The organism is Pseudomonas sp. Pse79, assembly GCF_024519615.1.
In the GTDB taxonomy this organism is placed as follows: Bacteria; Pseudomonadota; Gammaproteobacteria; order Pseudomonadales; family Pseudomonadaceae; genus Aquipseudomonas; species Aquipseudomonas veronii.
Genome location: NZ_JALJRR010000023.1, coordinates 1 through 99,519, shown reverse-complemented (window position 1 = coordinate 99,519; position 99,519 = coordinate 1). Strand labels below are relative to the sequence as shown.

93 protein-coding genes and 1 pseudogene are annotated in these 99,519 nt (G+C 60.6%); 51 read left to right on the top strand and 43 right to left on the bottom strand.

The window, feature by feature from the left end; all coding sequences use genetic code 11:
* Positions 1–145 precede the first annotated feature (145 nt).
* On the bottom strand, positions 146–2,671 hold the full coding sequence (locus NR164_RS24105; protein ID WP_256823345.1) for a sulfite reductase flavoprotein subunit alpha: 2,526 nt from the start codon (positions 2,669–2,671) through the stop codon (positions 146–148).
* 134 nt (positions 2,672–2,805) lie between these two features.
* A complete protein-coding gene (locus NR164_RS24100) occupies positions 2,806–5,091 on the bottom strand; it encodes a TonB-dependent siderophore receptor (RefSeq protein ID WP_256823344.1) in 2,286 nt (761 codons plus the stop codon).
* 204 nt (positions 5,092–5,295) lie between these two features.
* Between NR164_RS24100 and NR164_RS24095 the strand changes: the two genes are divergently transcribed.
* Positions 5,296–5,976, top strand: a complete 681-nt coding sequence (locus NR164_RS24095) for a Fe2+-dependent dioxygenase (protein ID WP_017845451.1) — start codon at positions 5,296–5,298, stop codon at positions 5,974–5,976.
* A 2-nt stretch (positions 5,977–5,978) separates the two neighbouring features.
* A complete protein-coding gene (locus NR164_RS24090; RefSeq protein ID WP_057005150.1) occupies positions 5,979–6,728 on the top strand; it encodes a tetratricopeptide repeat protein in 750 nt (249 codons plus the stop codon).
* 49 nt (positions 6,729–6,777) lie between these two features.
* Here the strand turns inward: NR164_RS24090 and NR164_RS24085 are convergent, their stop codons facing one another.
* The 5 genes from NR164_RS24085 to NR164_RS24065 form a co-directional block, all read right to left on the bottom strand.
* Positions 6,778–7,941 carry a type III PLP-dependent enzyme gene (locus NR164_RS24085; protein WP_017845449.1) on the bottom strand — a complete coding sequence of 388 codons (1,164 nt, stop codon included), beginning with the start codon at positions 7,939–7,941 and terminating at the stop codon, positions 6,778–6,780.
* Positions 7,942–8,415: 474 nt separating this feature from the next.
* Positions 8,416–9,573, bottom strand: coding sequence for a betaine/proline/choline family ABC transporter ATP-binding protein (locus NR164_RS24080; RefSeq protein ID WP_017845448.1), 1,158 nt, complete (start codon positions 9,571–9,573; stop codon positions 8,416–8,418).
* The gene (locus NR164_RS24075; RefSeq protein WP_017845447.1) at positions 9,570–10,223 is read right to left on the bottom strand and encodes an ABC transporter permease; all 654 of its coding nucleotides are present in this window, start codon (positions 10,221–10,223) and stop codon (positions 9,570–9,572) included. Before NR164_RS24075 ends, NR164_RS24080 begins: the two co-directional genes overlap by 4 nt.
* 11 nt (positions 10,224–10,234) lie before the next feature.
* Positions 10,235–11,128 carry a glycine betaine ABC transporter substrate-binding protein gene (locus NR164_RS24070; RefSeq protein ID WP_256823343.1) on the bottom strand — a complete coding sequence of 298 codons (894 nt, stop codon included), beginning with the start codon at positions 11,126–11,128 and terminating at the stop codon, positions 10,235–10,237.
* Positions 11,129–11,148: 20 nt separating this feature from the next.
* On the bottom strand, positions 11,149–11,901 hold the full coding sequence (locus NR164_RS24065) for an ABC transporter permease (RefSeq protein ID WP_226926039.1): 753 nt from the start codon (positions 11,899–11,901) through the stop codon (positions 11,149–11,151).
* A 295-nt stretch (positions 11,902–12,196) separates the two neighbouring features.
* Between NR164_RS24065 and NR164_RS24060 the strand changes: the two genes are divergently transcribed.
* Together NR164_RS24060 and NR164_RS24055 are read left to right on the top strand one after the other, a co-directional pair.
* Positions 12,197–13,780, top strand: a complete 1,584-nt coding sequence (locus NR164_RS24060) for a peptide chain release factor 3 (protein ID WP_017845444.1) — start codon at positions 12,197–12,199, stop codon at positions 13,778–13,780.
* Positions 13,781–14,012: 232 nt separating this feature from the next.
* Entirely contained in the window at positions 14,013–14,279 is a 267-nt protein-coding gene (locus NR164_RS24055; RefSeq protein WP_046384713.1) for a hypothetical protein, read from the top strand.
* Between the two features lie 106 nt (positions 14,280–14,385).
* Here NR164_RS24055 and NR164_RS24050 read toward each other — a convergent pair whose 3' ends face one another.
* The 11 genes from NR164_RS24050 to NR164_RS24000 form a co-directional block, all read right to left on the bottom strand.
* Complete coding sequence (locus NR164_RS24050) at positions 14,386–15,357, bottom strand: peptide ABC transporter ATP-binding protein (protein WP_057004237.1); 972 nt, start codon at positions 15,355–15,357, stop codon at positions 14,386–14,388.
* Positions 15,357–16,325: an ABC transporter ATP-binding protein gene (locus tag NR164_RS24045; protein ID WP_046384711.1), complete on the bottom strand. Its 969-nt coding sequence runs from the start codon at positions 16,323–16,325 to the stop codon at positions 15,357–15,359. Before NR164_RS24045 ends, NR164_RS24050 begins: the two co-directional genes overlap by 1 nt.
* A gap of 10 nt (positions 16,326–16,335) precedes the next feature.
* Entirely contained in the window at positions 16,336–17,247 is a 912-nt protein-coding gene (locus NR164_RS24040; protein WP_026139829.1) for an ABC transporter permease subunit, read from the bottom strand.
* A gap of 10 nt (positions 17,248–17,257) precedes the next feature.
* The gene (locus NR164_RS24035) at positions 17,258–18,268 is read right to left on the bottom strand and encodes an ABC transporter permease subunit (RefSeq protein WP_046384710.1); all 1,011 of its coding nucleotides are present in this window, start codon (positions 18,266–18,268) and stop codon (positions 17,258–17,260) included.
* A 76-nt stretch (positions 18,269–18,344) separates the two neighbouring features.
* Positions 18,345–19,943: an ABC transporter substrate-binding protein gene (locus NR164_RS24030; RefSeq protein ID WP_256823342.1), complete on the bottom strand. Its 1,599-nt coding sequence runs from the start codon at positions 19,941–19,943 to the stop codon at positions 18,345–18,347.
* 80 nt (positions 19,944–20,023) lie between these two features.
* Positions 20,024–21,418 (bottom strand): OprD family outer membrane porin, encoded by a 1,395-nt coding sequence (locus tag NR164_RS24025; protein WP_046384708.1) that lies wholly within the window; start codon positions 21,416–21,418, stop codon positions 20,024–20,026.
* A 169-nt stretch (positions 21,419–21,587) separates the two neighbouring features.
* Complete coding sequence (locus NR164_RS24020; protein WP_371928142.1) at positions 21,588–23,132, bottom strand: ABC transporter substrate-binding protein; 1,545 nt, start codon at positions 23,130–23,132, stop codon at positions 21,588–21,590.
* Between the two features lie 363 nt (positions 23,133–23,495).
* The gene (locus NR164_RS24015; RefSeq protein WP_046384706.1) at positions 23,496–25,124 is read right to left on the bottom strand and encodes an ABC transporter substrate-binding protein; all 1,629 of its coding nucleotides are present in this window, start codon (positions 25,122–25,124) and stop codon (positions 23,496–23,498) included.
* Between the two features lie 258 nt (positions 25,125–25,382).
* Complete coding sequence (locus NR164_RS24010; protein WP_046384705.1) at positions 25,383–26,984, bottom strand: ABC transporter substrate-binding protein; 1,602 nt, start codon at positions 26,982–26,984, stop codon at positions 25,383–25,385.
* Positions 26,985–27,076: 92 nt separating this feature from the next.
* On the bottom strand, positions 27,077–29,848 hold the full coding sequence (locus tag NR164_RS24005; RefSeq protein ID WP_256823341.1) for a hypothetical protein: 2,772 nt from the start codon (positions 29,846–29,848) through the stop codon (positions 27,077–27,079).
* 393 nt (positions 29,849–30,241) lie between these two features.
* Complete coding sequence (locus NR164_RS24000; protein WP_017845432.1) at positions 30,242–30,952, bottom strand: SIMPL domain-containing protein; 711 nt, start codon at positions 30,950–30,952, stop codon at positions 30,242–30,244.
* A 204-nt stretch (positions 30,953–31,156) separates the two neighbouring features.
* Between NR164_RS24000 and NR164_RS23995 the strand changes: the two genes are divergently transcribed.
* From NR164_RS23995 to NR164_RS23985, 3 genes are all read left to right on the top strand, one after another.
* Positions 31,157–32,419 (top strand): ATP-binding protein, encoded by a 1,263-nt coding sequence (locus tag NR164_RS23995; RefSeq protein WP_017845431.1) that lies wholly within the window; start codon positions 31,157–31,159, stop codon positions 32,417–32,419.
* Positions 32,412–32,972, top strand: a complete 561-nt coding sequence (locus NR164_RS23990) for a response regulator transcription factor (protein ID WP_004372278.1) — start codon at positions 32,412–32,414, stop codon at positions 32,970–32,972. The genes NR164_RS23995 and NR164_RS23990 overlap by 8 nt, the downstream gene beginning before the upstream one ends.
* Positions 32,973–33,072: 100 nt before the next feature.
* Positions 33,073–34,797 carry an ABC transporter ATP-binding protein/permease gene (locus NR164_RS23985; RefSeq protein ID WP_057004242.1) on the top strand — a complete coding sequence of 575 codons (1,725 nt, stop codon included), beginning with the start codon at positions 33,073–33,075 and terminating at the stop codon, positions 34,795–34,797.
* A gap of 198 nt (positions 34,798–34,995) precedes the next feature.
* On the opposite strand, the gene NR164_RS23980 is transcribed toward NR164_RS23985, so the two are convergent.
* Positions 34,996–35,433 carry a YhcB family protein gene (locus tag NR164_RS23980; protein WP_003171734.1) on the bottom strand — a complete coding sequence of 146 codons (438 nt, stop codon included), beginning with the start codon at positions 35,431–35,433 and terminating at the stop codon, positions 34,996–34,998.
* Between the two features lie 147 nt (positions 35,434–35,580).
* On the opposite strand from NR164_RS23980, the gene NR164_RS23975 reads away from it, so the two are divergent.
* From NR164_RS23975 to zapE, 3 genes are all read left to right on the top strand, one after another.
* Positions 35,581–36,210: an alpha/beta hydrolase gene (locus NR164_RS23975; protein WP_256823340.1), complete on the top strand. Its 630-nt coding sequence runs from the start codon at positions 35,581–35,583 to the stop codon at positions 36,208–36,210.
* 24 nt (positions 36,211–36,234) lie between these two features.
* The gene (locus NR164_RS23970) at positions 36,235–37,590 is read left to right on the top strand and encodes a tryptophan--tRNA ligase (RefSeq protein WP_057004243.1); all 1,356 of its coding nucleotides are present in this window, start codon (positions 36,235–36,237) and stop codon (positions 37,588–37,590) included.
* A 79-nt stretch (positions 37,591–37,669) separates the two neighbouring features.
* Positions 37,670–38,764, top strand: a complete 1,095-nt coding sequence (gene zapE / locus NR164_RS23965) for a cell division protein ZapE (RefSeq protein ID WP_046384701.1) — start codon at positions 37,670–37,672, stop codon at positions 38,762–38,764.
* A gap of 129 nt (positions 38,765–38,893) precedes the next feature.
* Here the strand turns inward: zapE and NR164_RS23960 are convergent, their stop codons facing one another.
* Entirely contained in the window at positions 38,894–39,814 is a 921-nt protein-coding gene (locus NR164_RS23960) for a GlxA family transcriptional regulator (RefSeq protein ID WP_169850558.1), read from the bottom strand.
* Between the two features lie 220 nt (positions 39,815–40,034).
* Here NR164_RS23960 and NR164_RS23955 point away from each other — a divergent pair, with 220 nt between their 5' ends.
* Positions 40,035–41,171, top strand: coding sequence for an acyl-CoA dehydrogenase family protein (locus tag NR164_RS23955; protein WP_017845424.1), 1,137 nt, complete (start codon positions 40,035–40,037; stop codon positions 41,169–41,171).
* Between the two features lie 114 nt (positions 41,172–41,285).
* Here the strand turns inward: NR164_RS23955 and NR164_RS23950 are convergent, their stop codons facing one another.
* Entirely contained in the window at positions 41,286–42,326 is a 1,041-nt protein-coding gene (locus tag NR164_RS23950) for an NADP(H)-dependent aldo-keto reductase (protein ID WP_057004245.1), read from the bottom strand.
* Between the two features lie 248 nt (positions 42,327–42,574).
* Between NR164_RS23950 and rplM the strand changes: the two genes are divergently transcribed.
* The 8 genes from rplM (at position 42,575) to NR164_RS23910 (ending at position 48,369) form a co-directional block, all read left to right on the top strand.
* Positions 42,575–43,003 carry a 50S ribosomal protein L13 gene (gene rplM / locus NR164_RS23945; protein WP_010568039.1) on the top strand — a complete coding sequence of 143 codons (429 nt, stop codon included), beginning with the start codon at positions 42,575–42,577 and terminating at the stop codon, positions 43,001–43,003.
* A 14-nt stretch (positions 43,004–43,017) separates the two neighbouring features.
* Positions 43,018–43,410, top strand: a complete 393-nt coding sequence (gene rpsI / locus NR164_RS23940) for a 30S ribosomal protein S9 (RefSeq protein WP_003171743.1) — start codon at positions 43,018–43,020, stop codon at positions 43,408–43,410.
* A gap of 266 nt (positions 43,411–43,676) precedes the next feature.
* Positions 43,677–44,270: a ubiquinol-cytochrome c reductase iron-sulfur subunit gene (petA, locus tag NR164_RS23935; protein ID WP_026139825.1), complete on the top strand. Its 594-nt coding sequence runs from the start codon at positions 43,677–43,679 to the stop codon at positions 44,268–44,270.
* Entirely contained in the window at positions 44,270–45,481 is a 1,212-nt protein-coding gene (locus NR164_RS23930) for a cytochrome bc complex cytochrome b subunit (RefSeq protein WP_017845421.1), read from the top strand. The genes petA and NR164_RS23930 overlap by 1 nt, the downstream gene beginning before the upstream one ends.
* Entirely contained in the window at positions 45,481–46,260 is a 780-nt protein-coding gene (locus tag NR164_RS23925; protein WP_046384697.1) for a cytochrome c1, read from the top strand. The genes NR164_RS23930 and NR164_RS23925 overlap by 1 nt, the downstream gene beginning before the upstream one ends.
* Positions 46,261–46,406: 146 nt before the next feature.
* Entirely contained in the window at positions 46,407–47,024 is a 618-nt protein-coding gene (locus NR164_RS23920; protein ID WP_010568030.1) for a glutathione S-transferase N-terminal domain-containing protein, read from the top strand.
* 17 nt (positions 47,025–47,041) lie between these two features.
* Positions 47,042–47,461 carry a ClpXP protease specificity-enhancing factor gene (locus tag NR164_RS23915; protein ID WP_017845419.1) on the top strand — a complete coding sequence of 140 codons (420 nt, stop codon included), beginning with the start codon at positions 47,042–47,044 and terminating at the stop codon, positions 47,459–47,461.
* Between the two features lie 158 nt (positions 47,462–47,619).
* On the top strand, positions 47,620–48,369 hold the full coding sequence (locus NR164_RS23910) for a FadR/GntR family transcriptional regulator (protein WP_017845418.1): 750 nt from the start codon (positions 47,620–47,622) through the stop codon (positions 48,367–48,369).
* Here NR164_RS23910 and NR164_RS23905 read toward each other — a convergent pair.
* The 3 genes and pseudogenes from NR164_RS23905 to NR164_RS23895 form a co-directional block, all read right to left on the bottom strand.
* Positions 48,366–48,560 carry a hypothetical protein gene (locus NR164_RS23905; RefSeq protein ID WP_227778786.1) on the bottom strand — a complete coding sequence of 65 codons (195 nt, stop codon included), beginning with the start codon at positions 48,558–48,560 and terminating at the stop codon, positions 48,366–48,368. The two genes, NR164_RS23910 and NR164_RS23905, sit on opposite strands and share 4 nt — an antisense overlap.
* A 139-nt stretch (positions 48,561–48,699) precedes the next feature.
* On the bottom strand, positions 48,700–49,062 hold the full coding sequence (locus NR164_RS23900; protein ID WP_169863710.1) for a hypothetical protein: 363 nt from the start codon (positions 49,060–49,062) through the stop codon (positions 48,700–48,702).
* 114 nt (positions 49,063–49,176) lie between these two features.
* Positions 49,177–50,349 (bottom strand): annotated as a pseudogene (locus NR164_RS23895) (phospholipase).
* Positions 50,350–50,572: 223 nt separating this feature from the next.
* Here NR164_RS23895 and kdgD point away from each other — a divergent pair.
* The 5 genes from kdgD (at position 50,573) to NR164_RS23870 (ending at position 57,421) form a co-directional block, all read left to right on the top strand.
* Positions 50,573–51,484 (top strand): 5-dehydro-4-deoxyglucarate dehydratase, encoded by a 912-nt coding sequence (gene kdgD / locus NR164_RS23890; RefSeq protein ID WP_017845414.1) that lies wholly within the window; start codon positions 50,573–50,575, stop codon positions 51,482–51,484.
* Between the two features lie 54 nt (positions 51,485–51,538).
* Positions 51,539–52,984 (top strand): aldehyde dehydrogenase family protein, encoded by a 1,446-nt coding sequence (locus NR164_RS23885; protein WP_201021900.1) that lies wholly within the window; start codon positions 51,539–51,541, stop codon positions 52,982–52,984.
* A gap of 364 nt (positions 52,985–53,348) precedes the next feature.
* Positions 53,349–54,713, top strand: a complete 1,365-nt coding sequence (locus NR164_RS23880; RefSeq protein WP_046384693.1) for an MFS transporter — start codon at positions 53,349–53,351, stop codon at positions 54,711–54,713.
* Positions 54,714–54,725: 12 nt separating this feature from the next.
* A complete protein-coding gene (gene garD, locus NR164_RS23875) occupies positions 54,726–56,279 on the top strand; it encodes a galactarate dehydratase (protein ID WP_256823339.1) in 1,554 nt (517 codons plus the stop codon).
* Between the two features lie 200 nt (positions 56,280–56,479).
* Positions 56,480–57,421, top strand: a complete 942-nt coding sequence (locus tag NR164_RS23870) for an AEC family transporter (protein WP_079442863.1) — start codon at positions 56,480–56,482, stop codon at positions 57,419–57,421.
* 27 nt (positions 57,422–57,448) lie between these two features.
* Here NR164_RS23870 and NR164_RS23865 read toward each other — a convergent pair whose 3' ends face one another.
* The 6 genes from NR164_RS23865 to gatC all read right to left on the bottom strand — a co-directional run bounded on the left by NR164_RS23865 (position 57,449) and on the right by gatC (position 62,676).
* Entirely contained in the window at positions 57,449–57,832 is a 384-nt protein-coding gene (locus NR164_RS23865; RefSeq protein WP_017845409.1) for a carboxymuconolactone decarboxylase family protein, read from the bottom strand.
* Positions 57,829–58,875, bottom strand: coding sequence for a calcium/sodium antiporter (locus tag NR164_RS23860; RefSeq protein WP_177031517.1), 1,047 nt, complete (start codon positions 58,873–58,875; stop codon positions 57,829–57,831). The genes NR164_RS23865 and NR164_RS23860 overlap by 4 nt, the downstream gene beginning before the upstream one ends.
* 58 nt (positions 58,876–58,933) lie before the next feature.
* The gene (locus tag NR164_RS23855; protein WP_046384689.1) at positions 58,934–59,305 is read right to left on the bottom strand and encodes a septal ring lytic transglycosylase RlpA family protein; all 372 of its coding nucleotides are present in this window, start codon (positions 59,303–59,305) and stop codon (positions 58,934–58,936) included.
* 159 nt (positions 59,306–59,464) lie between these two features.
* Positions 59,465–60,910 carry an Asp-tRNA(Asn)/Glu-tRNA(Gln) amidotransferase subunit GatB gene (gene gatB, locus NR164_RS23850; RefSeq protein ID WP_017845406.1) on the bottom strand — a complete coding sequence of 482 codons (1,446 nt, stop codon included), beginning with the start codon at positions 60,908–60,910 and terminating at the stop codon, positions 59,465–59,467.
* A 10-nt stretch (positions 60,911–60,920) separates the two neighbouring features.
* The gene (gene gatA / locus NR164_RS23845; RefSeq protein WP_256823338.1) at positions 60,921–62,372 is read right to left on the bottom strand and encodes an Asp-tRNA(Asn)/Glu-tRNA(Gln) amidotransferase subunit GatA; all 1,452 of its coding nucleotides are present in this window, start codon (positions 62,370–62,372) and stop codon (positions 60,921–60,923) included.
* 16 nt (positions 62,373–62,388) lie between these two features.
* Entirely contained in the window at positions 62,389–62,676 is a 288-nt protein-coding gene (gene gatC, locus NR164_RS23840) for an Asp-tRNA(Asn)/Glu-tRNA(Gln) amidotransferase subunit GatC (RefSeq protein WP_017845404.1), read from the bottom strand.
* A gap of 210 nt (positions 62,677–62,886) precedes the next feature.
* On the opposite strand from gatC, the gene mreB reads away from it, so the two are divergent.
* From mreB to tldD, 8 genes are all read left to right on the top strand, one after another.
* Positions 62,887–63,924: a rod shape-determining protein MreB gene (mreB, locus tag NR164_RS23835; protein WP_002555108.1), complete on the top strand. Its 1,038-nt coding sequence runs from the start codon at positions 62,887–62,889 to the stop codon at positions 63,922–63,924.
* Between the two features lie 140 nt (positions 63,925–64,064).
* Positions 64,065–65,162 (top strand): rod shape-determining protein MreC, encoded by a 1,098-nt coding sequence (gene mreC / locus NR164_RS23830; protein WP_082643815.1) that lies wholly within the window; start codon positions 64,065–64,067, stop codon positions 65,160–65,162.
* Entirely contained in the window at positions 65,162–65,650 is a 489-nt protein-coding gene (gene mreD / locus NR164_RS23825) for a rod shape-determining protein MreD (protein WP_046384686.1), read from the top strand. The genes mreC and mreD overlap by 1 nt, the downstream gene beginning before the upstream one ends.
* Positions 65,651–65,701: 51 nt before the next feature.
* Complete coding sequence (locus NR164_RS23820) at positions 65,702–66,298, top strand: nucleoside triphosphate pyrophosphatase (protein WP_256823337.1); 597 nt, start codon at positions 65,702–65,704, stop codon at positions 66,296–66,298.
* Positions 66,299–66,368: 70 nt separating this feature from the next.
* Positions 66,369–67,826, top strand: coding sequence for a ribonuclease G (gene rng, locus NR164_RS23815; RefSeq protein ID WP_046384684.1), 1,458 nt, complete (start codon positions 66,369–66,371; stop codon positions 67,824–67,826).
* A gap of 75 nt (positions 67,827–67,901) precedes the next feature.
* A complete protein-coding gene (locus tag NR164_RS23810; protein ID WP_256823336.1) occupies positions 67,902–71,717 on the top strand; it encodes a YhdP family protein in 3,816 nt (1,271 codons plus the stop codon).
* A gap of 48 nt (positions 71,718–71,765) precedes the next feature.
* Complete coding sequence (locus tag NR164_RS23805) at positions 71,766–72,614, top strand: carbon-nitrogen hydrolase family protein (RefSeq protein ID WP_017845994.1); 849 nt, start codon at positions 71,766–71,768, stop codon at positions 72,612–72,614.
* A gap of 16 nt (positions 72,615–72,630) precedes the next feature.
* Positions 72,631–74,073, top strand: coding sequence for a metalloprotease TldD (gene tldD, locus NR164_RS23800; protein WP_046384681.1), 1,443 nt, complete (start codon positions 72,631–72,633; stop codon positions 74,071–74,073).
* Positions 74,074–74,118: 45 nt separating this feature from the next.
* On the opposite strand, the gene yjgA is transcribed toward tldD, so the two are convergent.
* Positions 74,119–74,640: a ribosome biogenesis factor YjgA gene (gene yjgA / locus NR164_RS23795; RefSeq protein ID WP_010567685.1), complete on the bottom strand. Its 522-nt coding sequence runs from the start codon at positions 74,638–74,640 to the stop codon at positions 74,119–74,121.
* A 108-nt stretch (positions 74,641–74,748) separates the two neighbouring features.
* On the opposite strand from yjgA, the gene pmbA reads away from it, so the two are divergent.
* The 6 genes from pmbA to NR164_RS23765 all read left to right on the top strand — a co-directional run bounded on the left by pmbA (position 74,749) and on the right by NR164_RS23765 (position 80,004).
* The gene (gene pmbA, locus NR164_RS23790; protein WP_017845992.1) at positions 74,749–76,095 is read left to right on the top strand and encodes a metalloprotease PmbA; all 1,347 of its coding nucleotides are present in this window, start codon (positions 74,749–74,751) and stop codon (positions 76,093–76,095) included.
* Between the two features lie 148 nt (positions 76,096–76,243).
* The gene (locus NR164_RS23785; RefSeq protein ID WP_057004254.1) at positions 76,244–76,639 is read left to right on the top strand and encodes a hypothetical protein; all 396 of its coding nucleotides are present in this window, start codon (positions 76,244–76,246) and stop codon (positions 76,637–76,639) included.
* The gene (locus NR164_RS23780) at positions 76,632–78,008 is read left to right on the top strand and encodes a lyase family protein (protein ID WP_017845990.1); all 1,377 of its coding nucleotides are present in this window, start codon (positions 76,632–76,634) and stop codon (positions 78,006–78,008) included. Before NR164_RS23785 ends, NR164_RS23780 begins: the two co-directional genes overlap by 8 nt.
* A 27-nt stretch (positions 78,009–78,035) precedes the next feature.
* Positions 78,036–78,464: a hypothetical protein gene (locus tag NR164_RS23775; RefSeq protein ID WP_017845989.1), complete on the top strand. Its 429-nt coding sequence runs from the start codon at positions 78,036–78,038 to the stop codon at positions 78,462–78,464.
* 1 nt (position 78,465) lies between these two features.
* Positions 78,466–79,077: a superoxide dismutase gene (locus NR164_RS23770; protein ID WP_079442869.1), complete on the top strand. Its 612-nt coding sequence runs from the start codon at positions 78,466–78,468 to the stop codon at positions 79,075–79,077.
* Between the two features lie 33 nt (positions 79,078–79,110).
* On the top strand, positions 79,111–80,004 hold the full coding sequence (locus NR164_RS23765; protein WP_079442870.1) for a ZIP family metal transporter: 894 nt from the start codon (positions 79,111–79,113) through the stop codon (positions 80,002–80,004).
* A gap of 38 nt (positions 80,005–80,042) precedes the next feature.
* Here the strand turns inward: NR164_RS23765 and NR164_RS23760 are convergent, their stop codons facing one another.
* The 10 genes from NR164_RS23760 to NR164_RS23715 all read right to left on the bottom strand — a co-directional run bounded on the left by NR164_RS23760 (position 80,043) and on the right by NR164_RS23715 (position 87,066).
* Complete coding sequence (locus NR164_RS23760; RefSeq protein WP_046384677.1) at positions 80,043–80,315, bottom strand: HPr family phosphocarrier protein; 273 nt, start codon at positions 80,313–80,315, stop codon at positions 80,043–80,045.
* Positions 80,316–80,331: 16 nt separating this feature from the next.
* Positions 80,332–81,189, bottom strand: a complete 858-nt coding sequence (rapZ, locus tag NR164_RS23755) for an RNase adapter RapZ (protein ID WP_017845985.1) — start codon at positions 81,187–81,189, stop codon at positions 80,332–80,334.
* Positions 81,190–81,191: 2 nt separating this feature from the next.
* The gene (gene ptsN / locus NR164_RS23750; protein WP_057004257.1) at positions 81,192–81,656 is read right to left on the bottom strand and encodes a PTS IIA-like nitrogen regulatory protein PtsN; all 465 of its coding nucleotides are present in this window, start codon (positions 81,654–81,656) and stop codon (positions 81,192–81,194) included.
* A 12-nt stretch (positions 81,657–81,668) separates the two neighbouring features.
* Positions 81,669–81,974, bottom strand: coding sequence for a ribosome hibernation-promoting factor, HPF/YfiA family (gene hpf / locus NR164_RS23745; RefSeq protein WP_017845983.1), 306 nt, complete (start codon positions 81,972–81,974; stop codon positions 81,669–81,671).
* Positions 81,975–82,049: 75 nt separating this feature from the next.
* The gene (locus NR164_RS23740; protein WP_026139902.1) at positions 82,050–83,543 is read right to left on the bottom strand and encodes an RNA polymerase factor sigma-54; all 1,494 of its coding nucleotides are present in this window, start codon (positions 83,541–83,543) and stop codon (positions 82,050–82,052) included.
* Positions 83,544–83,740: 197 nt separating this feature from the next.
* Positions 83,741–84,466 carry an LPS export ABC transporter ATP-binding protein gene (gene lptB, locus NR164_RS23735; protein ID WP_017845981.1) on the bottom strand — a complete coding sequence of 242 codons (726 nt, stop codon included), beginning with the start codon at positions 84,464–84,466 and terminating at the stop codon, positions 83,741–83,743.
* Positions 84,466–84,999 (bottom strand): lipopolysaccharide transport periplasmic protein LptA, encoded by a 534-nt coding sequence (lptA, locus tag NR164_RS23730; protein WP_046384676.1) that lies wholly within the window; start codon positions 84,997–84,999, stop codon positions 84,466–84,468. Before lptA ends, lptB begins: the two co-directional genes overlap by 1 nt.
* Complete coding sequence (gene lptC / locus NR164_RS23725) at positions 84,986–85,558, bottom strand: LPS export ABC transporter periplasmic protein LptC (protein ID WP_046384675.1); 573 nt, start codon at positions 85,556–85,558, stop codon at positions 84,986–84,988. Before lptC ends, lptA begins: the two co-directional genes overlap by 14 nt.
* Before the next feature lie 8 nt (positions 85,559–85,566).
* Positions 85,567–86,091 (bottom strand): HAD family hydrolase, encoded by a 525-nt coding sequence (locus NR164_RS23720; RefSeq protein WP_017845978.1) that lies wholly within the window; start codon positions 86,089–86,091, stop codon positions 85,567–85,569.
* A complete protein-coding gene (locus tag NR164_RS23715; protein ID WP_017845977.1) occupies positions 86,092–87,066 on the bottom strand; it encodes a KpsF/GutQ family sugar-phosphate isomerase in 975 nt (324 codons plus the stop codon). It abuts the gene before it with no gap.
* A gap of 315 nt (positions 87,067–87,381) precedes the next feature.
* Here NR164_RS23715 and NR164_RS23710 point away from each other — a divergent pair, with 315 nt between their 5' ends.
* From NR164_RS23710 to hisC, 10 genes are all read left to right on the top strand, one after another.
* Positions 87,382–88,191 (top strand): ATP-binding cassette domain-containing protein, encoded by an 810-nt coding sequence (locus tag NR164_RS23710; RefSeq protein WP_003171811.1) that lies wholly within the window; start codon positions 87,382–87,384, stop codon positions 88,189–88,191.
* Complete coding sequence (gene mlaE, locus NR164_RS23705) at positions 88,191–88,988, top strand: lipid asymmetry maintenance ABC transporter permease subunit MlaE (protein ID WP_017845976.1); 798 nt, start codon at positions 88,191–88,193, stop codon at positions 88,986–88,988. The genes NR164_RS23710 and mlaE overlap by 1 nt, the downstream gene beginning before the upstream one ends.
* Positions 88,988–89,455, top strand: a complete 468-nt coding sequence (gene mlaD / locus NR164_RS23700) for an outer membrane lipid asymmetry maintenance protein MlaD (RefSeq protein ID WP_017845975.1) — start codon at positions 88,988–88,990, stop codon at positions 89,453–89,455. Before mlaE ends, mlaD begins: the two co-directional genes overlap by 1 nt.
* 11 nt (positions 89,456–89,466) lie before the next feature.
* Positions 89,467–90,114, top strand: coding sequence for a phospholipid-binding protein MlaC (locus tag NR164_RS23695; protein ID WP_046384674.1), 648 nt, complete (start codon positions 89,467–89,469; stop codon positions 90,112–90,114).
* The gene (locus NR164_RS23690) at positions 90,111–90,416 is read left to right on the top strand and encodes a lipid asymmetry maintenance protein MlaB (RefSeq protein WP_017845973.1); all 306 of its coding nucleotides are present in this window, start codon (positions 90,111–90,113) and stop codon (positions 90,414–90,416) included. Before NR164_RS23695 ends, NR164_RS23690 begins: the two co-directional genes overlap by 4 nt.
* Before the next feature lie 114 nt (positions 90,417–90,530).
* Positions 90,531–90,770, top strand: coding sequence for a BolA family protein (locus tag NR164_RS23685; RefSeq protein ID WP_017845972.1), 240 nt, complete (start codon positions 90,531–90,533; stop codon positions 90,768–90,770).
* Positions 90,771–90,793: 23 nt separating this feature from the next.
* Entirely contained in the window at positions 90,794–92,059 is a 1,266-nt protein-coding gene (murA, locus tag NR164_RS23680) for a UDP-N-acetylglucosamine 1-carboxyvinyltransferase (RefSeq protein WP_017845971.1), read from the top strand.
* A 156-nt stretch (positions 92,060–92,215) separates the two neighbouring features.
* Positions 92,216–92,851 carry an ATP phosphoribosyltransferase gene (hisG, locus tag NR164_RS23675; RefSeq protein ID WP_017845970.1) on the top strand — a complete coding sequence of 212 codons (636 nt, stop codon included), beginning with the start codon at positions 92,216–92,218 and terminating at the stop codon, positions 92,849–92,851.
* 379 nt (positions 92,852–93,230) lie between these two features.
* Complete coding sequence (hisD, locus tag NR164_RS23670) at positions 93,231–94,556, top strand: histidinol dehydrogenase (protein ID WP_017845969.1); 1,326 nt, start codon at positions 93,231–93,233, stop codon at positions 94,554–94,556.
* Positions 94,557–94,559: 3 nt separating this feature from the next.
* On the top strand, positions 94,560–95,612 hold the full coding sequence (gene hisC, locus NR164_RS23665; protein ID WP_256823335.1) for a histidinol-phosphate transaminase: 1,053 nt from the start codon (positions 94,560–94,562) through the stop codon (positions 95,610–95,612).
* Between the two features lie 129 nt (positions 95,613–95,741).
* Here the strand turns inward: hisC and NR164_RS23660 are convergent, their stop codons facing one another.
* Positions 95,742–97,016: a uracil-xanthine permease family protein gene (locus tag NR164_RS23660; RefSeq protein WP_017845967.1), complete on the bottom strand. Its 1,275-nt coding sequence runs from the start codon at positions 97,014–97,016 to the stop codon at positions 95,742–95,744.
* A gap of 2 nt (positions 97,017–97,018) precedes the next feature.
* On the bottom strand, positions 97,019–97,657 hold the full coding sequence (gene upp / locus NR164_RS23655; RefSeq protein ID WP_017845966.1) for a uracil phosphoribosyltransferase: 639 nt from the start codon (positions 97,655–97,657) through the stop codon (positions 97,019–97,021).
* Positions 97,658–97,820: 163 nt separating this feature from the next.
* On the opposite strand from upp, the gene NR164_RS23650 reads away from it, so the two are divergent.
* The 3 genes from NR164_RS23650 (at position 97,821) to NR164_RS23640 (ending at position 99,405) form a co-directional block, all read left to right on the top strand.
* A complete protein-coding gene (locus tag NR164_RS23650; protein WP_010567709.1) occupies positions 97,821–98,378 on the top strand; it encodes a hypoxanthine-guanine phosphoribosyltransferase in 558 nt (185 codons plus the stop codon).
* Between the two features lie 62 nt (positions 98,379–98,440).
* Positions 98,441–98,926 carry a hypothetical protein gene (locus NR164_RS23645; RefSeq protein WP_046384672.1) on the top strand — a complete coding sequence of 162 codons (486 nt, stop codon included), beginning with the start codon at positions 98,441–98,443 and terminating at the stop codon, positions 98,924–98,926.
* 191 nt (positions 98,927–99,117) lie between these two features.
* Positions 99,118–99,405 carry a PA4642 family protein gene (locus NR164_RS23640; protein WP_017845962.1) on the top strand — a complete coding sequence of 96 codons (288 nt, stop codon included), beginning with the start codon at positions 99,118–99,120 and terminating at the stop codon, positions 99,403–99,405.
* Positions 99,406–99,519 lie beyond the last annotated feature (114 nt).

Here is a 99,519-nt window from a genome sequence, read left to right as displayed (position 1 = left end):
TAAAGGATGTCCCCGGTCTCGTTTGTAAAGGATGTCTCCGTCTGTACACCCCGATGGCGGTGGATCAGTCAACTCTTGGGTTACTGACACACCGCTATCGGGGGCAAGCCCCCTCCCACATAAGTTCTTCAGTGGTTAGAGGATCTCAGTAGACATCGCGGCGATAGCGGCCCTGTTCGATCAAGCGCTCCACCGCCTCACTCCCCAGCACCTCATGCAGCACCTGATCCACCCCTGCGGCCATCCCCTGCAAGCTGCCGCACACGTAAATCGCCGCGCCGTCCGCCAGCCATCGACGCAACACGTCCGCCGATTCGCGCAGGCGATCCTGCACGTAGATCTTTTCCTCCTGGTCGCGGGAAAACGCCAGGTCCAGCAGCGCCAGGTCACCGCTGGCCAGCCAGCCTTGCAGTTCCTCCTGGCACAGGTAGTCGTGGGCGATGGTGCGTTCGCCGAACAACAGCCAGTTGCGCTGCTGGCCGTCGGCAATGCGTGCCTTGAGCAAGCTGCGCAAACCGGCCAGGCCAGTGCCGTTGCCCAGCAGGATCAACGGCGCAGGCGCGTCCGGCAGGTGGAAAGCGCTGTTGCGGCGCAGGCGCAGGCTGATGATCGAGCCGAGGGCCGCGTGTTCGGTCAGCCAGCCCGAGCCAAGGCCGAGGGTGCCGTCCGGATGACGTTCCTGGCGCACGATCAACTCCAGCACGCCGTCGCTGGGAATCGAGGCGATGGAGTATTCGCGCATGCCCAGGGGCGCCAGCGCGTTCACCAGCGCCTGGGCATGCAGGCCTACCAGATGGGCGCGGTTGTCCGGCAGTTGGCGGGTGGACAGGGCCTGGTCGAGGGTGTGCGCCAGGCCGTCGATCAGCACGCTCTCGCTGCCGGCCAGGCCCAGGCCTGCGAGGAACTGCGCGATGGCCCGGCTGCCGTTGCGCGGCAGGATTTCCACCAGGTCGCCGGCCGTCCAGCGTTGCCCTGACGGCACGCTCAGCTCCAGCAGGTACACAGCCGAACCGACACTGCCAGGGTTGAGCAAGGTGCGCTGGTTCAAGCAGCAGTTTTCATACTGTGCGCTCGGCCACGCCGCTGTCGGTGCGTGCCCGGTGAGTTGCCCCAGCTGTTGTTGCCAGTGCTGCAGGGCATGGGTGTCGCCGCTGTCGACTTCCACGGGGGCGAACAACGGGGTGCCGCCCTGGTTGGTCAGCCAGAAGTGCAGGCGCCGCGCAAAGCCGCAGAAGTGCTGGTACTGGCGATCGCCGAGGGCCAGTACCGAGTAGTTCAAGCCTTTGAGGGACAGGTTCTGCCCGAGCACGCTGCGCTCGAAGCCACGGGCGCTGTCGGGGGCTTCGCCGTCGCCGAAGGTGCTGATCACGAACAGCGCATTTTCTGATTGGCGCAGTTGGTCCTGGCTGACGCTGCCCAGCGGCTGCACGTTCACTGGCAAGCCCGCGGCCTGCAGTTGCCCGGCGGTCTGCCAGGCCAGTTGTTCGGCAAAACCGCTCTGGCTGGCGAAGCCGATCAGCCAGGCCGGCGCATGGCTGTGATTGGCGCTGAGGCGCTCGCGGGCATCGCGTACCTGGCGTTTTTTACGGCGACGGTCGAGGTACAGCAGCCAGCCGGTGATGAAGAACAACGGCATGCACAGCGCGCTGACGGTGAGGATGATCCGCCCCACCAGGCCGAAGTAACTGCCGGTGTGCAGCGCGTAGAGGCTGGTCAGCAATTGAGCCTTGAGGCTCTTGCTGGCGTAGCGCTCGTGGGATTTCACCGCGCCGGTGGCCGGGTCCAGGTTGATCTGGTTCAGCGCGCGGTCGTGGGGCGAGTTTTTCAGCAGGTAAAACACCGTGGCCGGCTGCCCGGCGACTGCCGGCATGCGGATGTTGTAGGCACTCAAGTCGGGGCCGGCGCTGCTGTAGATGCTGCTCCAGATCGCCGCGTAGTTGGCCTCCGGCGTCGGGCCCGCGGGCGGTGGGCCGCGTTTGCGCATCCGTTCGTTCTGCGGGGCGTCGGACAGCAGCTTGTTCAGGCCCTGGTTGTACCATTCGTAGGACCACGACAGGCCGGTCAGCGCTGCCAACAGATAGAACAACAGGCACCAGGTGCCGAACACCGAGTGCAAGTCCCAATTGAAGCTGCGACCTTTTTTGCGCCAGTCCAGGGTCAGCCACACGCGCCAGTTCGCCACCTGGCGCGGCCAGCGCAGGTACAGGCCGGACAGGCAGAAGAACAGCAGGATCAGCGTGCAGGCCCCGGTGATTTGCCGGCCGGTGTCGCCCATGGCCAGGAAGCGGTGCAGTTGCAGGAGAAACCCGAACACGTCCTGGCCGACGGCGTCGCCCATGTAGTCGCCGGTGTAGGGGTCGAAGTAACGCATCTGGCCGCGCCGTTCACCCGGCGGCGGGGTGAAGAATACGCGTGCGGCGGTGCCGCTGTCGGTTTCCACCCACAGCATCGACACGCGCTTGCCTTCGCTGGCTTCGAGCTTGCGCACCAGCTCGGCGGGCGGCAGTACCCCGGCGTCGCGTTTTGCCACGCTCAGCACGCTGGGGTTGAGCGCGCGCAGTATTTCATCCTGGAACGACACCGCCGCCCCGGTGATCCCCATCAAGGCCAGCACCAGCCCGGCAGTGATGCCGAAGAACCAGTGCAACTGGAACAGGGTTTTCTTCAACACGTCGGACCGCCTCGCTCATCTGGATATCTGTAGCACGGCGCGCATTATGCCGTGGGTTGTCGAGAAACTTTGTTGTTTAACACGCAAAAGCCCCACGCATCGATGCGTGGGGCTGTTGGCTGCGGGTTGACCGTTTAGAAGTGGAAGCTGGTGGTCAACAGCGCGGTGCGCCCGGCCGCCTGGTTGGCGAAGTGGGTCGAGAAGGCCTTGTCGTAGTAGGTTTTGTCGGTCAGGTTCTGCACGTTCAGTTGCAGATCGACGTTCTTGGTCAGCTTGTAGCTGGCCATGGCGTCGTAGCGCGTGTAGGACGGTACATACACGGTGTTGCCGGCATCGCCGTAGACCTCGTCGACATAGAACGCACCGCCGCCGATGGTCAGCTTCGACGTGATGTCGTAGGTGGTCCACAGGCTGAAGGTGTTCTTCGGCGTATTGGGCATTTGGTTGCCCTCGCTGGAGCCGGCGCTGAGCACCCCGTTGCGCCCGTTGCGTCCGGATTTGACCAGCTCGCTCTCGAGGTAGCTGTAGCCGGCGAACACTTGCCATTGATCCGTGAGTTTGCCGCTGGCCGAGAGTTCGAGGCCATCGACGCGGGATTCACCGGCGTTCTCGTAGGTCAGGGCATCCACCAGAATGCGCGTGTTCTTCTTCTCGGTGCGGAACACGGCAGCCGTCAGCGAAAGGCGGTCGTGGAACAGATCCCACTTGGTGCCCAGCTCGTAGTTGACGGTTTCTTCCGGTTGCAGGTCGCTGGTGGCGGCGCCGGCGGACAGTGGGTTGCCGTCGGAGCCTTCACCGACCAGACCACCGGCCGGCGTGGCCGAGGTGGCGTAGGACGCATAGATGCTGGCGTTCTCCACCGGCTTCCAGACCAGGCCGGCCTGCCAGTTGAAGAACTGGCTGTCGTCTTTGATCTTAGTGCGCCCGGTGGTGGCGTTGGTGTTGGCCTCGGTGTCGAAGGTGTCGTAGCGCAGGCCGACGTTCAGTAGCCATTTCGGGTCCAGTTCGATGGTGTCGAACACGTAGGCGCCGCGGCTGGTGGCTTTGGTGTTGGTGCCGTTGTAGTTGCGCGCGATGCTGCCGGTCCAGGCGTCGTCCGGGTTCGGGTTGCTCAGCGAGGTGCATTGGCCGCCCAGGCTGCCTTTGGCCACGGTGCAGACCGGGTTGGCGTTGGGGCTGATGGTGTAGCTGCTGACACGGGTTTCTTCGCCGGTGAACTCGAGGCCGGTGGAGTAGGTGTGCTTGAAACCCAGCGCGTGGAAGTTGCCGAACAGATCGGTCTGGTTGGTGGTGGTCTCGGTGGTCGATACGCGGCTGTTGGCGCGGCGCCACACGGTGCCGAACTTGTTGACGTTGAGTTTGCTGTCGTCCGGTTGCGTGAGGATATAGTCCTGGCCGGTGTTGCCATGGCGCAGGGTGTTTTTCAGCGTCATGTTGTCGTTTAGGTCGTGTTCGACGGAGACCGTGCTGATATCGGCGCGGGTCTTGCGGAAGTCGCGACTCTTCAGTCCGTAGAAGTTATTGCTGTCGCCGCCGTCGTTGGGTTTGTCGTGTACGTGGGCGGTGGCGGTCGCGGAGCCGTAACCGTAGGGGATCCCCGAATCCGGCAGGTCGTCGCTTTCCATGTGGTAGTAGCTGACGTTGACGCGGGTCGGCGTGCCCAGGCCAAAGGTCAGCGACGGCGCCACGCCCCAACGGTCGTAATTCACCGCGTCGCGGCCGGCGACGTTTTGTTCGTGGCTCATCAGGTTCAGGCGGAACGCGGCGCTGTCGTCGAGGAATTGGCGGTTGACGTCGAGCACGTAGCGGCGGGTCTGGTCGGAGCCGTAGGTGAAGCCGCCGTTGGTGAAGTCGCGCGCCTGGGGTGTCTTGCTCACCAGGTTGAGGCTGCCGCCGGCCGAGCCACGCCCGCCGAACGAAGAGTTCGGGCCTTTGCTGACTTCGATCGATTCGATGTCGAAGATCTCACGGCTCTGGCCGCCGGTATCGCGCACGCCGTCCAGGTAGGTGTCGCCCTGGGCGTCAAAACCGCGGATGAACGGGCGGTCGCCCTGGGGGTTGCCGCCTTCACCGGCGCCGAAGGTAATGCCGGGCACGGTGCGCAAGGCATCCTGCAACGAGGTGGCGGCGGTGTCCTTGAGCACTTGCTGTGGCACCACGGTGACCGAGCGCGGCGTGTCCACCAGCGGCGCGGTGTACTTTTGCGAAGAGGCTTTTTCGACCTGGTAGGAGGTGGCGTCCTGTGCTTCCCCGGTGATGCTGGTGGCGCCCAGGGAGATGCTGTTGCGCTGGCCTTTCTGTTCGGTGTCGTCGGCCGCTTGCGCCAGATGGGCGACAGAGCTGGCGCCGAGTGCAACGCCGATGGCCGAAGCCAGCAGGCGTGGTGAACTGGCAGGTGTTTTTATGCAAGTGCGCGACATGACGTGTCCTTTCCCCAAGGATGTGAGGCCGCGGAATATAGGCTGAACAAGACTTTGTATCAATTGCGACTTATTGCTATTCGTAGCTAATTTACATTCTTTACACTTTTCCCTTACGGTTTTTACGATCTCGTTCGTCTTCGGGTTTTACAGAGAGGATAAGAATCAATACCATTAACGTCTTTCCGCTCTCAGGTAGTGCTCATGTTGCTGCATATTCCCGGCCTGTTCTCTCGTGAGGAAGTGCAGCGCATTCGCCAAGCCCTGGAAACCGCCGACTGGGCCGACGGTAGAATCACCGCCGGGCACCAGTCCGCCAAGGCCAAGCACAACCTGCAATTGCCCGAAGGCCACCCGCTGGCCAAGGAAATCGGTACGGCGATGCTGGAGCGGTTGTGGCAAAACCCGTTGTTTATGTCGGCGGCGTTACCGCACAAAGTCTTCCCGCCGCTGCTCAACTGCTACACGGCCGGGGGCAGTTTCGACTTTCATATCGACAATGCCGTGCGCCAGCCCAAGGGCAGCCAGGAGCGGGTGCGTACCGATCTGTCGTCCACGCTGTTCTTCAGCGACCCGGAGGACTATGACGGCGGCGAACTGGAGATCCAGGACACCTTCGGCGTGCAACGGGTCAAGCTGCCCGCCGGCGATATGGTGCTGTACCCCGGCTCCAGCCTGCATAAAGTCAACGCCGTGACCCGTGGTGCGCGCTACGCCTCGTTTTTCTGGACCCAAAGCCTGGTGCGCGAAGACAGCCAGCGCACCCTGCTGTTCGAGATGGACGGTGCGATCCAGCAACTGACCGCGGCGGTCCCGGACCACCCGGCGTTGATCCAGCTCACCGGCACTTACCACAACCTGTTGCGTCGCTGGGTCGAGGTCTGAGCATGGGCTTTTTATTGCGCCGTGAAGAAGTGCTCAACGTCGAGCAGTTGCAGCGCATGCTCGACGACTCGCCAGTGCGCGCGGCCCAGGCGATCCTGATCGCGGCCAGGGAGGGCGTGGCGGATGCCCAGGCCTTGCTCGGGCAGATCCTGCTGGAAGGGCGCGGCATCGAGCGCGATGAAGCGCTGGCACTGCGTTGGTTCCAGATCGCGGCGCAGGGCGGGCACCTGATGGCGCGCAATATGCTGGGGCGTTGCCGCGAGCATGGCTGGGGCTGCGTCGCCGACGAAGCGGCGGCGGCGCGGGACTATCGGCTGGCGGCCGAAGCCGGGTTGGACTGGGGGCAATACAACTACGCCAACCTGCTGGCCACCGGTCGCGGTGTCGCCGAGGACCAGGCGCACGCGCTGAGGTGCTATCGCCAGGCGGCGGAGCAGGGCCACGCCAAGTCGATGAACCTGTTGGGGCGCTATCTGGAAGAGGGTCGGTTTTGCCCGAGGGATCCGGACGCTGCCGTGGCGTGGTATCGACGCTCAGCCGAAGCCGGGGATTTCCGTGGGCAGTTCAGTTACGCGGCGGTGCTGGCCGACAGCGGCCAGATCGAGGCGGCGCTGGCGTGGTTGCGCAAGGCCTTGGCCGGCGGCAATCTGAAGTTTTTGCGGGTGGCGCACAAGGCGCTGGCGCAGGCGAATGATCCGCGGATTCGGGCGATGGCCGATGCCTATGAGCAACATGCCATGACCTGTTTCTGAGCGATAAAAAAACCCATGACAGGTCATGGGTTTTTTGTTCGCCGGCGTCTTACACGTAATACGACTTCAACGGCGGAAAGCCATTGAACTCAACCGCGCTGTAGCTGGTGGTGTACGCACCGGTCGACAACCAGTACAACCGATCACCGATCGCCAGGTTCAACGGCAGGCCGTACTTGTAGTTTTCGTACATGATGTCGGCGCTGTCGCAGGTAGGACCGGCGATCACCACTTCTTCCATCTCGCCTTTCTTCTCGGTCCAGATCGGGAACTTGATGGCTTCGTCCATGGTTTCGATCAGGCCGGAGAACTTGCCCACGTCCGTGTACACCCAGCGCTCGACGGCGGTGCGCGATTTACGTGCCACCAGCACCACTTCGCTGACCAGGATGCCGGCGTTGGCGATCAACGAACGGCCCGGTTCCAGGATGATTTCCGGCAGGTCGTCGCCGAAGTCTTCCTTGAGGAAGCGGATGATTTCCTCGGCATAGGTTTCCAGGCTGTTGGTGCGGGTGATGTAGTTGGCCGGGAAGCCGCCGCCCATGTTGATCAGCTTGAGGTGGATGCCGTCTTCTTCCTTCAGGCGCTCGAAGATCACTTTGACCTTGGCGATCGCCGCGTCCCACACGCTGATGTCGCGCTGTTGCGAGCCGACGTGGAACGAGAGGCCATACGGCACCAGGCCCAGGTCGCGGGCGAGGATCAGCAGGTCCATGGCCATGTCGGTCTGGCAGCCGAATTTGCGCGACAGAGGCCAGTCAGCCGTGGTCGAGCCTTCGGTGAGGATACGCACATAGATTTTCGAGCCCGGCGCGGCCTTGGCGATGTTGCGCAGGTCGGCTTCGGAGTCGGTGGAGAACAGGCGCACGCCCTTCTCGTAGAAGTAGCGGATGTCCTTGGATTTCTTGATGGTGTTGCCGTAGCTGATACGGTCGGGGCTGACGCCGCGGGCCATGACCTTGTCCAGCTCGTAGATCGAGGCGATGTCGAAGCTCGACCCCTTGTCTTTCAACAGGTCGATGATCTCGACGGCAGGGTTGGCCTTGACTGCGTAATAGATTTTGGCGAATTCGAAACCGGCGCGCAGGTCATCGTAGGCCTGGCTGATCATCGCGGTGTCGATCACCACGAACGGGGTTTCTTGCTTGTCGGCGAACGCCTTCATTTTGTCAAAAGTGGCGCGCGCGAAATAATCTTCGACGTTGATCGACATGCTGGGAACTCCTAAGGGCAAACTAAATTGATCAATGGGTGCAAATGAACGTCCTCCGTATCCCCACTTTGGTTCGCCTACTTCCCAAGGCATGTCGCCGAAAGCAAAAAGGCCATGGGATAAGCTTCCCTTGGCCTTGCTGTCTCGTCGTCAGTACTTGAGCCGGATGGATCGTTTCCAGCATGGACGTTCGGCGCGAACTTTAGGGCGTGAGGGGCTTGAGATCAACTAAAAATGTCGCGTTTTTGCACGCGTTCGTCGCGGGACCGGGTGCAGCTACTTATGTAACCGACCGGTGTGACGGATTGATGTTCCCTGCAGGCGGATAATCAGGGGGATTTCCCTGACACACCACGGACCAAATGTGGGAGGGGGCTTGCCCCCGATGGCAGTGTGTCAGTCATGAATATATTGACTGATACACCGCCATCGGGGGCAAGCCCCCTCCCACAGTTTTAAGCGTGTTGTGTCAGGTCAGGCCAGGGCGGTTTCGGCAGGCGAAACGATACTGGTCTTGCCCCCGCGCGACTTGCCGGAGCTCAGGTACTCGGCAATCGATTCCTGGGTCACTTCGCCCAAAAACACCCGCTCGGCGTCCATCACCGGCAACCATGAACGGTTGAACTCGTACATGCGCGACAACAGGATGCGCAAGTGCTCGTCATACGCGGCCGTGGCGTTGAATTCGCGCAGGTATTGACCGCAAGTGCCGGTCTGACGGTGCAGGTCGCGACGGCGCACATAGCCTAGCGCCTTGTTGTCGGCGCAGGTGACCACCACATAGCGGCGGTCGAGTTCGTCCATCAGCTCCAGGGCATCGGCCACCGGGGTTTCCGGGCTGACCGACGGGGCGTTGTCTGCCGCGTCTTCGGCTTTTACCAGCAGCAGACGCTTGAGGGTGCTGTCCTGGCCGACGAAGTTGCTGACGAACTCATCCGCCGGGTGCGCCAGCAGGGTGTCCGGGTGGTCGATCTGCAGCAGTTTGCCGGCGCGGAAGATGGCGATCTTGTCACCCAGCTTGATGGCTTCGTCGATGTCGTGGCTGACCATGATCACGGTCTTGTTCAGCGCGCGCTGCATCTCGAAGAACTCGTTCTGGATCATCTCGCGGTTGATCGGGTCGACCGCGCCGAACGGCTCATCCATCAGCAGCAACGGTGCATCCGCGGCCAGCGCCCGGATCACGCCGATGCGCTGTTGCTGGCCACCGGACAGCTCACGCGGGTAGCGGTGCAGGTACTGCTTGGGCTCGAGCTTGATCATGCTCATCAACTCGCGGGCGCGGTCGTGGCATTTCTGCTTGTCCCAGCCCAGCAACTTGGGCACGACCACGATGTTTTCCTCGATGGTCATGTTCGGGAACAGGCCGATCTGCTGGATCACGTAGCCGATGTTGCGACGCAGGGTCACTTCGTCGAGGTCGGTGGTGTCTTCGCCGTTGATCAGGATCTTGCCCGAGGTGGGCTTGATCAGGCGGTTGATCATTTTCAGCGTGGTGCTCTTGCCGCAGCCCGAGGGGCCGAGGAATACGCAAATCTCGCCTTCGTTGACGGTCAGGCTTACGTCGTTCACGGCGGAGACAGTCTTGCCGTTGCTTTGGAAAGTCTTGGTCAGGTGTTGAAGTTCGATCATTTGAGCAGTCCTTTTGGAGTCAGCGAGCGTTGCAGCCATTGCAGAAGCAGGTCGGCGAAGATGGCCAGGAGACTGACCAGCACGGCGCCGACGATCAGCATCGACATGTCGCTGCGGCTGATGGAAGCCAGAATAAGTACACCCAGGCCGCCGGCGCCGATGGTGGCGGCGATGGTCATCACGCCGATGTTCATCACCACGGCGGTGCGTACACCGGCGAGGATCACCGGTACGGCGATGGGCAGTTCGACCATGCGCAGGCGCTGGCCGAAGGTCATGCCGATGCCTTTGGCGGCTTCGCGGATGCCCGGCTCCACGCCGGTCAGGGCCAGGTAGGTGTTACGCATGATCGGCAGCAGGGAGTAGAGGAACACGGCGGTGATCGCCGGCATTGGCCCCAGGCCCTGGCCGAATTTGGAGTAGAACGGCAGCAGCAGGCCAAACAGGGCGATGGACGGCACGGTCAGCAGCACAGTGGCGCTGGCTTGCAGCGGGCCGGCCAGGCTCGGGAAGCGGGTCATCAGCACGCCGAGGGGCACGCCGACGACAATCGCGAGGATCACGGCAATGCCGACCAGGGTGATGTGCTGCCAGGTCAGGTGCAGGACTTGGGCCCAATCAAGATGGGAAAAGGCGTTTAAAAATTCCATGTCTTCTCCTCTTAGTTGAGTGGATGCTGGCGCAGGAAGTCGGCGGCGACGGCGGATGGGCTTTCATGGTCGACGTCGACCCGCGCGTTCAGTTCGCGCATGGTTGTATCGTCAAACAGTGCGGCCAGTGGCTTCAGATCGGCGGCCAGTTGCGGATGAGCGTCCAGGTACACCTGACGCACCACCGGCGCGGCGGTGTAGTCCGGGAAGTAGTGCTTGTCGTCTTCGAGCAGCTTCAATTTGAAGGCATTCAGGCGCCCGTCAGTGGTGTACACCAAGCCGGCAAACACCTGGCCGTTACGCAACGCGGTGTAGACCAGCCCGGCGTCCATCTGCCGGGTGTTTTTGCGGGTCAGGTTCATGTCGTAGAGCTTGACCATGCCGCCCATGCCGTCGGAACGGTTGGCGAACTCGGTGTCCAGGGCCACCAGGCGCGTGGCCTTGGTTTTTTCCGCGAGGGCTTGGGTCAGATCGCTGATCGTGTTGATCTGCGGGAATTCCTGGGCCACGTTCTCAGGCAATGCCAGCGCGTAGGTGTTGCTGAATTTCGATGGCGAAAGCCAGACCAGGCCTTTTTTCGCGTCGAGTTCTTTCACCCGAGCGTAGGACTGTTCGCTGTCGAGCTTCTCGTCCACATGGTTGTAGGCCACCAGCGACACGCCGGTGTATTCCCAGATCAGGTCCAGTTGCCCGCTTTCCTGGGCACTGCGCGCCAGGTTGCTGCCCAGGCCGCCGGTCACGCGGGTGTCGTACCCCTTGGTGCGCAGGTACTGGGAAGTGATTTCGGCGAGCAGGGTCTGTTCGGTGAACACCCGTGCGCCGATGCGGATGACCGGTTTTTCAGCGGCTTGCGCAACCCCTGCAAACAGCAGGATGCAGCTCAATATCAATGTCAGTTTTTTCATGTGAATTCCTTTGCCGAGCCTTAAGACGCACGCACTCCGCGTTCCAGCCAGAGGCGGCTGCCCATGGTCACCAGACCGTCGAGCAGCAGGGCCAACAGCGCGGTACACGCGGCGCCGAGCAGCAATTGCGGCTGATTGTTCAGGGCGATGCCGGGGAAGATCAGGCTGCCCAGGCTGTTGGCGCCGATCAGGAATGCCAGCGGCGCGGTGCCGACGTTGATCGCCAGGGCCACGCGCACGCCGCCGATGATGATCGGCACGGCGTTCGGCAACTCGACGCGAAACAGCACCTGGCGCGGGGTCATGCCGATGCCGGTGGCGGCTTCTTTCAGCGAGCCCTGGACGTTTTTCAGGCCTTCGTAGGTGTTGCGCACGATGGGCAGCAATGAAGCGAGGAACAGCGCGAAGATCGCCGGGCCGCTGCCGATGCCGAGGACGCCGAGGGCGATGGCCAGTACGGCCAGGGGAGGGACGGTGTTGCCGATGTTGAAGATCTGCATGAAGCGTTCGGCGCGCCCGACCATGTTCGGGCGGCTGAGCAGGATACCGGCGGGGAGGCCCACAATCAGGGCGGCCAGCATGGAGACTAGGACGAGAATCAGGTGAGCTTGCAGGTAAAACAACAAATCGTCGCGGTACAGTTCGATGGTGTTGATGCCGATCCAGTGGATCAGCAGGGCCAGGAGAGCGACGACAACCGCTCCTCCTATCAGCCCTTTGCCATAGCGAATAGCCACAGGCGGACTCCTTTTTTCTTCTGTCGGCGAACACATTCCTGCGTGGCATGCCATTGCTGGCTGCCGTTGAATGTGGTCGCGAAAAGCAGCTCGCCCATGCCGGCAAAAGCGGCATGAGGTCAAGCCATGAGCGCAGCCTCGTCAGGCTAACTTGCTGATTTTTCAGCCCCTGTTTCGAGTGCGGTTGCAGGGGAGTGGACGTCTCTACCTTTTAAAAGGTTCCATACTTGGCAGTATTTAGCCACCCCCAACCGGGTGAACGGTGGTCCGGCTGCCTGGGTTTGCGCTATACTCGCCGCCCTTTTTTGACTCACCTGCCAGGCGATTTCCCATGACCCACCAGGCCGCCGAAGTCGCGAAACGCCGCACTTTCGCCATTATTTCCCACCCCGATGCCGGTAAAACCACCATCACCGAGAAGCTCTTGCTGATGGGCAAGGCAATCGCAGTGGCCGGCACGGTGAAATCCCGCAAATCCGACCGCCATGCCACCTCCGACTGGATGGAAATGGAAAAGCAACGGGGTATTTCCATTACCACGTCGGTCATGCAGTTCCCGTATCGCGATCACATGATCAACCTGCTCGACACCCCGGGCCACGAAGACTTCTCCGAAGACACCTACCGCACCCTGACCGCGGTGGACTCGGCCTTGATGGTCCTCGACGGCGGTAAGGGCGTCGAGCCGCGCACCATCGCGTTGATGGACGTCTGCCGCCTGCGCGACACGCCGATCGTCAGCTTTATCAACAAGCTCGACCGCGACATCCGCGATCCGATCGAGCTGCTCGACGAAATCGAAGCGGTGCTGAAGATCAAGGCGGCGCCGATCACCTGGCCGATCGGTTGCTACCGCGACTTCAAGGGCGTGTACCACCTGGCCGACGACTACATCATTGTCTACACCGCCGGCCACGGTCACGAACGCACCGATGTGAAAATCATCGAGAAGCTCGACTCCGATGAAGCCCGCGCCCACTTGGGCGATGAGTACGACCGCTTCGTCGACCAGCTGGAACTGGTGCAGGGCGCCTGCCACGAGTTCAACCAGCAGGAATTCCTCGACGGCCAACTGACCCCGGTGTTCTTCGGTACCGCATTGGGCAACTTCGGTGTCGACCACGTGCTCGACGCCGTGGTGGACTGGGCCCCGCGCCCGCTGGCCCGGGTCGCCAACGAGCGCACCGTGGAGCCGGTGGAAGAGAAATTCTCGGGCTTCGTGTTCAAGATCCAGGCGAACATGGACCCCAAACACCGCGACCGTATCGCCTTTATGCGAATCTGCTCCGGCAGGTACGAAAAAGGCATGAAGATGCGCCACGTTCGCACCGGCAAGGACGTGCGAATCGGCGATGCCCTGACGTTCTTCTCCTCCGAGCGTGAACAGCTCGAAGAAGCCTACGCCGGCGACATCATCGGCTTGCACAACCACGGCACCATCCAGATCGGCGACACCTTCACCGAAGGCGAAACGCTGGGCTTCACCGGCATCCCGCACTTCGCCCCGGAACTGTTCCGCCGCGTGCGCCTGCGCGACCCGCTGAAATCCAAGCAACTGCGCCAAGGCTTGCAGCAACTGGCGGAAGAGGGCGCGACCCAGGTGTTCTTCCCCGAGCGCAGCAACGACATCATCCTCGGCGCCGTCGGTGTGCTGCAGTTCGATGTGGTCGCCAGCCGCCTGAAAGAGGAATACAAGGTCGAATGCTCCTACGAGCCGATCACCGTGTACTCCGCGCGTTGGATCGAGTGCAGCGATAAGAAGAAGTTGGAAGAGTTCTCCAACAAAGCCGTGGAAAACCTCGCGGTCGACGGCGGCGGTCACCTGACCTACCTGGCGCCGACCCGGGTCAATTTGGCGCTGATGGAAGAGCGTTGGCCGGATGTGAAATTCCGCGCTACTCGCGAGCACCATTAAGCTCTGAGCGGTGAACAAGAGGGCGAAGCTGTCATGGCTTCGCCCTTTTTCATGGGCGCTGCAAAACCAGAGGTGGGAGGGGCGGTGCTACGGTTCGACTTGCTCGCCCACATTTTTTGATCTCCACCCGATGTGGGGATTGGCGAGAACCCGGCATCGGGACTAGCTTCAACGCTGGCGGCGCTAAACAGCGGTCGTGCGGGATTCACCTACTGACTGGAGGGGATCAACCATGAGTATTGTTCAACGAGTCGTGCTGTTACTGAAGGTGCTGGTGCTGTTGTCATTGGGAATGTCGACGGCCTGGGCACATAACCCGGTGCAGAGCGGGGCAGGGGTGTCTGCGCTGCAGAGTGGGCAGGCCAAGGGCCTGCAACTGGCCAAGTCTGAAGCGGAGCCCGGCGATGAGGACCAGGGCGGCAGCAAGGGCGATGACGACTCCACCACCGACGAACCGGGCGATGACAACCCGGATGATGAAGGCGATAGCCAGACGTAGACCCGGCAAAAAAAAGCCCCTCCCGCCAGGCTGATGCGCAACCTGACGGGAAGGGCTGTAGAACGCTGTGTCACCGCGCCCCCCACAGGGGAGCGCGACGCTCGTTTCAGGCGACGAACTGCTCCGCATAGTGGCAAGCCACCTGGCGGTTATCCAACTCCCGCAACTGCGGCTCCTCGCTGCTGCACCGCGCCGTCGCATACGGGCAGCGCTTGTGGAAAGCGCAGCCGGACGGCGGGTTCAGCGGGTTGGGCAGCTCGCCGACGATTTTGATCTTCGGCTTGTTCGGGTCCGGGTGGATGGTCGGTGTGGCCGACAGCAGCGCCTGGGTGTACGGGTGCAGGGGGCGCGCGTAGATGTCGCCCTTGGGGCCGACTTCCACCGGGCGCCCGAGGTACATCACCATCACGTCGTCGGCGACGTGTTGTACCACCGCGAGGTTGTGGGAAATGAACACGTAGGCGGTGTTGAATTCCTGCTGCAAATCCATGAACAGGTTAAGCACCTGGGCCTGGATCGACACGTCCAGTGCCGAGGTCGGCTCATCCGCCACCAGCACTTTGGGTTGCAGCATCATCGCCCGGGCCAGGGCGATCCGTTGGCGCTGGCCGCCGGAGAACATGTGCGGGTAGCGCTGATAGTGCTCAGGGCGCAGGCCCACCTGCTTCATCATCGCCTGGACCTTTTCGCGGCGTTCGGCGGCGGACAGGTGGGTGTTGATCAGCAGCGGTTCAGCCAGTTGGTCGCCGACTTTCTGCCGCGGGTTCAACGAGGCATACGGGCTCTGGAACACCATCTGCACGTCTTTGCGCAATTGCTTGCGCTGCGCCTTGTCGGCGCCGGCGACTTCCTGGCCGGCGATTTTCAACGAGCCCGACGACGGCTCTTCAATCAGCGTCAGCGCACGGGCCAGGGTGGATTTGCCGCAGCCCGACTCGCCCACCACGGCGAGGGTCTTGCCGGCTTCCAGTTCGAAGGACACGCCATTGAGGGCGCGCACGGTGGCGTGGCCCTTGAACAGGCCTCGGGACACTTCGTAGTGACGGGTCAGGTCGCGGGCGGTAAGAACGACGGCCATTACGCCACCTCCTGGTTCAAGGGGTAGAAGCAGCGCGCGAGGCTGTTCGATTTAGGGTCCAGGCCCGGGCGGGTCTGGCGGCAGCTGTCTTGCACGTAGGGGCAACGCGGCGACAGCAGGCAGCCTTGCGGGCGGTCATAACGGCCGGGCACGATGCCGGGCAGCGTGGCCAGGCGCGCGGCACCGAGGCTGTGCTCCGGAATCGCCTTGAGCAGCGCTTCGCTGTAGGGATGCGCCGGAATGTCGAACAGTTGCGGCACCTGGCCGACTTCCACGGCTTGGCCGGCATACATCACACACACGCGCTGGGCGGTTTCCGCGACGACCGCGAGGTCGTGGGTGATCAGCACCAGGCCCATGTTCTGCTCTTTCTGCAGGGCCAGCAGCAGGTCCATGATCTGGGCCTGGATGGTCACGTCCAAGGCGGTGGTCGGTTCGTCGGCGATCAGCAACTTCGGCTCGCCGGCAATCGCCATGGCGATGGCCACGCGTTGGCTCATACCGCCGGACAGTTGGTGCGGGTAGGCATCCATCCGGCTGGCGGCGCCGGGGATCTCGACTTTTTCCAGCAGTTCGATGGCACGCTTGCGTGCTTGCTTGCTGGACATCTTCAGGTGCAGGCGCAGCACTTCTTCGATCTGGAAACCCACGGTGTAACTGGGGTTCAGCGCGGTCATCGGGTCCTGGAACACCATCGCCAGGTCTTTGCCGACGATCTGCCGACGCTGGCGGTTGCTCAGCTTGAGCATGTCCTTGCCGTCGAAGTTCAGGGCGTCGGCGGTGACGATGCCGGGGTGTTCGATCAGGCCCATCAGCGCCATCATGGTCACGGATTTACCCGAGCCCGACTCGCCCACGATCGCCAGGACTTCGCCTTTGTCGACGCAAATGTCGAGGCCATCGACCACCGGCACGGCGGTCTTGTCGCCGAAGCGCACGTTGAGATTCTTGATTTCTAACAGTGACATGGGAATCTCCTCAGGCGGCGTTCTTGAGTTTCGGGTCCAGCGCGTCGCGCAGGCCGTCGCCCATCAGGTTGATTGCCAGCACGCTGAGCAAAATGGTCAGACCCGGCAGGCTCACGACCCACCAGGCGCGTTCGATGTAGTCACGGGCCGAAGCCAGCATGGTGCCCCACTCCGGCGTTGGCGGTTGCACGCCCAGGCCGAGGAAGCCCAGCGCGGCGGCATCGAGGATCGCCGAAGAGAAACTCAAGGTCGCCTGCACGATCAGCGGCGCCATGCAGTTGGGCAGCACGGTGATGAACATCAGGCGCGGCAGGCCGGCACCGGCGAGGCGGGCGGCGGTCACGTAGTCGCGGTTGAGTTCGCCCATCACCGCAGCGCGGGTCAGACGCACGTAGGACGGCAGCGACACGATGGCGATGGCGATCACGGTGTTGATCAGGCCAGGGCCGAGGATCGCGACAATGGCAACGGCCAGCAGCAGCGATGGCAGGGCCAGCATGATGTCCATCAGGCGCATGATGGTCGGGCCGAGCAGGCGCGGGAAGAACCCGGCGAACAGCCCGAGCAGGATGCCCGGAATCAGCGACATCACCACCGACGACAAGCCGATCAGCAGCGACAGGCGCGAGCCCTGGATCAAGCGCGAGAGCAAGTCACGGCCGAGTTCGTCGGTGCCGAGCAGGAACTGGATCTGCCCGCCTTCCAGCCACGACGGCGGGGTCAGCAGGAAGTCGCGATATTGTTCGCTGGGGTTATGCGGCGCCACCCACGGGGCGAACAGCGCGCAGAACACGATCAGCAACATGAACAGCAGGCCGGCAACCGCGCCTTTGTTCTTGGAGAAGGCTTGCCAGAATTCTTTGTACGGCGACGGGTACAGCAGGCTCTGATCGACTGCTGACACTGGAGTAGGTGTGGTCATGGTCATGATCTCAGCGCTGGTGACGGATGCGTGGGTTGACGAAGCCGTAGAGGATATCCACCACGAAGTTCACCAGGATCACCAGGCAGGCGATCAGCAGGATGCCGTTTTGCACCACCGGGTAGTCCCGCGCGCCAATGGCTTCGATCAACCATTTGCCGATGCCGGGCCACGAGAAGATGGTTTCGGTCAATACCGCACCGGCCAGCAGGGTGCCGACTTGCAGGCCGACCACGGTGAGCACCGGGATCAGCGCGTTCCGCAGGCCATGCACGAACACCACGCGCGCCGGCGACAGGCCTTTGGCCTTGGCGGTGCGGATGTAGTCTTCGCGCAGTACTTCGAGCATCGACGAGCGGGTCATCCGCGCAATCACCGCCAGCGGGATGGTGCCGAGCACGATAGCCGGCAGGATCAGGTGGTGCAGGGCGTCCCAGAACGCGTCCGGCTCGTTGGCCAGCAGGGTGTCGATCAGCATGAAGCCGGTGCGCGGCTCGATGTCGTAGAGCAGGTCGATACGCCCGGAAACCGGGGTCCAGCCCAGGCTCACCGAGAAGAACATGATCAGGATCAGGCCCCACCAGAAGATCGGCATCGAATAGCCCGCGAGGGAGATGCCCATCACCCCATGGTCGAACAGCGATCCTCGCTTCAACGCCGCGATCACCCCCGCCAACAGGCCCAGGATACCGGCGAACAACAGGGCGGCCATGGACAGCTCCAGGGTCGCCGGGAAGAGTGCGGTGAACTCGGTCCACACGCTGGTGCGCGTGCGCAGGGATTCGCCAAGGTCGCCTTGGGCCAGCTTGCCGATGTAGTCCAGGTACTGCGCATACAACGGCTTGTTAAGGCCAAGGCGTTCCATTGCCTGTGCGTGCATCTCGGGGTCGACCCGGCGTTCGCCCATCATGACTTCTACGGGGTCGCCTGGAATCATGCGGATCAACGCAAACGTCAGCAACGTGATGCCGAAGAAGGTGGGGATCAATAACCCCAATCGGCGGGCAATAAAACTAAACATCTTGTGGTGTACCTCAATCAGCCGGTTAGGCAGGTTCGACACCGTCAACGTCGACGGTGTCGAGCGTTCTTCTTATTTACTTCACCTGGGTGGTGGCGAAGTTATTGGTCGTCAGTGGGCTTTGGGTATAACCCTCGACGTTTTTGCGCATGGCGGTGAACATTTTCGGATAAGCCATGGGGATCCACGGTTGATCCTTGCCAAAGACGTCCAGTGCTTGTTCATAGAGTGCAGCGCGCTGGGTGGGTTCAGCGATGGCGCGCGCCTTGTCGATCAGGTCCTGAAATTCTTTATTACACCAACGGGCGTAGTTTTCGCCGTTCTTGGCCGCATCGCAACTCAGGTTCGGGGTGAGGAAATTATCCGGGTCACCGTTATCGCCGGCCCAGCCTGTAGAGACCATGTCGTGCTCGCCCGCTTTGGCGCGTTTGAGCATCTCGCCCCACTCCATCACCTTGATGTTGACCTTCAGGCCGATCTGGGCCAGGTCCGCTTGCATGCGCTGGGCGCCGAGCATCGGGTTGGGGTTGGTCGGGCCGCCGCCGTTACGGGTGAACAGGGTGAACTCGGTGCCTTCCGGCACGCCGGCTTCCTTGAGCAGGGCGCGGGCCTTGTCGAGGTCGCGTGGCGGGTTTTTCAACGTGTTGTTGAAACCCAGCAACGTCGGCGGATACGGACCGGTGCCGACAACTGCGTTGCCTTTGCCGTACAGGGCCTCAGTGTAGCCGGCCTTGTCGAACGCGATGTTGATCGCGTGACGCACTCGTGCGTCGCTCATGTATTTGTGGGTGGTGTTCAAGGCAGTGTAGCTGGTGGTCATGGCCGCCAGTTCATCGACTTTCAGGTTCGGGTCTTTCTTGATGCTCGGGATGTCGTCGGGCTTCGGATACAGCGCGATCTGGCATTCGTTGGCCTTGAGCTTCTGCAGGCGCACGTTGTTGTCGGTGGTGATCGCCAGGATCAGCGGGTCGGCCGGCGGCTTGCCGCGGAAGTAGTCCGGGTTGGCCTTGAAGCGCACCTGGGCGTCCTTGGCGTAGCGGGTGAAGATGAACGGGCCGGTGCCGACCGGCTTGGCGTTGAGGTCATCGGTCTTGCCGGACTTGAGCAACTGGTCGGCGTATTCGGCCGAGTGGATCGACGAAAACGCCATGGCCAGGTCGGCCAGGAACGGTGCTTCCGGACGGGTCAGGGTGAAGACCACGGTGTGATCGTCGGTCTTCTCGACGCTCTTGAGCAGTTCCTTGAAGCCCATGCTTTCGAAGTACGGGTAGCCCACGTTGGACTTGGTGTGCCACGGGTGTTTCGGGTCCAGCTGGCGCTGGAAGCTCCAAAGCACGTCGTCGGCGTTCAGGTTGCGCGTGGGTTTGAAGTAGTCGGTGGTGTGGAACTTGATGTCGTCACGCAGGTGGAAGGTGTAGGTCAGGCCATCGGCGCTGATTTCCGGCAGGGCCTTGGCCAGCGCCGGGATCACTTCGGTGGTGCCGGGCTTGAAGTCCACCAGGCGGTTGAACATAGTTTCGGCGGCGGCGTCGGCGGTGACGGCCGTGGTGTACAGGACCGGATCGAAACCTTCCGGGCTGGCTTCGGTGCAGACCACCAGCGGTTTGGCCGAAATGCCGACCGCCACGCTCAACAGCGCAGCGGCAATGGCAGCTTGTAACGGGAGCATGTTCATTCGGAGCCCTCTGCAATCGATGGGACCAGACGAGCGTAGAGGGCGGGCTCGTCCTGAGCCCGCCGTCTACCTGGCGCTGATTAAAGGATGTTGAACGGGATGGTGGTGACCAAACGGAACTCTTTGATGCTGCCGTCGGACTGGAACTCACTGCCACGGTGCTCAACGTAGGTCGCACGAATGGCCGTGGCTTTGAGTGGGCCGCTCTGGATTGCGTAAGAGGCGCCTACACCGTATTCCTGGTGTTTTTCGCCGTCTTGGCTCTGGATGCCGTCATAGGCGAACTTGGCCCGACCACCGTTGCCGGTGTAGTGGGTGCCGTCGATGCCCCAGCCGCGCGCCGAGTAAGCGTTGAACTTCAGGCCTGGCACGCCGTATTCGGCCATGTTGATGGCGTAGGCGATCTGGAAGGACTTCTCGTTCGGGCCGTTGAAGTCCGAGGTCAGGGAGTTGGCCAGGTAGATGCCGTTGGTTTCGTGCAGGTAGTCGAAGTACTCGTTACCGTTCACTGCCTGGTACGCGAAGGTCAGACTGTGCGCCTGGTGGGTCAGGCCGAGCGACAGCGAGTAGGTGTCGTTGTCGATTTCGCCCATCAACTTTTTGCCTTCGTCGACGGTCTTGTAGTAGTTCAGGCCGGTGGTCAGGCCCAATACCGAGCTGTCGCCCAGTTCATGGGTCGCGCCGAAGTAGTACTGGTTCCAGAAGTCTTTGACGTTGGCGGCGAAGATGCTGGTTTTCAGGCTTTTCAGCGGCTGGTAGTTCAGGCCCAGGGTCGACACCTTGTCGGTTTCAGCGCCGTTGCCGTATTCACTGCGGAATTTCGACAGGCTCTGTTCGGTACGTGGCGAAACGCGGTCGAACACGCCGCCCTGGAACGACAGGTTGCTGAACTCTTCGCTGTTGAAACTCACCCCTTCGAAGCTCGAAGGCAGCGCACGGTTGCCGATGGTATCGACGATGCCGCTGCTGAAGTTCTGGCGACCGGCGGTCAGGGTGGTGTTGGAGACGCGGAACTGCACGTTGGCCAGGCCCAGTTTGCTCCACTGGTCGACTGCATCGCCGTTGGAGTCGGCCAGGGTACGGTTGGAGCCGCCCTTGATGTCACGCTTGCTGCGGTCCAGGACCAGTGCGTTGTAGACCGCCAATTCGGTCTTGACGCCCACGGTACCCTGGGTGAAACCCGAGCTGGCGTTGAGGATGGTGCCCTGTACCCAGTTGGTACGATTGCGGTCGGTGCGGGTTTCGCCGTGCTTCTTGTACTCGAAGGTGCCCCCACGGTACTTGCTTTCATGGGAGTACCAGTTACGCGTGGTGCCGCCCAGGCTGAAGTCCTCGATAAAACCCTTGGCTTCGCTTTGAGCGCTGGTGCCGGCCAGTGTGGTGGGAACGAAGTCCTGGCTCTGGGTTTCCGCGTAAGCGGTCGCCGTGATGCTGCTGATGGCCAGGGCCAGAAGCGCTTTGCTGCTCAGTTTCATGGGTGAAGCTCCTTTGGTTCTCTTTTTTTATGCCGGTCTTTTAGGTGATCCGGCTATTGGTGTGTAACTCGTTCAAGCATTTGCAAACGTTTGCTGTAGGAAATTTCCCAACAGAAGGCTGCAAGTTTGCCGGAGAGTGTTATCCACTCCCCGCAATCCGGTTATTTTCTTATGGGGTGATACTGACGCCCGAGAACACGTTGCGGCCGAAGGGGCTCACTTGGAAACCTTCGACTTTGGCGCTTAACGGTTGGTTGACCGTCGAGTGGGCGACTGGCGTGATCGGCACCTGCGCTTTGAGCAGTTGCTGTGCCTGTTTGTACAGAACAGTCCGTTGTTCGCGGTCGGTGACGACCTTGGCTTGCTTGATCAGCTTGTCGTATGCCGGGTCGCACCACATGGAGTAGTTGTTCCCGCCGATGGCGTCGCAGCTGTAGAGGGTGCCCAACCAGTTGTCCGGGTCGCCGTTGTCGCCGGTCCAGCCGATCAGGCTGATATCGTGCTCACCGTTCTTGGTGCGCTTGATGTACTCGCCCCACTCGTAGCTGACGATCTTGACCTTGAGGCCGATCTTGGCCCAGTCGTTCTGCAGCATCTCGGCCATCAGCTTGGCGTTGGGGTTGTACGGCCGTTGTACCGGCATCGCCCACAGGGTGATCTCGGTGCCTTCCTTCACGCCGGCGGCCTTGAGCAGTTCCTTGGCTTTTTCCGGGTTGTAGGCGGCATCTTTGATGCTGTCGTCGTAAGACCACTGCGTCGGTGGCATGGCGTTGACCGCCAGTTGCCCCGCGCCCTGGTACACGGCGTTGAGGATGCTCTGCTTGTTCACCGCCATGTCCAGCGCCTGGCGCACTTCGAGCTGGTCGAACGGTTTGTGGCGCACGTTGTAGGCGATGTAGCCGAGGTTGAAACCTGGCTTGGTCAGCAGTTGCAGCTTGGGGTCGGCCTTGAGAGCGTCGACATCCGCCGGACGCGGATGCAGGGTGATCTGGCATTCGCCGGCCTTGAGCTTTTGCACGCGCACCGACGCGTCGGTGTTGATGGCGAAGATCAACTGGTCGAGCTTGACCCGGCTCGGGTCCCAGTACTGTTTGTTGCCGGCGTAACGGATCTGCGAGTCTTTCTGGTAGCGCTGGAAGACGAACGGGCCAGTGCCGATCGGCTTCTGGTTGATGTCGCTGGGCTTGCCCTGCTTGAGCAACTGCTCGGCGTATTCGGCCGACAGAATGGAGGCAAAGCTCATGGCGATATTTTGCACGAACGCCGCGTCGACCGTGTTCAGTGTCATCACCACGGTGTGCGGGTCGGTTTTCTCGACCTTGGCGATGTTCTTGTTCAGGCTCATCCCGTTGAAGTACGGAAACTCGGTGGGGTAGGCCTTGCGAAACGGATGGTCGGGGTCAAGCATGCGGTTGAAAGTGAACAACACGTCGTCGGCGTTGAAGTCCCGCGTGGGCTTGAACTCTTTATTGCTGTGGAATTTCACCCCTTCGCGCAGGTGGAAGGTGTAGGTCAGGCCATCTGGCGAAATATCCCACTTGGTTGCCAGCCCCGGTACGACGCTGGTCGCGCCCTTTTCAAACTCAACCAGGCGGTTGTACAGCGGCTCGGCCGCATCGTTGTCGGTGGCGGTGGTGTACTGCGCGGTGTCAAAGCCCGCCGGGCTGCCTTCAGAGCAAAACACCAGGCTCTTTTTTTCGGCGGCGTGGCCCATCGTGGCCACAGCCAGCAGGCTGGTACCAAAAATTGCGGATAGAACGGTGGTATGGCGCATGACGATCCCGATCCTTGTTTGTAGTTGTCATCAGCGAGCAATCCCCCCGGCATACGGCCAGGGGGACATCACTGATTCCACGCACAGCAAGTGCCCATCAGATTGGAGCCTCTGCTGTCCTACGACGTTAGGGGTCGAGGACTTCGCAGTAAATGCGCAAAATCTGACTGACCTTGTAGGCAACGGAGCCGCGAATCGAAGTTCATTGCCGTAGGACGGCAGCGAGCGCGAATGTGGTCTGTTTCCTACTGGCCTGGCGGATGCAATAACGGCGACGTTATGAAACGTCGCCGCCATCGTTCCTTACTTGCCGCTGACGCTCACGCCGTAGAAGGAGTTCAGGCCAAACGGGCTGATCTTGAAGTCCTGTACGGTGTTGCGCATGGGTTGATACACCGTCGAGTGCGCGATAGGTGTCATCGGGACTGCATCTTTGAGGATGTGTTGCGCCTGCTTATACAGCTCGGTGCGTTTGGCCACATCCGAGGTGGCCTTGGCTTCTTTCACGATGCCGTCGAATTTCTTGTCGCACCACTTGGAGAAGTTGTTACCGGACAGCGAGTCGCAGCCGAACAGCACGTTCAGCCAGTTGTCCGGGTCCCCATTGTCGCCGCTCCAGCCAATGATCATGGCCTGGTTCTCGCCGCCTTTGGAACGCTTGATGTACTCGCCCCATTCGTAACTGACGATGTTGACCTTCAGGCCGATCTGTTTCCAGTCGTTCTGCAGCATCTCGGCCATCAGCTTGGCGTTCGGGTTGTACGGACGTTGTACCGGCATGGCCCACAGGGTGATCTCGGTGCCGTCCTTGATCCCGGCTTCCTTGAGCAGTTCCTTGGCTTTGGCGACGTCGTGCGGTGCATCTTTGATGGTGGTGTCGTAGGACCATTGGGTCGGCGGCATGGCGTTGACCGCCAATTGGCCCGCGCCCTGGTACACCGAGTCGATGATCTGCTGCTTGTTCACCGCCATGTCCAGCGCCTGGCGCACGCGCAGGTCGGACAGCGGGTTAGGCGCGGTCTGGCCCTTGAGCACCGGCATGACGTTGTAGGCGATGTAGCCCAGGTTGAAACCGGCCTGGTGCGGCAGTTTCAAGTCCTTGTCGTCGCCCAGTGCCTTGAGGTCGGCCGGACGGGGGAACAGGGTGATCTGGCATTCGTTTTTCTTGAGCTTCTGGATACGCACCGACGGGTCGGTGGTGATGGCGAAGATCAGGTTGTCGATCTTCACGTCTTCAGGTTTCCAGTAGTCCTTGTTGCCGGTGTAACGAATGTTCGAGTCTTTCTGGTAGCTCTTGAACACGAACGGGCCGGTGCCGACAGGTTTCTGGTTGATGTCCTGCGGCGTGCCGTTTTTCAGCAGTTGCGCGGCGTACTCGGCCGACTGGATCGACGCGAAGCTCATCGCCAGGTTCTGGATGAAGGCGGCGTCCACGGTGCCAAGGGTGAACTTGACGGTGTGGGCATCGACTTTCTCGATGTTCTTGATGTTGGTGTCCATCCCCATGTCCGTGAAGTACGGGAACTCGGTGGGGTAGGCCTTACGGAACGGATCGTCTTTGTTGATCATCCGGTTGAAGGTGAACAGTACGTCGTCGGCCGAGAACTCGCGAGTGGGCTTGAAGTACGGGGTGGTGTGGAACTTGACGCCTTCGCGTAGGTGGAAGGTGTACGTCAGGCCATCCGGGGACACGTCCCAGCTGGTGGCCAGGCCAGGAACGACGGCGGTGCCGCCACGTTCGAACTGGCTCAGACGGTTGAACATGGTTTCGGCCGAAGCATCGAAGTCTGTTCCGGTGGTGTACTGGCCTGGATCAAAACCGGCCGGGCTCCCTTCGGAGCAGAACACCAGGTTAGTCGCCGCTTGGGCGAAAGGCGCTGCGGCCATAAGGCCAGCGCTAACAAGTAACGGAATGACTGCGTGTTTAAGCATGTTGGCCTCATGATTTGTTGTCATTTTTGGTAGTGAGGGCGACCTCGTGAGTCGGCCTGCGGATACTTATGCAGGGGCCATACCCATTGCAAGATGCTGAACGGTTGCAAGGATGAAAGAGTGGTACGAACGTACAGGAATGTCGCAAATATGAAAGTTTCGACATAAATGCGTACATTTGGAGGGCTTTTTCGGTGCCGCATGAGCACCAAAAAGGCCCAATCGAGGCGTGTTATGCACTCGATTGGGGCGTTGCTGTTACTTATCGAGACTCACGCCGTAGAACGGCGTCAGGCCAAAGGGGCTGATTTTGAAGTCCCGCACTTCCTTGCGAAGTGGCTGGAAAACCGTCGAGTTCGCAATAGGCGTTATAGGTACTTGTTCTTTAAGGATTTTTTGTGCCTGCTGATACCACTTGATACGCTGCTCGCGGTCGCTGCTGACCTTGGCCTGTTGCACCAGCTTGTCGTAGGCCGGGTTACACCATTTGGCGTAGTTGCTGCCCTTCACCGCGGCACAGCTGTAGAGCACGCCGAGCCAGTTATCCGGGTCGCCGTTGTCGCCGGTCCAGCCGTAAATCATCGCATCGTGCTCGCCATTCTTGGCGCGCTTGATGTATTCGCCCCACTCATAGCTGACGATGTTGGCCTTGATGCCGATGTTGGCCCAATCCTGTTGGATCATTTGTGCCGACATTCGCGCATTCGGATTGGACGCGCGTTGTACGGTCATCGCCCACAAGTTGATGGTCGTACCGGGTGCAACCCCTGCTTCTTTTAGTAGCGCCCGCGCTTTGGCCGGGTCGAACGGGGCATCCTTGATCGTCGGGTCATAAGACCACTGCGCCGGAGGCAAGGCGTTCTGCGCCAGTTGCCCGGCGCTCTGGTACACGGCCTTGATGATCGCCGGTTTATCGATGGCCATGTCCAGGGCCTGGCGCACCTTGAGTTGATCCAGCGGCGGATGCGTCACGTTGTAGGCCAGGAAACCCAGGTTGAACCCTGCTTGCTGCAACACGCGCAGGTTGGGGTCTTGTTTCATCACCTCGATGTCGGCAGGGCGCGGGTAACCGCTGACTTGGCATTCGCCGGCCTTGAGTTTCTGCAGGCGCGACGCGGCGTCCGGGGTGATCGCGAACACCAGGTTGTCGAGCTTCACATCCTCGGGTTTCCAATACTGTTTATTGGCGACGTAGCGAATCTGCGAGTCCTTTTGGTAACGCTTGAACACAAAAGGCCCGGTGCCCACCGGTTTTTGGTTGATGTCTGCGGCGTTGCCGGTCTTCAGCAGTTGCGCGGCGTACTCGGCCGATTGCACTGAGGCGAAACTCATCGCCAGGTTCTGTACGAACGAGGCATCGACGTTGTTCAGGCTGAAGCGCACGGTGTGTTCGTCCAGTTTGTCGACGCTTTTGATCGTGGTGTTCAAACCCATGTCGGTGAAATACGGCGACTCGGACGGGTAGGCCTTGCGAAACGGGCTGTCGGCATCCAGCAGGCGGTTGAAGGTGAACAACACGTCATCGGCGTTGAAGTCGCGGGTGGGCGTGAAGAAGTCGGTGGTGTGGAACTTGACGCCATCACGCAGGTGGAAGGTGTACGTCAGGCCGTCGTTGGAGACCTCCCAACGGGTCGCCAGGCCGGGTTCGACCTCGGTGCCGCCGCGCTTGAACTGGGTCAGGCGGTTGAACACGGTTTCGGCGGAGGCATCGAAATCGGTGCCGCTGGTGTACTGGCTGGGGTCGAAGCCGGCGGGGCTGGCTTCGGAGCAGTAGACCAGGGTGCTGGCCGCCTGGGCCATGGGCATAAAGGCCAGCAGGCCGGCGGCGAGGAGCAGCGGTTTGAAGATGGTTCTTTCCATGGAGACCCCTGAAGTGGCGGCGTATGGCTGCCCAAACGAAAACGGCGGTCCCCGAGGTTACCGCCGTTCAGGTTTATCAGGTAGGGGCTCACTTATATATGTGTTGGCGTCGACACTTCAATCAGGGTTGGCGCGGACGGGTCGATGGTGTAAGTGTCACCACTCAGTTCATTACTTTCACGTATCGTGAATGCCCGCGTGCTGGTGATATCCAAGTCTCGATTAGGTACTGTGCCGTCTTCGGTTCTGAGTTTAAGAACCCATTTGGTCGTGGCCTTGACAGTGTGCGTATTCAGTGAAGGATCATACTCTATGATGAAATGTTTTTGACCTGCCGAAACACCGTAGTTGTCTTTAAGTTGCGGTGGCATTAATTCCAGATAGGCTGGATGCGTGGCGCCTTGGTGAGCCACCTCTGAAATACGCGCTCTCAGATCAGCGTCGGGAATAGTCTCTTCAAGTACGGCCAGCCTGCTTTGTATGGTTTCATGTGCTTCGCCTCCCCTGAAATCAAGTTCGGTTCGCACGATATGACCATTCTCTCTTTTTATGATGGAGTAAATTTCTCGGTTCAAGTCAGGCGCAAAACTTTCGGAGTATCCAGTGTCAGGTTTGGCTCTCTCTCCTTCGGTGACGGCGAAATTACCGTCGTCGATTGTCCAGGAAACAGACAGTTTTCTTTTTATGTTTGAGCCTTCTTCGTACACGTCGTCGTAGAATCGGTAGTTTTTGCTTTCGTCCAGGTTCAAGTAGTCGTCAAACTTCTCGGCGCCGAGAATTTTCGAGCCCTTATCATCAAAAAAGCGCTCTGAGAACTTGGGGGTGGATGTTGATTCGGTGCTCGGGGTTGGCGAAGGCGAGCGCTGCCATGGCCATTTCACTCCGCCATCGCCACTCGCGGACTTCCACTGCCCAGCACCTGCAGCATGGACCGTCAGCACGGGTTTGCGAGTGCCTGGGTTAATGACTTGAACATAATTGTCGCTGAGTTTGAAATCGCTTCTGATCTCATACACGTTGCTCGAACCTGTGCCGTCGGTATAGCGGATAAACCATTGATCCTCACCGCTGGTTTCATTCTTGACCTGATAAATGCCTTTCGCATTGGGTTGGATATGTTCAATAAGTTGCTCACCGTTCGGCATTGCATGCTCGCTGATATTCTCCGATTCGCTGGGGCGCAACAAGTTGACCTCAGGCTCTAGAGTATGGGAACGCGGAACTTCAGCGTCATTGCTCGATACCTTGGGGGTTCGCACCAAATCAATGTCGTTCGAACGCTCGTTATATTCCCAGCTGTAGCGTTCAACGACCGGGGTCTTGCCTAAACCAGACTCCAGCCCTATTGTCGCAAGTTCGTGTCCCAGTTGCAGAGTTGATATCACCGCTGCGGCAGTGCCGCCAACCCGATCATTGGCGGTCATGCCATAGATCGAGTCATGGGCGCCGAAAAAAATATTGCCTGCGTTGCCGACGACGGGGATATAACCGAAAGTATTACCCCAAAAGTCCTTCGCAGCCTTCCAGCTTTGTTGCGTGGAACCAAACACCTCAGTTTGGTCGGACCATACTGAATTGTTTGTGTTCACCTCTTGGTATTTACCTGCAAGACCCGAATCCAGATTGCCGTATTTCAACCGGTAATCGCCACCTCGCGATTCGGTATAGTTGAATGTCTCTGCCACTGGCACGGCTTTATCGGCGAATATACTGGAATACCCTGGGTAGGTTGCATGAGGGTCGACAATCAAATTGTTGAGTACGTCCCCCGCCTTGGGCCAATGTGCATCTGTGCCGCCTTGCCGGTCGCTGGCGTTGAAACTGCGCTGCACATTTTCCCGGTTGTCTTTTGCCCAGTTGGCAAAATCCGCATCGCCGTGTATTTCACGAACTGCGCCGTTCTTCAAATCAAGCATCAAACCCTTGTTGGGCCGATGCTCATAATTGCCGTCAAAAGGGGTATGAGGAATAAATGCATAGCCTGCCAGTGGATAGCCGTAGATGTTGGGAATAATGACTTGTGCATTATTTTCTAATGTACGCTTTACGGCCGCTTGGCTGGCAGGCGTGAGTTTTTCAAAACTGTCTTTATTATTCGCCAGGCTCTGCAAGGTGCCCCGTACAACATAGGCGTCTGCTTTCCCCGAACGTATCGCCAGTGCTCCCGACTCGTGGCTCATGGGCTTGGCTATTTCATGTGTCCAATGATTTTGAAGATTCTGCCCGTGCAATTCCAAGTCGGCGACCTTGCTGCGGTCTTGTGGCGCGATCTCCATGAACTGGAAGTTGAGCGGGCCTCCTCGCTGCACTTTGTCGTGCGCAAAAGCACCCGCCGCGATTTCCCATGCAAAGTAAGTGCGTTTTTCGGTGTCGGTCAGCACCTCGGGTTTTCCGACCCCTTTGTAGGAGGTGAACGTCACTGTGATTTTTTCATGCGGGTCGTACCCGGCCGCCATTAACCCTCCGCTAAAGTAACCAGCAGGTTCGAGGAACTGGCGAGTCTTCTGAAATTTGATGTTGCGTTCGCCTTCGTTACCACGTTCTATCGTATTTGTCTGCGTGACGACGCGCCCGGCATAGGCATCAATGCGCTGCGTGCGCTCCTGCTGCGTATAGCTCGCCGTTGGTGGAGAAGGGGAGACTGATCCAAAAATGACTTGCTTGGAAAAATCAAATTCGTTTTCAGGCGTAGGACCTTTAATCGGTGTGTCGCCCGCTGAAACGCCAGGCGTTCCCTGAGGCGTATTAGTTTGTGACGAAGTTGAGGCATCAACTTCTCGTTTTTGACGATTATGTACAGGAGTAGGCGGGATAAACGGAGCGTTGGTAGTGACGGCAAGTGGCGGTAGGGATGACGGACACATATTTATTCTCGGCTGATTTTATTCATGAGTTTCATGAGGTTAATTATCTGGCGCGAAGCAATAGCATTCGATACGCGACACTGCTTTATGGCGCCTTTCAGTGGTTTGGTTTTTCTCTAAGTGCTGTTGAGTTACATGAGTGCTGTAGGGCGGCGGATGAAGCCTTTATAACTGGGTGGCGGCATGGCTACTAAAGGTTCCCATGCCTGCTTTATGCTCTGTGACGTAACGACAGTAGCTTTGTGGGGTGCCTACAACTTTAGAAAGAAGTCTTATGCCAAGATATGAGCGACCCACTTCTGATTCAAAATGTTTAGATGAGTTGAATGAAACTGCGCGCGAAAAAAAACGGCGCCAGCCTTGTCGGGCCGCGCCGTTTTTTGTTGATAAGACTTATTGCAAGACTTCGATGACCCCGTCGGCGCTCATGCTCACTTGACTGGTCCCCGCCTCAACTTCCGGCGTCGGCGCCGAATCCATCATGGCGGCTTTCATCATCATCCCACCGCGTGCGTAAGGTTGTGGATAACCATTGGTGTTGAAGTTCAGGTTGACGATCTTATAACCCTTGCCGCCCAACGCATCGGTGGCCAGTTGGGCGCGAGCCTTGAATGCGCTGACCGCGTCCTTGAGCAGGGCGTCTTCGCTGGACCTGCGCGTGGTGTCAGCGATGGCGAATTCCATGTTTTGCATTTTCAGGGTGTTGAGCAACTCGCCGGTGAGCTTGGACAGCGCCGGGAAGTCTGCGCTCTCCAGGCGCAGTTCGGCGCGTTCACGCCAACCGGTGATCTTCTGGTTCTTATTGTCGTAGATCGGGTAGCTGTTGCGGCTGCCCTGACGCAGGGTCACGGCCTTGACTTCGCGGGCCTGGCCCAGGGCCTGGTTCATGGTGGTGGTGATGTCGGCGGCGAGCTTGGCGGGGTCGGCGTTCTGGGATTCGGTATAGAGCGTCACGATCATCTTGTCGCGGGCCACTTCCTGGCTGACTTCGGCGCGCAGGGCGATCTGGTTGTAATGCAACTCATCGGCGGCGACGGCCGGGAGGCTGGCCAGGGTGCTGGCGCTGAGGGTGAGAGCGGCTGCGTTGCGAATGAAACGGGACATGGAAGCTCCTTGGAATGTTCGTATCGGTATGACTGTAGACGGTGGTGCCGGGTTCTTCGGGTTTACACATTCACTACAAGTTGTCGCAGTGCCGACGAACGGTCATTCAGCGCGCCTGCGTCAAAGAGCCACACGCGCCGTGTCTGCCGGTCGGCTTCGTTTATACTCCTGCCGATCCGCCTGCAGCGCTCACCGGGAGAGCTCATGCTCGCCGCCGTAAAACTGACTTCCGCCACCCGCCAGAACCTCTGGCGCCTGACGTTCATTCGCACCTTGGTATTGGCCGCGCAGGCCGGTTCCGTCGGGCTTGCCTATTGGTTCGACCTGCTGCCGCTGCCGTGGCTGCAACTGAGCGTGACCCTGGGTTTTTCCACCGTGTTGTGTGCGTTTACCGCCATCCGGTTGCGTACCACCTGGCCGGTGACCGAGCTGGAATACGCCCTGCAGTTGGCCTGCGACCTGTTTATCCACAGTGTGTTGCTGTATTTCTCCGGTGGTTCCACCAATCCGTTCGTTTCGTATTACCTGGTGCCCTTGACCATCGCGGCCGTGACCTTGCCGTGGCGCTACTCGGTGATACTCTCCGGCATTGCCCTGACCCTGTACACCTTGCTGCTGGCGCAGTTCTACCCGTTGCAGACGTTCCCCATCGCCCGGGAAAACCTGCAGATCTACGGGATGTGGCTGAGCTTCGCGCTGTCCGCCGCAGTTATCACCTTTTTTGCCGCGCGCATGGCCGAAGAACTGCGCCGCCAGGAAGAATTGCGCGCCATCCGCCGCGAAGAAGGCCTGCGCGACCAGCAACTGCTGGCCGTCGCGACCCAGGCCGCCGGTGCGGCCCATGAGTTGGGCACGCCCCTGGCGACCATGAGCGTGCTGCTCAACGAAATGACCCAGGACCACCACGATCCGGCGCTGCAAGAAGACCTCGGCGTGCTGCGCGAGCAGGTCAAGCAGTGCAAGCAAACCTTGCAGCAACTGGTGCGCGCCGCCGAAGCCAACCGCCGCCTGGCGGTGGAGATGCAGGACGTGACCCAGTGGCTCGACGAAGCCCTGAACCGCTGGCACCTGATGCGCCCCGAAGCCAGTTACCGTTTCCACCTGCTGGGGCAGGGCAGCGTGCCGCGCATGGCGCCGCCGCCGGACCTGACCCAGGCCCTGCTCAACCTGTTGAACAATGCCGCCGATGCCTGCCCCGAAGGCCTGGAAGTGCAGCTGGACTGGGACACGGAAAACCTCACCATCAGCATTCGTGACCACGGCGCAGGCGTGCCGCTGGCTATTGCCGAGCAGATCGGTAAACCTTTCTTTACCACCAAGGGCAAAGGCTTCGGCCTCGGCCTGTTTTTGAGCAAGGCCAGCGTGACCCGCGCGGGCGGCTCAGTGAAGCTCTATAGTCATGAGGAAGGCGGCACGCTCACCGAGCTGCGCCTGCCCCGTGTCGCACGAGGAGATATCGATGAGTGATGAGATCCAAGTCGAAGGCGAAGAACTGCCGCACCTGTTGCTGGTAGATGATGACGCTACCTTTACCCGCGTCATGGCGCGTGCCATGAGCCGTCGCGGTTTCCGCGTCAGCACCGCGGGCTCCGCGGAAGAGGGCCTGAGCATCGCCCAGGCCGACCTGCCGGACTACGCCGCGCTCGACCTGAAAATGGACGGCGACTCCGGCCTGGTGCTGCTGCCCAAGCTGCTCGAACTCGATCCGGAAATGCGCGTGGTGATCCTCACCGGTTATTCCAGCATTGCCACCGCTGTCGAAGCCATCAAGCGTGGCGCCTGCAACTACCTGTGCAAACCGGCGGACGCCGACGACGTGCTGGCCGCCTTGCTCTCCGAGCATGCCGACCTCGACACCCTGGTGCCGGAAAACCCGATGTCGGTGGACCGCCTGCAGTGGGAACACATCCAGCGCGTGCTGACCGAGCATGAAGGCAATATCTCGGCCACCGCCCGCGCGCTGGGCATGCACCGGCGTACCCTGCAACGCAAGCTGCAGAAGCGCCCGGTACGGCGCTGAACGCCGGCTGAACAATCTACTTCAGGCCGCACGGCGCCTTGAACCGATGCTCTATGATCGGTTCAAACGCCTGCCATCTATTTCCTACCGAGCCTGAACGATGAATCAGAACGCTGAGTATTCCGCGGTCAACGACGCGGTGCGTGGGCACTTTTTTCGCCGAACCTGGGCGATGATCACGCCCTATTGGCGCAGTGAAGAAAAGGGCAAGGCATGGTTGCTGTTGTTGGCGGTGATTGGTTTGTCGCTGTTCAGCGTCGCGATCTCCGTGTGGATCAACCACTGGTACAAGGATTTCTACAACGCCCTGGAACATAAGGACACGGCGGCCTTCTGGCAACTGATCGGCTATTTCGGCGGCATCGCTGCGGTGGCCATCCTCGGTGCGGTTTATCGCTTGTACCTGACCCAGATGCTGACCATCCGTTGGCGGGCCTGGTTGACCGAAAAACACTTCGCACGCTGGCTCAGCGACAAAAACTACTACCAGCTGGAGCAGGGCGGTTACACCGATAACCCGGACCAGCGGATCTCCGAAGACCTCAATAACTTCACCTCCAGCAGCTTGAGCCTCGGCCTGGGCCTGCTGCGCAATGTGGTCAGCCTGGTGTCGTTTTCGATCATCCTGTGGGGTGTGTCGGGCAGCATCGAAGTGTTCGGTATCACCATTCCCGGCTACATGTTCTGGTGTGCATTGCTCTATGCCGCCGTGGGCAGTTGGCTGACGCACCTGATCGGGCGTCGCTTGATCGGGCTGAACAATCAACAACAACGCTTCGAGGCGGATTTGCGCTTCTCGATGGTCCGGGTCCGCGAGAATGCCGAGAGCATTGCCTTGTACAACGGCGAGCCCAACGAAAATCGCCGTTTGAGCCAACGCTTCGGCCGGGTCTGGCATAACTTCTGGGACATCATGAAAGTGTCCAAGCGCCTGACTTTCTTCACCGCCGGCTACAGCCAGATCGCAATCATCTTCCCGTTCATCGTCGCCGCGCCGCGCTACTTCACCGGCAAGATCGAGCTGGGCGAGCTGATGCAAATCAACTCGGCGTTCGGCAACGTCCAGGAGAACTTCAGTTGGTTTATCGGCGCGTACACGGAGCTGGCCAGTTGGCGCGCCACCAGTGATCGTCTGCTGAGTTTCCAGCAGGCCATGAGCGATAACGAGCAGCGCCCCGCGGCCATCGACGTGCGCCCGGAAGGCGAGCGCCTGGTGGTAGAGAAGCTCGGCATGGACCTGGCCGATGGCCGCCACTTGCTCGCCGGCGCCGACATGGTCGTCGAGCCGGGCCAGCGCCTGATGCTCAGCGGGCGTTCCGGCAGCGGTAAAAGTACGTTGCTGCGTGCCATGGGCCAGCTGTGGCCGGCGGGCCATGGCAGCATCCGCCTGCCAGCGGCGCGTTACCTGTTCCTGCCGCAGAAGCCGTATCTGCCGATCGGCACGTTGAAGGCCGCGCTGAGTTATCCACAGGACGACGGCGTGTACATGGACGAACGTTATGCACAGGTCCTGGAAACCTGCCGCTTGCCGCATCTGGTCGCGCGGCTGGACGAAGCCAACCACTGGCAGCGCATGCTCTCGCCCGGCGAGCAGCAGCGCCTGGCCTTTGCCCGTGCGTTGTTGTTCGCACCGCAGTGGCTGTACATGGACGAAGCGACGTCGGCCATGGATGAAGAGGATGAGGCGACGTTGTACCAGGCGTTGATCGATGAGCTGCCGGGGCTGAGCATCGTCAGCGTCGGCCATCGCAGCAGCCTCAAGCGCTTCCATGGGCGGCATGTGCGGATCGAAAGCGGCCACCTGCAAGAACAACCCGTGTCCTGAGGGCCGTACTCGGTCAGTGTGGGAGGGAGCTTGCTCCCGATAGCAGTGTGTCAGTCAGCCTATATATCAACTGATCCGCCGCTATCGGGAGCAAGCTCCCTCCCACAATGGCATCCCCGCTGGTCTGGAGATTGAGGCCCAACAAAAAGCCCGGCTGATCATCGATCAGCCGGGCTTTTTTACAGCGCCTGAAAAGACTTACTTCTTCAAGCCGTAATGCTCATCCAGCATGCCAGGGGCGTTCGGCGTTTTTGGCGCGTAGTCCCGTGGCGGCTCCTGGTTTTCCCGTGGCGGGGTCAGGCGTTCCCGTGGGGTTTGCGGTGCATCGGAATGCAGCGCGGCCAGCAGGCGCTGACGGGTGATGTCGTCGAGCGCCAGGCGGTTGGCGCCGTCGGCGAGGTGATCCTGTACTTCCTGGTAGCTCTGGGTGAGCTTCTTGACCAGGGTCGCGGTGCTGTTGAAGTGGGTAACAACCTCGTTCTGATAACTGTCAAAACGTTCCTGAATGTCATCCAACTGACGCTGCGTGCGGTTAGGCGCGGCATTCGGCAGCAAGCGAGCAACCAGGAATCCAATGGCGACACCGGCAACCAGGGCAAGAGTCGGCAACAACCAAACTAAGAGCGAGTGTTCCACGAGTCCTTCCTCTATAAACGGCTTTGCTTTACGTTAACGGCTCGGACCTGCGCTGTATACCGCGATTAAGCTCGCAATGATGCCATGCACAGACTTTTAGCTAGACGAGTCGACCCTTTGAGAGGTCACGGAGTTCATTCCTTGCTCATGCGTGAAACCCCTGTTTTGATCGATGGCCCGGTAGGCCAATTGGAAGCCCTGTACCTGGATCAGCCCGCGCCACGTGGCCTGGCGCTGATCTGCCACCCTAACCCGGTGCAGGGTGGGACCATGCTCAATAAAGTTGTTTCGACCCTGCAACGCACCGCCCGCGATGCCGGTTTGATCACCTTGCGATTCAATTACCGTGGCGTCGGTGCCAGCGCCGGCACCCATGACATGGCCAGCGGTGAAGTGGACGATGCCGAAGCGGCCGCCACCTGGTTGCGCAAGAAACACCCCGACCTGCCGATCACCTTGCTCGGTTTTTCGTTTGGTGGCTATGTCGCCGCCAGCCTCGGCGGCCGTCTGGAAGCCAAGGGCGAAAAGCTCGCGCACCTGTTCATGGTGGCCGCCGCGGTGATGCGCCTGGGCGATGCCGACCTGCTGCCGCAGAACTGCCCGCTGACCCTGATCCAGCCGGAAACCGACGAAGTGGTCGACCCGCAATGCGTCTACGACTGGTCCGCCACCCTGAAACGCCCCCATGAGCTGCTGAAAGTGGCAGAATGCGGACACTTTTTTCATGGCAAGCTCACCGATCTCAAGGATCTGGTGCTGCCGCGCCTCTCGAATTGATAGCAGTCTGATAAGCGATTACCCATGACGACTCGTACCCGTATCCTCACCGGCATCACCACCACCGGCACGCCGCACCTGGGCAACTACGCCGGTGCGATCCGCCCGGCGATCCTTGCCAGTCAGGACGCCAATGCCGACTCCTTCTACTTCCTGGCCGACTACCACGCCCTGATCAAATGCGATGACCCGCAGCGCATCCAGCGCTCGCGTATGGAAATCGCCGCGACCTGGCTGGCCGGTGGCCTGGATGTGAACCGGGTGACGTTCTATCGCCAGTCCGACATTCCCGAGATCCCCGAGCTGACCTGGCTGCTGACCTGCGTCGCCGCCAAGGGCCTGCTCAACCGCGCCCACGCCTACAAGGCGTCGGTGGACAAGAACGTGGAAAACGGCGAAGACCCGGATGCGGGCATCACCATGGGCCTGTACAGCTACCCGGTGCTGATGGCGGCGGACATTTTGATGTTCAACGCGCACAAGGTGCCGGTGGGCCGCGACCAGATCCAGCACGTGGAAATGGCCCGCGACATCGGTCAGCGCTTCAACCACCTGTTCGGCAACGGTAAAGAGTTCTTCACCCTGCCCGAGGCGGTGATCGAAGAAAGCGTCGCCACCTTGCCGGGCCTGGACGGTCGCAAGATGTCGAAGAGCTACGACAACACCATCCCGTTGTTCACCAGCGCCAAGGACATGAAAGACGCGATCTCGCGGATCGTCACCGACTCCCGCGCGCCCGGCGAAGCCAAGGACCCGGACAATTCGCACCTGTTCACCCTGTACCAGGCGTTTGCCAGCAAGGCCCAGGAACAGGAATTCCGCGCCGAGTTGCTGCAAGGCCTGGGCTGGGGCGAGGCGAAGAACCGTCTGTTCCAACTGCTGGACGGGCAACTGGGTGAAGCCCGTGAGCGTTACCACCAATTGATGTCGCGCCCGGCGGACATGGAAGACCTGCTGCTGATCGGCGCCCAAAAAGCCCGCGCCGTGGCCGCGCCGTTCCTCGCCGAGCTGCGTGAGGCCGTTGGCCTGCGTTCGTTCGTCAACCAGGCCGCGGCGCCGGTCAGCACCAAGAAAAAGGCCGCGAAAGCCGCGCGCTTCGTGAGTTTCCGCGAAGACGACGGCAGCTTCCGCTTCCGCCTGTTGGCGGCCGATGGCGAGCAACTGCTGCTGTCGCGCAACTTCGCCGACGGCAAGGCGGCTGGCGCCGTGACCAAGCAATTGCAAAGCGGCGCCGCGCTGGACGTGCGCCCTGAAGCCCTGAGCTTCAGCGTATGGCTGGACGACGCTGCGGTTGCCGACAGCGCGCCATTCGCCGACACCGCGTCGCGCGATGCCGCCATCGAAGCCCTGCGCGTTGCGCTGACCCCCCTCGAGGATTAACCCGACCAAGGGTTGATTGCCATTATCCGGGGCCGTCGTTACAGTGACGGCCCGTTTTTGTTGCCTTGCTAACGAAATTATGACGCCCCTAGAACGATATCAAGCTGATCTGAAACGCCCTGAATTCTTCCATGACGCGGCCCAGGAAACGGCGGTGCGTCATTTGCAGCGTCTGTACGAAGACCTGGTCGCGGCCTCGCAGAGTAAGCCAGGGATGCTCGGCAAGCTGTTTGGCAAGAAAGACCGCACGCCGGTCAAGGGCCTGTACTTCTGGGGCGGCGTGGGTCGCGGCAAGACCTACCTGGTGGACACCTTCTTCGAAGCGCTGCCGTTCAAGGAAAAGGTCCGCACGCACTTCCACCGCTTCATGAAGCGCGTCCATGAAGAGATGAAAACCCTGCCGGGCGAGAAAAACCCGTTGACCATCATCGCCAAGCGGTTCTCCGCAGAGGCGCGGGTGATCTGCTTCGATGAGTTCTTCGTCTCCGACATCACCGACGCCATGATCCTCGGCACCCTGATGGAAGAGCTGTTCAAGAACGGCGTGACCCTGGTCGCCACCTCGAACATCGTGCCCGATGGCCTGTACAAGGACGGCCTGCAACGCGCGCGCTTCCTGCCGGCCATTGCGCTGATCAAGCAGAACACCGAGATCGTCAACGTCGACAGCGGCGTCGATTACCGCCTGCGGCACCTGGAGCAAGCGGAGTTGTTCCACTTCCCGCTCAACGACGCGGCGCAAGATAGCCTGCGCAAAAGCTTCCGCGCCCTCACGCCGGAATGCACCCAGGCGGTGGAAAACGACAAGTTGATCATCGAAAACCGCCAAATCATCGCGCTGCGTACCTGCGATGACGTGGCCTGGTTCGACTTCCGCGAACTGTGCGACGGCCCGCGCAGCCAGAACGACTACATCGAACTGGGCAAGATCTTCCACGCCGTGATCCTCAGTGGCGTGGAGCAGATGAGCGTCAGCACCGACGACATCGCGCGCCGCTTTATCAACATGGTCGACGAGTTCTACGACCGCAACGTCAAGTTGATCATCTCGGCGGAAGTCGAGCTCAAGGACCTCTACACCGGCGGTCGCTTGAACTTCGAATTCCAGCGCACCCTGAGCCGCCTGCTGGAGATGCAATCCCACGAGTTCCTGTCGCGGGCGCACAAACCCTAAGCACGACGCAGTAAAAAGTGTGGGAGGGGGCTTGCCCCCGATAGCGGTGTATCAGTGCCAGATGTACTGACTGATACACCGCTATCGGGAGCAAGCTCCCTCCCACATTTTGTCTCTGTACAGCCCTGATTATGCGGCTTGCTGGAACTGCTGGCGGTACTGGTTCGGTGACAGCTCGGTGTGCTGCCTGAACAGCCGCGCAAAGAAACTCGCATCGTCGTAGCCCACCTCATAACTGATGGTCTTGATGCTCTTGCGGCTGCCCGAGAGCAGCCCTTTCGCCGTCTCGATGCGCAAGCGTTGCAGGTAATGCAGCGGCTTGTCGCCGGTGGCGGTCTGGAAGCGGCGCATGAAGTTGCGGATGCTCATGCCGTGCTCCCGGGCCACGTCCTCGAAGCGGAACTTGTCGGCGAAATGCTCTTCGAGCCAGTGCTGGATCTGCAGGATGATCACATCCTGGTGCAGCTTCTGCCCGCCGAAACCGATCCGTCCCGGCGAATAGTTGCGCTGCACTTCGTAAAGAATATCGCGGGCCACGGCCTGGGCGATGTTGGCGCCGCAGAAGCGTTCGATCAGATAGATATAGAGGTCGCAGGCCGAGGTGGTGCCGCCGGCGCAGTACAGGTTGTCGGCGTCGGTCAGGTGCTTGTCCTGGTTGAGCTGGACCTTGGGGAAGCGCTCGCTGAAGGCAGTGAAGAAACGCCAGTAGGTGGTCGCCTCCTTGCCATCGAGCAGCCCGGCTTCGGCCAGCCAGAACACCCCGGTCGCTTCGCCGCAGAGCACCGCGCCGCGGGCGTGCTGTTCGCGCAGCCACGGCAGCACTTGCGGGTAGCGCGTACTCAGGGCATCGAAGTCATCCCAGAAGGCCGGCAGCACGATGATGTCGGCGTCTTCCAGGCCGCCGTCCACCGGCATGATCACATCACTGAAGCTGCGCACCGATTGCCCGTCGGGGCTGACCAGGCGCGTTTCGAACGCGGGAGTCAGGCCCAGGCCTTGTTGTTTGCCGTAACGCAGGCTGGCGAGGTGGAAGAAATCCTTGGCTTGCATGAGGGTGGAAGCGAACACCCGATCAATGGCCAAAATGCTGACGCGCCGCAAGGGCGTGGAGATTTGGTTAGACATAATTTCATTTATTCTTATAGGGGAAAGTGGTCACCAGACGGCTGGATCGTCTTATTTTTTGTCGCATGTGTCCAGTGTCCTGTGACGCCTTCGCGGCATAGGCTCTGTGGTTCGTCTTTGTCCGACAATCCACGCAGGTGACCTCATGATCCCCAGAACGTTGTTCAGCCCGGAACACGAACTCTTCCGCCAGAGCGTGCGTACCTTCCTTGAAAAAGACGCTGCGCCGTTCCATGCGCAATGGGAGAAGCAGGGCTATATCGACCGTGCGCTGTGGAACAAGGCCGGCGAGGCGGGGATGTTGTGTTCCCATCTGCCGGAGGAGTACGGCGGCCTGGGCGCAGACTTTCTCTACAGCGCGGTGGTGATCGAAGAGATCAGCCGCCTGGGCCTGACCGGCATCGGTTTCTCCCTGCATTCGGACATTGTCGCGCCGTATATCCTGCATTACGGCAGTGAAGCGCTGAAGCACCAATACCTGCCCCAATTGATCTCCGGCGAGAAGGTCACGGCCATCGCCATGACCGAGCCGGGCGCCGGGTCCGACCTGCAAGGGGTCAAGACCACGGCGGTGCTGGACGGCGATGAGTATGTGATCAACGGCTCCAAGACCTTCATCACCAACGGCTTTCTCGCCGATCTGGTGATCGTGGTCGCCAAGACCGACCCCAAGGCCGGCGCCAAGGGCACCAGCCTGTTCCTGGTGGAGGCCGCTACGCCGGGCTTCGACAAGGGCAAGCGCCTGGAAAAGGTCGGCATGAAGGCTCAGGACACCTCGGAGCTGTTCTTCCAGGATGTCCGTGTGCCCAAGGAAAACCTGCTGGGCCAGGCAGGCATGGGCTTCGCCTACTTGATGCAGGAGCTGCCGCAGGAGCGCTTGACCGTGGCGATTGGCGCGCTGGCGTCAGCCGAAGCGGCGCTGCAATGGACCCTCGACTACACCCGTGAGCGCAAGGCCTTCGGCAAGGCGATTGCCGACTTCCAGAACACCCGCTTCAAATTGGCGGAGATGGCCACCGAGATCCAGATCGGCCGCGTGTTCGTCGATAAGTGCCTGGCGTTGCACCTGGAGGGCAAGCTCGACGTGCCTACCGCCGCGATGGCCAAGTACTGGGCCACGGACCTGCAATGCAAGGTGCTCGACGAGTGTGTGCAATTGCACGGCGGCTACGGCTTCATGTGGGAATACCCGATCGCCCGCGCCTGGGCGGATGCGCGGGTGCAGCGGATTTATGCGGGGACCAATGAGATCATGAAGGAGATTATCGCGCGGGCGCTTTGATTTCGATGGTGTGGCTGAGAGCCTCATCGGGGGCAAGCCCCCTCCCACGTTTTACTGGGTTCACACGGCTAAGTGTGGGAGGGGGCTTGCCCCCGATAGCGGTCTAGCGATCAATCAAGGTGCTGGATTAGGATGATCCTTCTGAATCGCCTCAATCCCCTCCAGCACCTCTTTCGACAGTTTCAGGTCAGCGCTGGCAAGGTTGCTGTCCAGTTGCTCCAGGCTCGTCGCACCAATGATGTTGCTGGTCACGAACGGCTGTTGCGTGACGAACGCCAACGCCATCTGCGCCGGGTCCAGGCCGTGTTTGCGGGCCAGGGCCACATAACGGCTGCACGCTGCTTCCGACTGCGGGTTGAAATAGCGACTGAAGCGGCTGTACTCGGTCAGGCGGGCTTTTGCCGGGCGCGCACCGCCTTCGTATTTGCCGCTGAGCATGCCGAATGCCAGGGGCGAATAAGCCAGCAGACCGCACTGTTCGCGAATGGCGATTTCCGCCAGGCCCACTTCAAAGCTGCGGTTGAGCAGGTTGTAGGGGTTCTGGATCGACACCGCGCGGGTCCAGCCGCGGGCTTCGGCCAGGGCGAGGAACTTCATGGTGCCCCACGGCGTTTCGTTGGACAGGCCGATGTGGCGGATCTTGCCGGCCTTCACCTGCGCGTCCAGCGCTTCGAGGGTTTCCTCCAGCGGCGTCAGGTCGTCTTCGTCCTTGTGCTTGTAGCCCAGCTGGCCGAAGAAGTTGGTGCTGCGCTCCGGCCAGTGCAACTGGTAGAGGTCGATCCAGTCGGTCTGCAGGCGCTTGAGGCTGGCATCCAGGGCTTCGACGATGTGCTGGCGGTTGTGGCGCAGGTGGCCGCCGCGGATATAGTCGATGGTGTTGCCGGGGCCGGCGATCTTGCTGGCGAGAATCCAGTCGGCGCGGTCGCCGCGGCTTTTGAAGTAATTCCCGATGTAGCGTTCGGTGGTGGCATAGGTGTCGGCCTTGGGCGGCACCGGGTACATTTCCGCCGTGTCGAGGAAGTTGATCCCCGCGGCCTTGGCCCGTTCGATCTGCGCGAAGGCCTCTGCCTCGCTGTTCTGCTCGCCCCAGGTCATGGTGCCCAAGGCTATCGCGCTTACGTGCAGATCGGTACGGCCCAGCTGTCGATAATCCATCGGGTGCTCCTTCGGGGAAAACAATCATAAAAGCAGGTTGAATTTTTTTTCGCAATCTGCATAATTGCCCACCTCTTTCTGCAGTGGAAGTGATGCGCCGCCTGCCGAAGAATCTTGCCGTTGAACGGACGCGCCGACCCGAGCCCCCGATAGCGTCTGTATCCGGCTGCCTTTGACTTGTCAAAGTACGCACTATTCAGTAAGATCCGCCGTCTAATTTACAGGGCGGCCCCTGAGGCTATTAAAGAATGACAACTTTTACTGCAAAACCGGAAACAGTTCAGCGCGACTGGTTTGTCGTCGACGCCGCTGGTCAGACTCTGGGTCGTCTGGCCACTGAAGTCGCCAGCCGTCTGCGTGGCAAGCACAAGCCTGAATACACCCCTCACGTTGACACCGGTGACTACATCGTGATCATCAACGCTGAGCAGGTACGTGTTACCGGCAACAAAGCGCAAGACAAAATGTACTACCGTCACTCCGGTTTCCCAGGCGGCATCAAGTCTTCCAATTTCGAAGGTCTGATCGCCAAGAAGCCTGAGGCCCCGATTGAAATCGCGGTTAAAGGCATGCTGCCGAAGGGCCCACTGGGTCGCGATATGTTTCGCAAGCTGAAAGTCTATGCGGGCGCTGCTCACCCTCATGCTGCTCAGCAGCCCCAAGAACTGAAGTTTTAACGGAATAGTTCATTATGTCGGCGACTCAAAATTACGGCACTGGCCGTCGCAAAACCGCAACCGCACGCGTTTTCCTGCGTCCGGGCACTGGTAACATCTCGATCAACAACCGCACTCTGGACAACTTCTTCGGCCGCGAAACTGCCCGCATGGTAGTTCGTCAGCCGCTGGAATTGACCGAGACTGTTGAAAAGTTCGACATCTACGTCACCGTTATCGGTGGCGGTGTAAGTGGTCAAGCTGGCGCAATCCGCCACGGTATCACTCGCGCTCTGATGCAGTACGACGAAACCCTGCGTGGCGCTCTGCGCAAAGCTGGCTTCGTGACTCGTGATGCTCGTGAAGTTGAACGTAAGAAAGTCGGTCTGCGTAAAGCGCGTAAGCGTCCGCAGTACTCGAAGCGTTAATTCGCTTTACGTTCCACAAAAACGCCCAGCCTCCTTACGGAGCTGGGCGTTTTTTATTGCCTGCTATTTATGCATAAATTTCGGCGTGACAACTTGCCACAGCCGTAGACCCCCTATACTACAAGGCTTGGAGCTGGAGCTCCGGGTAATTCCCTTGTCAGGGGTGGGGCTTTTCATTACCATTCGGCAAAATTTTTATAAGTTCAGATTTAATACTTAGTAGACGCCTGATTTAACAGGCCAAAAAGCTGATGGGAGAGGACTGAATGAGCAATGACGGCGTGAATGCAGGCCGGCGTCGCTTCTTGGTAGCAGCCACATCCGTGGTGGGTGCTGCAGGAGCGGTGGGGGCTGCGGTCCCGTTCGTGGGGTCATGGTTTCCCAGTGCCAAGGCGAAAGCCGCAGGTGCACCGGTGAAGGTGAATATCAGCAAGATCGAGCCAGGCCAGCAGATGATTGCTGAGTGGCGCGGTCAGCCGGTCTTCATTGTTCGTCGAACGGAGGAAATCCTGGGAAATCTGAAAAAGATCGAAGGCCAGTTGTCTGACCCCAAATCTGAGTTTTCCGACCAACCCGCCTACGCCAAAAACGAAGCACGTTCGATCAAGCCAGAGATTCTGCTGCTGGTCGGGCTGTGTACCCACCTGGGATGCTCACCTACTTTCCGCCCTGAAGTGGCGCCGGTCGACCTGGGCAAAGATTGGGTCGGCGGCTATTTCTGCCCCTGCCACGGTTCGCACTACGACCTGGCCGGACGCGTCTACAAGTCGCAACCTGCTCCACTGAACCTACCCGTGCCTCCGCATAACTACGAATCTAACGACATCATTGTCATTGGCCTCGACAAGGAGAACGCGTGATGAGTAAGTTCATGGATTGGGTGGATGCGCGCTTCCCCGCCACCAAAATGTGGGAAGACCATCTCAGCAAGTATTACGCGCCAAAAAACTTCAACTTCTTCTACTTCTTCGGCTCCCTGGCACTGCTGGTGCTGGTCAACCAGATCGTCACCGGCGTCTGGCTGACCATGAGCTACACCCCGTCGGCGGAGGAGGCATTCGCTTCCGTCGAATACATCATGCGTGACGTCGAGTACGGCTCGATCCTGCGCCTGTTGCACTCCACCGGCGCCTCGGCGTTCTTCATCGTGGTCTACCTGCATATGTTCCGTGGTTTGCTCTACGGTTCGTACCAGAAGCCTCGTGAGCTGGTGTGGGTGTTCGGCATGCTGATCTACCTGGCGCTGATGGCTGAAGCCTTCATGGGCTACCTGCTGCCGTGGGGCCAGATGTCGTACTGGGGCGCCCAGGTGATCATCTCGCTGTTCGGTGCGATCCCGGTGATCGGCAACGACCTGACGCAGTGGATCCGTGGTGACTACCTGATCTCGGGCATCACCCTGAACCGCTTCTTCGCCTTGCACGTAGTGGCCTTGCCGATCGTGATTCTCGGCCTGGTGGTGCTGCACATCCTGGCGCTGCACGAAGTGGGTTCCAACAACCCCGACGGTGTGGACATCAAGAAGCACAAGGACGAGAACGGCATCCCGCTGGATGGCATCCCGTTCCACCCGTACTACACCGTGAAAGACATTGTCGGTGTCGTCGTGTTCCTGTTCGTGTTCTGCTCGATCGTGTTCTTTTTCCCGGAGATGGGTGGTTATTTCCTGGAAAAACCTAACTTCGAACAGGCCAACGCCTTCAAGACACCTGTGCATATTGCCCCGGTCTGGTACTTCACGCCGTTCTACGCGATCTTGCGGGCGATCCCCGACAAGCTCATGGGCGTAATCGCCATGGGTGCGGCCATCGCGGTGCTGTTCGTGCTGCCTTGGCTCGACCGAAGCCCGGTCAAGTCCATGCGCTACAAGGGCTGGCTGAGCAAGATCTGGCTGTGGGTGTTCTGCATTGCGTTCGTGATCCTGGGTGTACTGGGCGTACTGGCGCCAACCCCTGAGCGCACGTTGCTGTCGCAGGTTTGCACCTTCCTGTACTTCGCCTACTTCATTCTGATGCCGTTCTATACCCGGCTAGAGAAGACCAAACCGGTTCCGGAAAGGGTGACTGGCTGATGAAAAAATTATTCGTTGCATTGATGCTTGCGGCGCTGCCGCTACTGTCCTTCGCTTCCGAGCAAGGCCCTGAGTTGGAAAAAGTCGCTATCGACGTGTCTGACAAAGCGGCCATGCAGGACGGCGCACGCACGTTCGCCAACTATTGCATGGGTTGCCACAGCGCCAAGTTCCAGCGTTACGAGCGTGTTGCCGATGACCTGGGCATCCCGCACGAGGTGATGCTCGACAAGCTGGTGTTCACCGGCGCCAAGATTGGCGACCACATGAATATCGGCATGCAGCCAGCGGACGCCAAGAACTGGTTCGGCGCTGCGCCGCCCGACCTGACTTTGGTGGCGCGGGTTCGCGGCACCGATTGGCTCTATGGCTACCTGAAATCCTTCTACGAAGACCCTGCGCGTCCATGGGGCGTGAACAACGTGGTGTTCCCGAACGTCGGTATGCCTAACGTTCTGGTCGGCCTGCAGGGTCGCCAAGTGATAGGATGCAAGCAGGTTCAGGTAGTCGAGGGCGGCAAGAAGCAATTTGACCCGTTGACCGGCACGCCGCTGACACATGAAGCGTGTGATCAACTGACCATCGTGCCCAAGTCCGGCGCGCTGAACGAAGAGCAGTTCGACGAGAAGGTCAAGAATCTCGTGACCTTCCTGGCCTACTCGGCCAACCCGGTCAAACTGCAGCACCAGCGCATTGGTACGTATGTCTTGCTGTACCTGGCTTTCTTCTTCGTATTCGCTTATCTGCTCAAGCGCGAATACTGGAAGGATGTGCATTGATCCAACCGTAAGCAATTGCTGTTAATCTTGCGCGCCCAGCGGCATCTCTAACCCGTAGCGACCTGGTCATCAGGTACTACTGAGATGCTCTCTGGGCGCGCTCGTTTTTGAGCTTTCGATAATTTCAACAAGCGAGGAGGACCGCCATGGGCGTGACCAATCGGTTGGCCTGTTACTCCGACCCCGCCGACCACTATTCCCACCGAGTACGCATCGTGCTCGCAGAGAAGGGTGTCAGCGCCGAGATCATCAGTGTGGAGGTGGGTCGTCACCCGCCGAAGCTGATCGAAGTGAACCCTTACGGCAGCTTGCCCACCCTGGTCGATCGTGACCTGGCGTTGTGGGAGTCAACCGTGGTGATGGAATATCTGGATGAGCGTTACCCGCATCCGCCTTTGCTGCCGGTGTACCCGGTGGCGCGTGCCAACAGCCGCCTGCTGATCCATCGGATTCAGCGCGACTGGTGCGGGCTGGTGGATTTGATTCTGGATTCGCGCAGCAAAGAGGCGGCCCGTGTCGTGGCGCGCAAGGAATTGCGCGAGAGCCTGACGGGCGTTTCGCCATTGTTCGCCGACAAGCCTTTTTTCCTCAGTGAGGAACAAAGCCTGGTGGATTGCTGCCTATTACCCATACTCTGGCGCTTGCCGATTATGGGCATTGAACTGCCGCGGCCGGCCAAGCCGCTGCTTGATTACATGGAGCGCCAGTTTGCGCGTGAGGCTTTCCAGGCGAGTCTGTCTGGTGTCGAACGCGATATGCGCTAAGGCTTAAGGAGCCGTTGATGAACTCCAGTCGACCCTACCTGGTTCGCGCGCTCTATGAGTGGATTGTGGACAACGATTGCACCCCGCACATGCTGGTCAATTCCGAGTTTCCTGCGGTTCAGGTTCCGCAGGGTTTTGCCAGCGACGGGCAGATTGTGCTGAACGTATCGCCCAGCGCAGTGCGCCACCTGCACATGGACAACGAGGCAGTCAGCTTCGAAGGGCGTTTCGGCGGTGTGCCGCATACGCTGTACGTGCCGATTGGTGCCATCCTCGGGATCTACGCCCGGGAAAATGGCCAAGGCATGGTGTTCGATCTGGAGTCGCCTTTCGAGGATGACGAAGCGATCGACGGGGAAGACGGCGATGATGTGCCGCCACCGGATACCGAGCCACCGCGTCCAAGCGGCCGGCCGAGTCTGAAAGTGGTGAAGTAAGCGGCTTTTGCCTTCGGGCGCGGCTGAAAAATGCCTCGGCGGTTGCCGGGGCATTTTTTTGCCTGGCCGTTGTAGATGAAAGTCATGCCTGGAACGGTGATCGTACAACCGCCATGGGCTATGATGCCTGTTCAGTTCACCAAGAAAGATGACCCAACATGGAAAACACCAACACCGCCCCTCGTCTTCCCCGCAAGCGCCGCAGCCTTGCCCAGGAATTGGTCACGGTGTTGTCCGAGCAGATCCGCGACGGCCAACTCAAGCGTGGCGACAAACTGCCTACCGAATCGGCGATCATGGACGCCCATGGCGTCAGCCGCACGGTGGTGCGTGAAGCCATCTCACGCTTGCAGGCGGCGGGGCAAGTGGAAACCCGCCACGGTATCGGCACCTTTGTCTTGGATACGCCAAGCCCCAGCGGTTTCCGCATTGACCCGGCCACCATCGTGACCCTGCGCGATGTGCTGGCGATCCTGGAGCTGCGTATCAGCCTGGAAGTGGAATCCGCGGGCCTGGCCGCGTTGCGCCGCAGCGACGAACAACTGGCCGGCATGCGTGCCGCCCTCGACGCCTTGAATGAAAGCGCCGCCCATGCCGGAGATGCGGTGGCGTCGGACTTCCAGTTCCACCTGCAGATTGCCCTGTCCACCGGCAACCGTTACTTCACCGACATCATGACGCACCTGGGCACCAGCATCATTCCGCGTACCCGCCTGAACTCGGCACGCCTGGCCCAGGATGACCAGCAGCACTACATGAAGCGCTTGAGCCGCGAGCACGAAGAAATCTACGAAGCGATCGCGCGCCAGGATTCGGATGCGGCGCGGGCGGCGATGCGCTTGCATTTGACCAACAGTCGCGAGCGGCTGCGCCATGCTCACGAAGAAGCAGAGGCGCAACGGGGTTAAGGGTAGGTCACGACCTCAAGCGCCACATCAGTGATGGGCTCGTTAAGATCGAACGGGACGGTGAGGAATCGTTTAACTACCTCGTATTGGGTAGCGGCACCTTCAAATTCGAGAATGTCTCCTTTGTAAATCACGCCATCAAAGGTGATCTGCTGTTTTTTGCCGTCCGGCATATTGAGCTCGTATTTCATGGTCTTCACACGCCAGTGTTGGAAGGTGGAGTGTTGCTTTATCTGCATGCGCAAACGGCCGTGAATACCGGTTCAGACACGTCCCCGGGGCAGGTCTGGTGCCTGCGACGAGAGCGATGCGGTGCGGATAAGCGCTGTGTCACTGCGAGACCGTTATCATCAACGGATCAGAATAGAACCTTCCCGATTCGCTGTTTATCGCGTATCGCACCTGCACCGTTTGGTTGACGAATTTCTTCAAGTCATCGGCAGCGATATCGAGCTTGAGATTCGACTCCTTCACGTAATCTTCCTTGTTGGGGTCGTACTGTCCGGCGTTCTTTTCCTGCCCTTCGGCTTCCGGGGACTCGGGGTCCGGTCCTACGATGATAGATACCTGGGCGCTTGCGGAAACCTCATTGGGCTCGGGGATGGAAAACTTTATGCGTGCGCCGCTTGCCAGGCTCACTTGAGCCGGGCAAGAAGCGTCGCCGCCGACAAGGCTCGGGGCTTTAATGGCCATGATTGAGTGCTCCTTTGCACAGAAGCCAGAGAGCCTGGCTCCTATGCGGGGTTATCGCCCTCGTTGAAAATCGGCGTAACTGTTAGAAATCACAGTCACGACAAACGGTACGGCTCAAGCCGGCGTATTGGGTGTGTAGTCCTTCAGCAGCAAGTACGTACTCCACCCCCACCAATCAGCGGTCCAGTGTTTGTCGTTCAGGTCATTCACGTCCTTGCGGCGCAGTACCTTGTCGCCTTCCATCTTGAACAGCGGCGAAAAGTTATTCGCCGGGTTCTGTGCCGCATTCAGGTCCGGCACATACAGCGGCGCCTTGAAGGTGGCCGGGGAGGGCGCGACACCGCTGATAAACGCGTCGAAGACCTCATCGGCCGACGCCTGCACGGCGCGTTTGACCTGTGCCCGGTTGGCCGCGTCGCCGGCGTCGAAATAGCGTTTATCGCCGTAGGCATGCCACTCGTCACCGACTGCATTGCGCACCTTGAGCCCGAACTTGCTGTCTTCATCGTGCATGAAGCGGCTGATCAGCGAGCCCAGCTCCCCAGGCGTCACCACGGCGGCCAGCTGTTTGCGCGGTACGCGCAGGTGGCCGGCGGAAAACAGATCGGTCAAGAAGTGATCGGCAAAACTGTTCATCGCATAGGCCAGCTCCAGCGCCTGGTCGGTGCCGCTTTGATGGGCGATGACGGCTTGTTGCAGCGCCGCCGTATGCCCGGCCAGGTAAGCCGACAACGCCCATTCGCCAAAGTGGTCGGCGTTGTCCGCCGCCAGCTTCAAGTAGCGGCCCAGGGGGAACAGTGCCGAGACCGCGCTGCCACCGCCGGTGATGCGGTTCCACTCTTCAGACAACGTATCTCCGAGCAAGGCGTAGGCGTCGTGGGCGGATTTGCCGTCCTTGATCGCCTGGTTGACCGCGTTGATCTCCTTTTGCATCACCGCCAGGATCTTGTGTGCTTCCTCCCGTGACGCCGGCAGTCCTGCCAGTGAGTTGAATGCGGCGTTAAAGCGTTACACGCGTTCGGCAGGCGAGGCGCCATCACTGATGGGTTGGCCCGGGATGCCATAAAAGTCGCCGCCCAGGGCGATCACTTGCCCGTAAGTCAGCGCCAGGCCGTTGGGCAGGTGCAGCTCGACGAGTCGTGCGGCAATCGCCGGGGCGTCTTTGGCGAAGCGCAACAGTGTGTCGTCGCCGATGGCAGTGTGTTCACCGCCTTCGAAACGCAGGGAAGGTAGGTTTTTTGCGGGTGCTGCGGGTGCTGCGGGTGCTGCGAGTTCAAGACCGGACATGTTAGCTCCTTGCTATGTCGTAGGAATCTTCCTTTATTACTGTATGTATATACAGCTATTCGAGCATAGAGGAAAAAACGCCTACGTCAATGCGCTCTCTCTCAACAGGCGGTTCGATGAATTGCAGTTGACGAAATATTTTATAGTTGTACGATGACGTATGACACAAGCAAAACCAACAACAACCTTTCGCCAGAAAGTCTTTGCCCAGGGTGTTCGAATAATGAATCCACAAGAACTGAAGTCCATCCTCTCTCACGGTCTGCTGTCTTTTCCCGTGACCGATTTCAACGCCCAGGGTGATTTTCACCAGGCCGGCTATATCAAACGTCTGGAGTGGCTGGCTCCCTACGGCGCCACTGCGCTGTTCGCCGCCGGCGGCACCGGTGAGTTTTTCTCCCTCGCGGCCAGCGAATATTCTCAGGTTGTGAAGACCGCGGTGGATACCTGCGCCACCAGCGTGCCGATCCTCGCCGGTGTCGGCGGTTCGACCCGCCAGGCCATCGAATACGCTCAGGAAGCCGAGCGTCTCGGTGCCAAAGGCTTGCTGCTGCTCCCGCACTATTTGACCGAAGCCAGCCAGGACGGGGTTGCCGCCCACGTGGAAGCGGTGTGCAAGTCGGTCAAGATCGGCGTGGTGGTTTACAACCGCAACGTCTGCCGCCTGACTGCGCCTTTGCTGGAGCGCTTGGCCGAACGTTGCCCGAACCTGATCGGCTACAAGGACGGCCTGGGTGACATTGAATTGATGGTGTCGATCCGCCGTCGTCTGGGCGACCGTTTCAGCTACCTGGGCGGCCTGCCGACTGCAGAGGTTTACGCCGCTGCCTACAAGGCCCTGGGCGTGCCGGTGTATTCCTCGGCGGTGTTCAACTTCATCCCGAAAACCGCGATGGATTTCTATCACGCCATTGCCCGCGACGATCACGCCACCGTCGGCAAGATCATCGATGACTTCTTCCTGCCGTACCTGGACATCCGTAACCGCAAGGCCGGCTACGCGGTGAGCATCGTCAAGGCGGGCGCCAAAATCGTCGGCTATGACGCCGGCCCGGTTCGCACGCCACTGACCGATCTGCTGCCGGAAGAATACGAAGCCCTGGCCGCGCTGATCGACAAGCAAGGCCCGCAATAACTTATCTATAAGGCCGCTGAGCAATCAGCGGCCTTTTGCGTCAGGAGAAGATTCGTGTCCCAAGCCAAACGTTTTGAAAACTACATCAACGGCCAATGGGTGGCTGGCGCTGATTATTGCGTCAACCTCAACCCGTCGGAGTTGTCCGATGTCATTGGCGAATATGCCAAGGCGGATGTCGCCCAGGTCAACGCTGCCATCGATGCCGCCCGCGCTGCGTTCCCGGCCTGGTCGACGTCCGGTATCCAGGCTCGCCACGACGCACTCGATAAAGTCGGCAGCGAAATCCTCGCCCGGCGCGAAGAGCTCGGCACGCTGCTGGCTCGGGAAGAGGGCAAGACCCTGCCTGAAGCCATTGGCGAAGTGACCCGCGCCGGTAATATCTTCAAGTTCTTCGCCGGCGAGTGCCTGCGCCTGTCCGGCGACTACGTGCCGTCGGTGCGACCGGGCGTCAATGTCGAAGTCACCCGCGAAGCCCTCGGCGTGGTCGGCCTGATCACCCCGTGGAACTTCCCGATTGCCATCCCCGCGTGGAAAATCGCTCCGGCCCTGGCCTACGGCAACTGCGTGGTGATCAAGCCGGCGGAGCTGGTGCCGGGCTGTGCCTGGGCCCTGGCAGAAATCATCTCCCGCGCCGGTTTCCCCGCCGGTGTGTTCAACCTGGTGATGGGCAGCGGGCGGGTAGTGGGCGATGTGTTGGTCAACAGCCCGAAAGTCGACGGCATCAGCTTCACCGGTTCGGTCGGCGTCGGACGTCAGATCGCGGTCAGCTGTGTCTCGCGCCAGGCCAAGGTGCAGTTGGAAATGGGCGGCAAGAACCCGCAGATCATTCTCGATGACGCCGATCTCAAGCAAGCCGTCGAGCTGTCGGTACAGAGCGCGTTCTATTCCACCGGCCAGCGTTGCACCGCCTCCAGCCGCTTGATCGTCACCGCCGGTATTCACGATCAGTTCGTCGCGGCCATGGCCGAGCGTATGAAGTCGATCAAGGTCGGCCACGCGTTGAAAAGCGGCACCGACATCGGCCCGGTCGTCTCCCAGGCCCAGTTGGACCAGGACTTGAAATACATCGACATCGGTCAGAGCGAAGGTGCGCGGCTGGTGAGCGGTGGCGGCCTGGTGACCTGCGACACCGAAGGCTACTACCTGGCGCCGACGCTGTTCGCCGACAGCGAGGCGGCCATGCGGATCAGCCGCGAAGAGATCTTCGGCCCGGTGGCCAACGTGGTGCGCGTGGCGGACTACGAGGCGGCGCTGGCCATGGCCAACGACACCGAGTTCGGTTTGTCGGCGGGCATCGCCACCACCTCGCTGAAATACGCCAACCACTTCAAGCGCCACTCCCAGGCCGGGATGGTGATGGTCAACCTGCCGACTGCCGGCGTGGATTATCACGTTCCGTTCGGTGGCCGTAAAGGTTCATCCTACGGTTCGCGTGAGCAAGGTCGCTATGCGCAAGAGTTCTACACCGTGGTGAAAACCAGCTACATCGGTTCGTAACACTGTAGGAGCGAGCTTGCTCGCGAAAAATTTCAACGAATACACAGGCATTCAGGGGGCACGCGGTGCCTTTGAGTTTTTCGCGAGCAAGCTCGCTCCTACAACGTTCCGTTCGGTGGGCGTAAAGGTTCATCCTATGGTTCGCGTGAGCAAGAGTTCTACACCGTGGTGAAAACCAGCTACATCGGTTCGTAACACTGTAGGAGCGAGCTTGCTCGCGAAAAATTTCAACGAATACGCAGGTATTCAGGGGGGCACGCGGTGCCTTTGAGTTTTTCGCGAGCAAGCTCGCTCCTACAGGGGCGGCGTCCAGCAACACATAAATATCACCCGCAAAAAAAATAATTAGTGGGAGTACTTCTACATGCAAGCGACCAAGCCGACCCATGTCCGCTATTTGATCCTGCTCATGCTGTTTCTGGTGACCACGATCAACTATGCCGACCGGGCCACCATCGCAATTGCGGGTTCCAGCCTGCAAAAAGACCTCGGCATCGACGCGGTCACCCTCGGTTACATCTTCTCTGCATTCGGTTGGGCCTACGTGGCCGGGCAAATCCCCGGCGGCTGGCTGCTCGATCGGTTCGGCTCGAAAAAAGTCTATGCCCTGAGCATCTTCACCTGGTCACTGTTCACCATATTGCAAGGCTATGTCGGTGAGTTCGGTGTCTCCACGGCAGTCGTGGCGCTGTTCATGCTGCGCTTTATGGTGGGCCTGGCCGAAGCGCCGTCCTTCCCGGGTAACGCGCGCATCGTGGCCGCCTGGTTCCCAACCGCCGAACGCGGCACGGCCTCGGCGATCTTCAACTCGGCGCAGTACTTCGCCACGGTGCTGTTCGCGCCGCTGATGGGCTGGATCGTCTACAGCTTCGGCTGGCAGCACGTGTTTATCGTGATGGGCGTGATCGGCGTCCTGTTCTCGCTGGTCTGGCTGAAAGTTATCCACAGCCCGCGCCAGCATCCGCTGATCAACGAAGCCGAGTTCAATCACATCGCGGCCAACGGTGCGATGGTCGATATGGACCAGGACAAGGGCAAGGGTAAGAAAACCGACGGTCCGAAGTGGGATTACATCCGCCAGTTGCTGACCAACCGCATGATGCTCGGCGTGTACCTGGGCCAGTACTGCATCAACGGCATCACCTACTTCTTCCTGACCTGGTTCCCGGTGTACCTGGTGCAGGACCGCGGCATGACCATTCTCAAGGCCGGGTTCATTGCCTCATTGCCGGCGATCTGCGGGTTTATCGGCGGTGTGTTGGGCGGGGTGATCTCCGACTACCTGCTGCGCAAAGGCCATTCCCTGACCTTCGCCCGCAAGGCGCCGATCATTGGCGGCCTGCTGATCTCCAGCAGCATCGTGGCCTGCAACTACGTGGATATCGAGTGGATGGTGGTGGGTTTCATGGCCTTGGCCTTCTTCGGCAAAGGCGTTGGCGCACTGGGTTGGGCGGTGGTGTCCGACACCTCGCCGAAACAGATCGCCGGGCTCAGTGGCGGCCTGTTCAACACCTTCGGTAACCTGGCGTCGATCACCACGCCGATTGTCATCGGTTACATCATCAGCACCACCGGTTCGTTCAAATGGGCCCTGGTGTTTGTCGGCGCGAACGCGCTGGTGGCCGTGTTCAGTTATCTGGTGATTGTCGGTCCGATCAAACGCGTGGTGCTCAAAGAGCCGCCAAGCCAAGGGCCTGAGTTGACCAACCTTACCCAAGCGCATTCCTGAAGGGGCCGTGTGATGCAGTTGATTGAACATGCCGACTCGCCGCGCTCGATTCGTTTGCACGAGCGCGACAACGTGGTGATCGTGGTCAATGACCAGGGTGTACCGGCCGGGACCGAGTTCCCGGACGGCCTGGTGACCGTGGATTTCATTCCACAAAGCCACAAAGTGACCCTCGAAGATATCCCCGAAGGCGGTCGGATCATTCGCTACGGCCAAACCATCGGTTACGCCCTGGCGCCGATTCCACGCGGCAGTTGGGTGCAGGAAGATCAACTGCGCATGCCCACCGCGCCGCCGCTGGACAGCTTGCCGCTGTCCACCGAGGTGCCAGCGGCCCAGGCGCCGCTGGAAGGCTTTACCTTCGAGGGCTATCGCAATGCCGACGGCACCGTGGGCACGCGCAATATCCTCGGCATCACCACCACCGTGCAGTGCGTCACCGGTGTGCTGGACCATGCGGTCAAGCGCATCAAGGACGAGTTGCTGCCCAAGTACCCGCATGTCGATGACGTGGTGGCGCTGACCCACAGCTACGGCTGCGGGGTGGCGATCACCGCGACGGATGCGTATATCCCGATCCGCACCGTGCGCAACCTGGCGCGCAACCCGAACCTGGGTGGCGAAGCCCTGGTGATCAGCCTGGGCTGCGAGAAATTGCAGGCCGGGCAGGTGATGCACGACAACGACAGTTCCGTCGACCTGAGCGAACCGTGGCTGTATCGCCTGCAGGATTCCAGCCGCGGGTTTAACGAGATGATCGAGCAGATCATGGCCCTGGCCGAGGTGCGCCTGAAGAAGCTCGACCAGCGCCGCCGGGAAACCGTGCCGGCGTCCGAGCTGATCCTGGGTATGCAGTGCGGCGGCAGTGATGCGTTTTCCGGCATCACCGCCAATCCGGCGCTGGGGTTCGCTTCGGACTTGTTGCTGCGAGCGGGGGCGACGGTGATGTTTTCCGAAGTCACTGAGGTGCGTGATGCCATCTACCTGCTGACTTCTCGTGCGCAAACCAAGGAAATCGCCGAGGAACTGGTACGGGAAATGGACTGGTACGACCGTTATCTGGCCAAGGGCGAGGCGGATCGCAGCGCCAATACCACGCCGGGGAACAAGAAGGGCGGGTTGTCGAACATTGTCGAGAAGTCCCTGGGCTCCATCGTCAAGTCCGGCAGCAGCGCGATCAACGGCGTGCTCGGCCCGGGTGAACGCTTCAAGGGCAAAGGCCTGATCTTTTGCGCCACGCCGGCCAGCGACTTCGTGTGCGGCACCTTGCAACTGGCGGCGGGGATGAACCTGCATGTGTTCACCACCGGGCGCGGCACGCCTTACGGGCTGGCGATGGCGCCGGTGGTGAAGGTCTCGACCCGCACGGAGCTGGCGCAGCGCTGGCCGGACCTGATCGATATCGACGCCGGGCGCATCGCCACCGGGCGTGCGAGCATTGAGGAGTTGGGGTGGGAGTTGTTCCACTTCTACCTGGATGTAGCCAGCGGCAGGAAGCAGACGTGGGCGGAGCGGCACAAGCTGCATAACGACATTACGTTGTTCAACCCGGCGCCGATTACCTGAGACCGAGTCGCCGTTATCGGGGGCAAGCCCCCTCCCACATAGGGTCTGCGGTGTTCATCCGTTGTGTGTCTGACGCAGATTCAGTGTGGGAGGGGCGGTGCGACGACTCGACTTGCCCCCGATAGCGGTCTATCAGGCGCCATTGGGCCGTATGGCTTATCATTAGCCCCCTAACGACGCCCACCAAGGTTCTCCCCGGCATGCTGGCTATCTTCCTCACCACCCTCACCATCACCGCGCCGGTGTTTGCCATGTTGTTCCTCGGTGTGCTGCTCAAGCGCATCAACTGGATCAACGACAGCTTTATCCACACGGCATCGTCCCTGGTGTTCAACGTCACCATGCCGGCGCTGCTGTTTCTCGGCATCCTGCATGCCGACCTGCATTCGGCGCTCAAGCCGGGTTTGCTGATCTACTTCGCCGTCGCCACGCTGTTGAGCTTTGCCCTGGCCTGGGGCTGGGCGATTTTGCGCTGCAAGCGTGAAGACCGGGGCATCTACACCCAGGGCGCGTTTCGCGGCAACAACGGGGTGATCGGCCTGGCGCTGGCGGCCAGTATGTACGGTGATTACGGCATCTCCCTCGGCGCGATTCTCGCGGCGCTGGTGATCCTGTTCTACAACACGCTGTCGACCATTGTGCTGGCGGTGTACAGCCCGGTGATCAAGTCCGACCCGTGGAGCATCTGCAAAAGTGTGCTGGCCAACCCGCTGATCATCAGCGTGATCGTGGCCGCGCCGTTCGCCTATTTCCAGATTGGCTTGCCGGGCTGGCTGGAAAAATCCGCGCAGTACCTGGCCGACATGACGTTGCCGTTGGCGCTGATCTGCATCGGCGGCACCTTGTCGCTGGCGGCGTTGCGCAAGAGCGGCAACATGGCGCTGAGCGCGAGCTTGATGAAGATGGTCTGGCTGCCGGTGGTCGCCACCCTGGGGGCGTGGTTGCTCGGGTTTCGCGGGCCGGAACTGGGGATTCTGTTCCTGTACTTCGGCGCACCGACGGCGGCCGCGAGCTTTGTGATGGCCAGGGCGGCGCAGGGGAATCATGAGCTGGCGGCGGCGATTATCGTGATCACCACCTTGATGGCGGCGGTGACCACGAATATCGGGATTTTTGTGTTGCAGGCGGGCGGGTGGATCTGAGCTGTGCCGGTGATAGCTACCTGACCATCACTGCTTGTCCGCCTGATACGCCTCAATCACTTCCTGCGCCGCGCGAAACGCCTCGATCGCCGCCGGCACACCGGCATACACCGCGCAATGCAGCAGCGCTTCGCGGATTTCTTCGACGGTGCAGCCATTGTTCAGCGCGCCGCGCACATGGCCTTTGAGTTCCTGCGGGCACTTGAGCGCGGTGAGGGCGGCGAGGGTGATCAGGCTGCGCGTCTTCAGCGGCAAGCCTTCGCGGTTCCACACGCTGCCCCAGGCATGTTCGTTGACGAAGTCCTGCAGCGGCTGGGTGAATTCGGTGGCGTTGCCCAGGGCGCGATCGACGAACGCATCGCCCATCACCTGACGACGCATTTCAACTCCGGGCTTTTTCTGATCGGTCATTGCGATTCCCTCTTGTGTTGGCGGCGCCAGGCTCGCAGCGTGCTGAACAACAGGAAAGCCACCAGCACTGGCAGGACGTAATACAGCATCAGTTGTTCAAGTTTGTTGGCCAGGCCCATGCCGGTGGTGAACGCCATCACATGCAGCCCATACGCCAGGTACAAGCCCAGCAGCACCAGGCCTTCGGCACGGGTCACGCGGTAGCCGGTATAAAACACCGGCAGGCACAACACCACCACGCCGAGCATCACCGGCAGGTCGAAATCCAGGGCATTGGGCGACACCGACAGCGGCGAGGGCGCGAGCAGCGCGGTCAGCCCCAGTACGCCCAGCAGGTTGAACAGGTTGCTGCCGATCACGTTACCCACGGCGATATCCCGCTGACCGCGCAGGGCCGCGATCAGCGAGGTGGCCAGGCACGGCAGTGAAGTGCCGACGCCGATCAGCGTCAAGCCGATGATGCGTTCCGACAGGCCCAGGTCGCTCGCCACATCCACCGCCGCACCCAGCAACAAATGCCCGGCCAGCACCAGCACCAGCAAGCCGCCGAACATCAGCAATACGCTGCTCAACCAGGGCGCCTTGGCCACCGTGTCCAGCGTGCGCGGGCGCCGTGAATGGCGGGTCTGGTAGTGCAGCACGCCGAGGTAGGCCAGCAGGGCCGCGAGCAGCAGCGAACCGTCGAGTGGCGTCAGTTCTTCATTGGCCGCCAGGGTAAACACCAGCAGGCCGGCGAGGATCATCACCGGGATATCCAGGCGCACCAGTTGCCGCGAGACCCGCAGCGGAATGATCAGCGCCGACAGGCCCAGGGTGACGAGGATGTTGAAAATGCTGCTGCCGATCACGCTGCCCACGGCAATGTCGGTATTGCCGGCGAGGGTGGCTTGCAGGCTGACGGTCATCTGCGGCGCACTGCTGCCGAAGGCGACGATCGTCAGGCCGATGATCAGCGGGCGCACCTTGAGGCTGGCAGCCAGGCGCACCGCGGCGCGCACCAGGATTTCGGCGCCGACGATCAGCAGCACTAGGCCGCTGATCAATTCGATCAGGCTCCAGGGCGAGAGGGCGGTTAATCCGAAAATGGCCAGGGCTCCGTCGTCAATTGCTCAGGGCTTGCACACGAACCCGTGCGGTGCCGCTGCTCAGCATGCCCAGTTGCGCGGCGGCCTGGCGCGACAGATCGATCAGCCGCCCACGGGTGTGCGGGCCGCGATCATTGATGCGTACCACCACGGATTTGTCGGTATCGAGATTGGTCACCTTGACCTGCGTGCCGAAAGGCAGGCGCCGATGGGCGGCGGTCAGGGCGTTCTGGTTGAAAGGTTCACCGCTGGCGGTTTTTTTGCCATGGTGCTTGGCGCCGTAGTAAGACGCGGTGCCGGTTTCGTCGTAGCCGTTGGGGTCGATGAGGCTGCTGGCGCAACCGGCCAGTAGTGAGAACACGGCTAAAAGGCCAAGTAAGCGCTTCATTATCAAGGTGCCCTCATCACAAATGTGGGAGGGTGCTTGCCCCCGATAGCGGAGTGTCAGTCACTACTTTTTTGACTGAATCACCGCTATCGGGGGCAAGCCCCCTCCCACAGGAGGTCCGAGTCGAGCATGAAATCTCACTCGGACCGCTCACCGCGATCAGCCTTCGAGCTTGCTTTTCAGCAGTTCGTTCACCTGTTGCGGGTTGGCCTTGCCCTTGGAGGCTTTCATGGCCTGGCCGACAAAGAAGCCGAACATCTTGCCGCGCTTGGCTTCGTCTGCCGCGCGGTATTGTTCGACCTGCTCCGCGTTGGCCGCGAGCATTTCATCGAGCACCGCCGAGATGGCGCCGCTGTCGGTGACTTGCTTGAGGCCGCGCTTCTCGATGATCTCGTCGCTGCTGCCCTCACCGCTGGCCATGGCTTCGAACACAGTCTTGGCGATTTTGCCGGAGATGGTGTTGTCTTTGATGCGCAGCAGCATGCCGCCCAACTGCTCGGCCGAGACCGGTGCTTCGTCGATTTCCAGGCCCTGTTTGTTCAGCAGGCTGCCCAATTCCACCATCACCCAGTTGGCCGCCAGCTTGGCGTCCCCGGCGATGCTCACGACTTTTTCGAAGTAGTCGGCTTGCTCACGGCTCGACGCCAGGACGCTGGCGTCGTAGACCGACAGGCCGAACTGCGCCTGGAAGCGCTCGCGTTTCTGCGGCGGCAATTCCGGCAGGGTGGCGCGCACGTCATTGAGGAACGAGTCCTCGATGACCACCGGCAACAGGTCCGGATCGGGGAAGTAACGGTAGTCGTTGGCTTCCTCTTTGCTGCGCATGGCGCGGGTTTCGTCTTTGTTCGGGTCGTACAGGCGGGTTTGCTGGATCACCTTGCCGCCGTCTTCGATCAGTTCGATCTGGCGACGCACTTCGGTGTTGATCGCCTTCTCGATGAAACGGAACGAGTTGACGTTCTTGATCTCGCAGCGGGTGCCGTACTCGACCTGTCCCTTTGGCCGGACCGACACGTTGCAGTCGCAGCGCAGCGAGCCTTCGGCCATGTTGCCGTCGCAGATGCCCAGGTAGCGCACCAGCGCGTGGATCGTCTTGACGTAGGCCACGGCTTCCTTGGCGCTGCGCATGTCCGGCTCGGACACGATCTCCAGCAGCGGCGTGCCGGCGCGGTTCAGGTCGATGCCGGTGGCACCGTTGAACTCTTCATGCAGGCTCTTGCCGGCGTCTTCTTCCAGGTGCGCGCGGGTTACGCCGACACGCTTGATGGTGCCGTCTTCCAGCGGGATATCCAGGTAGCCTTTGCCGACAATCGGCAACTCCATCTGGCTGATCTGATAGCCCTTGGGCAGGTCCGGGTAGAAGTAGTTCTTGCGCGCGAACACGCTGTGCTGGCCGATTTCGGCGTCAATCGCCAGGCCGAACATCACCGCCATGCGTACCGCTTCCTGGTTCAGCACCGGCAACACACCGGGCATGCCCAGGTCTACCAGGCTCGCCTGGGTGTTGGGTTCTGCGCCGAACGTGGTGGCGCTACCGGAGAAAATCTTCGATTGGGTGGCGAGCTGGGTATGAATCTCCAGCCCGATCACGACTTCCCATTGCATAGTGTTCTCCTCAGAAGCCGGTAGGGGTGCGAGTGTGCCAGTCGGTGTTCAACTGGTACTGGTGCGCCACATTGAGCAGGCGGCCTTCCTGGAAGTACGGGGCAAGCAATTGCACGCCGACCGGCAGGCCATCGACGAAACCGGCGGGCATGGACAAGCCCGGCAAGCCCGCGAGGTTGGCGGTGATGGTGTACAGGTCTTCCAGGTACTCGGCGATCGGGTCGCCGGTCTTGGCGCCGATCTTCCAGGCCGGGTTCGGCGTGGTTGGGCCGAGGATCACGTCGACTTCTTCGAACGCCGCCATGAAGTCGTTCTTGATCAGGCGACGGATTTTTTGCGCCTTGAGGTAGTACGCGTCGTAGTAACCGGCCGACAGGGCGTAGGCACCGACCATGATCCGGCGCTGCACTTCGGCACCGAAGCCTTCGCCACGGGAACGTTTGTACAGGTCGTTGAGGTCTTTCGGGTTTTCGCAGCGGTAACCGAAACGCACGCCGTCGAACCGCGACAGGTTGGAAGACGCTTCGGCCGGCGCGATCACGTAGTACGCCGGAATCGCGTGCTGGTTGTTCGGCAGGCTGATTGGCTTGATCACGGCGCCGAGCTTTTCCAGCTCCTTGACGCAGTTGTGGACCAGTTCGGCGATACGCGGGTCGAGGCCGGCGCTGAAATATTCGTTCGGTACGCCGATGCGCAGGCCTTTGAGCGAGGTATTGAGGCTGGCGCTGTAGTCCGGCACCGGCTCGTCGACGCTGGTGGAGTCCTGTGCGTCGAAGCCTGCCATACCTTGTAACAATATTGCGCAGTCTTCGGCAGTGCGTGCCAGGGTACCGCCCTGATCAAGGCTGGAGGCGTAGGCGATCATGCCCCAGCGGGACACGCGACCGTAGGTCGGCTTCAGCCCGGTGAGGTTGGTGAACGCGGCGGGCTGGCGGATCGAACCGCCGGTGTCGGTGGCCGTGGCCGCCGGCAGGAAGCGCGCGGCAACCGCCGCCGCCGAACCACCGGACGAGCCGCCTGGCACGCAGTCCAGGTTCCACGGGTTTTTCACCGCGCCGTAGTAGCTCGACTCGTTGGCCGAGCCCATGGCGAATTCGTCCATGTTGGTCTTGCCCAGGGTCACGGCCCCGGCGGCGGCCAGCTTGGACACCACGGTGGCGTCGTAGGGTGCCTTGAAGTTGTCGAGCATCTTCGAGCCGCAGCTGGTGCGAATGCCCTGGGTGCAGAACAAGTCCTTGTGGGCGATCGGTGCGCCCAGCAGCGCGCCGTTCTCACCGTTGGCGCGACGTGCGTCGGCGGCCTTGGCCTGGCTCAAGGCCAGCTCCTCGGTGATGCTGATGAAGCTGTTGACCTTGGGGTCGAGCTCGGCGATACGCGCCAGCAAGGTCTTGGTCAGCTCTTCGGAAGAAAACTTTTTGTCGGCGAGACCGCGGGCGATCTCGGCCAGAGTCATGTGATGCATGAAAGGCTCTTTCCCTTTAGTCGATGACTTTCGGAACCAGATACAGGCCGTTTTCGACCGCTGGCGCGATGGACTGGTAGGCCTCGCGATGATTGACTTCGGTCACGACGTCTGCACGCAGGCGCTGGGTGGCTTCCAGCGGGTGAGCCAGGGGCTCGATGCCGTCGGTATTCACGGCCTGCATTTGGTCAACCAGCCCGAGAATGCTGTTCAGGGCTGCGGTGGTCTGTGGAAGATCGGCATCATTCAGGCCAAGCGAGGCCAGATGTGCGATTTTTTCCACGTCGGAGCGTTCAAGCGCCATGGGATTCTCCAGTGGAAAACAGAACGGAGGGCGTCCGTGTGTTAGATTGTCGGAACACTACCGCATTTCTACGGTCATATGGCCGCGATTGTGGGGGTTGGTGCGTAGAAAGTCGGCCAATTTAGCACATTGGCGCCTTGCCCAAAATCCCTGTCGTTGTTAGAGTTTGCCGCACTTTTTTACCCACGCGTTGCCTAGGGTCCTTTCCCCATGTTCAAGAAACTGCGTGGCATGTTTTCCAGCGATCTTTCCATTGACCTGGGCACTGCCAACACCCTTATTTACGTGCGCGAGCGCGGTATCGTCCTGAATGAGCCATCGGTTGTGGCTATTCGGACCCATGGTAATCAGAAAAGTGTCGTTGCCGTCGGCACCGAGGCCAAGCGCATGCTCGGCCGAACACCAGGCAATATCGCGGCCATTCGTCCGATGAAAGACGGCGTGATCGCCGACTTCAGTGTCTGCGAGAAGATGCTGCAGTACTTCATCAACAAGGTTCACGAAAACAGTTTTCTGCAGCCCAGCCCTCGTGTGCTGATCTGCGTACCGTGCAAGTCCACCCAGGTGGAGCGTCGTGCCATCCGTGAATCGGCCCTTGGTGCCGGTGCCCGTGAAGTGTTCCTGATCGAAGAGCCGATGGCTGCTGCGATCGGTGCCGGCCTGCCGGTTGAAGAAGCGCGCGGTTCGATGGTGGTGGATATCGGTGGTGGTACCACTGAAATCGCCCTGATTTCCCTGAACGGTGTGGTGTATGCCGAATCCGTCCGTGTGGGCGGTGACCGCTTCGACGAAGCGATCATCACTTATGTGCGTCGCAACTACGGCAGCCTGATCGGCGAATCCACCGCCGAGCGCATCAAGCAGGAAATCGGTACCGCTTATCCGGGCGGCGAAGTGCGTGAAGTCGATGTGCGCGGTCGCAACCTGGCCGAAGGCGTGCCACGTGCCTTCACCCTGAACTCCAATGAAGTGCTCGAGGCTCTGCAAGAGTCCCTGGCCACCATCGTTCAGGCGGTGAAGAGCGCGCTGGAGCAATCGCCGCCGGAGCTGGCTTCCGATATCGCCGAGCGTGGCCTGGTACTGACCGGTGGTGGCGCCTTGCTGCGCGACCTCGATAAGTTGCTGGCCCAGGAAACCGGCCTGCCGGTGATCGTCGCCGAAGACCCGCTGACCTGCGTCGCCCGTGGCGGTGGCCGTGCACTGGAAATGATGGATAAACACACCATGGACCTGCTCTCCAGCGAATAAGTGATTGCTGGTAAGCCCATGTTTCGCCCGCAGGCAGCACTTTGCAGTGCTGCCTGTTGGCGTTTATCTTCTTCAATCTGCATCCAGGCCGGTTAGATGCCGTATGAATAGAGAGAACATTTGCCTGGGAGGAGCGGCCTATTAAACCGCTTTTCGCCAAAGGCCCCTCATTGGGCGTGCGCTTATTGGTGCTGGTCGTGCTTTCGGTCGCGCTGATGGTGGTCGATGCTCGCTTTGCACTGCTCAAGCCCGTGCGTAGCCAGATGTCGCTGGTGTTGATGCAGACTTACTGGATCACCGACCTGCCGCAACGTCTCTACCAGGGCGTGGCCAGCCAATTCGGCAGCCGCACCGAGCTGGTCGCCGAGAACGAAAAACTCAAGACTGAAAACCTGCTGCTGCAGGGGCGCATGCAAAAGCTGGCGGCCCTCACCGAGCAGAACGTTCGGCTGCGCGAGTTGCTCAACTCCTCCGCTCTGGTCAACGAGAAGGTCGAAGTCGCCGAGTTGATCGGCATGGACCCCAATCCCTTTACCCATCGCATCATCATCAACAAGGGTGAGCGCGACGGTGTGGTTCTTGGCCAGCCGGTACTCGATGCCCGTGGCCTGATGGGGCAGGTGGTCGAGTTGATGCCCTACACATCGCGGGTATTGCTGCTGACGGACACCACCCACAGCATTCCGGTGCAGGTCAACCGCAACGGCCTGCGCGCGATTGCCAGCGGTACGGGTAACCCGGAGCGGCTGGAACTGCGTCATGTGGCCGACACCGCCGATATCAAGGAAGGCGACCTGCTGGTCAGTTCCGGCCTGGGTCAGCGCTTCCCGGCGGGTTATCCGGTGGCGACGGTCAAGGAAGTGATCCACGACTCCGGCCAGCCTTTCGCGATTGTCCGCGCCGTGCCGACGGCCGCGCTGAACCGCAGCCGCTACCTGTTGCTGGTCTTCAGCGACAACCGCACCCCGGAAGAGCGTGCCAACGACGCCGCTCAGGCCCAGGAAGCGGAAGACAAACGCAACGGCACCACGCCGATCATCCCGGCGACCGTACCCAAGCCCGCGCCAGCCACACCGCCTGCAACAGCGCCGGCGGTGACTGCGCCCGTGGCCACGCCAGCCAAGCCGGCCGCTCACAGCGCTCGCCCGGTGAAACCGGCGGCGACCAAACCGCCGGCCGCCGCGCCTGCGCCCGCGACGCCCGCCGCCCGGGCAACCACGCGGCAGAGGGAGGAATAATGGCCGGTACTCATTCGCGCAATGGCTGGATCGTCTGGCTGACCTTTGCTCTCGGCTTGCTGCTCAGTGTTTCGCCGCTGCCGCAGTTCATGGAAATCCTGCGTCCGCTCTGGCTGGCCCTGCTGCTGGCATTCTGGTCGCTGAACCTGCCGCATAAAGTGGGCATGGTCACCGCAATGTTTCTGGGCTTGGCGGAAGATGTGCTCTATGGCACCTTGCTGGGGCAGAACGCGTTGATCCTGACCTTGATCACCTTCCTGGTGCTCTCATTGCAGCAGCGCCTGCGCATGTTCCCGATGTGGCAACAGTGCCTGGTGATCCTGGTGATCTTCGGCCTGGCGCAGTTGGTGCAGCTGTGGCTCAGTGCCTTGACCGGCAACCGACAGCCGACCTTGGCACTGGTGTTGCCGGCCCTGGTCAGCGCGTTGCTGTGGCCGTGGGTCAGTTTCGGTCTGCGCGGGTTATGTCGCCGCTATAAAATCAATTGAATGGATTGCGAGGCTCTGCCTGGTTATCGAACCCCACAGGGAGAGTCTGCAATGAATTCGCTTTATCTGGCCTCGGGCTCCCCAAGGCGGCGTGAACTGCTGACCCAGATCGGTGTGCCGTTTACCGTGGTCAGCGCCGCGATTGATGAAACGCCTCTTACCAACGAATCTCCCGTTTCCTACGTCGAGCGTCTGGCGCGCGCCAAGGCCGCGGCGGGTTTCGCTGCCCTCGAGGAAACCTCCGGGGCCTGTGTGCTGGGCGCCGACACGGCGGTGATCGTCGACGGCCAGATCCTTGGCAAACCGGTGGATCAGGCCGACGGCCTGGCCATGTTGCTGGCGCTGGCAGGGCGTGAACATGAAGTGCTGACGGCGGTTGCTCTCACGGACGGTCAGCGCTGTGACACCCGATGTGTAAGCAGTCGCGTACTTTTTCGTGGGATTTCTGTCGAGGAGGCTACAAGCTACTGGCACAGTGGCGAACCTCAGGACAAGGCCGGGGGTTATGCTATCCAGGGGCTGGGCTCGGTGTTTGTGGCCGGGCTCAATGGCAGTTATTCCGCCGTGGTCGGCTTGCCGGTGTGCGAAACCGCGCAGTTGCTTGGCCAATTCGGCATACCCTGTTGGCAAAACCTTACCGCGCGCTGAACGCCGTACACCAGCGCCCAGCCTTAAGCGATCGGCCACTATTGTGAAAACGCCTGAACGAGACCCAGCCATGAGTGAAGAGATTCTGATCAATATCACGCCGATGGAATCGCGCGTGGCGGTGGTAGAGAACGGTGTTCTGCAGGAAGTTCACGTCGAGCGCACCCAGAAGCGCGGGATCGTCGGCAACATCTATAAAGGCAAGGTCGTGCGCGTATTGCCCGGCATGCAGGCCGCCTTCGTCGATATCGGCCTGGATCGCGCCGCGTTTATCCATGCCTCGGAAATTTCCCTGCGTGAAGGCCCGGCGGTGGAAAGCATCAGCGCCCTGGTGCATGAAGGGCAGAGCCTGGTGGTGCAAGTCACCAAGGACCCCATCGGCTCCAAAGGTGCGCGGCTGACCACGCAACTGTCGATTCCTTCGCGCTACCTGGTGTACATGCCGCGCACCGCCCATGTCGGCATTTCCCTGAAGATTGAAGACGAAGCCGAGCGCGAGCGTCTGAAAAAAGTGGTCAGCGACTGCGTTGCCGCCGAGGGCATCAAGGAAGCGGGTGGGTTTATCCTGCGCACCGCCGCCGAAGGCGCCGGTGCCGATGAAATCCTCATGGATATCCGCTATCTGCGGCGCCTGTGGGACCAGATCGGCACACAGATCAAGACCGTCGGCGCCCCCAGCGTGATCTATGAAGACCTGGGCCTGGCCCTGCGCACCTTGCGTGACCTGGTCAGCCCCAAGATCGAGAAAATTCGCATCGACTCGCGGGAAACCTTCCAGCGCACCACGCAATTTGTTGCCGAACTGATGCCGGAAATTGCTGACCGCCTGGAGCATTACCCTGGCGAGCGGCCGATCTTCGACCTGTATGGCGTCGAAGACGAAATCCAGAAAGCCCTCGAACGCAAAGTGCCGCTCAAGTCCGGTGGCTACCTGGTGGTGGACCCGGCCGAAGCCATGACCACCATCGACGTCAACACCGGTGCGTTCGTGGGGCACCGCAACCTTGAAGAGACCATCTTCAAGACCAACCTCGAAGCGGCCACTGCGATTGCCCGCCAATTGCGCCTGCGCAACCTGGGCGGGATCATCATCATCGACTTCATCGACATGGAAGATGAAGAGCACCAGCGTCAGGTGCTGCGCACCCTCGAGAAGCAGCTGGAACGTGATCACGCCAAGACCAACATCATCGGCATCACCGAGCTGGGCCTGGTGCAGATGACCCGCAAGCGCACCCGCGAAAGTCTTGAGCAAGTGCTGTGCGAGCCGTGCAGCAGTTGCCAGGGGCGCGGTAAATTGAAGACCCCTGAAACGGTTTGCTACGAGATTTTCCGGGAAATCCTACGAGAGGCACGAGCCTACCAGGCTGAAGGTTATAGAGTGCTTGCCAACCAGAAAGTGGTCGACCGCTTGCTGGATGAAGAGTCCGGTAACGTAGCTGAACTGGAAGGGTTTATCGGGCGCACCATTCGTTTTCAGGTCGAAACCATGTACTCCCAGGAACAATACGACGTGGTGCTGCTCTGATTTTCATTCATTGGCTTTCCCTGAACCCGACAGACCTGGATCTGCGGTCCGACTACTGCCTGAGGGTCGCTTGACATGGAGCGTCTGACACGCTTTTTTGCCGCTTTGACCCGCTGGGGCCTGGGCCTGTGCGCCCTGCTGCTGGTATTGGCGGCGGTGTACGTGAGCCTGGGGCGTGAATTGACCCCGCTGGTCGCCGAATACCGCGCAGAAATCGAAGCCAAGGCCCAGGCCGCGGTGGATATGCCGCTGCAGATCGGTCGCCTTGAAGGCCGCTGGAGCGGTTTCGCCCCTGTGTTGCTGGCCCATGACGTGATGGTGGGCGAGGGCAGCAATGCCTTGCGCCTGGATCAGGTGCAGGTGGTGCCGGACATCTGGGCCAGCCTGATGGCGCGCGACGTGCGTATTGCCCACCTGGAAGTCAGCGGCCTGCAACTGAGCGCCAGGGAAGACAAGGATGGCCACTGGGCGCTGCAAGGCCTGCCGGTGCAGGACGACCAGCCGCTGGACCCGGAACAGTTGCTCAAGCGCATGCAGAGTGTCCAGCGCGTGTCGTTGCTGGATAGCCAGGTCACGTTGCAGCCGTTCGACCAGGCGCCGCTGACCTTCACGTATGTGGGCCTGAGCTTGCAAACGGGCGCGACCCGCCAACGCCTGGACGCCCGCCTGACCCTGCCGGATGGCCAACCCCTGGCCCTGAGCCTGCGCACGCAGATCCGCGCCAGTGCCTGGAAAGACGCTGAGGTCCAGGCCTACCTGAGCCTGCCCCAGAGCGATTGGGCCAAATGGGTCCCGGCCAGGTTGACCCAGCAGTGGAAACTCACGCAGTTCAAGGCTGGCGGTGAATTCTGGCTGACCTGGGCCAAAGGCACCGTGCAAAGCGCGGTGGTGCGCCTCAACTCGCCGCAAGTGAAGGGCAGCTACGCCGACCGCAAGCCGGTCCACATTGAAAACCTCGCCCTGACCGCCTACCTGCAACGCAATGAGAGCGGCCTCAAGGTGCTGTTCGATTCGTTGGCGATGAACATCGGCGATAGCCGTTGGGAATCGCGTCTGCAATTGCAGCAACGCCTGGCCACCGACAAGGCGCAGGAAGTCTGGAACCTGCAGGCCGACCGCCTCGACCTGACCCCGATCACCCCGTTGCTCAATGCCTTGGCGCCGTTGCCGGAAGGTTTCGCCAAGACGATCGAACACCTCAAGGCCACCGGTCTGCTGCGCAATGTGCTGGTGGATTTTCGTCCGCAGGACACGACCGATCAGAAAGTCAGCTTTGCCGCCAACCTCGAGCGGGTGGGCTTCGACGCCTACTTCGGCGCTCCTGCCGCACGTAACGTTTCCGGCAGCATCAGCGGCGACCTGGGGCAGGGCGAGCTGCGCATGGACAGCAAGGACTTTTCCCTGCACCTCGACCCGATCTTCGCCAAGCCCTGGCAGTACATCCAGGCCAATGCGCGCCTGACCTGGAAGCTCGATCAGCAAGGTTTCACCCTGATCGCGCCGTATATCAAGGTGCTGGGCGAGGAAGGCAAGGTCGCCGCCGACTTCCTGATTCGCCTGCATTTCGACAATAGCCAGGAAGACTACATGGACCTGCGGGTCGGCATGGTCGATGGCGATGGACGTTTCACGCCTAAATACCTGCCGGCGGTGCTGAGCCCGGCGCTGGATGAATGGCTGCGTACCGCGATTCTCAAAGGCGCGGTCGATGAAGGCTTCTTCCAGTACCAAGGCTCGCTGAATCACGGCGCGTTGCCGGCTTCGCGCAATATCAGCCTGTTTTTCAAGGTGCATGACGCTGAGTTGGCGTTCCAGCCGGGTTGGCCCCATGTGAGCAAGGTCAACGGCGAAGTGTTTGTCGAGGAGAGCGGTGTCCGCATCCTGGCCAGCAAGGGCCAACTGCTCGATACCGGCGTCAAGGACATCTACGTCAATATCCCCCACGCGCCTGCGGGCAAGGACAGCCACTTGCTGCTCACCGGTGAGTTTGCCGGCGGCCTGGGTGATGGCGTGAAAATCCTCCAGGACGCGCCGATAGGCACCGCTTCGACCTTTGCCGGTTGGAAAGGCGAGGGCGATCTACAGGGCAAGCTGGACCTGGATATCCCGCTGGCCAAGGGCACCGAACCGAAGATCGTGGTGGATTTCCAGACCGACAAGGCGCGCCTGCAATTGGCTGAGCCGCCACTGGACCTGAGCCAGCTCAAGGGGGATTTCCGCTTCGACAGCGCCAAGGGCCTGAGTGGGCAGAACATCACGGCGCAAGCCTTCGATCGGCCGATCACCGCGCAGATCTTCGCGGATGGCAAGCCGGGCAGTATCAGCACCCGCGTTACCGCCAAAGGCCAGGTCACGGTCAAGCGCCTGACGGACTGGTTGAAAATCAGCCAGCCGCTGCCGGTGTCCGGTGATATTCCGTACCAGTTGCAGCTCAATCTGGACGGTGCCGACAGCCAGTTGAGGGTCAGCTCCAACCTCAAAGGCGTGGCCGTGGACCTGCCGGCACCGTTCGGCATGGCGGCCAGTCAGGGCCGTGACAGCGTGTTCCGCATGACCTTGCAGGGCGCCGAACGCCGCTACTGGTTCGATTACGGCGACCTGGCGAACTTCACCTTTGCTGCGCCGCCGGATAAATTCAGCGACGGCCGCGGCGAGTTGTTTCTCGGCGATGGCGATGCGCTGCTGCCCGGTAGCAAGGGCCTGCGCATTCGCGGTGTGCTGTCGGAACTGGACATCGATCCGTGGAAGAAACTCATCGATCGCTACGCGGGCAACGACCCGGGAGGCAGCGCGAAACAGCTGTTGAGCGGCGCCGACTTCAAGGTGGGCAAGTTGACTGGCTTTGGGCAGCAGTTCGACCAGGTCAGCCTCCAGCTTGACCGCAAACCCTCGGCTTGGGGCCTGCAGTTCGACAGCCAGCAGGCCAAGGGCACGGTCAACCTGTCGGACGCCAAGGGCGCCCCCATCGCGGTCAACCTGCAGTACGTGAAGCTGCCGGCGGTGGACCCGACGGTACAGGCGGATGAAAATGCGCCGGACCCATTGGCCGACATCGATCCCAAGGATATTCCAGCGCTGGACATCAGCATTGATCAGCTGTTCCAGGGGCCGGACCTGATCGGCGCGTGGTCGCTGAAGATCCGACCGACCGCCAAGGGCCTGGCCTTCAACAACCTGGACCTGGGCCTCAAGGGCATGCTGCTCAAGGGCGCTGGTGGTTGGGAAGGCGCGCCGGGCGACAGCAGCAGTTGGTACAAAGGGCGCCTGGATGGCAAGAATATCGCCGATGTCCTCAAGGGCTGGGGCTTTGCGCCTACCGTGACCAGTGAAGATTTCCACCTGGACGTGGACGGTCGTTGGCCGGGCTCCCCCGCCTGGGTCGGGCCCAAGCGTTTTTCCGGCAGCCTGGATGCAACATTCCGCAAAGGCCAGTTCGTTGAAGTGGAAGGTGGCGCCCAGGCGCTGCGGGTGTTCGGCCTGCTTAACTTCAACTCCATCGGCCGTCGGTTGCGCCTGGACTTCTCCGACCTGCTCGGCAAAGGCTTGAGTTATGACCGGGTCAAAGGCTTGCTCGCGGCCAGCAACGGGGTGTTTGTGACCCGCGAGCCGATCACCCTGACGGGGCCGTCGAGCAACCTGGAGCTTAATGGCACCCTGGACCTGGTGGCTGATCGCGTGGATGCCAAGCTGCTGGTGACATTGCCGGTGACCAACAACCTGCCGATCGCCGCGCTGATTGTCGGCGCGCCGGCCATTGGCGGCGCGCTGTTCCTGATCGACAAGCTGATCGGCGACCGGGTTTCGCGGTTTGCCAGCGTGCAGTACAAAGTCGAAGGGCCATGGAAAGACCCGAAAATCAGCTTCGACAAGCCATTTGAAAAACCAAACTGAGAGCCTGTGGAGTAGCATGGCTGCATGCCATTTATGGAGTGTCGGCCCATGTCCTTTGCGGTAATTCAAATGGTCAGCCAGAGCGATGTGCTGGCCAACCTGGCCCAGGCCCGGCGCCTGCTGGAGCAAGCGGCGGCAAAGGGTGCGCGGCTGGCGGTGCTGCCGGAAAACTTCGCCGCCATGGGCCGCCGCGATGTGGCCGACATCGGCCGCGCCGAGGCGTTGGGTGAAGGACCGATCCTGCCATGGTTGAAACAGACCGCCCGCGACCTCACCTTATGGATAGTGGCTGGCACTTTGCCGCTGCCGCCCAAGGATCAACCGAACGCCAAGGCCAACGCCTGCTCGTTGCTGATCGATGAGCATGGCGAGATCGTCGCCCGCTACGACAAGCTGCATTTGTTCGATGTCGACGTGGCGGACGCGCGCGGTCGCTATCGTGAATCCGATGACTATGCTTTCGGGAGCAACGTTGTGGTGGCGGATACGCCGGTCGGCCGCTTGGGCCTGACGGTGTGTTACGACCTGCGCTTCCCGGAGTTGTACAGCGAGTTGCGCGCGGCGGGGGCTGAACTGATTACCGCGCCCTCGGCCTTCACCGCGGTCACCGGCGCCGCCCATTGGGATGTGCTGATTCGCGCACGGGCCATCGAGACCCAGTGTTATCTGCTGGCGGCCGCCCAGGGCGGGGTGCATCCGGGGCCACGGGAGACTTATGGCCACGCGGCGATTGTCGACCCCTGGGGGCGCGTACTGACGCAACAGGATCAAGGCGAAGCGGTGTTGCTGGCCGAACGCGACAGCAGTGAACAGGCGTCGATACGGGCGCGCATGCCGGTGGTCAACCATCGGCGCTTTTTCTCGCAGGGCGCGCAGCGGCCTGCTTCAGAACGATGAATTTAAGGCCAAACCTATGAGCGAGTTGTTGTCCTCAGTCAGCGAACACCTCCTGGCACCCGGTGGCGTGACCATCGAAAGCCTGCAAACCGTGCTGGGCGATCTGGCCGGGCCGGGCATCGACGCGGCCGACCTGTATTTCCAGGGGCAGATTTCCGAGTCGTGGGCTTTGGAAGACGGGATCGTCAAGGAAGGCAGTTTCAACCTCGACCAGGGTGTCGGCGTGCGCGCGCAATCCGGTGAGAAAACCGGTTTCGCCTACAGCAACGCGATCACCCTGGAAGCCTTGGGCCTGGCCGCCCGGGCTGCCCGTTCGATTTCCCGCGCCGGCCAGAACGGTACGGTGCAGGCATTCAGCACCCAGGACGTGGCCCAGTTGTACGCGCCGGATAACCCCCTGGAAGTGATCAGCCGCGCAGAAAAAGTCGATCTGCTCAAGCGTATCGATGCTGCGACCCGCGCCCTCGACCCGCGTATCCAGCAAGTCACGGTGAGCATGGCCGGGGTGTGGGAACGCATCCTGGTGGCGTCCACCGACGGCGGCCTGGCGGCGGATGTGCGGCCGCTGGTGCGTTTCAACGTCAGCGTGATCGTCGAACAGAACGGCCGCCGCGAGCGCGGTGGGCACGGCGGCGGCGGTCGTACCGACTACCGTTATTTCCTCGCCGAGGACCGCGCCATGGGTTATGCCCGTGAAGCGCTGCGCCAGGCGCTGGTCAACCTGGAAGCCATCCCCGCGCCGGCTGGCACCTTGCCGGTGGTGTTGGGCTCGGGCTGGTCTGGCGTACTGCTCCACGAAGCCGTGGGCCATGGCCTGGAAGGCGACTTCAACCGCAAGGGCAGTTCGGCCTACAGCGGGCGCATGGGCGAGATGGTCGCCTCCAAACTGTGCACCATTGTCGATGACGGCACCCTGGCCGGTCGCCGTGGCTCGTTGAACATCGATGACGAAGGCACTCCGACCGAATGCACCACGCTGATCGAAAACGGCGTGCTCAAGGGTTACATGCAAGACAAGCTCAACGCCCGCCTGATGGGCGTGGCGCGTACCGGTAACGGCCGTCGCGAATCCTACGCGCACCTGCCGATGCCGCGCATGACCAACACTTACATGCTCGCTGGCGAAAGTGACCCGGCGGAAATCATCGCCTCGGTCAAACGCGGGATCTATTGCGCCAACCTCGGCGGCGGCCAGGTGGACATCACCAGCGGCAAGTTCGTGTTCTCCACCAGCGAGGCGTACCTGATCGAAGACGGCAAGATTACCGTGCCGGTCAAAGGCGCGACGTTGATTGGTAACGGGCCGGAAGCGATGAGCAAGGTGTCGATGGTCGGTAACGACCTGGCACTGGACAGCGGCGTGGGTACGTGCGGCAAGGATGGGCAGTCGGTGCCGGTGGGCGTGGGTCAGCCAACCTTGAAAATTGATGCGATCACCGTGGGTGGCACGGGGTCGTAAGAGCGGGAGCTTCGGGTGGCGAAGACCGCCACCCGGGGAAGAGGATCAACGCAGGCCGCGTTGAGTCTCGTCCAGCTCACGGATGTACTTGAAGATTTTACGGCTGGTGGCCGGCGCCTTGTTTTGCGCCAGTTCGTGCTGGGCCTGACGGATCAGGGAGCGCAGTTGCTGGCGGTCCGCGTCCGGGTAGTCCAGTACGAATTTCTCCAGCACCGCGTCATCGCCCGAGATCAGGCGGTCACGCCAACGTTCCAGGTTGTGGAAGCGTTCGTTGTACTGGCGAGTGGAGGCATCGAGTTGATCGAGCAGGGTCAGAATCGCGTCAGTGTCCTGATCGCGCATCAGCTTGCCGATGAACATGATGTGCCGTTTACGCGCGATATTCGCGGTGTGCTTGGGTGCATCCGCCAGAGCCCGGCGCATTTCGTCGGTCAGAGGCAGTTTTGCAATCAAGTCCGGCTTGAGCGTTGTAAGGCGCTCGCCGAGGTCAACCAGAGCATGCAGCTCGCGTTTGACCTGGGTTTTGCTTTTCTCCCCATCGAGGGAGTCGTCGTAAGAATCAACCATGGTGGCAGTCCGCAAAGAAACGCCGCCATGATAACCAGTCGGGGGCCGCTTGTCCGGCCCGGTCGCTCGATGGCCTTAACCGAAAGCAGAATTTGAGTGGAGAAAACCATGAGTGCAGCCCAAAGCGTCGGTCCGCAAGCGTTACCGGCACTGCAGGAACAAGTCGAGCAGATCCTTGCCGAGGCCAAGCGCCAGGGGGCCAGTGCCTGCGAGGTGGCTGTGTCCCTGGAGCAGGGGCTGTCGACGTCGGTACGTCAGCGGGAAGTCGAAACCGTCGAATTCAACCGCGACCAGGGGTTTGGCATCACCTTGTACGTCGGCCAGCGCAAAGGCTCGGCCAGCACCTCGGCGAGTGGGCCGGAAGCGATTCGCGAGACGGTGGCCGCCGCATTGGCGATTGCCAAGCACACGTCCGAGGATGAAAGCTCGGGCCTGGCCGACAAGGCGTTGATGGCCAAGGACCTGCAGGATTTCGACCTGTTCCATGCCTGGGACATCACCCCGGAACAAGCCATCGAACAAGCGCTGACCTGCGAAGCGGCGGCGTTCGATGCCGACCCGCGGATCAAGAATGCCGACGGCACCACCTTGAGCACCCACCAGGGCTGCCGCGTGTACGGCAACAGCCATGGTTTTATCGGCGGTTATGCGTCGACGCGTCACAGCCTGAGTTGCGTGATGATCGCCGAAGCCAACGGCCAGATGCAGCGCGATTACTGGTACGACGTGAACCGTCAGGGCGAGTTGCTGGCCGACCCGGTCAGCATTGGCCGGCGTGCCGCGCAACGTGCCGCGAGCCGCCTGGGCGCGCGCCCGGTGCCGACCTGTGAAGTGCCGGTGCTGTTTTCGGCGGAGCTGGCCGGCGGTCTGTTCGGCAGTTTCCTGGGGGCGATTTCCGGCGGCAACCTGTACCGCAAATCGTCGTTCCTCGAAGGTGCGATTGGCCAGAAGCTGTTTCCGCAGTGGCTGACCATCGACGAGCGTCCACACCTGATGCGGGCCATGGGCAGTTCGTCGTTCGACGGCGATGGCCTGGCGACCTATGCCAAGCCGTTCGTCGAAAACGGTGAGTTGGTTTCCTACGTGCTGGGCACGTATGCCGGGCGCAAACTGGGCCTGCCGAGCACTGCGAACGCTGGCGGCGTGCATAACCTGTTCGTGACCCACGGCGAGGAAGACCAGGCGGCGCTGTTGCGACGCATGGGGCGTGGCCTGCTGGTGACTGAATTGATGGGCCAGGGCTTGAACATGGTCACCGGTGATTATTCCCGTGGCGCGGCGGGTTTCTGGGTAGAAAACGGTGAGATTCAGTTTGCTGTCCAGGAAGTGACCATCGCCGGCAATATGCGCGACATGTTCAAGCAGATCGTTGCCGTGGGTAACGACCTGGAGCTGCGCAGCAATATCCGTACAGGTTCGGTCCTGATCGAGCGGATGACAGTCGCCGGTAGTTAATCCTTCCGACGCTTCACCAAAAGGCGCGCCATCTGCAGGATGGCGCGCCTTTTTTTGTGGCTGCATTCCAGGTTGATTGGCTTGCCACTCTTGTGTTGATTATCAATATCATTTAATAATAAATATCATTATCGAATGAGTGCGGATCATGAATGCTGTCCTGCATGAGGACCCCTACCTGGAAAGCTGGCGTTGGATGAGTCGTCAGATTCGCTGCTGCCTCGAGCCCAATGAACCGCGCCTGATCGAACATTACCTCAATGAAGGTCGATACCTCGCCTGTTGCACCGCGACTCATCCATGGACGATCGCTGAAACGGCTTTCCGCCTGCTGATCGACACCGCCACGGACATTGCCTTGCCGTGGCATTGGCGGTCCCAGTGCCTGGACCAGGCCTGGCGCCCGCTGCGCGACCTGGAAACACTCTCCCACTGTGCCTGCCGCCTCAAGCGCTGGCAGGCCTTTGCCTGGCAATTGGCGACGTGCGAATTGCTGCCTTCGATTTCCGTTTCTGACTGGGTGCAAGGATCTTCCGATGAGTAATAACCGTATCGAACGCGACAGCATGGGTGAACTGCAAGTCCCCGCCGAGGCCTTGTACGGCGCGCAAACCCAGCGCGCGGTGAACAACTTTCCGATCAGCCACCAGCGCATGCCGGCGCCGTTCATTCGTGCGTTGATCCTGGCCAAAGTGGCAGCGGCCAAGGTCAACGTCGACCTCAAGCAGATCAGCGAAGGGCAGGGCAAGGCCATTGTCGATGCTGCCCTGGGCTTGCTGGACGGTGACTTCATGCCGCACTTTCCGGTGGATATCTTTCAGACCGGTTCCGGCACCAGTTCCAATATGAACGCCAACGAAGTGATCGCGACCCTGGCCAGCCGTTTGCTCGGTGAGGCGGTCAACCCCAACGATCACGTGAACTGCGGCCAAAGCAGCAACGACATCATCCCGACCACCATCCACGTCAGTGCGGCGTTGGTGCTGCATGAGCAAACGCTGCCGGCGTTGCTGCATCTGGTGCAGGTCATCGAACGGAAGGCCGAAGAGGTCCACCCCTTCATCAAGACCGGTCGCACGCACCTGATGGACGCCATGCCCGTGCGTATGAGCCAGGTGCTCAATGGCTGGGCGCAGCAGCTCAAGGCCAATATCGCGCACCTGCAGGACCTGTTGCCCAGCCTGCAAGCCCTGGCCCAGGGCGGCACGGCTGTCGGTACCGGGATCAACGCGCATCCGGAGTTTGCGCTGCGTTTCAGCCAGCAGCTGAGCAGCCTGACCGGCGTGCAATTCACGCCGGGCAAGAACCTCTTCGCGTTGATCGGCTCCCAGGACACCGCCGTCGCCGTCTCCGGCCAGTTGAAAGCGATCGCTGTGTCATTGATGAAAATCGCCAACGACTTGCGCTGGATGAATTCCGGGCCCCTGGCTGGCTTGGGCGAAATCGAACTGGAAGGGTTACAGCCCGGTTCTTCGATCATGCCGGGCAAGGTCAACCCAGTGATTCCGGAAGCGACCGCCATGGTCGCCGCACAAGTCATCGGCAATGACACGGTGATCACCATTGCCGGGCAATCCGGCAACTTCGAGCTGAACGTGATGCTGCCGATCATCGCCCAGAACCTGCTCGGCAGCCTCGAACTGCTGGCCAATTCCAGCCGCCTGCTGGCGGACAAGGCCATTGCCAGTTTCAAGGTCAACGAGGCCAAGCTCAAGGAAGCGTTGTCGCGCAATCCGATCCTGGTGACCGCACTCAACCCGATCATTGGTTACCAAAAGGCCGCTGAAATCGCCAAGCAAGCCTATCAGCAAGGTCGCCCGGTGATTGATGTCGCCCTCGAGCACACCGACTTGCCGCGCAGCCAACTGGAAGTCCTGCTGGACCCGGAAAAGCTCACGGCCGGCGGCGTGTAATCACCGACCCTGCTTTGGAGGCTGACCATGGAGCATTGGAAACGCACGATCGAACGGGCCAATCGCTGCTTTATGCAGGGCGAGTTGGTCGACGCTCGCGAAGCCTATTTACAAGCCCTGGCCCTGGCTCAAGTGTTGTTCGAGCGCTGGGCGAACGCCGACGAAGCAGTGGCGGCTTGCGTCATTTCCCATCACAACCTGGCGGACCTGCACCTGCGCCTGAACCAGCCGGAAGAAAGCGCGGAATACCTTTGTGCCATCCACCAACGGCTGTTACAGGCGCTGCAGGACCAGCGCCTCAGCCCGCAACTGCGCGACGCGGCGTTGCGCCAGAGCAGCAAGACCTACGTCGAACTGTTGAATTTCATCAGCGATCACGGCGAATACCCCCGTACCCATCGCTTGCTGGGCGGTACTGCGGCGCAACCGACCCCTCCTCAATACGGAGCACACTGATATGTCCTACACCTTGCCTGCTTTGCCTTACGCCTACGATGCCCTGGAACCGCATATCGATGCGCAAACCATGCAAATTCACTACACCAAGCACCACCAGACTTACATCAACAACCTCAATGCCGCCGTGGAGGGCACCGAGTTTGCGGGTTGGCCGGTAGAGAAGCTGGTGTCGAGCGTCCAGCAACTGCCCGAGCAACTGCGCGCCGCGGTGATCAATCAGGGCGGTGGGCATGCCAACCACTCGTTGTTCTGGGCGGTGATGTCACCCAAAGGCGGCGGCAAACCCGATGGCGCGCTGGGCCAGGCGATCGATGAGCAACTGGGCGGTTTCGACAGCTTCAAGGAGGCCTTCACCAAGGCCGCATTGACCCGCTTCGGCAGCGGCTGGGCCTGGTTGAGCGTGACCCCGCAGAAGACCCTGGTGGTGGAGAGCAGCGGCAATCAGGACAGCCCGCTGATGAGCGGCAACACACCGATCCTCGGCCTGGATGTGTGGGAACACGCCTACTACCTGCTGTACCAGAACCGGCGTCCTGAATACATCAATGCCTTCTACAGTGTCATCAACTGGCCGGAAGTCGCCGCCCGCTACCAGGCCGCCCTGGCCTGATATCACGCCGTACAACACGACCTAAGGCCGACCATGGGTACTGAAACACTGGCGATCAGCAGCGTGCGAATGTTTCGTTACGCATTTGGCTCGCTGCTGCTATTGGCAGGTATTGCATTGCTGGTGGCTCAAGGATTCGCCTGGCTGGACCTGGAGCCGCGCATCCTGCGGGCCCTGCAAGGTGGGGCGATCTGTGCGCTCGGCACCGCGTTGGGCGCCGTACCGGTGTTGGTTATCCGGCGCATGCCAGCAGCAATGAGCGATACCTTGCTGGGCTTTGGTGCCGGCGTGATGCTCGCGGCCACGGCGTTTTCGTTGGTCGTGCCGGGCATTGCCGCCGCTGAAGGCCTGGGGCTCAGCCCTTGGGGCGCGAGTGGCTTGATCAGCATTGGCATCATGCTGGGAGCGTTCGGCTTGTACCTGGTCGATCGCAAGGTCTCCGGGGCCAGCCCGGAAATGCTGGTCGGTACGCCGGAGCATCCGGTGATCCCGCCACGTATCTGGCTGTTCGTGTTTGCCATCATCGCGCACAACATCCCGGAGGGTATGGCGGTTGGCGTGTCGGCGGGCGGCGGCATGCCGGATGCCGACAGCCTGGCCATGGGCATCGCTTTGCAGGATGTGCCCGAAGGCCTGGTGATTGCGTTGGTGCTGGCCGGAGCAGGGATGTCGCGGTTCAAGGCGTTCCTGATCGGTGCGGCTTCGGGCTTGGTCGAGCCGATATTCGCAGTGCTTTGTGCCTGGTTGGTGAGTCTGGCGCAGGTGCTGCTGCCGTTAGGCTTGGCGTTGGCTGCTGGCGCGATGCTGCTGGTGGTCACTCACGAGGTGATCCCCGAATCGCGGCGCAATGGCCATGAAAAGCTCGCCAGCCTGGGACTGTGCATCGGGTTTTGCTTGATGATGGTGATGGATACTGCATTGGGCTGAAGCTGTTGCGGCTTCAGCCTCTGTCTCGTCGGGTGGGTTTATTCACCCTCATCAAAGAAGTTATTGATCAGCTTGGTCAAGGCCGCCATCGCTTCCTGCTCTTGCTCGCCTTCGGTCTTCAAATGAATCTTGGTGCCCTTGCCGGCGGCGAGCATCATCATCGCCATGATGCTCTTGCCGTCGACCATGGTTTCCGGAGTGCGTCCAGCGCGAACCTGGCAGGGGAACTGCCCGGCAATGCCGACGAACTTGGCTGAGGCGCGGGCGTGCAGGCCCAGCTTGTTGATGATTTCAATTTCCAGAACGGGCATCGCGGGGGTGTTCCTTTCAGCTAAGGTCGCGGTGGCGAACCTGGACGTTCTTGAGGGTTTGTTGCAGCATCTGGCCCAGGCGTTCGGTCAGGTAGACGGAACGGTGGTGGCCGCCGGTGCAGCCGATGGCAATGGTGACATAGGCCCGGTTGCTGGCGGCAAAGCGCGGTAGCCATTTGAGCAGGTAGCTGGAGATGTCCTGGAACATCTCCTCGACATCCGGTTGCGCGGCCAGGTAGTCCGCCACCGGCTGATCCAGCCCCGACTGGTCCCGCAACTCCGGCTTCCAGTAAGGATTGGGCAGGCAGCGCACATCGAATACCAGATCGGCGTCCACCGGCATGCCACGCTTGAAGCCAAACGACTCGACCAGAAAGGCCGTGCCGGGCTCGGGCTGGTTCAGCAGGCGGAGCTTGATGGCATCGCGCAGTTGGTACAGGTTGAGGCTGGTGGTGTTGATCTTGAGGTCGGCGAGGTCAATGATCGGTCCCAACAGCTTGGTCTCGTCCTCGATGGCTTCGGCCAGCGAACGATGCGGGCTGCTGAGGGGGTGACGTCGACGGGTCTCGGAGAAGCGTTTGAGCAGGGTTTCTTCGTCTGCGTCCAGGTACAGCACATCACAGTGAATGTGCTTGGCACGCACTTCCTCAAGCAGTGCCGGGAACCGCGAGAGGTGGCTGGGCAGGTTGCGGGCGTCGATCGACACGGCGACCAGTGGCTGTGCCAGTTCGGTGTGGATCAGCGCGCGCTCCGCCAACTCCGGCAGCAGGCCGGCGGGCAGGTTGTCGATGCAATAGAAGCCGTTGTCCTCAAGAACGTTGAGGGCGGTGCTTTTACCTGAGCCGGAGCGGCCACTGACGATGATCAAACGCATGATTACTGCTCGATTTGTTCAGCCAGGACAACCTGATACAACGCCTCATTGCTGCTGGCACTGCGCAGTTTGTCGCGTACTTCCTTGCGGTCAAGCATGCTGGCGATCTGCCGGAGCAGTTCCAGGTGTGCATCGGTGGCGGCTTGCGGGACCAGCAACACGAACAGCAGGTCGACCGGGGCACCGTCGATGGCGTCGAAATCGATGGGAGCGTCCAGGTGCAGCAGGGCGCTGACAGGTGTCTCGCAGCCTTTGAGGCGACAGTGAGGAATGGCGATGCCGTTACCAAAACCGGTCGAGCCGAGTTTTTCACGGGCAATCAGAGCCTCGTAGACATCTTGCATCTCCAGCTCAGGCACTTGTTTGCTGATCAGGTTGGCAATCTGTTCGAGGGCTTTCTTCTTGCTGCCCCCCGGCGCGTTCACAAGGGAACGGCCGGGAGTCAGGATGGTTTCAAGTCGGATCATGGGTGGGGAGTGTTAGCGGCCGGTGCCCTGTAGGAGGCTCTGCTGCTTTTCCTTATGCTTTTTGATTTGGCGATCCAGCTTGTCGGTCAGGTCGTCAATGGCGGCATACATATCAGAATGCTCAGCATTGGCGACGACTTCTCCGCCGGGTATACGCAAGGTGGCTTCGATTTTCTGCTTCAGCTTTTCGACAGTCATAATGACTTGCACGTTGGTGATCTTGTCGAAATGCCCCTCAATTCGTTTGAGTTTTTCGCCGATATAGGTGCGCAGCGCGTCGGTCACTTCCAGTTGGTGTCCACTGATATTGACTTGCATACAGCTTCTCCTTCGTTGCCAGTGCATAAAGCGGCAGGCAGAGATGCCTGCCACTGGAACGCTGTGGCCTGCCCGTCACATCAAACGCTTACGCTCGCTGGAAGGCGCGATCCCAAGGGACTCGCGGTACTTGGCGACGGTTCGACGGGCGACCTGAATGCCTTGTGCCTCCAGTAAACCAGCGATCTTGCTGTCACTCAACGGCTTTTTCTGATTTTCCGCGGCAACCAGTTTTTTGATGATTGCGCGGATCGCCGTGGACGAGCATTCGCCGCCTTCGGAGGTGCTGACATGGCTGGAGAAAAAGTATTTCAGCTCATATATACCCCGTGGGGTATGCATGAATTTTTGCGTCGTTACCCGGGAAATCGTTGATTCGTGCATGCCCACCGCTTCTGCGATGTCGTGCAGGACCAGCGGTTTCATCGCTTCGTCGCCGTACTCAAGGAAGCCGCGCTGGTGCTCGACGATTTGCGTGGCCACTTTCATCAGGGTTTCGTTGCGGCTTTGCAGGCTCTTGATGAACCAGCGCGCTTCCTGCAACTGGTTGCGCATGAAGGTGTTGTCGGCGCTGGTGTCGGCGCGACGGACGAAACCGGCATATTGCGGGTTGACCCGCAGGCGCGGCACCGATTCCTGGTTCAGTTCCACCAGCCAGCGTTCGTTGTCTTTGCGCACGATCACATCGGGGACGACGTATTCGGCTTCGCTGGACTCGATCTGCGAGCCCGGACGCGGGTTGAGGCTCTGCACCAGCTCGATGATGTGGCGCAGGTCGTCTTCCTTGAGCTTCATGCGGCGCATCAGCTGGCTGTAGTCGCGGCTGCCCAGCAGGTCGATGTAGTCGGTGACCAGGCGTTGGGCTTCAACGAGCCAAGGGGTCTTGGCGGGCAGCTGGCGCAATTGCAGCAGCAGGCACTCGCTGAGGTTGCGCGCGCCAATGCCGGCGGGCTCGAACTGCTGGATGCGGTGCAGGACGGCTTCGATCTCGTCCAGTTCGATGTCCAGTTCCGGGTCGAAGGCTTCAAGAATCTCTTCGAGTGTCTCGTCCAGATAACCCTGGTTGTTGATGCAGTCGATCAGGGTCACAGCGATCAGGCGATCGGTGTCGGACATCGGCGCCAGGTTCAATTGCCACAGCAAGTGGCTCTGCAGGCTCTCGCCGGCGGAGGTGCGGGTGGTGAAATCCCACTCGTCGTCATCATTGCTGGGCAGGCTGCTGGCGCTGGTCTGGTAGACGTCTTCCCAGGCGGTGTCCACGGGAAGTTCGTTGGGAATACGTTCGTTCCATTCGCCTTCCTCCAGGTTGTCCACCGTAGGGGCGGTTTCCTGGTAAGAGGGTTCCTGCACGTCGGAATTGGGTTTTTGCTCGATGTTGTCGGCCAGCGGGTCTGCATTATCGAAGTCGTCGCCTTCTTCCTGGCGTTCGAGCATCGGATTGGACTCCAGGGCTTCCTGGATTTCCTGTTGCAGGTCCAGTGTCGACAATTGGAGCAGGCGGATGGCCTGTTGCAGCTGCGGTGTCATCGTCAGCTGCTGGCCCATTCTCAGGACTAGCGATGGTTTCATGGCAGGGGCTTAACACCTTATTCGCCGGCGCAATGCGCCATCCACGACAGGGCGCGTGAGCGCCAAACATAAGCAAATTATATGCCTGATATCGGGGGCTTTGCCTAGAGCGCGGTAACAATAAAAATCCGGAGGTTTTCATTGACTCCCGCGCACCTTGGCGAACGGCCTGCCACCGCCTTTTTTTCCAGGCAGGCTTACAGGCGGAACTCGTGGCCCAGATACACTTCCTTGACCAGTTCGTTGGCCAGGATCGTGGCCGAATCGCCTTCGGCAATCAGTTGCCCATCGTTGACGATATACGCAGTTTCGCAGATATCGAGGGTCTCGCGGACGTTGTGGTCGGTGATCAGTACACCGATGCCCTTGGCCTTGAGGTGATGGATGATCTGCTTGATGTCGCCGACCGAGATCGGGTCGACACCGGCAAACGGTTCGTCCAGCAGGATGAACTTCGGTGCAGTGGCCAGGGCGCGGGCAATCTCCACGCGGCGGCGTTCACCACCGGACAAGCTCATGCCGAGGTTGTCGCGAATGTGGTTGATGTGGAATTCCTGCAGCAGGCTTTCCAGCTCCTTGCGGCGGCCGTCGCGGTCGAGTTCCTTGCGGGTCTCGAGGATCGCCATGATGTTATCGGCAACCGACAGTTTGCGGAAGATCGACGCTTCCTGGGGAAGATAGCCGATACCGGCGCGCGCACGGCCGTGCATCGGCTGGTGGCTGACGTCGAGGTCGTCGATCAGGATGCGACCTTGGTCCGCTTGGACCAGGCCGACGATCATATAGAAACAGGTGGTCTTGCCGGCACCGTTGGGGCCAAGCAGGCCGACGATCTGGCCGCTGTCGATCGACAGGCTGACGTCGCGCACGACCTGACGGCCTTTATAGGCCTTGGCCAGATGCTGGGCTTTCAGGGTTGCCATTACTCGGCCTTCTTCTTCGGCTGGATAACCATGTCGATACGTGGACGCGGTGCGGTGACCTTGGTGCCGTTGGCGCGACCGGCGTTGGCAACCTGCTTCACGGTGTCATAGGTGATTTTTTCACCTTCCGTGGAGTTGCCGTCGGGGCTGAGTACCTTGGCCTGGTCGATCAGCACGATGCGATTTTGCTGGGCGTGATACTGGATGGTTTTGCCGTAGCCCTTCATCGGGGCGGTGTCGGTGGCAGCCTGCTTCTGTTCGAAGTAGGCCAGGTTGCCCACCGAAGTCACGACGTCAATGTCGCCAGCAGGGGTGCGAGTCAGTGTCACCGTGTTGCCGGTGATCTTCATCGAGCCCTGGGTAATGATCACACCGCCGGTGTAGGTCGCGACGCCTTGCTTGTCATCGAGCTGTGCATCGTCGGCCGAAATGTGGATCGGTTGCTGGCTATCGTTCGGCAGAGCCCAGGCGCTCACGCTTCCCAGTGCTGCGCCCAGACTGAGCAAAATAGGGAGGGTTTTAACGAGCCTCATACTGTCCTCTTACGTTCGATAGCAGGTGTATCCTGCTTTCTTTCAAATACGCTTTCATTCCCTTGCCAGTCGATACACCGCCAGCGCCGTCGATTCTAACGTCTTGCTCGGTCTGCGCATATTGCTTCTGTGGGAATACGGTCATGCGACTGCTGGTGATGATGGTGTCGCGGTTCTGTGCGTCGGTTCGTGCGACGCGCACCGAGTCGATCAGTTCCACTTCGGTGCCGTCCGGGTTGACTTCGCCACGCTTGCTGGTGACGTGCCAGGGGAATTCGGTGCCGCGATACAGATTCAAATCGGGGTTGGTCAGCAGGGTGACTTCGGACGCTTTCAGGTGCTCGACCTTGTCCGAGTTCATTTCATACTGCACCTTGCCATCAGGCAGGAACTGCACGCTGTAGGCATTGGTGGCGTAATAGTCGATAGCGCCTTGGTCAACCTGCGCCACAGGCTGGTCGAGAAAGCGCTCCGGGCTGATATTCCAGTAGCCAACCGCCAGGAGCAGCGCGGCGATGACCCCGAATAGCAGGAAGTTGCGAATCTTTTTGCTCAGCATAAAACGCTCTATAGGTAGGCGGCGTGGGCCGCTTCAAGGCTGCCCTGGGCACGCAGGATCAACTCGCAGAACTCGCGGGCGGCGCCTTCGCCGCCACGAGCCGTGGTGATGCCGTGGGCATGCTCGCGAACAAATGCCGCCGCATTGGCGACAGCCATGCCCAGGCCCACCCGGCGGATCACCGGCAGGTCGGGCAGGTCGTCGCCCAGGTAGGCAACCTGCTCATAGCTTAGGTTCAGTTGGCCAAGAAGCTCGTCCAGAACGACTAGTTTATCCTCCCTGCCTTGATACAGGTGAGGAATCCCCAGGTTTTGTGCGCGGCGTTCCACAACCGGGGTTTTCCGACCGCTGATAATCGCGGTTTGCACGCCCGCCGCCATGAGCATCTTGATGCCCTGGCCGTCGAGGGTGTTGAACGACTTGAATTCGCTGCCGTCCTCGAGGAAGTACAGGCGGCCATCGGTCAGCACGCCGTCAACGTCGAAAATCGCCAATTTGATGTGCTTGCCGCGTTGCAACAGGTCGCTGGTCATTTACATCACTCCCGCACGCAGCAAGTCGTGCATGTTCAGGGCGCCGATCGGGCGGTCATTGCCATCGACCACCACCAGCGCGCCGATCTTATGGTCTTCCATGATCTTCAGGGCTTCTGCCGCCAGCATTTCTGCGCGTGCGGTCTTGCCGTGGGGAGTCATCACCGCATCGATGGTGGCGGTGTGGATATCGATAGTGCGGTCCAGGGTGCGGCGCAGGTCACCGTCGGTGAATACGCCGGCCAGGCGTCCGTCGGCTTCCAGGATCACGGTCATGCCCAGGCCCTTGCGGGTCATCTCCATGAGTGCGTCCTTCAGCAGGGTGCCGCGCTGTACGTGGGGCAGTTCATCGCCGGAATGCATGACGTTTTCCACTTTCAGCAGCAGGCGTCGGCCCAGCGCGCCGCCCGGATGGGAAAACGCGAAGTCTTCCGCCGTAAACCCACGTGCTTCCAGCAGCGCCACGGCCAGGGCATCGCCCATGACCAGCGCGGCGGTGGTGGAAGAGGTTGGCGCCAGGTTCAGCGGGCAGGCCTCTGCGGTCACATGAACATTCAGGTTCACTTCGGCGGCCTTGGCCAGCGTCGACTCCGGGTTGCCGGTGATGCTGATCATCTGGATGCCCAGGCGCTTGATCAACGGCAGCAAGGTCACGATTTCGTTGGTGGTGCCGGAGTTGGACAGTGCGAGGATGATGTCATCCTTGGTGATCATGCCCATGTCGCCGTGGCTGGCTTCGGCCGGGTGGACGAAAAACGCCGTGGTCCCGGTGCTTGCCAGGGTGGCGGCGATCTTGTTGCCGACGTGACCGGACTTGCCCATGCCGACCACGACAACGCGGCCTTTGCTGGCCAGAATCATCTCGCAGGCGCGTACGAAATCCACGTCGATATGGGCCAGCAAGCCTTCTACGGCTTCAAGCTCGAGGCGGATGGTGCGTTGTGCGGATTGGATAAGATCGCTGGATTGGCTCATGTCTGAAATCGTATAGCCTGACGAAAAGTCGACGATTATAACGATAATGATCAATTCCCTCACGCAAGTTCGTCAGTCTTTAGTCGTCAGGCGCTTCAGATTCATTCCTCGGTAACATAGCAAGCAACGGTTTTTCCCTGTCTCCAATCTGAACAAGCGCTGTTCCGGCCTTGGGGGCGCTGTACCAGCAGTGATATAGTTCGCCGCCAGTTCGGTCCACCCAGCCCATGTGGCTAACTATATGTTGGGCAACCGTTGCAAACGTTTGTCACAAGCGTGGTGTCTGAGTGAGAGGCTGCATCCCAAGGAGTTTAGATGAGTGCCGATAACGCCTACGCGGTCGAGCTGAAGGGCCTTACCTTCAAGCGCGGGACGCGCAGCATCTTCAATAACGTCGATATTCGCATTCCCCGCGGTAAGGTCACCGGCATCATGGGGCCTTCCGGTTGCGGCAAGACCACCCTGTTGCGCTTGATGGGCATGCAATTGCGCCCCAGTGCCGGCGAAGTGTGGGTCAACGGCCAGAACCTGCCGACGTTGTCGCGCAGCGATCTGTTCGATGCGCGCAAGCACATGGGGGTGCTGTTCCAGAGCGGTGCATTGTTCACCGACCTCGATGTGTTCGAAAACGTAGCGTTTCCGCTGCGGGTGCATACCCAGCTGTCCGACGAGATGATTCGTGACATTGTGTTGCTGAAGCTGCAGGCCGTGGGCCTTCGCGGCGCCATCGACCTGATGCCGGATGAACTGTCCGGCGGCATGAAGCGTCGTGTCGCCCTGGCGCGTGCCATTGCCCTCGATCCGCAGATTCTCATGTATGACGAACCCTTCGTGGGCCAGGACCCGATCGCCATGGGCGTGTTGGTGCGCCTGATCCGCCTGCTCAACGATGCGTTGGGGATCACCAGTATCGTGGTCTCCCACGACCTGGCCGAAACCGCGAGCATCGCCGATTACCTCTATGTAGTCGGTGATGGCCAGGTACTGGGGCAGGGCACGCCGGAAGAACTGATGAACGCTGACAACCCGCGCATTCGCCAATTCATGACCGGCGATCCCGATGGCCCGGTGCCTTTTCATTTTCCGGCAGCGGACTACCGCTCAGATCTTCTGGGGAAGCGCTGATGCGCAAGACATCTCTTATCGAAAAGGTGCGCCTTTTCGGGCGTTCCGGCATCGACATCATCGAAGTGCTCGGCCGTTCGACGATATTCCTGTTCCACGCCTTGCTCGGCCGTGGCGGCATTGGCGGCAGCTTCGGCCTGCTGATCAAGCAGCTGCACTCCGTTGGTGTGATGTCCCTGGTGATCATCGTGGTTTCCGGGGTTTTCATCGGCATGGTGCTGGCGTTGCAGGGCTTCAATATCCTGTCCAGCTACGGCTCGGAGCAGGCGGTGGGGCAGATGGTCGCCCTGACGCTGTTGCGTGAGCTCGGCCCGGTCGTCACGGCCCTGTTGTTCGCCGGGCGCGCCGGTTCCGCGCTGACCGCCGAAATCGGCAACATGAAGTCCACCGAGCAGTTGTCCAGCCTCGAGATGATCGGCGTGGACCCGCTCAAGTACATTGTTGCCCCGCGCCTGTGGGCCGGCTTCATTTCCCTGCCGTTGCTGGCGATGATCTTCAGCGTGGTGGGTATCTGGGGCGGTTCGTGGGTGGCGGTGGACTGGCTGGGGGTCTATGAAGGCTCCTACTGGTCCAACATGCAAAACAGCGTGAACTTCAGCGGCGATGTGTTCAATGGCATCATTAAGAGCATTGTCTTCGCCTTTGTCGTGACCTGGATCGCCGTATTCCAAGGCTATGACTGTGAGCCCACTTCAGAAGGGATCAGTCGCGCCACCACCAAGACCGTTGTGTACGCCTCGCTGGCGGTACTGGGCCTTGACTTTATTTTGACCGCCTTGATGTTTGGAGATTTCTGATGCAAAACCGCACTGTGGAAATCGGTGTCGGCCTTTTCTTGCTGGCTGGCATCCTGGCTTTACTGTTGCTGGCCCTGCGAGTCAGCGGCCTTTCGGCCAGCCCCACCGCCGATACCTATAAACTTTACGCGTACTTCGACAATATCGCGGGTTTGACTGTCAGAGCTAAAGTGACCATGGCCGGTGTAACCATCGGCAAGGTCACGGCGATCGATCTGGACCGCGACAGCTTCACCGGGCGTGTGACGATGCAACTGGACAAGAAGGTCGATAATCTGCCGACTGACTCCACGGCATCGATCCTCACCGCAGGTTTGCTGGGCGAGAAATACATCGGTATCAGCGTAGGCGGGGAAACCGCTCTGCTCAAGGATGGTTCGACCATCCACGACACACAGTCGTCGCTGGTGCTTGAGGACCTGATCGGTAAATTCCTGCTCAATACGGTCAATAAAGACGCTAAATGAGGAATCTGTTCATGATCTCTACCTTGCGACGTGGTCTGCTGGTACTGCTTGCAGCACTGCCGTTGATGGCCAACGCGGCAGGTTCTGCGCACGAACTGGTGCAGGACACGACCAGCAGAATGCTGGCTGACCTGAAAGCCAATAAAGAACAGTACAAGCAAGACCCTACCAAGTTCTACGACTCGCTCAACACCATTGTCGGCCCGGTCGTGGATGCCGAAGGCATTTCGCGCAGCATCATGACGGTGAAGTATTCGCGCAAGGCGACACCTGCGCAGATGCAGACATTCCAGGAAAACTTCAAGAAGGGCCTGTTTCAGTTCTACGGCAACGCCCTGCTCGAGTACAACAACCAGGGGATCACTGTCGACCCTGCCAAGGATGAGTCGGGCGATCGCACCAGCGTCGGCATGACCGTCAAGGGCAGCAACGGCGCCATCTATCCAGTGCAATACACTCTGGAGAAGGTCAGCGGTGAGTGGAAGCTGCGTAACGTGATCATCAACGGCATCAACATTGGCAAACTGTTCCGTGATCAGTTCGCCGACGCGATGCAGCGCAATGGCAACGACCTCGACAAGACCATCAATGGTTGGGCCGGTGAAGTGGCCAAGGCCAAGGAAGAGACCGATAAAGCCGCCGGGAAGCCCGCGCAATGACCGAGGCGGCTGTTCGTATCGGCGATGCCGGCGAGTTGTTCCTCAGCGGCGTGCTGGATTACCGCACCGGGCCCGACCTGCGCAAGCAGGGGCAGGCGCTGATCCAGGCGAGCACCGCACCGTCGCTGGTGCTCGATTGCTCGGCGGTGACCAAGTCCAGCAGCGTCGGCTTGTCGTTGCTGCTGTGCTTCATGCGCGACGCCGAGGCGGCCAAAAAGCCGGTGAGCATTCGTGCGTTGCCCGACGACATGCGTGAAATTGCCGACGTTTCCGGTCTGACCGAGCTGTTGGCGCATCCTTAATACACATATTCAAGAAAGCCCCCCGTCAGAGTCCTGCTATGCGGGGTTCGCAGGCGCGGGGCTTTTTTGTATGATGTGCGACCCGCGCGCACTGGGCGCCGATAGAGGTTGAGCATGCAGGCCCTAGAAGTTAAGAGCTTCCTTGAAGGAAAGCTGCCGGAAACGAACGTAGAAGTTGAAGGCGAAGGCTGCAACTTCCAGCTGAATGTGATTAGCGATGAACTGGCGGCATTGAGCCCGGTCAAGCGTCAACAGCAGGTCTATGCCCATTTGAACCCGTGGATCACCGATGGCAGCATCCATGCGGTCACTATGAAATTTTTCAGCCGCGCGGCCTGGGCCGAGCGCACCTGAGCCCCCAAGGCGTCGAGATTCTTATGGATAAATTGATTATTACCGGTGGTGCCCGCCTTGATGGCGAGATCCGCATTTCCGGTGCGAAAAACTCCGCCTTGCCGATCCTGGCAGCGACCTTGCTGTGTGATGGCCCTGTGACCGTGGCCAACCTGCCGCACCTGCACGACATCACCACCATGATCGAACTGTTCGGTCGCATGGGCATTGAGCCGGTGATCGACGAAAAACTGTCGGTTGAAATCGACCCGCGCACCATCAAGACCCTGATCGCCCCGTATGAGCTGGTGAAAACCATGCGTGCGTCGATCCTGGTGCTCGGCCCGATGGTTGCCCGTTTCGGCGAAGCCGAAGTGGCCTTGCCTGGCGGTTGCGCGATCGGTTCGCGTCCGGTCGACCTGCACATCCGTGGCCTTGAAGCCATGGGCGCCACCATCGACGTCGAAGGCGGCTACATCAAGGCCAAGGCGCCGGAAGGCGGCCTGCGTGGCGCCAACTTCTTCTTTGATACCGTCAGCGTGACCGGTACCGAGAACATCATGATGGCCGCTGCCCTGGCCAACGGCCGCAGCGTCTTGCAAAACGCCGCGCGCGAGCCGGAAGTGGTCGACCTGGCCAACTTCCTGATCGCCATGGGCGCCAATATCAGCGGCGCCGGCACCGACACCATCACCGTCGAAGGTGTAAAACGCCTGCATTCGGCCACCTACAAGGTGATGCCGGACCGCATCGAGACCGGGACCTACCTGGTTGCCGCCGCCGTCACCGGTGGCCGCGTCAAGGTCAAGGACACTGATCCGACCATCCTTGAGTCCGTGCTGGAAAAACTCAAGGAAGCCGGCGCTGAAATCACCACCGGTGAAGATTGGATCGAGCTGAACATGCACGGCAAGCGGCCAAAAGCCGTCAACGTGCGGACCGCTCCGTACCCGGCGTTCCCGACCGACATGCAAGCGCAGTTCATCTCCCTGAACGCGATTGCCGAAGGCACCGGCGCTGTGATCGAGACCATCTTCGAAAACCGCTTCATGCACGTGTACGAACTGCACCGCATGGGCGCGAAGATCCAGGTCGAAGGCAACACGGCCATCGTGACCGGCATCGACAAGCTCAAGGGCGCGCCCGTCATGGCCACCGACCTGCGGGCTTCGGCCAGCCTGGTGATCTCCGCACTGTGCGCAGAGGGCGACACCCTGATCGACCGCATCTACCACATTGACCGTGGCTACGAGTGCATCGAAGAAAAACTGCAGATGCTCGGCGCGAAGATCCGCCGCGTACCGGGCTAGTCCCCGCTGCACGGGCGCAGGGATGCGCCCGCCCGGGGTGTGCAATTGCGTATTCCGGCTGAATGTGTTTCAAATCGAGGCTGTAATGGCCTCGATCTGTGTCTGGCGCCGTTTGCGACCAGACCGCAATAGCCTGATGAAGGACTGACGTTTCCCATGTTGACCATCGCACTGTCCAAGGGCCGCATCCTTGACGACACTTTGCCGCTTCTGGCTGAAGCGGGCATCGTGCCGACCGAGAATCCGGACAAGAGCCGCAAGCTGATCATCCCTACGACCCAGGACGACGTTCGTCTGCTGATCGTGCGGGCTACCGATGTGCCGACCTATGTTGAACACGGTGCCGCCGACCTGGGTGTCGCCGGTAAAGACGTATTGATGGAATACGGCGGCCAGGGCCTGTACGAGCCGTTGGACCTGCGTATTGCCCTGTGCAAGCTGATGACCGCCGGCCGTGTCGGTGATGTCGAGCCTAAAGGTCGCCTGCGGGTGGCCACCAAGTTCGTCAATATCGCCAAGCGTTACTACGCCGAGCAAGGCCGTCAGGTCGATATCATCAAGCTGTACGGCTCGATGGAGCTGGCGCCGCTGATTGGCCTGGCCGACAAGATCATCGACGTGGTCGACACCGGCAACACCCTCCGCGCCAACGGTCTGGAGCCCCAGGATTTCATTGCTGACATCAGCTCCCGGCTGATCGTCAACAAGGCATCGATGAAGATGCAGCACGCGCGTATCCAGGCGTTGATCGACACCCTGCGCAACGCAGTGGAGTCTCGACACCGCGGTTGACTCACCCGCGTAGCCAAACGGCTGCGCCCGTCTATCCGCCTCATAGCCAGAATTCTCAGGTGCCCAAGCGGATACGACTGCTGGGAAGGTGCGCTGACGTTCAATAACGAATCGCGCCTTACCCCAAAAGGCAAGTTATGTTAGTAGAAGATTTTTTTTCAATACCTAGCGACGCGTAGCCGCCTGCCTTTTGAGGCAAGGCCCTACGGGTTGGTACTGTGGCCGCGCCATGCCGCGTTGCGGGACTTGGTAAGGAAACAAACCCTTACCGGCGTCCCGCGCCTTGCCTGGCACGGCCACAGCACCAACGCGATTCGTTATTGAACGTCAGCGCACCTTCGGGCGCCTGAGTTTTTGCCAATCCTATGAGGCCCTCGCTATGACCACGTCCACTGCAATTGCCCGACTCAACGCTGCCGACCCGGATTTCGCCCATCATCTGGATCATCTGCTGAGTTGGGAAAGCGTGTCCGACGACTCGGTCAACCAGCGGGTGCTCGATATCATCAAGGCCGTGCGCGAGCGCGGTGACGCCGCGCTGGTGGATTTCACCCGCCAGTTCGACGGCCTGGACGTCAAGTCCATGTCGGACCTGATCCTGCCCCGCGAACGCTTGGAGCTGGCCCTGACGCGCATCACCGCGCCGCAGCGCGAAGCCCTGGAACTCGCGGCGGCGCGGGTGCGCAGCTACCACGAAAAACAGAAACAGGATTCCTGGAGCTACACCGAGGCCGACGGCACCGTATTGGGCCAGAAGGTCACGCCGCTGGACCGCGCCGGCCTGTATGTGCCGGGCGGTAAAGCCTCGTACCCGTCGTCGGTATTGATGAACGCGATTCCCGCCAAGGTGGCCGGTGTGACCGAAGTGGTCATGGTGGTGCCGACCCCGCGCGGTGAGATCAACGAGCTGGTCCTCGCGGCCGCCTGCATCGCCGGGGTCGACCGCGTGTTCACCATCGGCGGCGCCCAGGCTGTCGCGGCGTTGGCCTACGGCACCGAAAGCGTGCCGATGGTCGACAAGGTGGTCGGCCCCGGCAACATCTATGTCGCCACCGCCAAGCGCCATGTATTTGGCCAGGTCGGTATCGACATGATCGCCGGTCCTTCGGAAATCCTCGTGGTGTGTGATGGCCAGACCGACCCGGACTGGATCGCCATGGACCTGTTTTCCCAGGCCGAGCACGACGAAGACGCCCAGGCGATTCTGGTCAGCCCAGATGCCGAGTTCCTCGACAAAGTCGCCGCCAGCATCAACAAGCTGCTGCCGACCATGGACCGCGCCGAGATCATCGAGAAGTCGATCAATGGCCGTGGTGCGTTGATCCTGGTGCGCGACATGGAGCAGGCCATCGAAGTGGCCAACCGCATCGCGCCGGAACACCTGGAGTTGTCCGTGGCCGACCCACAGGCCTGGCTGCCGTCGATTCGTCACGCGGGCGCGATCTTCATGGGCCGTCACACCAGCGAAGCTCTGGGCGACTACTGCGCGGGCCCCAACCACGTGTTGCCGACCTCCGGCACCGCGCGCTTCTCCTCGCCGCTGGGGGTGTACGACTTCCAGAAGCGTTCGTCGATCATCTTCTGCTCGCCACAAGGTGCTTCCGAGTTGGGCAAGACCGCCTCGGTACTGGCCCGTGGCGAATCCTTGAGCGCCCACGCCCGGAGCGCCGAATACCGCATCCTTGAAGACAATAAGGGGAACTGAGACATGAGCAAATTCTGGAGCCCCTTCGTCAAGGAGTTGGTGCCTTACGTACCCGGTGAGCAGCCCAAGTTGACCAAGCTGGTCAAGCTCAACACCAACGAAAACCCCTACGGTCCGTCGCCCAAGGCGCTGGCGGCCATGCAGGTCGAGTTGAGCGACAATCTGCGCCTGTACCCGGACCCCAACAGCGACCTGCTCAAGCAGGCCGTGGCCCGCTATTACGGGATCGACGCCGGCAAAGTGTTCCTCGGCAACGGTTCCGACGAAGTCCTGGCACACATCTTCCACGCGCTGTTCCAGCACGACTTGCCGCTGCTGTTCCCGGATATCAGCTACAGCTTCTATCCGGTGTACTGCGGCCTCTATGGCATCAAATTCGACGCGGTGCCGCTGGATGAGCAGTTCCAGATCCGCGCGGCGGACTACGCCAGGCCGAACGGCGGGATCATCTTCCCCAACCCGAACGCGCCGACCGGCTGCGTGCTGGTCCTGGACGCGGTGGAGCAGATCCTCAAGGCCAGCCCGGATTCGGTGGTGGTGGTGGATGAAGCCTACGTCGACTTCGGTGGCGAAACTGCCATCAGCCTGGTGGATCGCTACCCGAACCTGCTGGTCACCCAGACCTTGTCCAAATCGCGCTCACTGGCCGGTTTGCGCGTGGGCCTGGCCGTGGGCCACCCGGACCTGATCGAGGCGCTGGAGCGGGTCAAGAACAGCTTCAACTCCTATCCGCTCGATCGCCTGGCGATTGTCGGCGCAGCGGCGGCGTTCGACGACCGCGAGTACTTCGAGAAGACATGCCGGTGGGTGACCGACAGCCGCAACAAGGTGGTCGCGCAATTGGAAGGCAAGGGCTTTGAAGTGTTGCCATCGGCTGCGAACTTCATCTTCGCCCGCCACCCACGGCACGACGCCGCCGGCCTGGCGGCCAAGTTGCGTGAGCAAGGCGTGATCGTGCGGCACTTCAAGCAGGCGCGGATTGATCAGTTCCTGCGGATCAGCATCGGTACGCCGGAGCAGAACCAGGCGCTGATCGATGGCCTAGGCGAGCTCTAAGTCACACTGAAGATCTAACAATGTGGGAGGGGGCTTGCCCCCGATAGCGGCAGATCAGTCGATTAGATGTCGACTGGCACTCCGTCATCGGGGGCAAGCCCCCTCCCACATTCAGTTTTGCAGTGCTGGTTAGATCAACGGCTCATCCGGCTTCTTGTGCTTCCAGCCATCATTGCCCGGCAGCAGCAGGTTCAAGCCAATCGCTACCACCGCACACAGGGCGATGCCCTTCAGGCCGAAATCGTCCGGACCGGTGCCGGTGCCGATCAGCACACCGCCAATCCCGAACACCAGCGTCACCGACACAATCACCAGATTGCGGGCTTCGCCCAGGTCGATCTTGTGGCGGATCAGCGTGTTCATGCCCACGGCGGCGATCGAGCCGAACAGCAGGCACAGAATCCCGCCCATCACCGGCACTGGAATGCTCTGCAGCAGTGCGCCGAACTTGCCGATAAACGCCAGGCTGATGGCAAAGATTGCCGCCCAGGTCATGATCTTCGGGTTGTAGTTCTTGGTCAGCATCACTGCGCCGGTCACTTCGGCGTAGGTGGTGTTCGGCGGGCCGCCAAACAGGCCGGCGGCCGTGGTGGCAATCCCGTCACCCAGCAGGGTGCGATGCAGGCCGGGCTTCTTCAGGTAGTCGCGACCAGTCACGCTGCCCACTGCAATCACACCGCCGATATGCTCGATCGCCGGGGCCAGGGCCACCGGGACGATAAACAGAATCGCCTGCCAGTTGAACTCCGGCGCGGTGAAGTGGGGCAGGGCGAACCACGGTGCGGCGGCAATTTTGGCCGTATCGACCACGCCGAAGTAGAACGCCATGGCAAAGCCCACCAGCACGCCGGAGATGATCGGCACCAGGCGGAAAATGCCCTTGCCGAACACGGCCACGATCAGGGTGGTCAGCAGCGCCGGCATCGAGATCAGCATCGCCGTCTGGTAATGGATCAGCTCGGCGCCATCGCCGGATTTACCCATCGCCATGTTGGCGGCAATCGGCGCCATGGCCAGGCCGATGGAAATGATCACCGGCCCGATCACCACCGGCGGCAGCAGCCGGTCGATGAAACCGGTGCCCTTGATCTTCACCGCCAACCCCATGAAGGTATAAACGAAACCGGCCGCCATCACCCCGCCCATGGTCGCCGCCAGGCCGAACTGGCCCTTGGCGAGAATGATCGGGGTGATAAAGGCAAAGCTCGACGCCAGAAACACCGGCACCTGCCGCCCGGTCACCAGCTGGAACAGCAGCGTGCCCAGGCCGGCGGTGAACAAGGCGACGTTTGGATCAAGACCTGTGATCAGCGGCATCAACACCAACGCGCCAAATGCCACAAAGAGCATTTGTGCGCCAGACAGGATCTGGCGCCAAAGCGGGTCGTTGAATTCATCCTGCATGCTCACGCGTCCTTCTGCTTGGTACCGAAGATCTTGTCACCGGCGTCGCCCAGGCCTGGGATGATGTAGCCGTTTTCATTCAGGCGCTCATCGATGGACGCGGTGTAGATCTGCACGTCCGGGTGGGCCTTCTCGACGGCGGCGATGCCTTCGGGCGCGGCGACCAGCACCATGGCGCGGATGTCCTTGCAACCGGCCCTCTTCAGCAGGTCGATGGTGGCAACCATGGAACTGCCGGTGGCGAGCATCGGGTCGATGATCATCGCCAGACGCTCGTTGATTTCCGGTACGAGTTTTTCCAGGTAGGTGTGGGCCTGCAACGTTTCTTCATTGCGAGCCACGCCCACGGCGCTGACCTTGGCGCCGGGGATCAGGCTGAGGACGCCTTCGAGCATGCCGATGCCGGCGCGCAGGATCGGCACCACAGTGATTTTCTTGCCAGCGATCTTCTCGACCTGGACGGGGCCGGCCCAACCGGGGATCTCGTAGCTCTCCAGGGGCAGGTCTTTGGTGGCTTCGTAGGTGAGCAACGCTCCGACTTCCTGAGCGAGCTCACGGAAGTTCTTCGTGCTAATGTCGGCGCGGCGCATAAGGCCGAGCTTGTGTCGGATCAGCGGATGGCGGATCTCGCGAGTGGGCATGGGAAAGGCTCCGGCGGCGGGCAAAAAAACCGGCCTAGATTAATCTATCCGAGGGTGTTGTCCTATAGACATCTAGCACGTTAGTCCATTAAGGCTTGAACGTTGCGCCTCACATGCGTACCTTTGCCCGCTTTTCTTGCCACAGCACCCCCTGGAGAGCGCCATGTCCGCTGATCTCGAGCATATCCGTCAAATCATGCGCGAGGCTGACTGCCTGTACACCGAAGCGCAAGTCGAAGAGGCGATCGCCAAGGTCGGCGCACAGATCACCCGCGAAATGGCCGACACCAACCCGGTGGTCTTCTGCGTGATGAACGGTGGTCTGATCTTCGCCGGCAAATTGCTGACCCATCTGCACTTCCCGCTGGAAGCGTCCTACCTGCATGCCACGCGTTATCGCAACGAAACCAGCGGCGGCGACCTGTTCTGGAAAGCCAAGCCGGAAGTCTCGTTCATCGACCGCGACGTGCTGATCATCGACGACATCCTCGATGAAGGGCACACCCTGGGCGCGATCATCGACTTCTGCAAACACGCCGGCGCGCGCAAAGTCCACACCGCCGTGCTGATCGACAAAGACCACGACCGCAAGGCGCGCCCGGAAATGAAGGCCGATTTCGTCGGCCTGCCGTGCATCGACCGCTACATCTTCGGTTACGGCATGGACTACAAAGGTTACTGGCGCAACGCCAATGGGATTTACGCCGTTAAAGGCATGTGATCAAGGCTCCGACGCAGGGTTGCGCATGCTATCGTGCTTGGCTTCTGCGTCTGGAGCTGTTCATGAGCCTGTTGATTCGCACCTGCGCCGCCCTGGCGCTGACCCTCAGCTTGCCGCTGGCCGCCGCCCCGGCGCCGATGCACAGCCAATTCCTGCCGCCCGACGACCTGGCCCTGCGCGCCGAAGCGCCCGATCAGCAGCAACTGTTGCAAGTCACCGAGTATGCCGTGGTGGTAGGTAATCAGCGCCAATCCACGCAGCAGCCGATCCCGGTGACGTCGCCGTTGATGATTCGCCTCAAGGGTAAGTCCTTGAACAAAGGCGCAAGCATCGCCCAGGTGATCGTCAATTTCGACGCCGAAAGCAAAAGCCTGAAAAAGCCGGTGTTCGATGACAAGACCAAGACCCTGACCTTGTCCTACCCCGCGACCCAATACCGCGTGATCGTCGACCTGCTGCGCAATGACACGGTGTATGTGCAGTTCCTCAGTTATGCCAATGGGCATATCTGGGCGGATCTGCATACCGGCGTGGTACGCACCAAGTAGCCAGCACACAGACGAACCCAATGTGGGAGGGTGCTTGCTCCCGATGACGGTGTGTCAGTCGACATCTAATTGACGGGTCCAGCGCAATCGGGAGCAAGCCCTCTCCCACAGTGGTTCTCAGCGCTTTCGCCGCTCGCGCCTCGCAGGTAGACTTCAAACCCCATGTAAATGTCCGCAGGCTGGAGTCGGTAATGCGTAAAGATAAGAAACAGGTGATTGGTGACGAGATCGGCGACGATCAGATCAAGTTGTTCCTGGACTTCGAACCCGTCGACGCGACTTCACCCTCCCTGCACAAACTGATCAAGGCCTATCGTGGCCTGCGTATCGACGACTTCGAGCGCTTCCTGGGCTTCTTCAAGGCCGCCGGCCTGGACCTCGATGGCAAGGACGAGCATGGCCAGACCTTCGTCGACCTGATCAAGGACCAGCGCAACGCCGCCGAGTACATTGAATTGATCGATAACGCCCGCGGCTGATTGCAGGCGAAAAAAAGCCCCGCTGCTCATATCGAGAAGCGGGGCTTTTTTATTTCGAGTGTCCCGTCCTGAATAAGGTTTACGCCTTCTGACCTATCTTCAGGAGGACTCAAT

Bases quoted from the DNA above. Each gene is read 5' to 3' on its own strand.
- NR164_RS23910 (WP_017845418.1), top strand. From the start codon at position 47,620: ATGGAAAACACCAACACCGCCCCTCGTCTTCCCCGCAAGCGCCGCAGC.
- garD (WP_256823339.1), top strand. From the start codon at position 54,726: ATGCAGTTGATTGAACATGCCGACTCGCCGCGCTCGATTCGTTTGCAC.
- NR164_RS23695 (WP_046384674.1), top strand. From the start codon at position 89,467: ATGATCTCTACCTTGCGACGTGGTCTGCTGGTACTGCTTGCAGCACTG.
- NR164_RS24070 (WP_256823343.1), bottom strand. From the start codon at position 11,128: ATGAAAAAACTGACATTGATATTGAGCTGCATCCTGCTGTTTGCAGGG.
- NR164_RS24045 (WP_046384711.1), bottom strand. From the start codon at position 16,325: ATGTCACTGTTAGAAATCAAGAATCTCAACGTGCGCTTCGGCGACAAG.
- NR164_RS24055 (WP_046384713.1), top strand. From the start codon at position 14,013: ATGAGTATTGTTCAACGAGTCGTGCTGTTACTGAAGGTGCTGGTGCTG.
- NR164_RS23645 (WP_046384672.1), top strand. From the start codon at position 98,441: ATGAGCCTGTTGATTCGCACCTGCGCCGCCCTGGCGCTGACCCTCAGC.
- murA (WP_017845971.1), top strand. From the start codon at position 90,794: ATGGATAAATTGATTATTACCGGTGGTGCCCGCCTTGATGGCGAGATC.
- NR164_RS24080 (WP_017845448.1), bottom strand. From the start codon at position 9,573: ATGATCGAACTTCAACACCTGACCAAGACTTTCCAAAGCAACGGCAAG.
- kdgD (WP_017845414.1), top strand. From the start codon at position 50,573: ATGAATCCACAAGAACTGAAGTCCATCCTCTCTCACGGTCTGCTGTCT.
- NR164_RS23715 (WP_017845977.1), bottom strand. From the start codon at position 87,066: ATGAGCCAATCCAGCGATCTTATCCAATCCGCACAACGCACCATCCGC.
- hisD (WP_017845969.1), top strand. From the start codon at position 93,231: ATGACCACGTCCACTGCAATTGCCCGACTCAACGCTGCCGACCCGGAT.
- NR164_RS24095 (WP_017845451.1), top strand. From the start codon at position 5,296: ATGTTGCTGCATATTCCCGGCCTGTTCTCTCGTGAGGAAGTGCAGCGC.
- NR164_RS24090 (WP_057005150.1), top strand. From the start codon at position 5,979: ATGGGCTTTTTATTGCGCCGTGAAGAAGTGCTCAACGTCGAGCAGTTG.
- rng (WP_046384684.1), top strand. From the start codon at position 66,369: ATGAGTGAAGAGATTCTGATCAATATCACGCCGATGGAATCGCGCGTG.
- mreD (WP_046384686.1), top strand. From the start codon at position 65,162: ATGGCCGGTACTCATTCGCGCAATGGCTGGATCGTCTGGCTGACCTTT.
- NR164_RS23995 (WP_017845431.1), top strand. From the start codon at position 31,157: ATGCTCGCCGCCGTAAAACTGACTTCCGCCACCCGCCAGAACCTCTGG.
- NR164_RS23865 (WP_017845409.1), bottom strand. From the start codon at position 57,832: ATGACCGATCAGAAAAAGCCCGGAGTTGAAATGCGTCGTCAGGTGATG.
- petA (WP_026139825.1), top strand. From the start codon at position 43,677: ATGAGCAATGACGGCGTGAATGCAGGCCGGCGTCGCTTCTTGGTAGCA.
- NR164_RS23740 (WP_026139902.1), bottom strand. From the start codon at position 83,543: ATGAAACCATCGCTAGTCCTGAGAATGGGCCAGCAGCTGACGATGACA.
- NR164_RS24040 (WP_026139829.1), bottom strand. From the start codon at position 17,247: ATGACCACACCTACTCCAGTGTCAGCAGTCGATCAGAGCCTGCTGTAC.
- NR164_RS24035 (WP_046384710.1), bottom strand. From the start codon at position 18,268: ATGTTTAGTTTTATTGCCCGCCGATTGGGGTTATTGATCCCCACCTTC.
- rpsI (WP_003171743.1), top strand. From the start codon at position 43,018: ATGTCGGCGACTCAAAATTACGGCACTGGCCGTCGCAAAACCGCAACC.
- rplM (WP_010568039.1), top strand. From the start codon at position 42,575: ATGACAACTTTTACTGCAAAACCGGAAACAGTTCAGCGCGACTGGTTT.
- NR164_RS23660 (WP_017845967.1), bottom strand. From the start codon at position 97,016: ATGCAGGATGAATTCAACGACCCGCTTTGGCGCCAGATCCTGTCTGGC.
- NR164_RS23985 (WP_057004242.1), top strand. From the start codon at position 33,073: ATGAATCAGAACGCTGAGTATTCCGCGGTCAACGACGCGGTGCGTGGG.
- zapE (WP_046384701.1), top strand. From the start codon at position 37,670: ATGACGCCCCTAGAACGATATCAAGCTGATCTGAAACGCCCTGAATTC.
- NR164_RS23870 (WP_079442863.1), top strand. From the start codon at position 56,480: ATGCTGGCTATCTTCCTCACCACCCTCACCATCACCGCGCCGGTGTTT.
- NR164_RS24060 (WP_017845444.1), top strand. From the start codon at position 12,197: ATGACCCACCAGGCCGCCGAAGTCGCGAAACGCCGCACTTTCGCCATT.
- NR164_RS23905 (WP_227778786.1), bottom strand. From the start codon at position 48,560: ATGAAATACGAGCTCAATATGCCGGACGGCAAAAAACAGCAGATCACC.
- NR164_RS23785 (WP_057004254.1), top strand. From the start codon at position 76,244: ATGAATGCTGTCCTGCATGAGGACCCCTACCTGGAAAGCTGGCGTTGG.
- hisC (WP_256823335.1), top strand. From the start codon at position 94,560: ATGAGCAAATTCTGGAGCCCCTTCGTCAAGGAGTTGGTGCCTTACGTA.
- lptC (WP_046384675.1), bottom strand. From the start codon at position 85,558: ATGCTGAGCAAAAAGATTCGCAACTTCCTGCTATTCGGGGTCATCGCC.
- lptB (WP_017845981.1), bottom strand. From the start codon at position 84,466: ATGGCAACCCTGAAAGCCCAGCATCTGGCCAAGGCCTATAAAGGCCGT.
- NR164_RS24075 (WP_017845447.1), bottom strand. From the start codon at position 10,223: ATGGAATTTTTAAACGCCTTTTCCCATCTTGATTGGGCCCAAGTCCTG.
- NR164_RS23770 (WP_079442869.1), top strand. From the start codon at position 78,466: ATGTCCTACACCTTGCCTGCTTTGCCTTACGCCTACGATGCCCTGGAA.
- mlaE (WP_017845976.1), top strand. From the start codon at position 88,191: ATGCGCAAGACATCTCTTATCGAAAAGGTGCGCCTTTTCGGGCGTTCC.
- NR164_RS24030 (WP_256823342.1), bottom strand. From the start codon at position 19,943: ATGAACATGCTCCCGTTACAAGCTGCCATTGCCGCTGCGCTGTTGAGC.
- ptsN (WP_057004257.1), bottom strand. From the start codon at position 81,656: ATGATCCGACTTGAAACCATCCTGACTCCCGGCCGTTCCCTTGTGAAC.
- NR164_RS23970 (WP_057004243.1), top strand. From the start codon at position 36,235: ATGACGACTCGTACCCGTATCCTCACCGGCATCACCACCACCGGCACG.
- NR164_RS23900 (WP_169863710.1), bottom strand. From the start codon at position 49,062: ATGGCCATTAAAGCCCCGAGCCTTGTCGGCGGCGACGCTTCTTGCCCG.
- tldD (WP_046384681.1), top strand. From the start codon at position 72,631: ATGAGCGAGTTGTTGTCCTCAGTCAGCGAACACCTCCTGGCACCCGGT.
- NR164_RS23810 (WP_256823336.1), top strand. From the start codon at position 67,902: ATGGAGCGTCTGACACGCTTTTTTGCCGCTTTGACCCGCTGGGGCCTG.
- NR164_RS23990 (WP_004372278.1), top strand. From the start codon at position 32,412: ATGAGTGATGAGATCCAAGTCGAAGGCGAAGAACTGCCGCACCTGTTG.
- NR164_RS23650 (WP_010567709.1), top strand. From the start codon at position 97,821: ATGTCCGCTGATCTCGAGCATATCCGTCAAATCATGCGCGAGGCTGAC.
- NR164_RS24065 (WP_226926039.1), bottom strand. From the start codon at position 11,901: ATGTGTTCGCCGACAGAAGAAAAAAGGAGTCCGCCTGTGGCTATTCGC.
- NR164_RS23925 (WP_046384697.1), top strand. From the start codon at position 45,481: ATGAAAAAATTATTCGTTGCATTGATGCTTGCGGCGCTGCCGCTACTG.
- NR164_RS24025 (WP_046384708.1), bottom strand. From the start codon at position 21,418: ATGAAACTGAGCAGCAAAGCGCTTCTGGCCCTGGCCATCAGCAGCATC.
- NR164_RS23710 (WP_003171811.1), top strand. From the start codon at position 87,382: ATGAGTGCCGATAACGCCTACGCGGTCGAGCTGAAGGGCCTTACCTTC.
- yjgA (WP_010567685.1), bottom strand. From the start codon at position 74,640: ATGGTTGATTCTTACGACGACTCCCTCGATGGGGAGAAAAGCAAAACC.
- NR164_RS24005 (WP_256823341.1), bottom strand. From the start codon at position 29,848: ATGTGTCCGTCATCCCTACCGCCACTTGCCGTCACTACCAACGCTCCG.
- NR164_RS23685 (WP_017845972.1), top strand. From the start codon at position 90,531: ATGCAGGCCCTAGAAGTTAAGAGCTTCCTTGAAGGAAAGCTGCCGGAA.
- NR164_RS23950 (WP_057004245.1), bottom strand. From the start codon at position 42,326: ATGGATTATCGACAGCTGGGCCGTACCGATCTGCACGTAAGCGCGATA.
- NR164_RS23765 (WP_079442870.1), top strand. From the start codon at position 79,111: ATGGGTACTGAAACACTGGCGATCAGCAGCGTGCGAATGTTTCGTTAC.
- NR164_RS23820 (WP_256823337.1), top strand. From the start codon at position 65,702: ATGAATTCGCTTTATCTGGCCTCGGGCTCCCCAAGGCGGCGTGAACTG.
- gatB (WP_017845406.1), bottom strand. From the start codon at position 60,910: ATGCAATGGGAAGTCGTGATCGGGCTGGAGATTCATACCCAGCTCGCC.
- gatA (WP_256823338.1), bottom strand. From the start codon at position 62,372: ATGCATCACATGACTCTGGCCGAGATCGCCCGCGGTCTCGCCGACAAA.
- NR164_RS23915 (WP_017845419.1), top strand. From the start codon at position 47,042: ATGAACTCCAGTCGACCCTACCTGGTTCGCGCGCTCTATGAGTGGATT.
- NR164_RS23760 (WP_046384677.1), bottom strand. From the start codon at position 80,315: ATGCCCGTTCTGGAAATTGAAATCATCAACAAGCTGGGCCTGCACGCC.
- upp (WP_017845966.1), bottom strand. From the start codon at position 97,657: ATGCCCACTCGCGAGATCCGCCATCCGCTGATCCGACACAAGCTCGGC.
- NR164_RS24010 (WP_046384705.1), bottom strand. From the start codon at position 26,984: ATGGAAAGAACCATCTTCAAACCGCTGCTCCTCGCCGCCGGCCTGCTG.
- NR164_RS24020 (WP_371928142.1), bottom strand. From the start codon at position 23,132: ATGGGCCACGCCGCCGAAAAAAAGAGCCTGGTGTTTTGCTCTGAAGGC.
- NR164_RS23780 (WP_017845990.1), top strand. From the start codon at position 76,632: ATGAGTAATAACCGTATCGAACGCGACAGCATGGGTGAACTGCAAGTC.
- hpf (WP_017845983.1), bottom strand. From the start codon at position 81,974: ATGCAAGTCAATATCAGTGGACACCAACTGGAAGTGACCGACGCGCTG.
- hisG (WP_017845970.1), top strand. From the start codon at position 92,216: ATGTTGACCATCGCACTGTCCAAGGGCCGCATCCTTGACGACACTTTG.
- NR164_RS23920 (WP_010568030.1), top strand. From the start codon at position 46,407: ATGGGCGTGACCAATCGGTTGGCCTGTTACTCCGACCCCGCCGACCAC.
- NR164_RS24000 (WP_017845432.1), bottom strand. From the start codon at position 30,952: ATGTCCCGTTTCATTCGCAACGCAGCCGCTCTCACCCTCAGCGCCAGC.
- NR164_RS23880 (WP_046384693.1), top strand. From the start codon at position 53,349: ATGCAAGCGACCAAGCCGACCCATGTCCGCTATTTGATCCTGCTCATG.
- NR164_RS24100 (WP_256823344.1), bottom strand. From the start codon at position 5,091: ATGTCGCGCACTTGCATAAAAACACCTGCCAGTTCACCACGCCTGCTG.
- mlaD (WP_017845975.1), top strand. From the start codon at position 88,988: ATGCAAAACCGCACTGTGGAAATCGGTGTCGGCCTTTTCTTGCTGGCT.
- NR164_RS24050 (WP_057004237.1), bottom strand. From the start codon at position 15,357: ATGGCCGTCGTTCTTACCGCCCGCGACCTGACCCGTCACTACGAAGTG.
- NR164_RS23855 (WP_046384689.1), bottom strand. From the start codon at position 59,305: ATGAAGCGCTTACTTGGCCTTTTAGCCGTGTTCTCACTACTGGCCGGT.
- gatC (WP_017845404.1), bottom strand. From the start codon at position 62,676: ATGGCGCTTGAACGCTCCGACGTGGAAAAAATCGCACATCTGGCCTCG.
- NR164_RS23955 (WP_017845424.1), top strand. From the start codon at position 40,035: ATGATCCCCAGAACGTTGTTCAGCCCGGAACACGAACTCTTCCGCCAG.
- lptA (WP_046384676.1), bottom strand. From the start codon at position 84,999: ATGAGGCTCGTTAAAACCCTCCCTATTTTGCTCAGTCTGGGCGCAGCA.
- NR164_RS23775 (WP_017845989.1), top strand. From the start codon at position 78,036: ATGGAGCATTGGAAACGCACGATCGAACGGGCCAATCGCTGCTTTATG.
- NR164_RS23930 (WP_017845421.1), top strand. From the start codon at position 44,270: ATGAGTAAGTTCATGGATTGGGTGGATGCGCGCTTCCCCGCCACCAAA.
- NR164_RS23720 (WP_017845978.1), bottom strand. From the start codon at position 86,091: ATGACCAGCGACCTGTTGCAACGCGGCAAGCACATCAAATTGGCGATT.
- NR164_RS23690 (WP_017845973.1), top strand. From the start codon at position 90,111: ATGACCGAGGCGGCTGTTCGTATCGGCGATGCCGGCGAGTTGTTCCTC.
- NR164_RS23805 (WP_017845994.1), top strand. From the start codon at position 71,766: ATGTCCTTTGCGGTAATTCAAATGGTCAGCCAGAGCGATGTGCTGGCC.
- NR164_RS24015 (WP_046384706.1), bottom strand. From the start codon at position 25,124: ATGCTTAAACACGCAGTCATTCCGTTACTTGTTAGCGCTGGCCTTATG.
- NR164_RS23975 (WP_256823340.1), top strand. From the start codon at position 35,581: ATGCGTGAAACCCCTGTTTTGATCGATGGCCCGGTAGGCCAATTGGAA.
- mreB (WP_002555108.1), top strand. From the start codon at position 62,887: ATGTTCAAGAAACTGCGTGGCATGTTTTCCAGCGATCTTTCCATTGAC.
- NR164_RS24085 (WP_017845449.1), bottom strand. From the start codon at position 7,941: ATGTCGATCAACGTCGAAGATTATTTCGCGCGCGCCACTTTTGACAAA.
- NR164_RS23960 (WP_169850558.1), bottom strand. From the start codon at position 39,814: ATGCAAGCCAAGGATTTCTTCCACCTCGCCAGCCTGCGTTACGGCAAA.
- pmbA (WP_017845992.1), top strand. From the start codon at position 74,749: ATGAGTGCAGCCCAAAGCGTCGGTCCGCAAGCGTTACCGGCACTGCAG.
- rapZ (WP_017845985.1), bottom strand. From the start codon at position 81,189: ATGCGTTTGATCATCGTCAGTGGCCGCTCCGGCTCAGGTAAAAGCACC.
- NR164_RS23640 (WP_017845962.1), top strand. From the start codon at position 99,118: ATGCGTAAAGATAAGAAACAGGTGATTGGTGACGAGATCGGCGACGAT.